Origin of the sequence: Mesorhizobium sp. WSM1293, from assembly GCF_000513875.1 — a bacterium.
GTDB classification, from domain to species: Bacteria; Pseudomonadota; Alphaproteobacteria; order Rhizobiales; family Rhizobiaceae; genus Mesorhizobium; species Mesorhizobium ciceri.
Genome location: NZ_AZUV01000004.1, coordinates 336,038 through 444,473 on the forward strand (window position 1 = coordinate 336,038; position 108,436 = coordinate 444,473).

The following is a 108,436-nucleotide window of genomic DNA, read 5'->3' on the forward strand; positions in this document are numbered from 1 at the left end:
CGTCGGCCTCGACCCTGAGATCGATGGAAAACACGTCGCGCAGGCCGAGCCCGCTCATCAGCCGCCCGGCGATCGCACGAATCCTGGCGTCGGCGGCCGGCTGGCTGTCGGCGACCGCGACGAGCTCCGGCTCGGCGTAATGTCCCGCCGCTTTCGCTGCCTCGCCAGTGTCGCCGTAGAGCGCCAGGCTGTCGGCCATGGTCTGGAAATCGGCGCCTGAATCGACAAAGGCCACGCCAAGCGCTTCTACCCCGGCATCTGGTACCAGGCCGAGGAAACTGGCGCGCACGTTGCGGCCGGCGACATAAGGCTGGACGACGACATCGTCGCGATAGGCCGAAAAGACGCGCCGGCTGAGCTCCAAAGCGTGGGCGAGATCGCTGCAGCGCGAATCCGGCCATATGCCGATCTTGGCGCCGAGCCGGTTGGGCTTGACGAACCAGCCGGCGGGCGAGGCCGGCGGCTCGACCAGCCATTGGCCGTCACGCGCGAGCCCAGCCTGTGGCACCGGCAGGCCGAGCGCGCCGAGCACGGCGCCGGAGCGGAACTTGTCCTGGCAGAGCGCGAACAGCGCATCGTCGGCGCCGATTGTCTTGAAACCGCCCAGTCGCGCCAAAGCGGGCGCCGCGCCGCCGCGGAAATAGGCAATGCCGTCGGTCAGCGTCCAGACCAGCGTTGTGCTGGGATGCTCGCCGGCGAGCACGCTGGCAGCGTCGTCGAGCGCCACCGGCGTGAACGACAGGCCGCGTGCGTGGCAGGCACGGCCAAGCACGTCGAATTCAGGAGCGAGATCGGTCGACTGCGCCAGATAGGACGCGATTTCGGTTGCGCGCTGCGACGCATGGCCGTCGGCGAACAGACGGTCGAAACAAGCCTTTTCCGGCTCATGGACGAGTATCAGTTTCGGCTTACGGCTTGGCATGAGATGAACGATTCCCGGCGGTACGATCACCTACCATCGCATGGTCGAGACGTCAGGCTCTCGCGAAACCGACACGGTGCGGGCGGTGGCGTGACAACGCACCGTCCGACCGCAGAATCCAGTTCGCTCAGGCGATCAGCACGCGCGGCTCGAAGCGGCCGTTGACGGGAATATCGAGCAGAAAGGTCATGCCGCCCTGCAGATCCAGCAGACGCTGCTTCTCATCCTTGCCCGACCAGGCGGAGGTGACCGCCAGCCGGTCGGCCTTGGCGCCGACGAAGGCTGGGCAGGATGGCTGCGTCACCGGCATGGCGACCGTGCGGACGAGCTTGCCGTCGGGTCCGTAGGCTTCGATGACACTGCCGCCCCAGACGGCGTTCCACAGGATGCCGTCGCGGTCGAGCACCGACCCGTCGACATAGCCCTGGGCCGAGCGGTGGTCGACGAACAGCTTGGGCTCACCGGCAGGCAGACCGGTCGCCGGGTCGCAGGCGACGCGCATCAGCAGCCCGGTCGAGGTGTCGGTGTAGTAAGCGATCGCGCCATCCTCGGTAAAACAGATCGAATTGGAGACGGTGATGTCCGAAAACAGGCGGCGCAGTTCGCCCTTGAAAAACCAGTAGATCGAACCCGCGCCTTTTTCCTCGCCCTTGCCCATGGTGCCCATCCACAGGGCACCACAGGGATGGACGCGGGAATCGTTGGAGCGCGTGACCGGATTGTCGGCCTCGACAGGCGTGTGCAGCGTCAGCTTGCCGGTCGCGACATCGCGGACATAAAGGCCGGTCTCGGCGGCGATCAGCTGGCGCTTGTCGTCGATGACGGCGATGGCGCTCGCCATTTGGCCAAGCTCATGGACGGTGGTCGCGCCGCCGGACAGCCGCTTTTCCAGAAGCTGGCTGTTGACGATGTCAAACCAGTAGAGCGTATCGGTGGCGGGATCGTAGCTCGGCCCCTCGCCGAGCTGGCAGACGTGATCGGAAAAAACCGAAACGATCGCTTCGCTCATCCTGCTTCTCCGAACACCGCATCCCAGGCCGCGACGGCAGCTTGCGCACGCGCGGCCACCTCGTCGACGCTCATGCCCGGCTTGAACAGGCTGGAGCCCAGACCAAAGGCGGTCACGCCGGCAGCCTTGTAGCCGGCAAAATCTTTTTCAGAGACACCGCCGACGGCGCCGACCAATGTCTGCGCCGGCAACACCGCGCGCATCGCGGAAATGCCGCCGACGCCCAGCACGCTCGCCGGGAAGAATTTCAGGGCCGAGGCGCCGAGCTTGATCGCCAGGAAGGCTTCGGTCGGCGTGAACACGCCGGGCATCGTAACCATGCCGTAATGCATGGCGCGCGCCATCACCTCGGCATCGATATTGGGACTGACCAGCAGCCGCCCTCCGGCCTGGTGCAAGCCATCGACATCGGCCGGCGTCAGCACCGTGCCGGCGCCGACCAGCGCCGTTTTCGGCAGCACTTGGACGATGCGGGCGATCGACGAGAACGGTTGCGGCGAGTTGAGCGGCACTTCGATCGCCTCGATGCCGGCGTCGAACAGCGCCTGGCCCATGGCCATCGCCTCGGTGGGCTTGAGCCCGCGAAGGATGGCAACCAGGCCGCGCTTGAGTTTTGGAAAGGGTGCAGTCTGGCTCATCGGGCAACTCCAATTCTGGCGATCATGCCGTTCTCGCGCGCCGCCTCGACGAGACCGGCACGCACTGCCTCGTCGGCGTCGACGGCCCGGACCTCAAGCCCAGCAAGACCAAGTGCGGCCTGGTAGAGTGCGGCCAGCGCGCCGGAGGCAATCAGCACCACGGGTTCGGCACCGGCGCCATGCCGGCGGCTGGCGGAGGCGATCTCGCCGCCGATCAAAAGGCCGGACAGGCAGGCGGCGGCATCGTCGGCTTTCAGATCCTGCAGCAGGCCGGCGGCGCGGATCGAAAACAGCCGCGAGGTGACATCGCCGCCTTCGCCCAATGCGGTTTCGCACCAGCGGCGGAAGAACGGATTTTCCGATGTGACCGGCTTGGGGTGCTCGCCGAGCGAGTGCCGCAGGATCGAATGCGCGGCAAGCACGGAAAACAGCTCACCGGTCGGCCAGGTGCCGAAGCCGGTAACGGCGCCATCCTCGACCAGCACCCATTTCGAATGGGTGCCGGGCATGCAGACCAACTGGCGCCCCCTGGCCGGCAGGCCGGCGCCGGCAAGCTGGGTTTCCTCGCCGCGCATGACGTCGGGCGCGTCAGTCAGCCGCTGGGCCAGACCCGGAACGATGCGGATGTCACGGCTCTGTCCGGGCACGCTGGCGGCGCCCGCAAGGATGGCGGTAAGCGGCGCCGGCACGGTGACATAGGGCGCTTCGAGCCAGCCCTGGCGGGACCCGGCCATGCCGCAGATGATGACGGGCAGCGCCGCTGGTGCTCCCATCGCCGCCAGATGCCCTTCTAGGATGGTCGAAAAGCCCTTTTGCTGCGCGGTGATCAGGCCGTCATCGCCGCGGCGTTCGGCAAGCATCTTGCCTTGCCCGTCGATCAGCCAGACCCGCATGCGGGTCGTGCCCCAGTCGACGGCGGCGACCGCCGGTGCGTTGCCGGCTTGGCTCACAGGAAGCCTCCATCGACGACCAGCATCTGCGCCGTCAGCATGCGCGAGGCGTCCGAGGCCAGGAACAGCACCGTGCCGACGATGTCGTCCGGCTGCATCACCTGTTTTATGCACTGCTTGGCGACATGGGCGGCAAGCCCCTGTTCGGTCACCCAGAGCTCCTTCTGCCGCTCGGTGATCACCCAGCCGGGCGCGATGGCGTTGACGCGGATGCCGTCCACACCGAGCTTGCCGGCCAGCCCCTTGGTCAGACCGAGGATACCGGCCTTGGCGGCCGTGTAGGACGGCATGTCGGGGTGGTTGATCAGATAGGACGTCGAGGTGAAGTTGATGATCGAGCCGCCGCCGGCCCGCTTCATGCCCGGCGCCACCGCTTGCGCGGAGAAGAAATGCGGCCTCAGATTAATGGCTTGGTTGTTGTCCCAGAACTCGACCGTCACGTCTTCGACGGCGTGGCGTTCGTCCCAGGCCGCATTGTTGACCAGCACGGTGACATCGCCATGCGCCTCGGCAGCCTTCGCGGCGGACGCCCGCAGGGCCTCGACATCGCGCAAATCGGTCTTGAGATAGAGCGGCCGGCGGCCGAATTCTTTCTCGATGCGGTCGGCAAGAGCTGTGCTTGGGCCGTCGGCGATGTCGATGAAGGCGACATTGGCGCCCTGGCGCACAAAACCCTCGGTCAGTGCCGCGCCAATTCCGGAGCCGCCGCCGGTGATCAGCACCGAGGCTCCTTCGAGGTCGGCAAAATGCGCCGATGGCATCATCGTTGTTGTCTCCCAGCGCATGACCCCGAAAATCGGATCGATTTTCGGAAAGGGATCATGCGCAAATGTTAAATGCTACAGCGTCCTTTGCGCGTCTTGAAAGACGCGCGGCGCCGTAGCGTGATCGGCGCGCATCCTAGCCACGCAAGGCGCGCGGGCAAGGGCGAACCGCCGAATTTCAGGGCTTATGTCAGACAAAACGACAATGCGCCGCACCGGATGCGCACGGCAGCACCGTCGGGGTTGGGGATCTCGGAGGACCGCCGGTCAGATCGCCTTGGCGCGCAGGGCGCCGCGGAAGGAATCGCGGAGATAGCCGAGCGTGGCGTCGGCATCGACCGGCTTGCCGAACAGATAGCCCTGTCCGCCGGCGCAGCCAAACTGGACCAGGCGATCGGCCTGCGCTTCCTGCTCGATTCCTTCGGCGACGACGTCCATGCCGAGCCCTTCGCACATTGCGAGGATAGCGCGGATGATGTGTTCCGACGGCCTGTCGTCGAGAATGGAGGAGACGAAGGCGCGATCGATCTTGAGCTTGTCGAAATGGAATTCGCGCAAGCGGCCGAGCGAGGACTGGCCGGTGCCGAAATCGTCTAGCGAGACGCGGATGCCGACGCGGCGCAGATCCTCGACGATCTGCGCGGCCGAGGCCGGGTCGTTCATCAGGCCGGTCTCGGTGATCTCGATCTCCAGCCGGCGCGGATCGAAGCCGGTGCGGTCGAGGATCGCCAATATGTGCAGGCCGGTGTTCTGGTCGACGAGCTGCGAGGGTGACAGGTTGAACGACAGGAACAGGTCCTTCGGCCAGCTTCTGGCGGCCTCCGTCGCCTTGCGCAGCACCAGCTGCGACAACGGGCCGATGATGCCGCGCTCCTCGGCGATGGGAATGAAGACGGTCGGCGGCACGGAACCCAGGTCGCGGTCGGTCCAGCGCGCCAGCGTCTCGAAGCCGATGGTGCGGCGCGTGGCGAGATCGACGATGGGTTGGAAATGCGGCTCCACTTCGCCGGCCGAGACAGCCCGGCGCAGCGCCTGTTCGATGCGGGTGACGCGCTTGGCCGCTTCTTCCATCTCACGGGTGTAGACGACGACGCGGCCACGGCCGGAACGCTTGGCGTGGTAGAGTGCCGTCTCTGCCTTGTTGATGAGGATTTCCGTGGTCTCGTCGCCCGAATAGAACAACGAGCAGCCGACCGAGGCCGAAAGCCTGGCGGTGCGTTCGCCGACATCGTAGGGCGCCGACAGGATCTCGATCAGCATGCGCGACTTTTCGGCCGCAGCGTCCTCGCTGAATACCATCGGATAGAGAAAAGCGAATTCGTCGGCGCCGATGCGGCAGACCGTGGAATAGCCGTCCATAGAGGCGCGCAGCCGCATCGCGACCTGGATCAGGATGTCGTCGCCGGCCTTGTGGCCGAACAGATCGTTGATCGGCTTGAAGCCGTCGAGGTCGAGAATCCCGACGGTAAAGGGCGCGGGATCGTCGGCTCGGTCGGCGATCAGCCGATCGACCTTGTCGAAGAAGCGGCGATGGTTGCCAAGCCCGGTCAACGGATCGGTGAATGCCAGATCCGTGCTCTCCCTGTTTGCCTGACCGGTGCCAAACGAAGTTTGCATCGGTGTCCCTGTTTTGTGACTTCGGAATTTATTTTCAGACTGGCAGCAAACCCTTTAGGAAACGTATCGCGAAATCGATTTTCCATGGGCAACCGCGACCTGTTTCGAAGGATCGATGTGAGGTGTGGATTCGGGCTCAAGGAACAACGAGGACGCGCAGCCTGGCTCCTGTCACGGAATGACCGGCAGGGCCGAGCTTGCGACTTGCTGATGCCAATCTTCAAAAGGTCGCGATTGGCAGACGGGCAGTGAGCCTGTACAGGCAGGACAGTCGTCCATCCGAGCCGCCGGAGACCCGCCATGAAGCTGAAAATCGCCGTCCAGATGGACCACATCTCCACCGTGTCGATCGCCGGCGACACCTCGTTCGCGCTGTCGCTGGAAGCGCAGCGGCGTGGCCATGAGCTGTTCCACTACACGCCGGATCGGCTGTCGTTGCGCGACGGCAAGGTGTTTGCCCGCATTGAGGAGATGCAGGTGCGCGACGAGAAAGGCAGCCACTATTCGCTGGGCGAGAAGGTGCGCACCGATCTGTCGGAGATGGACGTCGTCCTGCTGCGCCAGGATCCGCCCTTCGACATGAACTACATCACCACCACGCACATCCTGGAGCGCATCCACCCGAAGACGCTCGTGGTCAACGACCCGGCCTGGGTGCGCAACAGCCCGGAAAAGATCTTCGTCACCGAATTTGCCGACCTGATGCCGGACACGCTGATCACCAAGGATCCACTCGAAGTTGCCGCCTTCCGCAAGGAGTTCGGCGACATCATCGTCAAGCCGCTCTACGGCAATGGCGGCGCCGGCATCTTCCATCTGCTGGAGGGCGACCGCAACCTGGCCTCGCTGCTGGAAATGTTCGGCCAGATGTTTCGCGAACCCTATATCGTGCAGCGCTATCTCAAGGACGTGCGCAAGGGCGACAAGCGCATCATCCTGATCGACGGCGAGCCGGTCGGCGCCATCAACCGGGTGCCCGCCGAACATGATTCCCGCTCCAACATGCATGTCGGCGGCCGCGCCGAAAAGACCGAGCTGACGGCGCGCGAACGCGAGATCTGCGCACGCATCGGGCCTTCGCTGAAGGAGCGTGGCTTCATCCTGGTCGGCATCGACGTGATCGGCGACTACATGACCGAGATCAATGTCACCTCGCCGACCGGCGTGCGCGAGGTCAAACGCTTCGGCGGTGCCGACATCGCCAGCCTGTTCTGGGATGCAGTCGAAGGCAAGCGCGGGTAAGCCGTTTTCATTTTGTCTTAACCATGTTCCGTTTTTGCAACCGCGCTCAATTCGGCTGCAACCCACGCGCTCACATGTTCCCGTAATGTTCTTGATTTGACCGAGGATTTGTGATTGTCTGCCCGTGGGGCCATTTCTTGGCCATCGCGTGGGTTGTGGCCTGGGGGCAAAGAAATGGTGGCGCGGGTTCGCACGGTCGCTTTCCAGGGCATCGAGGCCGTGCCGGTCGACGTGCAGGTGATGATCGCGCCCGGCAAGGTCAACATGCACATCGTCGGCCTGGGCGACAAGGCGGTGGCCGAAAGCCGCGAGCGGGTGCAGGCCGCACTGCATGCATCCGGCCTGTCGATGCCGTCGAAGAAAGTCACGGTCAATCTGGCGCCGGCCGACCTGCCGAAGGAAGGCAGTCACTACGACCTGCCGATCGCGCTTGGCCTGATGGCTGCGCTTGGCGCCATTCCGGGCGACATGCTGGCCGGCTATGTCGTGCTTGGAGAATTGTCCCTCGACGGCACGATTGCCGCGGTCGCCGGCGCCTTGCCGGCGGCGATCGCCGCCAATGCCGAGGGCAAGGGCCTGATCTGCCCGTTCGCCTGCGGACCTGAGGCGGCCTGGGCTGGAAAGGATTTCGACATTCTGGCACCGCGCAGCCTGATTGCCATCGCCAATCATTTTCGCGGCACGCAGGTGCTGTCGCGCCCCGAGGCCGGCATCCACGCCGCCGCGCTGGATTTGCCCGACCTCGCCGACATCAAGGGCCAGGAGACCGCCAAGCGGGCGCTGGAAGTGGCGGCCGCCGGCGGGCATAATCTTCTCATGATGTGTACGAAAGACCCCACGTTGATCGAGTTTCTTTGCCGTCGATGAGGCGGGGCTCCTGCGTTCGTGGCGAGCAAGGTCAACTCCTTGTGGGCGCAGGGGTTGACCCCAATTCGCTCCCCCCGCACTGCGAATTTGCGCAGTTCGAGCCTCAACACCTTGCAACAGAAGGGTTCGCTCGGGCTCGCCTGTTCGCGTTCAGAACTCGTCCGGCAAAACCGCTGGCAATTGCTCCGTGCCAGTCGCTATACGAGCCGCCTCGGCTGCGGCCTTCGCGATGGCCTGTAGCAACTCCTTCCGCACCTCGGGACCCTTGACTGCTCGCAAGTTGGCGAGGACCTGCTGCAGGGCCTGCTTGGTGTTCGATGCGTAGTGGTCGTCCGGATCAGGCTTGCCGAACTCTGCCCCCGTCTCAATGACATCTCCAGCTTCCTTCATGAGCTTCCACACGGCCGGGAAGTCACGCCTCATCCACACGGGCACGGTGCGAGCTGAGATGATGCCGCCCAGCTCCCGTTCCATCTCGCGAGCTGACTTTACGCGCACCGCGTGGCTCTTCTTGCCGGGCTTCTTGTGCTTCCCTGCTTTGACATACGCCTTGAACACCTCGCGCCTCTCGCTGGGCTTCAGCCTCTTGCCGTGCGTCATGTTATTCTGGGCAGCAATCCAGCGGTATTCGTCGGGGCTCGCTCCAGTAACAACCGTGGCGTCAATGAAGGCGTTCCCGGCTGCCTCAGCGGCCTTCGTTCTGTGCCAGCCGTCGACCAGCACAAAGCCTCTTTGGAGGTCCCTGTCATCAACAGGCGCGACTGTGATGGCCGGAAAGATAACGCCGGCTTGCATGTGCCGCCGGTATTCCTCGACCAGCTTCCAGTCGATCCCATCCCTGATCTGGGTCGCTTCGTCTTGGATGAGGGCCGATAGGCTGACCCGCACGAAGCTGGGCTGCGCTTTGGATGTCTGACCTGTCATGCTGTTTCCTTCTTAGGGGCTTCCAAGGTGGGCAGCCGGTGCTTCTCGACCAGCAACTCAGACGCCTTCTCCAACGCCTCGCCGATGTGCCTCAGGACCCTTCCGCGTGGCCTCGGATAGACGTGCAGCTCGGTCGCGGTCGGACCCTCGCCCCATCGCTTGTGCGTACCAGAGGCCATCCGGTGGATGAGCTTGGCGGCTTGCACCTGCTTGAACTCGGCCTTGCGTTCGGCCTGCGGGTCGTCTCTTACGATCATCTCGACCGCCAGCCACGCCGCGACCACGCGATGCGGCTCGATGCCAGCCTTGCGCAGCCTCGCCCAAGCAGCGTTAGCGCGCACCTGTGGCGACAGACCGCGCAACCTGAACGCCTCCACAGGAGGCCCTGCGGTCCGCAGAAGGGTCGCCACGCGGTCGACCGCATTGGCCACGTAGGTGTCGCTCTGGTTCGCCTCAAGCCATGCCAGCGCGGCGGCCCGATAGGGGTTGATCTGCCGTGCCCCGTAGGACGGCCTGTAAGGGCTCCCATGGCGCGCGTAATGATCAGCATGAGAACGGCAGAACCGCGTGTCCAGGCCGTCTCCTGTGCCCGCGCGAGCCGGTCTACTGCACCCGACCACACGGCATCGGGTGAACATCGCGCTGGGCTCATTCGCCCGGCCCTTTACTTCGGCCTTCCGCTCGCGCTTCGCCGTCCAGTTGGTCACGTCATCATCCTCAAAGTAGCCACCCCGCATCGGCGGGAGGGCAAGCGTCTACAGCAGGGGAAGCGGCCGGGACAACCGGCAATGTGTCCCAGCCGCGATTACTCAGCGTCACGGGCTCGCCACGGGGTCGCCGGAAGGAGCAAGGCGCTTTGCCAGCTTTGCCAGCGTCGACCGGGAACAGTTGGTCGCCTTCACGATGGTGTTCCAGCTCTGCTTGTTTCGCAGCATGTCCAAGATGGCCTCGTTGCGTTCGGCATCCTCCGGCCGGCCCTTCATGCGCCCCTCGGCCTTTGCCTTGGCGATCCCCTGCGCCTGCCTGCGGCGTCGGTCGTCATAGTCCTTGCGCGCGATGGCGGCGAGCATGTCGAGCAGCATCCCGTTGATCGCGTCGAACATGCGCCCGGTGAAGGCGTCCTCGGTCTTCAGCATCATGTGCGAGGTCGGCAAGTCCAGCGCCACGACCTTGACCTCTCGGTCCTTGATCTCGCGCTTGAGCTGGTCCCAGTCCTTATCCGACAGGCGGCTCAGGCGGTCGACTTGTTCGGTGAGCAGGATGTCACCGGGCTTGCTGTCCCTGAGCAGCCGGAACAGCTCTGGCCTGTGCAACGATGCTCCGCTCTCGTTCTCCTCGTAGGTGGCCGCGATGGTCAGCCCCCGCTCCCGGCAGAACGCTTCAAGATCGCCTCGGGCGCGCCCCGCGTCCTGTTCCTTGGTCGAGGCTCTGAGATACGCTCGGATGAATGACATGATGCCCTCCAGTTCGTTTTGACTGGTCTGCTAATAGGCAGTTCGTTTAGGGCCCGTCAAGAGGTATTTATCGAACCACCATCGCGCCGGTTCGGATAGGGCACACCTTTGAGAACCCGCTCTCGATGTGCCCGACCCCGCCCTTCAGGTGCGCACTATTCGAGCTTGGAGATAACTGTGGCAGCAATCGCCGCGATGATCGCAAGGAAGATGTCTCTGCCAGCGGCCGAGGGCGGTGTACCCGCGTAGCTGGCAAGAGCGAAGTAGACGATGGAGCAAGTCGCGCCGATGGCGATGAGGGAGGGAGGGAGGTTCATCCGCAAAAGCTTTCTCTGTTCGGGCGAGAATGCTTTTGGGGCTGAAGCACCGGAAAGCGTCCTCGACCTCTTGGGCCAAAGTTCGCCTTCTCGGAGATTTCCGCCGGGTACCATTCCCTTGCCCGGGAATGAGCCGATCAGCCGTAGAAGTCTCCCGACAACATCCCGTCGGGCCGGGTCACATCATTAACATGCGAGCGTGAAGGCCACTGGTGGCGGAAATCCCTTGGTGGCCGTTCCGGCGGGGCGAAACGCGTCCCCCCTCCCGGTTCTCGAAGTACTACGTTGATTTGGGGATCGCGAGGTCGCAAGACAAGGCCCAGGTCCAAGATTTCGTACCCGATCTGCCCCCGCCTGTTCCTGCCGTAGAGGTCTGACCGTTCAGAGTTAGTCGTGGTAGGTGTTACAGACGGGCAAGCCTTCGGGGATGCACGCGAGACAAGGCAGTGGTGCCCGCGATGAACAAAAGGACAATGATCGACGAGCTCACAGGGCTGAGCGTGCGGCTGAATGGGCTCGTTGTGCCGGGAAGGTCCATCGAACGGACCTTGGCCGCTTACTCCTTCAACCTCGTCGTGCACAACAATCATGACACCTACAAGGTCTCGCTGGTTGGGTCTGCTACTGCCGTCCACTTCAACGGCAGGTACATTCTGTTGTGCAGCAATCATCAACTGAGGGGCGTTGATCCGCAGCAGGTGGCGATGCTCAAAGACGATGGAGGCATCTTGGTCACTTCGGGGGGCTACGCGGCTTATCAGGCACGTCCTGATACTGACGCGAATGACATCGCGGCCTTCGACTTCACGGAACCCGTTGCAGCGCACCCCGATTTGAAGAGGCGCTTCTTCGAGCTGAAGGATTTGCCGCCCGACACGCTCGTCACAAATGTGATGGCGATGCTGCTGACCGGCTATCCATCCGCTGGTCAGACCTACGATCTGGAAGTGAAAAATCATCTTGGGCTGGCTCGCCTTAACGTCGCGTGCGTGCCAGACGGGCAGCCGAAGGACGACGCCTTGATCCGGGTGCGCGCATCGGTGCCTCTTTCCGTCGACCCGGACGGCATGAGTGGCGGCTCCGCATTCGTGATCCAATTGGAGGGGAACGACCTTCGGGCCTATTTCGCAGGTATCATCCTGCAGGGCAGCAGGGAGCTGTTCCACGTGCTGAAGGCGGGCTATGTCGTGGGATTTCTCCGCAGCGTCTACCCGTGACGATGAGGGGGCACGGGGGGCGCTGGTGCGAGCCGGTAATCCGATCACCCGCGCGAACTTTTGTGGCGAACATTTCTGGCCTGTACGCAACGCGTACCTGGCTGCTGCTAAGGAAGAAGGGATGTTGCGTCGTCAGTGACGCCAGACTTTCACCGCCGAGATCACCAAGATGGTGGCCAGCAGAGGCAGCAGCACACCGCTCGGCACAACCCCAAGCATCTGGCCGCCCAAGAACGTCCCGACTACAGAACCGCAGGCCATCACCAGTACGAACGCGATGTTACGCCGGATGACTGAGAAGCTCTGATCGCGGCTGTAGCGAGCGAAACCGACGATCATGGTCGGCAAGCTCACAGCGAGCGACAGGCTGCCGGCGAGCTTAATGTCGGCCCCGAATAGCAGTATCAGCGTTGGGATCAGCAGTTCTCCGCCAGCGACCCCGAGCAGCGCAGCAACGATGCCTATGATGAACCCAGCGACGACCCCAGCGATCAACTGAGCTGGTCCCGTAAGCAGCGCGCTACCAGCGTGAGCATTGTGGCCGAAGAGCAGCACACCCGCGATCACGAACAGTATGATCGAGATCGTCTTGTAGAGCGTCTCTGCTCGAAGGTGGGTCGCCCATCCAGCTCCCAGCCATGCGCCTATGAGGCTTCCGGCCAGCAAGTTCGCGATGATAGGCCAGTGTGAAGCGATCTCCCCGAAAGGCACCGTCTGAGCCCTGAACGGCAACGCCGTCGCTACCACAATCAAGCTCATCGCCTTGTTGAGGATCACGGCTTCCAGCGCACCGAAGTTGAACAGCCCGATTAGCAGGGGCAGCCGGAACTCAGCGCCTCCGAGACCTACCAGCCCGCCCAGCGCACCAATGACCATGCCACCACCGAACGCGAGGGGCTTGCTGGGCGAGGTGTGGGTGACGGGCAGGGGCTCATCGGTCAAGACGTTGTACTCCGTGGGAAACAACGCTGTAGGCCGTCTTCAGCGCGTCCGCCAGATTATTGGGAGCAAGCATCCCGTAGAACCTATGCTTGCACGCTGGGAGCAAGCATGCTATCTGCATCATGCTTGCAAACGAGGTGCCGAAGATGTCTGAACAAACTCCCCAGAGCCGTGGCGGTGACGCTCGCGCTGAAAAACTGACCGCCGAGCAAAAGAGTGAGATCGCGAGACAAGGTGCAAGGACACGGTGGGAAGTTGATCGCACCCTGCCGAAGGCGACACATGCCGGGAAGCTCGTCATCGGCAATAGCGAAATCCCTTGTGCGGTCCTGCCCGATGGCACTCGCCTGTTAACGCAGGAGGGCTTCCTCGGCGCGCTGGGTCGGTCGACAAAGCCTAAGGGTCGCTCGCAGCAGCCCTCGGAAGACTTGCCACCGTTCCTTGCCACCGTGAGCCTTTCGTCCCTCATCACAGACGACGTCCGGGCCGCAACCGTACCAATCGTCTTCCGCACACCCACCGGCGGCAAGGCTCTGGGCTATAGGGCGGAGCTGCTCCCTAAGGTTTGCGATCTCTTCCTCGAAGCTCGGCGGCTCGACCTCCTGACAGCTCAGCAGCAGCAGATCGCCGACAAGTGTGAAATCCTCGTCCGCGCGCTCGCTCAGGTGGGCATCGTGGCTCTGGTTGACGAGGCCACGGGGTTCCAAGATGAAAGAGAGAGGGACGCCCTCCACCAGTTGCTCTCGCTCTACCTGTCAGAGGAGAAGCTGGCGTGGGCGCGGCGTTTCCCGAACGAGTACTATCGACAGCTCTATCGGCTAAGGAACTGGAGTTGGCCGGTCGGCAAGGCCAAAACCCCGTTGGTTGGGACGCTGACCAACAAGCTCGTCTATGATCGCTTACCGGCAGGTGTGCTGGAGGAACTTCGCAAGCGGAACCCCACCGAGCCTGGCACCGGGCGGCGCAAATGGAAGCATCATCAGTTCCTCTCTGAGGACCTCGGGCAGCCAGACCTCCGCGACCACCTTCTGCAGCTTGTCGCTATCATGAGAATTTCCAAGGACTGGGCGACCTTCCTTGTGCATTTCGAGGATGCCTTTCCGAAACCGGGGGTTCAACTTTCGCTGCTGCTCGAAGACGCGGATTGACGTCCTGGCCCGCTGCGTTCACCCGCAGCAGCCGCCCTTGGCCGGGGCAGCCATGTCCTTGAAGATGACGCAGTCCTGGCCGGGGCCGCCGGCGCAAGCGACATTGCAACGCGTCACGAAGCCCTCCAGTCGTCGTTCGAGCTGACGTAGCTCGGTGAGCTTCTGGCGCACCTCCTCAAGATGTCCTTGCGCAATGTCGCGCGTCTCCACACAGTCCCGGTCGGTGCTGATCGACAGGTCCAACAACACGCGCACTTGGTCGATGCCGAACCCGAAGTCCCGGCATTGCTTGATGAACGTCAGCCGGCCCAAATCATCGTCGTCATAGGTTCGCTGACCTCCGGCGGTGCGAGGAGCGGGCGGCAATAGGCCTATCTCCTCATAGTAGCGGATTGTCGGTGCCGTCACGCCGGCTGCTTTGGCGAGCGCCCCAATGGTGAACACGCGGATGTGAAGGTTCATCGCAAAATTCTCCTTGAACCTCAAGTTACTTGAAGGAGTACGCCATTGCAAAGGTAGAAACTGGAAAGGCCGTTTTGATGAAGAACACGCTGAAATGGGCCGGTGCCGCCACCGCTGCTTGTGCGGCCTGCTGCGCCGTCGCCGTCGTCCCTACGGCTCTGGTCGGCACGAGCTTGGCAGCTATCGTGGGTGCAGCCTGTACGTGGGGCATTGGCCTCCTCGCTCTCGCCGTGCCGGTCGGTGGGGTCTATTTCCTCTCACGCCGCAAAGCCGCGCCCGCCGCCACGTTCCAGTCACTGATGGCTCAGGACGAGTGCGGATGCGGTCCATCTTGCGCCCCTGCGGCTGAGAATGACGCGCTGTCCATTGCCTGCACCCTTGGAGCCTCAGACTTCAAGGAGCGTGTTGCCGGCATTCGCGCGTTGGCCAGTCGTTCACTTCATCACGCCGAACGCACGCCACTGTCGCTCAAGCTCACGTATGGCCCGGAAGCTCTGGAAGAGGTCAAGGATTTGATGCGCAAAGAGCAAACCTGCTGCGCGTTCCTTGCCTTCGACCTGAAGCGCAATTCTCGCGGAGTGGTTCTCACCATCACCGCCCCACGGGCAGCGGCCGAAGCGGCTGACCTGTTGTTCGACCACTTTGCCCCCGAACTCGCCGCATCAAACCTCAAGGAGATCGCGTAACATGCAACGTCGTCAATTTCTGATCATCTCGGCTGCGGCCGGCATCGCTGCTGCTGTTGGTCCGGCGCTCGCTCACAATGGCGACGAAATCATTCCGGGCTTCGACGAAGCTCTCAAGGCTGGCGGCCCTATCATGATCCACGTCACGGCCCCGTGGTGCGAGGTCTGTCAGGCGCAGAAGCCCATTGTGGCATCGCTGTTGGCGTCACCAGACTTCAAGAACATGAAGAAATTCGATGTCGACTTCGACACGCAAAAGGAAATCCTGGCCCGCTACCGCGTCCAGATGCAAAGCACGATGATCGTCTACAAGAGCGGCAAGGAAGTCGACCGGCAGACCGGACAAACGGACCCAGCGGTGATCGAAGCACTGCTGCGCAAGGCGCTGTGACATGCTGCTCGCCCTGCTTGCCGGTGTTCTGTCGATCCTATCGCCTTGCGTGCTGCCTTTACTCCCGGTCGTTCTAACCGGTGCAGTGGCTCAGCATCGGCTGGCTCCGTTGGCCTTGGCCGCTGGTGTCGCCTTGTCCTTCACGTCAATAGGCGTCTTCGTCGCCACAATCGGCTTCTCAATAGGCCTCGACATGACGCTCTTTCGTACCGCTGCAGCCATGCTGCTGATCTTGGTCGGCGCGGTGCTTCTCGTGCCCCGTTTCCAAACCCAGTTCGCGACAGCGGCTGGCCCGGTCAGCAATTGGACGCAAAGCCGCTTTGGCGGGTTCTCGACCTCAGGGATGTCAGGCCAGCTCGGTGTAGGGTTGCTGCTCGGTGCGGTGTGGACGCCCTGCGTCGGACCAACACTCGGTGCGGCCTCCATCATGGCCGCGAGAGGCGAGAACCTTGGCACCGTCATACTCACCATGCTTGCCTTTGGCATCGGCACGTCGTTGCCCCTACTGGCTCTAGCTCTCATGTCTCGCGAGGCGCTGCTGAGGTGGCGAGGTCGAATGCTCAACGCCTCCAGCGGCATCAAAATGGCCCTTGGCGCGCTGCTGATCGTGGCCGGCATCATGACCCTGACTGGGTTTGACCGCACGATACAAATCGGCCTTGAACAGGCTTTGCCGGATTGGATGGTGGCGATCACCACGCGCTTGTGACAAGTTCGAGCGGCATGACCGTCCTTCTTAACTCCTTCCTGACGTTCGCAGCGGCTGCCCTCGCCGAGATCGCCGGCTGCTTTGCGTTCTGGGCTTGGCTCAAGCTGGGGAAGTCGGTCCTCTGGTTGGCTCCGGGGGTCGTCTCGCTGGTGCTGTTCGCCTACCTGCTGACGCTCATTCCCAGCGACTACGCAGGTCGCGCCTATGCGGCCTATGGTGGCGTGTACATCGTGGCGTCGCTGCTCTGGCTTTGGCTGGCGGAGGGACGTCGACCAGACATGTGGGACCTCACGGGTGGCGCTGTGGCCTTGGTCGCGGTCGGGATCATCCTCTTCGCCCCTCGAAGCGCGTAACGCGCCCGGTCGGCCATTCTGCTGCTACATCGGAGGGCAGCATGACGGAGATTTGCCGGAAGCGCCTCAGCTGTCCTGACGGAACTCACCCGTCCTCCTTAGGCCACGCATACATGAAGTCGGTCGTTTGCCCCGCAGCGTGCTTCCAATGGAACCAGAGACGTCCGCTTGGCCAGTCCACCTCGACCTTGGTGAACAGTTGTCGAAGGATCGCGTTGATCAGCGCCACGTCTCGCGGCTCCTCGGCCTCAGCCGCGTCGACAAACTGCGCCGCCGTGACCTGAACGCGATTTGTGAGGGTCTCCGCAATGCGCCCTTCAAGGTCCGCGATGGTGCGCCGGATGTCCTCCCGCGCCGCCTCGTTCTGATGGAGCCTATCGAGTAGCGCGCGCGATGACCGAGCCCCGAGCTTCGCGACGGCCCCTACGAGCCGTTCGATCTCGTCGTTTACCGCGTCGTCGGCGGCGGTCGCCCGCTCATACTTGGTCTGCAACGCTTCGTCGGTCGCGGGCAGCGTTGCATTCAACCACCCGGCATTCTGGATGATTGCCCCCTCGATACGGTCGATAGGAACCTTGTGGCGACTGTCACAGCCGGCCTTGGCCTTAGCCTTCGTGCAGACCAGATAGGGCCTGCCACCCTTCTTGCCGCCCTTGTTCACACGGGTCATGGTCGAGCCACATGCCGGGCACTTGGCGAGCCCCGCGAGGATGTTTGCTGGCCCACCGCCGTTGCTCTCCTTCACGCCCCTACCGGTTGACAGAGCGTTGACCTTATCGAACGTCTCGCGGTCGATCACAGCCGGGAAATACCCCGCCACTGTCTCGGTCGGAATGCGCCGCTTCTTGCCTCCCACGGTCTCGATGCGGTGAGGCGTGAATGCTCCGATGGTCGAGGCGTCGGCGAGCATCTTCTTGATGTAGCTCCGGTGCCAATGACTGCCACGGCCAAACATCGGAACACATTCGCTGTTGAACGCCTCAGCAATCGCGTGCTGCCCCTTGCCCGCCAATGTCATGTCAAAGACCCGGCGCACGATCTCGGCACGCTCTGGTATGAGGTCAAAACCCTTCTTGTCCCCGCTGAGGCGCAACCATCCGGGGCAGAGTGCCGACAGGGGCTTTGTGGCCGCGTTCCGACGCTTGTTGGCCCACGCCTCGCCGACACGGCGGCCCTTCTTCTCGCTCTCCTCATTCGCCCGCACCGCGACCATCAGCGCGACTAAGAGGGATAGGTTATCCTTCTCCAGCGCCTCCTCGGTGTAGGCTCGGTTGTCGTCCAGGGTGACAACGGTTATGCCTGCGTCGCAAATCCGGCTAAGGAGCTTGAGCGTTCTCATGGGCGGCTGCCGGCTCAGCCGGTCCAAACTCTCGACGAGCAAGTAGCTCCCCGGCTTGATGTCCTTGCTTTCGACGAGGGCAATGAACTCGCCGAGATGGCCAGTTTCCTGATTGGCACCACGATAGGCGGACTTCCCGAGGTCCCTGAAGGTCAGCTTGTTGTCCAGCTCCAGCCCATGCAGGGCGGCGTACCGCTCGGCCAATGCGATCTGCCGACGTAGGCTGTCGCCGCTTCCCTGTTCAGGTGTCGAGAACCGGACGTAGGAATAGGCTTTGGGTCGATTGGGGAGGGTGGCGCGCGGGGTGTGCTTGGTCATGGCGAGGGCCTTACAGTTGTGAGGGTCTTTTGTCCATAACATGCTCATGATCGGCCCGCCGGGCTCGGGCAAATCGATGCTGGCGCAGCGGCTGCCGTCGATCCTGCCGCCGCTGGCGCCGAAGGAATTGCTCGAAGTCTCGATGATCGCGTCGGTGGCGGGAGAGCTCGGCGAAGGCAAATTGACTGACCGGCGGCCGTTCCGCGCGCCGCACCACTCGGCCTCGATGGCGGCGATGGTCGGCGGCGGCATCCGCGCGCGGCCGGGCGAGGTGTCGCTGGCCCATCACGGCGTGCTGTTCCTCGACGAGTTTCCCGAGTTCACGCCGCAGACGCTCGATGCGCTGCGCCAGCCGTTAGAGACCGGCGACTGCATGATCGCGCGGGCCAACCATCGCGTCACCTATCCAGCGCGTATCCAGCTGGTGGCGGCGATGAACCCGTGCCGCTGCGGCATGGCCGGCGAGCCGGGTTATCGCTGCCTGCGCGGCGAGCGCTGCCGCACCGACTACCAGGCGCGCATTTCGGGCCCGCTGCTCGACCGCATCGATCTCAGGATCGAAGTGCCGGCGGTCTCGGCCAGCGACCTGATCCGGCCCGACCGGGCGGAGAAAAGTGCCGATGTGGCGATGCGTGTGGCACGCGCCCGCACCATCCAGCGCGAGCGCTTCGAGCGGCTCGGCGCCACCCGCGCCACCACCAACGCGCATTGCGCGCCCTCGGTCATCGAGGAGATCGCCATGCCTGACGCCGCCGGCCTGTCGCTGCTCAAGGACGCCAGCGAAAAGCTCGCCTTTTCGGCGCGAGCCTATCACCGGGTGCTGAAGGTGGCGCGGACACTCGCCGATCTCGACGCCAGCGAAACCGTCGGCCGCATCCATCTGGCCGAAGCGATTTCCTACCGCATGAGCTCGGAGCGGGTGGCGCAGGCGGCGTAGGTCACTCGTCGCCCGACAAGCCGACCTTGCCACGCCACCTTCCGCAATCACGCCATAACCGTCATCCGACGAATCGGCCATCTCCGCACTGCGGCGGACCTGATTGTCCGCTTGGTCGACGTCCTCACCACCCAACGGCCCCCACCGACCGGGCGCCGGCCGTTTCTCCGTCTTCGGGGGCGTGGACGTCATCGCATCGGACCAAAGTCTTGGTCTCCGCATTGGGAATTCCTTATTTAGATAATGTGAATATGATTGCGGTCGGGGAGCCCGCTATGTTCGTTGACTACTACGAAGTTTTGGAAGTCAGCCCGAACGCCAACTCGGAAACGCTGGAGCGCATATTTCGCTATTTTGCGATGCGCTATCATCCCGACAATCGCGAAACCGGCGATGAAGCCCGCTTCAGTGAAATCGTGGAAGCCCACAACACGCTCAAGGATCCGGTCAAACGCGCTCAATACGACATCGCGTATAGGGACCATGCCGGCCTTCGCCGCGAATTGACCGAGGAAGCCAGCAACAGCAAAGGTATCGAGCGGGATGTCGTGATCCAGGCCAGGCTGCTGTCGCTGCTTTACGCGAAGCGCCGGCACGACGTCAGCAATCCCGGGATCGGGGATGTGGAGCTCGAACGCCTGTCAGACTGTCCGCGAGAGCATCTCGAGTTTCATCTCTGGTATCTAAAAGCGAAGGGCTGGATAGCAAGAGTGGAAAACGGGACGATCGCGATTACGGTGGAAGGCGTCGATAGGGTCAACTCCGAACACCGTCGCGATCCCACCATCCGGCTCCTGGACCATACAGCTTCCTGACGCCTCACCTCCGGAGGAAGTCAGGCCGAAGACCTGCCGCCCCATTCACGGCAGGGACTGGCCTCTTCAGCCCTGCTGCGCCTTCAGTTCCAGCCGCCGCGCGTGCAACACCGGCTCGGTGTAGCCGTTGGGCTGGGCGCGGCCCTTGAATACCAGGTCGCAGGCGGCGAGGAAGGCTATCGACTTGTCAAAGTCGGCCGCCATCGGCTCGTAGAGCGGGTCGCCCTCGTTCTGGCGGTCGACGATGTCAGCCATGCGCTTCATCGTCGCCATCACCTGGTCCTCGCTGCACACGCCGTGGTGCAGCCAGTTGGCGATGTGCTGTGAGGAAATCCGCAGCGTGGCGCGGTCTTCCATCAGGCCGACATCGTTGATGTCAGGCACTTTCGAGCAGCCGACGCCCTGGTCGATCCAGCGCACGACATAGCCAAGAATGCCCTGCGCGTTGTTGTCGAGTTCCTTCTGGATATCTTCGGGCGACCAGTTCGGTCGCACGGCAACGGGCACCGACAGGATGTCGTCGAGCCTGGCCTTGGGCCGGTTCTTCAGCGCCGCCTGCACGGCGTGAACATCGACCTTGTGATAGTGCGTGGCATGCAGTGTCGCCGCCGTCGGCGACGGCACCCAGGCGGTGTTGGCGCCGGCCTTGGGGTGGGCGATCTTCTCGACCAGCATCGCAGCCATCAGATCCGGCATCGCCCACATGCCCTTGCCGATCTGGGCGTGGCCGGCCAAGCCGCATTCCAGCCCGATGTCGACATTCCACGCCTCGTAGGCGGAAATCCAGGCGGCCTGCTTCATGTCGCCCTTGCGGATCATCGGGCCGGCTTCCATCGAGGTGTGGATCTCGTCGCCGGTGCGGTCGAGAAAGCCGGTGTTGATGAACACGACGCGCTCCTTTGCGGCGCGGATTGCCTCCTTGAGGTTGACGGTGGTGCGCCGCTCCTCGTCCATGATGCCCATCTTGATGGTATTTTTCGCCATGCCGAGCAGCGCTTCGACGCGGTCGAAGATCTCGACGGCGAAAGCGACTTCTTCGGGCCCATGCATCTTGGGTTTCACGACATACATCGAGCCGGCGCGGGAATTGGCGCGGCGGCCGTTCGGCCCGACATCGTGCAGCGCGATCAGCGCCGTCATCGCCGCATCCATGATGCCTTCCGGAACCTCATTGCCGTCGCGGTCGAGGATCGCCGGGCTGGTCATCAGGTGGCCGACATTCCTGACCAGCATCAGCGAGCGGCCGGGCACGGTCAGCGTGCCACCGGCGGGCGCGGTGTAGGCGCGGTCGGGATTGAGCTTGCGGACAAAACTCTTGCCGCCCTTGGTGATCTCTTCCGCCAGGTCACCCTTCATCAGGCCGAGCCAGTTGCGGTAGACGACGACCTTGTCTGGCGCATCCACCGCCGCGACCGAATCCTCGCAGTCCTGGATGGTGGTCAGCGCCGATTCCAGGATGACATCGGCGATGCCCGCCGGATCGGTGCGGCCGATCTGGTTGTTGCGGTCGATCACGATCTCGATGTGCAGGCCGTTGCGCACAAGCAGCACGGCATCGGGATTGGCGGCATCGCCGCGATAGCCGACGAATTGCCTGGGGTCGGCCAGCGTCGTCGAGCCGGCGCCGGCGCTCAGCCGCAAGGCACCCTGCGCCAGCGACAGGCCATTGACGCCGGCCCATTTGCCGGACGTGAGCGGGGCAATCTCGTCGAGAAAGGTCTTCGTCCAGGCGACCACCTTGGCGCCGCGTGCCGGATTGAAGGCTTTGCCCTTTTCGGCGCCATCCGTTTCGGGGATGGCATCGGTGCCGTAGAGCGCATCGTAGAGCGAACCCCAGCGCGCATTGGCAGCGTTGAGCGCATAGCGCGCATTCATCACCGGCACGACCAGCTGCGGTCCGGCAACATCAGCAATTTCCGGGTCGACATTGTCGGTCGACACGCTGAAGGCCGGGCCTTCGGGAACGAGGTAGCCGATCTCTTTCAGGAAGCCCTTGTAGGCCTCCATGTCGACCGGTGCGCCGTGATCGCGATACCAGCCGTCTATCTGTTCCTGGATGGCGTCACGCTTTGCCAGCAGCGCCCGGTTCTTCGGCGCCAGATCATGGACGATGGCCGAAAAACCGTTCCAGAAGGCGTCCGCTTCGATCCCCGTGCCCGGCAGCGCTTCCCTGGCCACGAACTCATGCAGCTCGCGGGCAATCCGCAATCCGGCGATCTCGATGCGGTCGGTCATCAGGCTACTCCAGATGAAAGGCTTTGCGGGCCTTTGGCATGTCAGGTTTGCCGGGTCAATTCAGCTTAGGGTGAAGGTGGCGTATTTCGCCGCGTCGCTCAAACCGCAATGCGCGGCCTTCCCGAGGCCACGGCCACGACATGCGCCTCGATGAACATGCGCTGGGCCTCGACGGTCGAGACCCGGAATTCGGTGGCGACGTCGATCTCGGCGCTGTCGGTGCCGGCATGCCTGGCGCGCTCCGCGACGATGGCGCGGACATCGGCCTCGGCCGCCGCGATCGCCGCTGCCTCGTCGAGGAAATCGCGTACGGTCTCGCCCGAGGCGAGACGAAACAGCCCTTCTATGGGCTGGCTGACCCGCGCCTCGGCCGAAACCCTGACCTGGCCGACGACGGCGCCGAGCGCGTTGGCGACATCGGTATCCCTGGGCACCACGCAGTCATTGCCGATCAGCTCGGCCAAGCCGGCATAGTGCAGCGGCGCCGAGGCGCCGAGGCCGATGACCGGGCGGTCGAGCGCAACGCTCAGGCGGGCGATGCCGGGATGCGCGTCGACTGCGCGCTGCACCAGGGCGTGCGCCACCGTCGCGGCGCCGTCGAGCCCATCCTCGGCAAAGGCGGTCTCGAGGATATATTCGGCCGACCAGCGCGTCAGCGTCACCAGCACCCGTTCCGAGATCGCTTCCGGCGAAGCGGCGATGTTCTGGCCACGGCCGTCACGCTTGCGGGCGAACAGTTCGGCGCCGAGGCGCGCGGCGATGGGATCCCAGTTCGCCTGCTTGCCCAGCACGTGGGCGGCGTCCGACGGGGTGAAGCCGGCGACATGCACCAGCCCGCGCGACACCAGCCGGTTCAGCGTCGCGTTCTGCGCGTTCGAGGTCAAAAGCCTGTCGACGGCGAGCGGCACGGCACCGATGGCCTCGTAGAGCCTGGCTTCGGCGCCGGTCAGGCCGGCGGCGAGCCGGTCGGGCACGCCGGTGCGCACCGCGAAACGGCCGTCCATGCGGCCGGGATTGGGTGCCCGCAACTGGCGCTCCAGCTCTGAGATCACCGCTACGCCATGCGCCATGCCGGCCAGCGCCAACGGCACCAGGCGGCGCGGCCCGAGCAGGATCTTTGGGTTGAGCGCGCCATCCTCCAGCGCCACTTCGGAATCGCCGCCGAGGCCGAAGGTGCGCATGGCGACGGCCTCGACCATGGTGCGGAAGCCGCCGACGGTGGCGCCTTCCGGATCTAGCCTGGGACGGCCGCCGTCGAGCACGGCGACGTCGGTGGTGGTGCCGCCGATGTCGGACACCACAGCATTGTCGAGCCCGGTCATGTGGCGGGCGCCGACCAGGCTGGCGGCCGGGCCGGACAGGATGGTCTCGATCGGTCGCTGGCGGGCAAAAGCGGCTGAAACCAGCGCGCCATCGCCGCGCACCACCATCAGCGGTGCTGCGATGTTGCGCGCCTCGAGAAAGCCTTCGGTCGCCGCCACCAGCCGGTCGATCATCGAGATCAGCCTGGCGTTGAGCAAAGTGGTCAGCGCCCGGCGCGGGCCGCCGAGCTTGGCCGACAGCTCGTGGCTCGACGTGACCGGCAGGCCAGACTTGTCGCGGATCAACTCGCGGGCGGCGATCTCATGCGCCGGATTGCGGGTGGCGAAGTAGGCGCAGACGGCAAAGCCGGATACCGAGGCGCCGAGTTCCGGCAGCGCCGCTTCCAGTCCGGACAGATCGAGCTTGGCGGCATTGCCATGCACGTCGTGGCCGCCCGGACAAAAAACCACCGGATCGGTGCCGAGCGCGGCCTTCAGCCCGTCGCGGGCGAGGTCGCCCTCGGAAAAGCCGATCATCACCAGCGCGACGCGGCCGCCCTGGCCCTCGACGAGCGCGTTGGTGGCAAGCGTCGTCGACATCGACACCAGCTTGATATCAGCCGGATCGGTTCCGGCTTTCTGCAGCACCGCGTCGACGGCGCCGGAAATGCCGACGGCAAGATCATGCCTGGTGGTCAGCGCCTTGGCCTTGGCCAGCACCTTGCCCTTGTTCGGCCCTTCTTGCGGGCCTTCCGTTTCAGACCACAACACGGCATCGGTATAGGTGCCGCCGGTGTCGATCCCGAGGAACAACGGTTTTGGCTTGGTCTTGGCTGTCATTTTTGGCGGCGGTCCGGCTGGGGAGTCTGTCTGCCCCTGCCTTTAGCCGATGCGGGCGGGTCGATAAAGCTGCTAGCGCTGGGCCAAGGCGGAGATTGGCAGCGTTGGCCGAAGCGCCAACCTACCCGACAAACCCCACTTTCTTGTGCGTGCCATCGCAGAACGGCTTGTTGGCGGAATGGCCGCAGCGGCAGAGGAAGGCGCGTTGTGTACGGTCGACCGTATGGCCGGTTCCGGTGACGATCTCGAGATTGCCCTCAAACTTGAGCGGGCCATTGGTGGTCGGCGTCACTTTCAGCGGACCGTTTCTCGCTTCGAGCGCCGGCGTGTCCTTCAGCTGCGGCTCGCCGGTGGCGGCAAAACCGGATTTGTTGTGGCTGCCGTCGCAGAACGGCTTGTTTTCCGAAGCGCCGCAGCGGCAGAGCGTGGCACGATAAGAAGTCTCGCCGTCGAGAACGATCTCGGCGTGTACCGCCAGCGGGCCGTTTTCCCGCAGCCGCACCGTGTTGACCACCGGTGCTTGCTCCTGCGGCCCGCCATCCTTCCTGACATAGGTGATGGCGCCCGACGGGCAGCTTTCGGCGATGGCCACGATCTTCTCGACGCTGGCCGCCTCGGGATGGATCCATTGGCCCGGCGCGTTGGGCACGAAGACGTGCGGATCGCCGAGCACGCAGTTGCGCGAATGGATGCAGCGCTTGCCGGAAAACCCGACGTCGATCTTGTCGCTTTCGACCATGCCGGCCATAGCTGAGCTCCTTTTGCCTGAAGCACGTCGCGTCTGAACAGTTCGAGGCGGCACGCGCTGGGTATTTGCACAGGCTATGGCTCCAGCCCGAAGACCGTCAAGCTGGCAAACCGGTCAGGGGACCAGTTCGATCTCCTCGGTCTCCCCGCCGCTGCAGGTGTAGCAGCAATCCTCGCATTTTTCCTTGTTGCCGGGGCCGACGCCCCAATAGGTGCCCTCGTCACCATCGACCCAGGCGCCGTAACAGATCGATTCCCCGGCGTTGCAGGATATCGGCAGCTGCTTGGTCTCGCCGTCGTCGAGGTAGAAGTCCTTGTCATCGCCCGGCCAGACATAGTCGCGGTCCTGGCTGTAGAGTTCGACGCGCATGGCGTTGGGGTGGCCGTTCTTGATGGCAAAGGTGACATCGTCGGCACGCGCCGCCGGCACGAGCAGCATGAGGAGAGACAGCGCGGCCAGCACGCGGCGCGCATAGACATGAAACATGAGTGACCCCCTGAATAAGCGGCCCACCCGGCCGCGTGGCGACCATCGCACGCAGCGCTGAATCGCGGAAGTGGACCGGACGAGCCGATCCCTGACTTAATTTGGGTCCAACGAAAACTTCCGCGCTCTACGGCACCAGATCGATCGTCTCTGTCGAGTGTTCGACGCAGATGAAGCAGCAGGTGTCGCAAGGCTGGTCATTGTCCGGCCCGACGCCGGCCGAGAGGCTGTCATTGCCGTCGGCCCAGGCGCCATAGCAGATATGTTCGCCCTGATTGCAGGAGAACGGCACGGATTTCTGCGACCCTGGGGCGATCAGGAACACCTTGTCGTTGCCCGGCCAGACCGTCTCGCGGTCGCGGCTGAACAGCTCGACCGCGACTGCTTCCTTGCGCAGGTTCTTGACGAAGAAGGCCATGTCGGCGGCCTGCGCCGAGGCGGTGAAGACCAGCGCCGCCAGTGCAACCATACGAAACAGCGTCACGGCCTGGATCTCCCGAATCACCGCGGCAGAATCGCATGCCTGCCCGCAACTAGGAAGGTGCGGAACCCTGCGTCGCGATCCCATGCCCCAGCCGCACCGTTTCACGCACCAGCAGATCGAGATCCTCGCGCCGTGTGCGATGATTGGTGATCGCCACGCGCAACCAGTGCTCGCCATGCACCGTGGTGTCCGAAAGGGCCGCAATGCCCTGTTCCTGCAGCCGCAGCATGATCTCCGTGTTGAGCGCCTTCAGAGCCTCGCCTGTCAGACCGGGCTGATAGCGGAAGCAGACGATGTTGACGGTCGGCGATGCCGCCAGCTGCAGCCGCGGCGCGGCCTCGATCAAGCCGGCAAGATAGACGGCCTGGGCAATGTTCTGGTCGATCAGGCGGCCGAATTTCTCGACACCGTGCTCCTTCAGCGCCATCCACACCTTCAGCGCGCGAAAACCGCGCGACGTCTGCAGGCCGTAGTCGTGCAGCCATTCGCCGGAAGCGAGGCCGCGCGGCGTCGATTCCAGATATTCCGGCGTCACCGCGAAGGTCCCGCGATGCGCGGCGGCATCCCTGACCAGGGCGCAGCCGACTTCGAACGGCGCGTGCAGCCATTTGTGGGGATCGAGCGCGACCGAATCCGCCCGTTCGATGCCGGCGACGCGATGGGCATTCTCAGGCGCAATGGCGATCAGCGCGCCGATGCAGCCGTCGACATGGAACCAGAGGCCTTCCTCATGTGACAGCTTCGCAAGCGCCTGCAAATCGTCGATCGCCCCGGTGTTGACGGTGCCCGCCGTACCGATGACGCAGGCCGGCTTGAACCCTGCCGCGCGATCCTCTGTGATCGCCGCCCGCAAGGCGGCGATATCGATGCGCAGCCCGGCATCGGTCGGGATGCGGCGCAGTGCCCGGTTGCCGAGGCCAAGTGCCTCCATCGCCTTGCGGTGGCACGAGTGGATCTGCTCCGAGCCGTAGAAGCGCAGCGGCTTTTCGATGGCGGCGACACCATGCTCGCGCACGTCGATGCCGGCCTTGACGTTGCGCGCCACGGTCAGCCCGATGATGTTGGCCATCGAGCCGCCGCTGACCAGCGTGCCGCCGGCAGAAGCGGGAAAGCCCAGCATCTCCTTGCACCAGTTCACCACCTGGCTGTCCATCAGCCCGGCGGCGTGGTTGCCACCGCCGAGGTTCGAGCCCTGGATTGCCGCCAGGAAATCGCCGAGCGCACCGGTGAAATTGCTCGACCCCATATACCAGGACCAGAAGCGCGGATGGATGTTGCCCATTGGATAGGACATCACGGTGCGGGACACCTCAGAATAGACCGCATCCAGCGGCGCCGGCGAGCGCGGCAGCGGCGCCGAGAAGGCCCCTCTCACATCGGCCGGCATCTCCCGCCAGACCGGGCGGTCGCGCACATCGCGGAGGTAATCGACCGCATCGTCGATGACCCGGTGCGACAGGGCCTGCACATCGGCCCAGTCCAGGGGGTCGAGCGTTTCCTCGGCCAAAAGGCCGAGGTTTTCTTGCACGGCGTCCATACCAGATCTCCCGTCAAGCCGCCGGGAACTGGCAGCCGGGCGTCGAGCGCGACAGGGCGGTCTCGTCGGCATCCATCTCGGCCTCGATGCCGTCGAACAGCGGCGTCGACATGTAGCGTTCGCCGGTGTCGGGCAGCATGCACAGGATCACCGCGCCAGCCGGCGCCTTCTCCGCGACCTGCCGTGCCACGGCGAAGGTCGCGCCGCCGGAAATGCCGGTGAAGATGCCCTCTTTGCGCGCCAATTCCCTCGCCCATTTGATGCCCTCGGGCCCGGCGATCGGCATCACCTCGTCATAGAGGCTGGTGTCGATCGCCTCCTGCAGCACGTTGGGTATGAAATCTGGCGTCCAGCCCTGGATCGGGTGCGGCTCGAAGGCTGGATGGCTGGCGGCGGGAGCACCATCGGCGCCGCGCTGCTGGACCTTGCCGCTGCCGATGAGCTGCGCGTTGGCCGGCTCGGACACCACGATGCGGGTTTCCGGCCGCTCGCGGCGCAGCACGCGCGCCACGCCCACCACCGTGCCGCCGGTGCCATAGCCGGTGACGAAGCAATCAAGCCGCGAGCCGGCGAAATCATTGACGATCTCGCGCGCCGTCGTTGCCTCGTGGATGGCGGCGTTGGCGGTCGTCTCGAATTGGCGGGCAAGGAACCAGCCATTGGCCTCGGCCAGTTCCACCGCCTTCTTGTACATGCCGAAACCTTTTTCGGCGCGCGGCGTCAGCACCACCTTGGCGCCCAGCATGCGCATCAGTTTGCGGCGCTCGACCGAAAAACTGTCGGCCATCGTGACGACCAGCGGATAGCCCTTTTGCGCGCAGACCATGGCGAGGCCAATGCCGGTGTTGCCGCTGGTCGCCTCGACCACCGTCTGGCCCGGCTTCAGCGCCCCGCTGCACTCGCCCTCCTCGATGATGTTGAGCGCCAGCCGGTCCTTCACCGAGGCGCCGGGATTGAAATACTCGGCCTTGACGTAGATCGTCGCGTGGGACGGTCCGAGATTGTTGATGCGAACCACCGGCGTGTCGCCGACAGTGTCGAGAATGCTGTCGAACAGGCGGCCGCGCCCGGCCGTGGTTCTGATCTTCTGCTGCTGCAACATCTTGGTCTCCTTGATTGTCATCGCGTTTTGTCTTCACGGGCCGGTTACAAACCGGCGGGTTGGGCGGCGAGGTTTGGTGACCTTGCCGCGCTAGGACTGACATGCCGCACAGCGGCAATGGCCGTATCCGGCGCTGAGATCCGCTGCCGGATGCGCCGTGTCGTGTTTGGTGATACAGGAGAGGCCGACAGGCCAGCGTGGGAGCAGGCGTGGAAACGCACGTGGAATCCACTCGATCGAGGCCGGACGGCGACATGCCGGTCCTTTCCGTGCGCCTGCTCGGACCGCTGATGATCTCCCGCGACGGCGCTCCGGTTGCCCTGCCCGCGTCACGCAAGCTGCGCGCGCTGCTCGCCTATCTGGCGCTGGCGCCGCATCCGGTCAGCCGCAGTCGCCTGTGCGAGTTGTTGTGGGATGTGCCGAACGACCCAAGGGGCGAACTGCGCTGGTGCCTGAGCAAGCTGCGCGGCGCGCTTGACATGCCGGCCCGGCGCCGGGTCTCCACCCAAGGCGATACGGTCGCACTCGATCTCGACGATTGCCTGGTCGATGTGCTGGAGGTCAGCCGCGCCGCCGCGCAAGGGATCGGCACGCTTGACGTCGAGCGCTTGCGCGTGCTGGCCGGACTGTTTGCCGGCGATTTCCTCGACGGGCTGGAGCTCGAGCGCAGCCCGCATTTCAACAGCTGGCTGATCTCGCAGCGCCGCCGCTTCAGCGCTTGCCATGCCGCCGTGCTGGAACGCCTTGTCGCGAGCCTGCCGGCTTATAGTGACGAGGCGATCGCCCATCTCGACACATGGGTGGAACTGGCGCCGTTCGACACGTGCGGACATCTGGCGTTGCTGTCCAATCTGGCCGGGCGCGGCGAGGTCGGCGCGGCCGAAGAGCATCTGGCCGCGGCGGAACGATTGTTTCGGTCGGAGGAGCTCGATTTCGCACCGCTTCGCGCGGCCTGGCGGGCGATCCGTGACCGACATTCGGGCACCTCGCTTCGAACGGCCTGCCTGTCCACGCTATCGCCACTGGTGGCTACCATGCCCACCGCACCCGGCCCGGTCGAGCCCAGCCACGCTTCGCTGGCGGTGATGCCGTTTGTCGAGGAGAGCGGCGGCACGCGCGGCGGATTGGCCGGCGGTTTCACCCACGACATCATCACCCGCCTGGCCAAGCTCAGGGATTTCTTCGTCATCGCGCGCGGATCGGTGTTTGCGCTGGCAGAGCAGAACATCGCGCCCGAGGATGCCGGCCGCCGGCTGAATGTCGACTATGTCGCCACCGGCACGGTGCGTAGCCCGTCCGGCCGCCTCATCGTCAGCGTCGAGCTGATCGAGGTGCGCAGCGCCAGGATCGTCTGGGCCGAGACCTTCGAGCGCAGGCCCGATGACATCTTTTCCGTGCTCGACGACATCGGCAACAGCATCGTCTCCTCGATCTCGGCCGAGATCGAAACGGTCGAGCGCAACCGCGCCATGCTGAAGGCGCCCAGCTCGCTCAACGCCTGGGAGGCCTACCATCGCGGCCTCTGGCACATGTACCGCTTCACCCAGGCCGAAAACGAGCAGGCGCGGCATTTCTTTGCCCAGGCCTTGCAGCTCGACCCGACCTTCGCCCGTGCCTATGCCGGCCTGTCCTTCACCCACTGGCAGAACGCCTTCCAGCGCTGGGGCGATCGCGACCGCGAAAGCGCGCTGGCCTTCGAGAGCGCCGGCCACAGCCTGCTGGTCGACGACCACAATCCGGCCGCCCATTGGGCGATGGGCCGGGCGCTGTGGCTGCGCGGCGAGCAGGACGGCTCGCTGCTCGAACTCGAGCGGGCGGTCGATCTCAGCCCCAACTTCGCGCTCGGCCACTACGCTTTGTCCTTCGTGCATTCGCAGTCGGGCGACCCGCGAGCGGCGATAGGCTCTTCCGATCATTCGCGCCATCTCAGCCCGTTCGACCCGCTGCTGTTCGGCATGCTGGGCGCACGCGCCATGGCGCATGTCCGGCTCGGCCAGTTCGAGGAGGCGGCCGAATGGGCGCTGAAGGCGGCGGCGCGGCCCAACGCCCACGCCATCATACTGGCGATCGCCGCGCACTGCCTGGCGCTGGCCGGACGGCTCGACGAGGCGCGCGGCTTCGCCGCCGCCATCCGCAAGACAAGGCCGGACTATTGCGCCGACGATTTCATCGGCACCTTCCGCTTCGAACCGGATGCCGTAGCGCTGTTCCGGCAGGGCGCCAGCCGCATCGGGCTCAACTGAAGCCTGGATCGCCATCTTGGGGATCGCGTGGGAATTTCGCCTCAAATCCGCCGGGTTAACGAAGTCGGAAGGAGTTGTTTAACCGTTAGCTTCTATGTCACGGCCCGGGGGGCCGACAAAGTGAGTATGATGAGCAACAGCCCCGACAAGCGCAATGAATGGCGCGCCATATTTTACGTGCAGGCTCGCGTTGCCATCCTGTTTGTCCCGGTGGTTGCCAGCCTGCTGATCATAGCGGCGCTTGCCGGAAACGAACGCAAGTCGGTTCCCAGCATGATCGACCCGACCGTCACCGGCTCCGTGCGGTAGGCGCTATCGGTCGGCGTTAGCCCTCTCGGGGAGAGCGCTTTCTAAAGAAAGAGAAGGTCGAAGGAAAGGCCCTCCCGATCAACGAGGGAAGGCGCTATGCGCTTTTCCTGGGAAACCACTTCACACTTTCCCGGACTTGCTCCAGGAGAGCGTGCTTTCCGGCAGCATTCGCTTGAGCACGTCGTCCTTGCGGATGAAATGATGCCATAGCGCCGCGGCCGCGTGCACCCCGGCGAGGATGAGGATCGAATTGGCGCACAGGCTGTGCAGTTCCCTGATGAACCGGGCCGTGTCGCGGTCGGGCGATACCGGGGCCGGGATGGTGAAGAGGCCGAAGAAGCTCAAGGCGTCGCCCCTGTACCAAGTCAGCAGGATGCCGAGAGCCGGAATGGTCACCAGCAGCGCATAGAGCAGCAGATGCGCCATCTTGGCCGCCCATCGTTCAAGCTCCGACATTTCCGTCGGCAGCCCTGGCGTTCCCAGTATCAGGCGCAGGCCGACGCGGATGACGACCAGCGCAAACAACAGCAGCCCGAACGAAATATGGAACCACCAGACGAGCGCGCGGCCGGGATCGCCGCGCGGAAAAAGTTCTTCCACATAGGTCAAGCCATAAAGGCCGATGACCAGCAGAAACACCGCCCAGTGAATGGCTTTTTGTGCGCTTGTATAGGTGGGGTGCATGCGAGCCTTCCAGTTTTGAATGTTTCTAAACTAGCCGCGATCATGTCAAAGCTTTGTCGGGCTCGGATGATCGTGAGCTGGCAGGACACTGGAACGGGTAGGCTGTCAGTTTGCGGACAGTCGGGCATCGAGCGCGTAATGCTGGACAAAGAAAAACCCGGGCGAACCGGGCTCTTCTTCGGCGTCTCCAGGGCGCTCAAACAAAGCGCGGGATCGGACCGTTCTGCGGGGTCACATCGTCGCCGAGGTCGACAAACACCTCGTCGACATAGCACCATGCCCAGCCTTCGGGTGGATCGTAGCCCTCGATGATCGGATGCTTGGTGGCGTGGAAATGCTTGGTGGCGTGGCGGTTGGGCGAGTCGTCGCAGCAGCCGACATGGCCGCAGGTACGGCACAGCCGCAGATGCACCCATTGCGACCCGCTCTTCAGGCATTCCTCGCAGCCGAGCGCGCTCGGCGTGACCTTCCTGATGTCGCGCGTATGTCTGCATTCATCCATCATGGTCTCCCGGCCATTTGAAATGTGTCGGCGTTGCCGCGCGCGAGGTAGGCATGCAGAGCCGCGACCACCTGGGCGCCTTCGCCGACAGCCGCCGCGACCCGTTTGACCGAACCGGCGCGGACATCGCCTATGGCGAACACGCCGCTGCGGCTCGTCTCCATCTGCGCCGATCCTATGTCCGATCCGGTGCGCACGAAACCCCTGGCGTCCAGCGCGACATCGCAGTTGGCCAGCCAATCGGTGTTCGGATCGGCGCCGATGAAGAGGAAGAGATGGCGGATCGGGCGCGTCGTTTCCGCGCCGCTGGCGCGGTTGCGCCAGCGCACGGTGGCAAGATTGCCCTCTTCGCCGTCCAGCGCCTCGATTTCGGTCCCGGTCAGCACCTCGATGTTCGGCTGCGCCCGGATACGCTCGACCAGGTAGCGCGACATGCTGGCATCGAGGCTGCCGCCGCGCGCCAGCAGCGCCACCTTCCGCGCATGACTGGCCAAGTAGACAGCCGCTTGCCCGGCCGAATTGCCGGCGCCGACCAGCGCCACTTCCTGGCCCGCGCAAAGCCGGCCTTCGATGGGCGACGCCCAATAGTGCACGGACGTCCCCTCGAACCGCGCAAGATTGGCGATGTCGAGGCGGCGATAGCGCGCGCCGCTGGCGATCACCACGCTGCGCGTGCGCACGGTCTCGCCGTCACCGACATCGAGCAGATAGCGGGCGCCTGACGTGTCGGTGGCCGCGCTCAAAAGTTTCGCCTCGTCCGGGATGACCATTTCAACGCCGAATTTCTGCGCCTGGTTGTAGGCGCGCGCCATCAGCGCCATGCCGGTGATGCCGGTCGGGAAACCGAGATAGTTCTCGATGCGCGAGGAGGCGCCGGCCTGTCCGCCGAAGGCACGGCAATCGAGCACGATCGTCGACAGCCCTTCGGATGCCGCATAGACCGCCGCCGCCAGCCCTGCCGGGCCGGCGCCGACGATGGCCACGTCATACACCGTATCGGCATCGATCGGGCGCAACAGGCCGACGCAGCGGGCGAGGTCCTTTTCGCCGGGGTTCATCAGCAGCCTGCCGTTTGGACAGAGCACGATCGGCAGGTGGTGCGGATCGACCTCGAAGCGTTCGACCAAGGTTTTGGCGCAGGGATCGCTGTCGGAATCGAGCACGCGGTGCGGCTGGCCGCTGCGCGCCAGAAAACCCTGCAGCCGCAACACGTCGGCATTGTCCTGGGGTCCGATGATGATCGGCCCGCTGGTGGCGCTCTCCAAAAGCCCGACGCGGCGCAGGATCAGCGCCCGCATGATGCGCTCACCGAGATTGGCCTCCTGCACCATCAGGTCGCGCAGCCGCTGCGAGGCGATGACGAACGCCTCCACCGGCTCGGCGGCCTGCGCATTCACCAGCGAGGGACGGGCCGAAAGCTGCGCCAGCTCACCGACAAAGCTGCCCGGGCCGTGCGTGACGATCGTCTCGCGCCGGCCGAGCCCGCCGTCCTGGGTGATGTCCACGCTGCCCGACAGCACGACGATCAGACCGGGCGCCACATCGCCTGCCGTAACGATGTTCTCGCCGGTCGCATAGGCGCTGGCCTCACCAAACCGGCGCATCCGGTCGATGTCCACCTCGGCCAGCGTGGGGAACGCCTGGTCGCGGCGGGCACCGAAGATCGGGTTGGTGGATTGAGCCATGGTTTTGAGCGTAGCGAAGCGGCCGCGGAGTTTGAAGCGGTTTGTGAGGGGACTGGCCGGAAGGGGAGGTTGGCTGAAAAGAAAAAGCCCGGACGAACCGGGCTTTTTCTCTAAGTTTCTGAACCGTCGAGTGGCTCGAAACGGGAATTTGGTGCCCAGAAGAGGATTGCACTCAGAGCCCCCGCTAGCATTCGGAACAAGATTCGACAGCTTCGCCCCACTAGCGCTAGACTAAAGGTTTGGGGTTGGGCTTTAGACATGTCTCGTGTTTTCTTAGCTAGTATCCTGTCGTGCCTGTTGACTGCGCTGGTGGGAACTCCTGCGGCATATGCTGGTTTGAAGTTCCAGGCCGGGCAGACTGATGCCGGCATCCACTATATTTTTGTATCAGGTGATTTCGCTAATCAGGACGACCTGTCGGCCTTTGAGGCGCTGGCACGGTCTAACTCGGCGATCGCAGTAACTTTCCAATCACCTGGCGGGAATATTCAGAAGGCGATGGACCTTGGACGGCTCATCCGCAGACTCGGCCTAAGCACGGCCCAGTTCAGGGCTGTAGAGTGTGCTTCAGCATGCTCCCTGGCCTTTCTTGGCGGTACCGTGCGATACGCCGAGCCGGGCTCCATCGGCGTCCATAAGTCATCCTTCAGTGGCGATGTATCCGTTAATACCGAGGACGCCGTTTCCGGTATCCAGCAGGTTACTGCCGACATCATCACCTATATGATCGAGATGGGCGTAGACCCAGCCCTACTCCAGCTTTCACTGCAATATGACAGTGATGACATACGGTACCTGTCCAGAAGCGAGATGGCGAAATACAGGGTCACCACCTTGGACAATGACGCCGGCCAGCCATCGATTGCCAACCAAGCACCAACGTCACCACCGCCGTTCTCGCAACCGCCTTCGCAGCCGCCTGTTGCCTCTTTGCCCACGACCCCTGAGCATGCCTCTCTTGAGATTCCCCAAGCGCACTCCGGCCGCATCCGGCACCCAAAGGGCGCAGCTCCGTTAAAAGCTCTCGCGGATGGAAGGTCTGCAACCCTCGTCAACGTTCGCAACGGGAGCCCCGTTATAATCCTGGGGAATGTGGCTCGGTGGTACCGCGTGCAAGCCAATGGCCAAGTTGGCTATATGCACGACACCTGGGTCTACGTGGATCAGTATGAAAGCGGGCCATTCGAGCAGCGTCACATACAGGTAAAGAGTTTCGACAACTTGGCGGAGGCTTCGGGCTATGTTCGCTCCGCTCCCATCCCGCTATCGGCCTACCTTGCGACCAATGGATGGTTTGCGGTCACCCTCGAAGACACCTTCGATCAAGTGATGGCCAAGGGTCTCGTGACGGAACTTAAGGCGAGGCGTGCCATCCCTGACGACGCATATATGACCTGGGGCAACACCTACGTCCGCAAAGTCTGCTGCGCTAAGTGATTGACCATGCAACACCGGGACGGTGATGAGATGGACACGGCATCATGGACTTGGGAGTGGTTGCGGAGCTCGTGCTGGTGCGCGAGGTTAGCTTATGCCCGTGTGGGCACTGAGCCGCCAACAGGAGACCCGAGCGGAAACCGCCGAAAGAGCTTGTCTACTTGATCCCGTTGGTAGTCGGGAAAAATGGTGCCCAGAAGAGGACTCGAACCTCCACTCCTTGCGGAACACGGACCTGAACCGTGCGCGTCTACCAATTCCGCCATCTGGGCTGGTGCGGGCTCATGTAAGCGGGCAAGCGATTGCTGTCAACGCGCTTTTTTCGCAGGTGCTCCGTTCGCCGGCTCAGTCGTCCAGCACTTCCTTGGAAGCGACGGTGGAATCGGCGTTGAGCTGGTAGATGACCGGCACGCCGGTGCCGAGTTCCAGCTTGACGATCTCCTCGCCCGACTTGCCGTCGAGCGCCATGATCAGCGCGCGCAGGGAGTTGCCGTGCGCGGCGACCAGCACGGTGCAGCCGCGCAGCACATGCGGCTGCAAATCGTGCAGGTAATAGGGCCAGACGCGGGCGCCGGTGTCCTTCAGGCTCTCGCCGGCAGGCGGCGGCACGTCGTAGGAGCGGCGCCAGACATGCACCTGCTCCTCGCCCCATTTCTTGCGGGCGTCGTCCTTGTTGAGGCCGGAGAGGTCGCCATAGTCGCGCTCGTTGAGCGCCTGGTCGCGGATGGTCTTCAGGTCGCCCTGGCCAACCGCGTCGAGGATGTGCTGGCATGTCTTTTGCGCCCGGATCAGCGCGGAGGTGAAGGCGATGTCGAATTTCAGGCCGCGCGCCTTGAGCTTTTGCCCGGCGGCCTTGGCCTCGGCGTGGCCCTGTTCGGTCAGGTCGACGTCGCGCCAGCCGGTGAACAGGTTCTTCAAATTCCATTCGCTCTGGCCGTGGCGCACGAGCACGAGGGTTCGCGACATGTTTGCTCCTTCAGGTTTATGGATCAGGTCGGCTCAGCTGAGGCCGAGCACGTCCCGCATCGAATACAGTCCCGGCTTCTTGCCGCGCGCCCAAAGCGCCGCCTTGACGGCGCCGCGGGCGAAGATGGCGCGGTCCTCGGCGTGGTGCGACAGGGTGATGCGCTCGCCGGTGCCGGCCAGCATCACGCTGTGGTCGCCGACGACAGAGCCCCCGCGCAACGTGGCAAAGCCGATCGAGCCCGTCTTGCGCACCCCGGTGTGGCCGTCGCGGACGCGCACGTCGTTGCCTGAGAGCTCGATACCACGCCCGGCGGCGGCGGCTTCACCCAGCAGCAGCGCCGTGCCCGAAGGCGCGTCGACCTTGTGCTTGTGGTGCATTTCGAGGATCTCGATGTCGAAATCGTCGGCATCGAGCGCGCGCGCCGCCTGCTCGACCAGCACCGCCAGAAGATTGACGCCGAGGCTCATATTGCCCGACTTGACGATCGTCGCATGGCGCGCCGCCGCAGCGATCCTGGCATTGTCATCGGCCGAACAGCCGGTCGTGCCGATGACATGGACGATGCGCGCCTGCGCCGCGTAGCCGGCGAATTCGACCGTCGAAGCAGGCGTGGTGAAATCGAGCACACCGTCGGCCTTGGCGAACACCGGCAGCGGATCGTCGCTGATCGGCACGTTGATGATGCCGATGCCGGCCAGCTCGCCGGCATCCTTGCCCAGATGCGGCGAATCCGCCCGCTCGACCGCGCCGATGACCCGCGCGCCTGATATAGAGTGAATGGCGCGGATCAGCGTCTGGCCCATGCGGCCGGCGGCGCCCACCACCACCAGGCCCATATCATTTGCCGGTCCGTCGGTTGCGGGCGTGGCGCTCATGTCGTGCTCCCGGCGATGCTCTGCGTGTCGATGCCTTGTGACAGGCGTTGCGCCGAAGTCCGGATCGGCGCGCTGTCGTCGACAAGCCCCAGACCCTTGACGCCCTGGATACGGTGGAAGCGGGCATAGACGCTGTGCGGATCGGCCATCAGCGAGGCGTGCGTGCCTTCCTCGACCAGCCGGCCCTGTTCCATGACGATGATGTGGTCGGCATTGACCACCGTCGACAGCCGGTGCGCGATGACGATGGTGGTGCGGCCTTCCATGACCTTTGTCAGCGCCTGCTGGACGCGAGCCTCGGCCTCGTTGTCGAGCGCCGATGTCGCTTCGTCGAGCAAAAGGATCGGTGCCTGCCGCACGATGGCCCGCGCGATCGAGACGCGCTGGCGCTGGCCGCCGGACAGCGTCACGCCGTTCTCGCCGACTGGCGTGTCGTAGCCCTGCGGCTGCTGGCGGATGAAGTCGTCGGCCGCGGCTTGGCCCGCGGCCTGTTCGATCTCGGCATCGGTGGCGCTCAGCCGGCCGTAGCGGATATTGTCGCGGATGGTGCCTTCGAACAGATAGGGCTGCTGCGAGACATAGGCGATAGAACCGCGCAGCGACTGTTTGGTGACCTTCGAGATGTCCTGGCCGTCGATCTCGATCGACCCCGCCTCGACATCGTAGAAGCGCTGCAGCAGCGCCACCAATGTCGTCTTGCCGGCGCCCGAAGCGCCGACGATTGCCGTCACCTTGCCGGCCGCGGCGACGAAACTCAGATCCTGCAGCACCGGGGCCTCCTCGACATAGCGGAAGGAGACGTTGTTGAAACGCACTTCGCCGGAGGTGAATTTCGCCTCGGCGGCGCCTTGGGCGTCGCTCTGCTGCGGCTCGATGTCGAGAAGCTCGTAGATCATGCGCGCATTCACAAGCGCGCGTTCCATGCCGACCTGCATGCGCGCCAGACGGCGGGCCGGATCATAGGCGAGCGTCAGCGCGGTGATGAAGGAAAACACCGCGCCCGGCGGCTGGCCGAGAACGGTGGCCCGGTAGCCGGAATAGGCGATGACGCTGGCGAAGGCGATGCCGGCCAGCAGTTCGGAAACCGGCGTCAGCCGCTCGGAGACGCGAGCGATCTTGTTCGACCGCTGCTCGGCATCCTCGGCGAGCTGGCTGATCCGGCGCGACAGCTCGTCCTCCATGGTGAAGGCCTTGACGATGGCGATGCCTTGCGTGGCTTCCTGCATGGCGCCGATCAGCCGAGAGTTGATCTGCACCGATTCGCGCGTGATGCGGCGCACCCGGCGCATTAGATAGGTGACGGTCCAGATCAGCGGCGGCCCGATCAGCAGCGAACTCAAGGAGAGTATCGGATCCTGATAGATCATCACGCCGACCAGGCCGACCAGCGAGACGGCATCACGCGCGGTCGAGGTCACCGTCATCGACAACAGGTCGCGAATGCCGTTGACGTTCTCGTTGACCTGCGCGGCCAGCCGCCCGGACCTTGTGTCGTTGAAGAAGGAGACGCCAAGCTTCATCAGATGGTTGAAGATGCGCTGCTGATAGCGCGCCACCAGATTGTTGCCGATCCTGGCCATCGTCACCGCCTGGCCGTAGCCGGCAAGGCCGCGCAGGATGAAGGCACCGAGCAGTGCGGCGCAGATCCATGGGATCAGGTCGCCGCGTCGTTCGTAGAAGATCTGGTTGACGACCGGGCTCATGATCCAGGCGGCAAGCGCCGTCGTCGCCGACACGGTCAGCAGGCAGAGGATGGTGAAAACATACGCGCCCCGATAGTCGCGGCCATTTTCCTGGAGGATACGGCGGATGACCGCCACGATCTCTCCCGCACGGGGTTTCGACAAATTGGGGGGCTGAAATGTCAAATTGGAGCGCTTCGTAGATTTCCGCTTCCCGCGGCCGGGCAATTTGGCACCCCTCTTAACGCCAAGCAGCCAGCTTGCCTATGCCTCGGGGTGACTAACTTCGTCGCGCCAGCGCCGGCCCGAAGTCTGGACGCCGAACAGCGAGGGGTTCCTGGCATAGGCGGCAAGGCCCAGAAGTGCGGCCAGCGGATGGGTAATGACATACACCGGCATGGTGCGCATCATCGCGCTGTGCGGCGCCTTGTCCTCGAAAGCGGCACGGAAATTGCCGGCTTTCAGCGCCGGCACGATCTTCTGCGCGATGCCACCGGTGAGAAACACGCCGCCGCGGCTCATGAACACCAGAGCAAGGTCGCCTGCCGTGCGCCCAAGGCAGGTGACGAAGGTCTCCAGCGCTTCCTCGGCAACCGGATCGGTTTTCGCAAGTGCCGCGGCAGTGATCTCGGCCGGCGTGGTGAAGGGCGACGGCTTGCCGTCCGCCTTGGCAACCGCCCGATAGACATTGACCAGACCGCGTCCGCACAGGATCTGCTCGCCCGAAATGCGGCCCTCCAGCTTCTCGATATGCGGAAAAACCTCGAAATCGCGGGCCGAGCGCGGACCGATGTCCATATGGCCGCCCTCGCCGGGCACCGGTATCCAGTGGTGCAGCGCATGGACCAGCCCGGCGACGCCGAGCCCGGTTCCGGGGCCGAGCACGACGCGGCCGGCATTGGGCTCCGGCGTGCCGCCGCCGATCTTTTCCATGTGCTCCTCGCCGAGCGCGACGACGGCCAGCGCCTGCGCCTCGAAATCGTTGAGCACGACGATGTCGCTCAGGCCGAGGCTGGCGAACATTTTTCTCGGCTTGACGATCCAGGGGCAGTTGGTCAGTTCGATCTCGTCGCCGTCGACCGGACCGGCCACCGCCAGCACCGCCGAATTGGGACGCACCGACGAGCGATCGAGCACGGCCGCCTGGATCGCCTCGTCGATGGTGTTGTAGTTCGCCGTCTGGACGATGGTCGGCTCGCCTGCCTCGGAATTGGCGTCGAGCACGATCGAAAAGCGCGCATTGGTGCCGCCGATGTCGCCGATAAGGATCGGAAACCGCAACAAAGTATCGTCGTCGCCTGTGCCTGGCATGCTCTCGTCCGTCTCCGGCGCCACCGACGGCATCTAGCCGTTCTTCCGTTGACTAGCGCATGGGTTTGAAAAGGGAAACGGTTTTCGACCCCGGCGGCGCGCTGAGGCCGGCTGTGCGGCCAAACCGACACGGTTTCGCAAAAATAAGGCCCCGAACCGATTGGGCCGTGACCGTCAGTTTCCTGGCGGCCGCGGTCGCGGCAGCGGCACGCCGGTCTCGGGGGTCGCCGTGAAGGCGTTCACCGTACTTGGCAAGCCGGCGGCGGCCGGCGTGGCGGACAATGACGGCGCTTCGGGTTCGGGTGCGGCAGCCGCGACCGGCACGCCGCCGCCATGATAGGTCGCCGCCTCGGCCGAGGCCGGCCCCGGCGCGTCGAGCACGGCGCGGCATTCGCTCGGCAGGTTCGCCATCGTCATCAGGTCGCGCGCTTTGGGCGCATCCGGGTTCTTGTTGGGCCGCCACGGCTCCTGCGTGAACCACCAGGCCAGCGGCTTGCCGCAACCGTCATCGTCCGGCGTCGCTTCCTGCGCCTTGCAGCCGGGCGATCCCGGCTGACAGCCGATGCGCATGTGGAAATGATAGTCGTGGCCCCAAAACGGCCGGATCTTGCGCAGCCAGAAGCGGTCGCCCTTGACGGTGTCGCAGAGCTTTTTCTTGATGCCCGGATTGACCAGGATGCGCTCGACCTGGCTGTAACTCGCCGCCCGCTTCAGAAGCCTTGTGTGCGCCGGCGTCCACAGCGCGTCCTTCACCAGATGGGTCTTCTCATCGACCATCAAGGTGGCGCTCATCGATTCGCGCTGCGCCATCGACAGCGGGCGGCTGGGCATCGGCGTCAGCCAGATGTCGGCGTCGAGCCCGATCTGGTGCGAGGCATGTCCGGTCATCATCGGGCCGCCACGCGGCTGCGAAATGTCGCCGATCAGCAAGCCCGGCCAACCATCGGCTGCCGCGTCGCGCGACAGTTTCTCGATCACCGCGATCATCGCCGGATGGCCCCAGCGACGGTTGCGCGAAGGCCGCATCACCTCCCAGGTCGGACCGTCCATGGGAATGGCGACGCCGCCGGCAAAACAGCCCTTGGAATAGAAGCCGATCGACTGCGCCGCGGTCGCGGCCGGCAGCTTCTTGGCGCCGAACAGGTCTTTTGCCCGTTCTTCGGCGCTCACCGGCTGAACGGCGAAACCGACCAGGGCAAGCAGGCCAAGCGCGGCTGCCAGCAGGGGCATTTTGCCGAGAGACGGCCGTATCGGTGTTTTCATGAAACCGGATCCCCACCGCAATCCAAGGCCGAATCATAGCACGCAAAGCACGACGCTTCGATCGATAGAGCGGTTCACCGAAACGGTGAACCGCTCTATCTCTGTTTTGACGCAATCCCGGACGGAAAACCGTGTCACACTTTTCCTGGAATTGCTTTTAGCGCTTCATTGGGCTACGCGCCTCGCCGTCGCGCCAGTCGCCGCTTGCCCACATATGGTCGAAGGCCGCGCGGTAGTCGCGAAAGCGCAGGGAATAGCCCGCCGCCTTGATTGCCGCATTGGCAACACGCTTGTTCTCGCCATAGAAGGACCGCGCCATGGGCGAAAGTTGGGCGGCGTCGAAAGGAATCTCGGGCGGCGGTTCGATGCCCATCAATGATGCGGCATAGGCGACGACGTCCTGCGGCGGCGCCGGCAGATCGTCGGTGACGTTGAAGATGCCGCCTTTATTGCCTTGGATGAGCTGCCACAGGGAGCCTGCAATGTCGTCGCAATGAATGCGGTTGAACACTTGGTCGGGCTTGACCAGCCGCCTTGCGCTGCCGTTTTCCAGATTGACCAGGGCATTGCGGCCCGGCCCGTAAATGCCGGAGAGTCGCAGGATCGCCACCGGCCGGCCGATCTCGCGGCCCAGCTCCAGCCAGTCCTGCTCTGCCGCCACCCGCATCATCGAACGCTTCGACACCGGCCGGCATTCAGCCGTTTCATCGACCCATGCGCCGTCATAATTGCCGTAAACCCCGACCGTAGAGAGATAGCCGATCCATTCCAGCAAAGGCATTTGAGCGATTGCCTCTCGCGCGGCACCCAGCACGGGATCGCCGGCCTCCTCCGGGGCGACCGAAATCAGCAGATGCGTTGTCTTTTCCAGTGCATCGCCAATCTCATCCGTCATCGCGCCGTCGAACAGCAGCGGCGCGATGCCGGCCTGCCGTAGCGTCTCGAATTTTTCCGGCGAGCGTGTCGTGCCGAAGATCGTCGCGGCGCCTTTGTTGGCCCGAGCAAAAGCCCTGCCGGAATAGCCGGCGCCGAAGATGAATATCTGCTTTTCGCTCATGCATTCGCCCTGGTTGGCCGCGCCAGACGCCATTCGTCGCGCACGGCTTCGTCGCTCTCGGTTTTCAGGCCGAGGGCTGCCCTTTCTGAATATTCGGCATCGGGCACCAGCCGCGCCAGCGCCCAAATTGCCGCGCCCCGCACCAGCTGCGAGGCATCGTCCAGCAAGGCGCGCACAGTGTCGGCAAGAGAGGCATCGCCGGAATTGCCGGCGGCGATCAGCACGTTGCGGATGAACCGATCGCGGCCGATGCGTTTTATCGGCGAACCGGAGAAGAAAGCGCGGAAGGCCGCGTCATCGAGACCCAAAAGGTCGGCGAGCGGTGGTTCGCGCAGATCATCGCGCGCGGCGAGTTTTGCTTCCGAAGCCGCCCGGGCGAATTTGTTCCACGGGCAGGCGGCTAAACAGTCATCGCAGCCATAGATGCGGTTGCCGATCTTTTCGCGGAATTCGTGCGGAATCGGCCCCTTGTTCTCGATGGTGAGATAGGAAATGCAGCGCCGCGCATCGAGCCGGTAGGGCGCCGGAAAAGCATCGGTCGGGCACGCGTCGAGGCAGGCGCGGCAGGAGCCGCAATGGTCGATTTCGGCGCGGTCGGGCACGAGTTCGGCGGTGGTGAAGATGGTGCCGAGGAACAGCCAGGAGCCGTGCTCGCGGCTGACCAGATTGGTGTGTTTGCCTTGCCAGCCAAGCCCGGCGGCTTCGGCCAGCGGCTTTTCCATGACAGGTGCGGTGTCGACGAACACCTTCACGTCACCGCCGGCGCGGGCAACGAGCTTGCCGGCGATCTCCTTCAGCCGGCCTTTCATCACATCGTGATAGTCGCGGTTTTGCGCATAGACCGAGATCGCGCCGCGGTCGCGCTTGGCCAGCACTTCGCGAAGATCATGGTCGGGGCCGTAGTTCATCGCCAGCACGACGATCGAGCGTACCTGCGGCCAGAGGGCCGTTGGTTCACTGCGGCGTTGCAGCGTCTCGGCGATCCAGTCCATCGACCCGTGAAAGCCGTCGGCGACGAATTCGGCCAGGCGCGCCGGCGCCAGCGGGATCGCATCGGGGGAGGTGACGGCGACGGCATCGAAGCCGGCGCGCTGCGCCTCAGCGTCGATCAGCGCGCGCAGTTTTGCGGCGTCAGAAGTCGAGGTCCGCATAATGCGACACCGGTGACAGGCCGCGCACCCGGTCGGTCAAAAGCGGCCGGAAGGAAGGCCGCGACTTGACCCGCGTGTACCATTCGCGAGCAGCGCTGTGCTCGCGCCAGTCTATCTCGCCGAGATAATCGAGCACCGACAGCGTCGCCGCGGCCGCGAGATCGGCATAGGTGACCCTCGAGCCGGCCAGCCAATGGCGGGTGCCGGCCAGCCAGTTGGTGTATTTCATGTGCTGGCGGATGTTGGCGCGCGCCGCACGGATCGCGCCCGAGTCGGGCGAGCCGCCGCCCGCCGTTTCCGGCATGACCGGCTTCAGCACGCGCTCACGCACCAGATGGCGGGTGACTTCGCTTTCAGCCTTGTTGAGATACCAGTCGATGAGCCGGCGGATTTCGGCGCGCTGCATCGGGTCCTCGGCGAACAGCCGCTTGTCGCGCTTCAGCACGCCGCGCGTTTCATCGAGATATTCCGATATGACCGTCGCGCCGACGATCGGCACGTCGCCTTCGGCCAGCAGGATCGGCAGCGTGCCGGCCGGGTTCAGCGCCAGGAACTCCTTGCGCCGGGTCCACGGCTTTTCCTCGATCAAAGCCAGCTCCTCGCCATACTCGCCGAATGCGAGGCGGACGAAGCGACAGGTGGCGAACATGGGGTGGTGGAAAAGCGTGAGCATGGTTCCGCGATGATAAAGCGCACTGGCGAATCGCAGGGCGCACCGGTAAGTCTTGGCCGCCCGGTTAGCGGGCCGTCAGGGTGTTGCGACCTATAGGGGGACTTCAACGCCATGACAAGCAAGCCCTTCTGTCAGCCGTCACGCCAATGCCGAGGTAGCCATGGAAAGCCAGACCATCGTCGAAGCCCTGCTGCTCGGCCTGCTGGAGGGGCTGACCGAGTTCATACCGGTGTCCTCGACCGGCCATATCCTGCTCGCCGGCCATTTCCTCGGCTTCCACTCGACCGGCAAGGCCTTCGAGATCCTGATCCAGCTCGGCGCCATCCTGGCGATCCTCAGCGTTTATTTCCGCCGCCTCTGGAAAATGCTGCTCGAACTGCCGCACGACCGACTGACCAGGCATTTCGTCATCGGCATCCTCATCGCCTTCCTGCCGGCGGCATTCATCGGCGCGCTGGCGCATGATTTCATCAAGACGGTGCTGTTCGAATCGCCAAGGCTGATCTGCATCATGCTGATCATCGGCGGCGTCGTGCTGCTGGTGGTCGACCGCATGAACCTCAAGCCTGTTTATCGCGACGTCGAGCGCTTCCCGACCCGGCTTTACCTGCAGATCGGGCTTTTCCAGTGCCTGTCGCTCATTCCCGGCACATCGCGTTCGGGCTCGACCATCGTCGGCGCCCTGCTTTTGGGCGTCGACAAGCGCGCGGCCGCTGAATTTTCCTTCTTCCTTGCAATCCCGACCATGGTCGGCGCCTTCGCCTTCGACCTGTTCAAGAACCGCAACGTGCTGAGCAGCGCCGACCTGCCGATCATCGCCGTCGGCTTCGTCGCCGCCTTCGTCACGGCGCTCATCGTCGTGCGCTTCCTGCTCGATTACGTCTCGCGCAAGGGTTACTCGCTGTTCGGCTGGTGGCGGCTGGTGGTGGGCGGTGTTGGGTTGGTGGCGTTGATGATCTGGGGGTGAGGAGTGTTCCGCGTAGCGGCCCTCACGCTTCGTCCCACGGGCTCCGCCCGTGGATGACGAATGAAGGAGGGCTGCCCCCTCTAACTCTTCCCATAAAACGCGTTCTCGACATGCACCGGCCAGCGCCAGGGCAGCACCGCGACCATGTCGAAGCGCATCGACAGTCTGCCGTAGTCCGCTTGGCGCGAGAGCCAGATGTCGGCCGCGCCTTCTATGCGACGTTCCGATTCGTGGCCGATCGCCTCCATGGCTTCCATCAGCGACCGGCGCGCCTTGACCTCGACGAACAGCACCAGATCGCCGCGCCGTGCGATCAGGTCGATCTCGCCGAAGCGCGTGCGGTGACGGCGCGCCAGGATCCGGTAGCCCTTCAGCATCAGCGCTGCCGCCGCCAGCCATTCGCCGCGATGGCCGCGCCGATAGGCTTTTTGGCGGCTGGCGCTCGGGCGTTCAGCCACCGTCGCTTTCTCCCGAAGCATCCTTGAGTTCCAGTAATCGCCGATAGAGCGCCTGTTTCTGGCCGCCGGTCATCTTCGCGGCTTCTGCCGCCGCCTTGGAGGCCGGCATTTCGGCGGCAAGCGACAGAAGCAGACGGTCGATGTCGGCGGGCTCGTGCGCCCTGGCCTCGGCCGGAGCGACGCAGACGACGATCTCGCCCTTCGGCGTATCGGCCGCAGCATAGTGGTCGGCCAGCGCCTGAAGCGTGCCGGTGCGCATCTCCTCGAAGGTCTTGGTCAACTCGCGGCCGATCGCGGCTTTTCGCTCGCCGCCCAGCGCTTCGACCATGGCACCGAGGGATTCGGCCAGCCGGCGCGGCGATTCGAAGAAAATCAATGTCGCCGGCACGGCTTTGAGTGCCTCCAGCCGCGTCAGCCGCTGCCCTGATTTGACCGGCAAAAATCCGGCGAACATGAAGGCATCGGAGGGCAGGCCGGATGCGGTCAACGCCGCGAGCGGCGCCGATGGGCCGGGGATAGGCACGACGCGAATGCCGTGGTCGAGCGCCTCGCCGACCAGCCGGTAGCCGGGATCGGACACCAGCGGCGTGCCGGCATCGGAGATCAGCGCCACGCTCTGTCCGGCCTGGAGCGCCGCGATCAGCTTCGGCCCGGCCTCGCCGGCATTATGCTCATGATAGGCTGTGGTGCGGCGGCGGATGCCATAACGGTCGAGCAGCACGCGCGACACCCGTGTGTCTTCGCAAGCGACGATGTCGGCGGCGGCCAGCGTCTCCAGCGCGCGCAGCGTGATGTCGGCGAGATTGCCGATCGGCGTCGCCACCAGATAGAGCGCCGGCTCCAGCGGCCGGGCCGCGATCTCGGTCTGCCCGACCACATAGCTGCGCTTGCCCGTCTCTGCGGTCACTGACGACTTCTCCATTCAGCCCTGTTTGGCACGGCTGACGCGGGCTTGCAAAAGCTGATGCCGATGTAGGGAATTCGCCTTTCCTTTGCCACAGTGGGGAACCAAACCGGCGTTGGCAGATTAGCCCCCTGATTCCGGAGGAGGACAGGATGGACAGCCTCAAGATACAAGACGCTTTCGAACCCTACTATGCCGGCCGCAACCGCGTTGCCACCCCCAGGGACAAGCGCCCGTCTGCCAAGACCGAGCACAGCCTGACCGAAGAGCGCGTCGCCGGCACCTTGCCGACGAACGTCAGCCTTTCCGACAACAAACCCGACAGCACGACGGAGCACTGACCGGACGATGCCCAATCGCTTCGATATCTTCATCACCCGTCTTGAAACGAAGAACGCACGCCATGGCGCGCAACTACCCTCGATAGGCGACCAGCACAGCACCCGCCGCGATAAGGGCGACGCCAAGCCAGTTCGCTCCGGACAACCGCTCGCCGAGAAAGGCCGCGCCAAACACCGCCACAAGCACGACGCTTAGCTTGTCGATCGGCGCCACCTGCGCCGCATTGCCGATCTTCAGGGCGCGAAAATAGCAGAGCCATGAAGCGCCGGTCGCCAGACCGGACAGGGCGAGGAAAGCCCAGGTCTTTCCCGAGATCGTAGCCGGCGACTGGAATTGGCCGCTGGCGAGCAGGATGGCACCGAGCACGATCAGGATGATGATCGTGCGGATGAAGGTGGCGAAATCGGAATTGATGTTCTCGATGCCGACCTTGGCGAAGATCGCCGTCAGGGCAGCGAATGCAGCCGAGAGCAGTGCCCAGAATTGCCAGGAGGATACGGTCAGGTTCATGCGGGTGGCCTTCGCGGATGGCGTCTTAACCGAGATACCGCGAAACGCGTGCCTTCAGAAGGCCAATCAACTCCAGATCCATGAATTCATAATTGTCAGGTATGTCGAGGCAGATCACACGCGCCTTCTTCAGGCTGGCCCTGAATTTCTTCTGCAGCTTGGTGCGGTGCGCCTTTTCCATGACGAAGATGATGTCGGCCCAAGCCACCAGCTCATGCGTCAGCGGCGTGTCGGCATCGTGGTTGGTTCCGGCCGAGGCCACCTCGATATCACGGCGCGTTGAAAACACCTGTTCGGCGGTCGGGCTGCGCAAGCGGTTCTGGCTGCAGACGAAAAGGACGTTCTTCAAGGGTTAGCGCGCCAGATCGGCGACCACCGCGTCGAGCACGATCATGCCGGCGGCCGTGGCGCGCAGGCGCGCATTGCCGATCGGCGCCACCAGCCCTTCGCCCTGCAGCATCGACAGCCGCGCGCTCGACAGGCCGCGCCCGGAGAACGCCTCGTAGCGGGAGAGATCGATGCCTTCGGCCAGCCGCAGGCCCATCAGCAGGAATTCGTCGGCCTCTTCCGAGCGCGTCAGGATCTCGCCGCCGGTGACGCCATGGCCCTTGGCCTCGACCAGATTGGCCCAGGTTTCCGGCATCCGCTCGGCGATTGTCACCGTGCGGCGGCCGTTCTCGACGAAGCGGCCATGCGCGCCCGGCCCGACGCCGACATATTCGCCATAGCGCCAATAGGTCAGGTTGTGCCGGCTCTCGGCGCCCGGCCTGGCGTGGTTGGAAATCTCGTAGGCCGGCAGGCCGTGCGCCGTGGTGATCTCCTGCGTCAGCGCATAGAGGTCGGCGGCATGGTCGTTGTCGGGGATGACGAATTTCTTTGCCGCATGCAGCGCGTGGAAGGGCGTGCCTTCCTCGATGGTCAGCTGGTAGAGCGACAGATGGTCGGCGGCATGGCCGATCGCCTGTTCCAGCTCCGATGCCCAAGCCTCCGGCGTCTGGCCGGGGCGGGCGTAGATCAGGTCGAAGGACAGCCTTGGGAATATTTCCCGCGCGAAGCCGATGGCGTGCAGGGCCTGTTCGACATTGTGCAAACGGCCGAGGAAGCGCAAATCCTTGTCGTTCAGCGCCTGCACGCCGAGCGACACGCGATTGACGCCGGCTGCCCGGTAGCCGCGAAAGCGTTCGGCCTCGACCGAGGAGGGATTGGCCTCCAGCGTCACCTCGATGCCGGCAGGCACCGTCCAGTTCTTCGCCACGGCGTCCAGAACCCTGGCCACGGTTTCCGGCTTCATCAGCGAGGGCGTGCCGCCGCCGAGAAAAACGCTGGTCACCTCGCGCGGCCCGGTGCGCTCGCGCATCGTCGCCAGTTCGGCCTCGAAGGCGGCGGCAAAGCGCTCCTGGTCGACCGGCTGGTGGCGAACATGGCTGTTGAAGTCGCAATAGGGGCATTTGGCCGCGCAGAACGGCCAGTGGACATAGACGCCGAAGCCGGGCGTCCGGTCGAGCAGCATGCTCATGCCGAGCCCAATCGAGCTTGGGCGAATTTCTGGAAGGCGCGGGCGCGGTGCGACAGCGCCGTGGCCTGGCCGGGCTTCCAGCCATGCTTTTCCTCGGCGCTCATTTCGCCGAAGGTTTTTTCGAAGCCATCGGGCAGGAACACAGGATCGTAGCCGAAGCCGAGCTCGCCGCGCGGTGGCCAGACCAGCGTGCCCTCGGCCTGGCCGCGATAATATTCCGCCTCGCCGTCGGGAAACGCCAGGCAGATGACGGCGACAAAGCGTCCCTTGCGCTGCTCCGGCAAGGCGGCGCCGACCTCCTGCAGCGCCACTTCGGTGCGTTGCATGGCCATGCCGAAGTCACGCGAACCGTCCGGGGTTTCGGCCCAGTTGGCGGTGTAGACGCCGGGCGCGCCGTCAAGCGCGTCGACGCACAGGCCGGAATCGTCCGACAACGCCGGCAAGCCGGTCGCCTTGGCGGCGGCGAGCGCCTTGATGTAGGCGTTCTCCTCGAAGGTGGTGCCGGTCTCGTCCGGCTCCGGCAGGCCATACTCCCTGGCCGACTTCGCTTCGAAGCCGAACGGTCCCATCAGGTCGGCGAATTCGCGCAGCTTGCCCTCATTATGGCTGGCGACGACGATCTTCTTGCCATCGAGAGAATGCATCAAAGGCCCCAGATTCTTGGCTCGGCGAATTCGATCGAATTGCCCGAGGGGTCGCGTATATAGATCGAACGGCCGCCCTGCGGCCACTCGAATTCGCTCTCGATGGCGATCTTCTTTGCCTCGAGATGGGCTTTCCAGCCGGCGATTTCATCGGCGGTCGCCGTAAAGCAGAGATGACCTTGGCCGACCGCGCCGTGCGGCGGCACCGGCAGCCTCGCGCCGGGCGCCGGCGGGATTTTGGTTGCCTCGGCGTTGAAGACGAGCAGCACGCCGGGGCCGCAGCGGAAGAACAGGTGCCTGCCGTCGACCTTGCCGAGGAGATTGAGGCCGAGGATGTCGGTGTAGAAGGTTTCGGCGGCGGGCAGGTCTGTGACGTAGAGGGCCGATTCCAGGATGGCGGAGGGTGTCACGAGGCGCCCCCCTCTGGCCTGCCGGCCATCTCCCCCTCAGCTGGGGAGATTGGCAGCTTCTGCATTGTCGCGCACCCTACAACGCCGGAGATTGGCGAAGCCCTAGACGACATCCGATCTCCCCACTTGAGGGGGAGATGGCCGGCAGGCCAGAGGGGGGCGCTCAGGCTCGACATCTAAAAACTAAGCCACTGCCATCTGCTGCAAACTCACCAACCGCTGGATGCCTTTCTTGGCCAGGCCCATCAGGTCCGCGAACTGCTCCTCGGAGAAAGGCTCGCCCTCGGCGGTGCCCTGGATCTCGACGATGCCACCCTTGCCTGTCATGACGAAATTGGCGTCGGTGCCGGCCGCGGAATCCTCGATATAGTCGAGGTCGATGACCGGCTGGCCGTCATGGATGCCGCAGGAGATCGCCGCGACATGGTCCTTCAGCACCTTGGCGACGCTGGCCATCTGGCGCGCTTCCATCCAGCGCAGGCAGTCATACAGCGCCACCCAGCCGCCGGTGATCGATGCGGTGCGGGTGCCGCCATCGGCCTGGATGACGTCGCAGTCGACGGTGATCTGCTGTTCGCCCAGCGCCTGCAAATCGACCACGGCGCGCAAGGAGCGGCCGATCAGCCGCTGGATTTCCAACGTGCGGCCGCCCTGCTTGCCGGCCGAAGCCTCACGGCGCATGCGCTCGCCGGTCGAGCGCGGCAGCATGCCGTATTCCGCCGTCACCCAGCCCTTGCCGGAGTTGCGCATCCAACCCGGCACTTTTTCCTCGAGGCTGGCCGTGCACAGGACATGCGTGTCGCCAAACTTCACCAGGCATGAGCCTTCGGCATGCTTGGAGACGCCACGCTCGAAGGAGATGGCACGCATTTCGTCGAATTGGCGTTTGGAAGGGCGCATTCAGGGCTGCTTTCTTGTCATTTTTCGGAATCTTGGCCGGCTTGTAACCGCATGGGACGCGTGGCGCAAAGGAAAATGGCCTGACGATCGGACACAGACACCGGGTTGCGCGGGTGCAGTGTAAGTCTATATCCTTGGGCCGGAGGTTTTTGGCCGTATGACCAAGGCAGTCGATCCGAGTTCGCAGTCGCCCGCGCTTCAGTCGCCAGTATTCCAGGCGCTCGACATGCGTTCCCGCGACATCTTCCGGCGCATCGTCGATTCCTATCTCAGGGACGGTGAACCGGTGGGATCGCGCAGCCTGTCGCGTATCCTGCCGTCCTCGCTGTCGCCGGCGACCATCCGCAACGTGATGAGCGACCTCGAGCATCTCGGCCTGATCTACGCGCCGCACATTTCGGCCGGCCGGCTGCCGACACAGGCCGGCCTGCGTTTCTTCGTCGATGCCTTCATGGAGCTTGGCGACCTTTCCGACGAGGAGCGCCGCGCCATCGAGGCACAGGTGCGGGCGTCCGGCTCCGGTGCGACGCTGGAGCACATGCTGACCGAGGCCAGCCAGATGCTGTCGGGCATGTCGCGCGGCGCCGGCCTGGTGCTGGCCGCCAAGAACGAGGTGGCGCTGAAGCACATCGAATTCATCCAGCTTGAGCCGACCAAGGCGCTGGCGGTGCTGGTGTCGCAGAATGGCGACGTCGAGAACCGCGTCGTCGACCTGCCCGCCGGCATCACCGTCTCGCAACTGCACGAGGCCTCGAATTTCCTCAACGCCCATATACGCGGCCGCACGCTTGCCGAGGCGCGGATCGAGATCGCTCGCATCAAGGAAGAAACCAGGGCCGCGCTCGACACGCTGTCGCAGGACCTGGTGGAGAAGGGGCTGGCGGTGTGGGCCGGTGCCGACAGCGGCCTGCCGGCACGGCTCATCGTGCGCGGGCGTGCCAATCTGCTTGAAAACGTCACCGCCCAGGCCGACATCGAGCTGCTGCGCCATCTGTTCGAGGACATGGAGACGCAGGACGGGCTTATCCAGCTGCTTGACCTCGCCGAGCAGGGCTCGGGTGTGCGCATCTTCATCGGCTCGGAAAACAAGCTGTTTTCGCTGTCGGGCTCGTCGCTGGTCGTCGCCCCCTATCGCGACAAGGATGCCCGCGTCGTCGGCGCGCTCGGCGTCATCGGCCCGACCCGGCTGAATTACGCGCGCATCGTCCCAATGGTCGACTATACGGCGCAGTTGATTTCACGCATGCTGCGCTGAGCTGATCCAACCGAGGAGACGACGATGGCGCTCGAAGAATTCAAGGCCCGGATCAGCCTGCTGCTCGAGGAGATGGTCAACCAGCCGGAAGACCAGCACGAGATCCAGGAGCAGCTGCGCGAAAAGCTACGGGAAATGCGCGCCATGGGCTTGCCGCTGCCGGCTGACCTCGTCGAGTTGGAAAAACGCCTCGACGACGATTTCTACGCCGCCGGGACCTGAACCGGGAAACCGCAAGCTTCCTTCACCTCATCGTGTGCCGTGGAACGATCGACGAAACCGCTCGTTCCTGTTTTCACGCCCGAACATTGGAGGACCGAATGATGCGTTTTGCCGGCCCCGCACTTTCCGCCGCACTGTTTGTCTCGACCGCTTCATTCGCCCAGCAGGCGGACGAACCGGTGCTGAAAGGCGCGGCTGCCTTCGGCGACTGGCGAGCGGACAAGCCGGGCACCCGCCGGCTGATCAGACCGGATGATCTGCCCAAGCCCAATGCCACCCGGTCGACCTCGAACAGCGCCGGCATCGCGGACATGCCGGCAGACGCGAAGCTGCAACTGCCGCCGGGTTTCTCGGCCGAGCTGGTTGCATCGGGCATCGACAATCCACGCGTCGTACGCGTCGCACCGAATGGCGACCTGTTCGTCGCCGACAGCAAAGCCAACCAGGTCCGCATCTATCGCCTCGCCGAAGGCCGTGCGAAGCCGGCGCAGGACGGCATCTTTGCCGGCAATCTCAACCGGCCCTATGGCATTGCCTTCTATCCGCCGGGCGCTGACCCGCAATGGGTCTATGTCGCCAACAGCGACAGCATCGTGCGCTTTGCCTACCGCAATGGCGACCTGAAGGCCTCCGGCGACCCGGAAACCATCGTCGGCAACATCCCCGCCAGTCATCACTGGACCCGCGATATCGCCTTCTCGCCGGACGGCAAGACGCTTTACCTTTCGGTCGGCTCGGGATCGAATGTCGCCGAGGACATGGGCCGGGAGCCGAGAGGCGGACTCGATGCCTGGGCGAAATCGCAGCCGCTGGGTGCAGCCTGGGGTTCTGAAGACGGCCGCGCCGACGTGCTGGCCTTCGATCCCGATGGCAAGAACGGCCGCATCTTTGCCGCCGGCTTGCGCAACTGCTCGGGTATGACTGTGCAGCCGGCGACGGCGCGCTGTGGTGCGTCGTCAACGAACGCGATGCGCTTGGCGACAATGTGCCGCCCGAATACGCGACCGTGGTCAAGGAGGGTGCTTTCTATGGCTGGCCCTGGTACTATATCGGCAACAATGAGGATCCGCGCCACAAGGGTGAGCGCCCCGATCTTGCCGGCAAAACGACCGTTCCCGATGTGCTGATGCAGGCGCATTCGGCGCCGCTCACCATCGCCTTCTACGAGGGGAAGAGCTTTCCAGCTGAATACAAGGGCGATGCGTTCGTCGCTCTGCACGGGTCATGGAACCGCGGCAACAGGACCGGCTACAAGGTGGTGCGGTTGCTGTTCAAGGACGGCAAGCCGACCGGCGCGTATGAGGATTTCATCACCGGCTTCGTGGTTTCCAACGGTGAGGTCTGGGGCCGGCCGGTCGGCGTGGCGATTGCGAGCGACGGTGCGCTGATCGTCAGCGAGGACGGCAACGGCACGATCTGGCGTGTCACCCATGGCGACGGTCCATCCTGATCTGCTCAGGTAACGCAGGCCCCCTCACCCGGATTGCCAACCGAATTGCGAAGAGCAATTCGGGACAATCCGACCTCTCCCCTCGGGGAGAGGAGTCAGCAGACGCTGGCGCCCGTCTCTTCTCCCCTCGGGGAGAAGGTGGCCGCGAAGCGGCCGGATGAGGGGGCTTCGTAAGGCGAGCCCTCGATATCTGGTGCAATAGAATCCGGCCCCAGGGAATTCAATCTTGGCCTGTCCCATGCAATAAAACGCTCTGATCCGAGACCAGTGCCATGCCCCTTACCGGATTCCTCGCCTATAGTGCGGCCCTCGGCATCGCCGCCGCGATTCCTGGTCCCGGCATCACCGCGCTGGTCGCCCGTGCGCTCGGCTCAGGCTTCCGATCGTCGCTGGCGATGTCGTTTGGCCTGATGGTTGGCGACATCACCTATCTGACCGCCGTGGTGCTTGGCCTCGCCTTCGTCGCACAATCCTTCGGCATGGTTTTCCTGGCCATCAAATGGCTCGGCGTCGCCTATCTCGCCTTTCTCGGCTGGCGCTTCTGGAACAGCGGCATCACGCCCGAGACCGTCGAGGCCGGAAAAGGCAAGGGCGGCTTGCTGTCGAGCTTTGCCGCCGGCCTGACCGTTACCCTCGGCAATCCGAAGACGATGATCTTCTATCTCGCGATCACGCCGACCATCGTCGACCTGAAAACCATCACGCTGGCGGATTACGGCATCCTCGTCGCGCTGACCGTTGTCGTGCTGTTGGTGGTGCTGGTGCCGTATCTGGCGCTGGCGGCCAAGGCGCGCTGGTTTCTGAAATCGCCCCGCGCGCTCAAGGCGCTGAACCGCACGGCGGCCGGCTTCATGGTCGGTGCTGCTGCAGCGATTGCCGCTCGGCAATAGAAAGCTTTCGGCCAAAGCATTTCGCAAACAGGCCTTTGCGAGAAATGCTTTTCCGGGACGGCACGGTTTTAGACACAGGTCCCACTCGGATATTTTCAGCCGACAGTCTATCTTGCGCGACCGAAGGCCCTATCTTGCCGGCTGCAATTCCACTGCCTGAAATCCTTACTCGCCTGAAATTCTGGGAGCGAAACCAATGAACAAGCCCGTCACAGCCCGTGTGCCCGGTCGCGGCCGCGTCTACAATTCCATCACCGATACGATCGGCGACACGCCCCTGGTGCGGCTCGACAAGTTCGCCAGGGAAAAGGGCATCGTCGCCAATCTCATCGCCAAGCTCGAATTCTTCAATCCGATCGCCTCGGTCAAGGACCGCATTGGCGTGGCGATGATCGAGGCGCTTGAGGCATCAGGCAAGATTTCTCCCGGCAAGACAACGCTGATCGAACCGACGTCGGGCAACACCGGCATCGCGCTTGCCTTCGCCGCCGCGGCCAAGGGCTACAAGCTGATCCTGACGATGCCCGAAACAATGTCGGTCGAGCGCCGGAAAATGCTGGCGCTGCTCGGCGCCGAGCTGGTGCTGACCGAGGGTCCGAAAGGTATGAAGGGCGCCATCGCCAAGGCCGACGAACTGGCAGCGACGATCCCCAATGCGATCATCCCGCAGCAGTTCGAGAACCCGGCCAATCCGGAAATCCACCGCACGACGACGGCCGAGGAAATCTGGAACGATACGCATGGCGAGGTCGATATCTTCGTCGCCGGCATCGGCACCGGCGGCACAATCACCGGCGTCGGCCAGGTGCTGAAGAAGCGCAAGCCCTCCGTGCATGTCGTCGCCGTCGAGCCCGACTCCTCGCCGGTTCTGTCGGGCGGCCAGCCCGGCCCGCACAAGATCCAGGGCATCGGCGCCGGTTTTGCGCCCAAAATCCTCGACACGACGATCTATGACGAGATCGTCAAGGTGTCGAACGAGGATTCGGTGGCCAATGCCCGCCTCGTCGCCCGCCTCGAAGGCGTGCCGGTCGGCATCTCTTCGGGCGCCGCCCTGCAGGCGGCCATCGTCGTCGGCTCGCGGCCGGAGAACAAGGGCAAAAATCTTGTGGTGGTCATCCCGTCCTTCGCCGAGCGCTATCTGTCGACAATCCTGTTCGAGGGGCTGGGATCGTAGTCCGACGCTCCTTCGCGTCCAAGCTGGCCCGCTGAAAAAACGCGCGTGGCCGCCATCGGCGGCTTGAGCGCGGCACCGCTTCCGGTTCATATCGCCCCGGCCTGCTTTGCGCGGCCGGGGGAGAATTTCATGTACAAGCTTTATACCCGTCCTGGCAGCGGCGGCTTCGTCGTCGAGGCAGCGCTGGCGTTGGCGAATGCACAGTTCGAGCAGATCGACGTGCCGAAGACCGACCGGCCCGACCCCGCCTTCCTCGACATCAGTCCGTTGAACCAGGTGCCGGTGCTGACCTTGCCGGACGGAAGCTCGATGACGGAATCGGCGGCGATCTGCATCCTGCTTGCCGAGCGTCATCCCGATGCCAATTTGGCGCCGGCAGCAGACGCGCCTGCCCGCGCCGATTTCCTGCGCTGGATGGCCTTCATGTCGTCGGTGCTCTATCCGGCGGTGCTGCGTTTCTACTACGCATACCGCTACACTGCCGATCCCGAAGGCACCAAGGCGGTCAAGCAGGCAGCCGTGGCCGAGATGGACCGTGGCTTTGCCGTTCTGGATGCCGCGCTCGAAGGCCGTGACTGGCTGGTCGGCGACCGGATGTCGCTGGCCGACATCTATCTGGTCATGCTGGTGGCCTGGCATCCCGACATCGACAGCGCGCGGACGGCATGGCCGAACATTGAACGCCTGTGGGCGCGGCTGCGCGCCCATCCGCTGATGAAGACGCTCAACACCTCGCACGAGATGTGGCCGGGCTGAAGCTCAATTTCTGAGCACTGCCCGCTTTTCCTGCAGGAAGCGGCGCACCGCCGGGTCGCGCTCGAGGCCGATCGCCCGGTCATAGGCTTCGCAGGCTTGCAGTACCTGACCAAGCCTGGCCAGGAGACCGGCGCGTGCGGCCCAATAGGGCTGATAGTCATCAAGCCGTTTGTCGTCGCCCAGCACGTAGAGGGCCGCCAATCCCGCCACTGCGCCCTCGGCCTCGGCGATCGCCACCGCGCGGTTTATCGCCACCACCGGCGATCCTGCGATCGAAAGCAACGCGTCGTAGAGCTCGCGGATCGCCGCCCAGTCGGTGCGGCCGGTCAGCCGTCGTGCCGCATGCGCGGACTGCACGGCCGCCTCAAGCTGGTAGCGGCCGATGATGCCCTTGGCCGCGGCGTGGGAAAGCAGCGCCTCCGCCTCATCGATGAGGGCGCGGTCCCATAGAAGGCAATCCTGTTCCGCCAGCGGCACGAAGTCGCCGGCGGCGCTGCGCCGTGCGGCGCGGCGCGACTCAGCAAACAGCATCAGCGACAGGAGGCCCAGCGCCTCCGGCTCCTCCGGCAACAGCGAAGCCACCAGCCGGCCGAGCCAAATGCCTTCGGTCGCCAGATTGCGCCCTCGCGTCTCGGTGCCCGCCGGGTCGGACCAGCCTTCGGCGAAGGCGGCGTAGATCGCTTCCAGCACCGCATCCAGCCGTTCGCCGAGTTCGGCCTGCTCCGGCACGCGGAACGGAATACCGGTTTCACGGATGCGGGACTTGGCTCGCACCAGGCGCTGGCCCATCGTTGCCGGCGAGACCAGGAAGGCGGAAGCGATCGTCGCGGCGTCGAACCCCAGCACCGTCTGCAGGATGAGCGGCGAACGCACGCTCGATTCGATCGCCGGATGGGCGCAGGCGAACATCAGCCGCAGCCGCTCGTCGGGCAGGTCTTCGTCGGTCATGCGCGCCTCCGCTTCCTCGGCAATCAGCTTGAGATGCTCGCGGCCGGCCTCGCTGGTCAGCCGGCGCCGCACCGCATCGACGCGGCGCCGCCTTGCCACCGCCAGCAGCCAGGCTTCCGGTTTCTTGGGTACGCCGGTTCTTGGCCAGCGTTCGAGGGCGGCGGCAAAGGCATCGGCCAGCGCGTCCTCGGCTGCGGCCACGTCGCGCGTGCGGGCCGCGAGCCAGGCGACAAGCTTGCCGTAGCTTTGCCGGGCGGCGGTTTCCGCTGCCGCCCGCGCGATCTCCAGGCCACTTTCCATCACATGGTCTGTTCCCAGATCGGCCGCAGCTCGACCGTGCCGGCGCTGGCCGCGGGGCAGCGCGCCGCCCAGGCGATAGCGGCATCGGCATCCTCGGCCTCGATCATGTAGAAGCCCGCAAGCTGCTCCTTGGTGTCGGCATAGGGGCCATCGAGCACGTTGGTCTTGCCATTGACCATCCGCACCGAAGTGGCGGCCTGGGTCGGCTTCAGCCGGTCGCCGGCCAGCCAGGCGCCGGATTTCTTCAACGCATCGGTATACGCGCCATAGGCAGCGCTGATCTCGTAGGTCTTATCGGTCGGCGCGGCCGCCATCGCGGCTTCATTGACGTAGATCAAAAGCATGTATCGCATGGTCTTCTCCCGTTGTTTCGAAGGCTGCTTCGTTTGCGAGCCGGACGTATGTCGCGCGGCCCTGGCCGATTTCGACAGGCATTGGAAAATCTTTCGGCTCCGAAGACATTTCACGCAAGCGGCCATCTGTGCATCCCGCACTCAACCATTCGTCTAACGCATGGGATTGCGGGTTGGCATTTCCATCTCGCTGTCTAAACTCGCTTCTGTTCGCGTCAGGGAGGTGATGCGGCTGCTATTTCAGGGAGGAAATCAGATGTTCCATTTCAGGACGAAACTTGTTGCGGCCGGCGCCGTGGCGCTGTCGCTTGGCCTAGGCGCTGTTTCCGCCAAGGCGCAGGAATTCATCAATGTGCTCACCGGCGGCACATCTGGCGTCTATTATCCGCTCGGCGTGGCACTGTCGGAAATCTACGGCAAGGGCATCGAAGGCGCCCGCACCCAGGTGCAGGCAACAAAGGCTTCGGTCGAAAACCTCAATCTGTTGCAGCAGGGCAAGGGCGAGATCGCGTTTGCGCTGGGCGATTCCGTCAAGCTGGCCGCCGAAGGCAATGCCGAGGCCGGTTTCCCCGGCAAGCTCGATAAGTTGCGCGGCATCGCAGCCATCTATCCCAACTACATCCAGATCGTCGCCAGCCGGGAGTCCGGCATCAAGACGCTGGCCGACCTCAAGGGCAAAAGCCTGTCGGTCGGCGCGCCGGCCTCCGGCACCGAGCTCAACGCCCGCGCCATCTTCGCCGCCGCCGGGTTGAAGTATGAGGATCTCGGCCGGGTCGAGTATCTGCCCTTCGCCGAATCGGTCGAGCTGATCAAGAACCGGCAGCTCGACGCCACGCTGCAATCGGCCGGGCTCGGCGTCGCCTCGATTCGCGACCTCGCCACCTCCGTGCCGATCAATGTCGTGGCGGTGCCGGCCGAGGACGTCGCCAAGATCGGCGCGCCCTATCTGTCGGTGGTCATTCCCAAGGGCACTTATGAAGGCCAGAGCGAGGATGTCGCCACCGCCGCCGTCGGCAATTTCCTCATCACCCGCGCCGATGTCTCCGACGAGACCGCCTACCAGATGACCAAGCTGATGTTCGACCATCTCGACCAACTGGCCGCGGCGCATGCCGCCGCCAAGGCGATCGACCCGGCCAAGGCGCTCGACGGCATGCCGGTGCCGCTGCACCCCGGTGCCGAGCGGTACTACAAGGAGAAGGGCTTGTTGAAGTAGGGCGGGTCCGTCGGATGACCGAAGCAACGTCTGGAACGTCAACCGACGGCAAATCCGCCACCTTCCATCTGCCTACCGTCGAAGAACAGGTCGAAGGGCTGCCGCCGGGCTTCGGCGACGGCCTTGCGGGCAAGGCCGCCTTTCTCATCGCCGTCGCCTTTTCCGTGTTCCAGATCTATGTCGCCGCCTATGGCAGCATTCCGAGCCAGGTGGTGAGGGCCATGCATGTCGGCTTCCTGCTGCTGCTCGGCTTTGGCTTGATCGCCAATCTGCGCGCCAAGAGCATGCCGGCGAAAGCCGCGTTCTGGACGCTCGGGGCGCTCGGCTTCGGCACCGGCCTCTACAATTGGCTGTTCTACACTGATCTGATCCGCCGCTCCGGCTTCCTGACCACGCCGGACCTCGTCGTCGGCGCGGTGCTGGTGGTGCTGGTCTTCGAGGCAGCGCGGCGGCTGATGGGCCTGCCGCTGGCGGTCATCGCTTTCATCTTTCTCGCCTACTGCTTTTTCGGCAACCATTTGCCGCCGCCGCTCATCCATCGCGGCTATGATTTCGCCCAGATCGTCGACACCTTCGCCTACGGCACCGAAGGCATCTACGGCACGCCGATCTATGTCTCGGCCGCCTACATCTTCATCTTCGTCGTCTTTGCCGCCTTTCTAGAACGCGCCGGCATGATCGCGCTGTTCAACGATTTCGCGCTTGGCCTGGTCGGCTCGTGGCGCGGCGGCCCGGCGCAGGTCTGCGTGCTGTCCTCGGCGCTCATGGGCACCATTTCCGGCTCGGGCGTCGCCAATGTGGTGGCCAGCGGCCAGTTCACCATCCCGCTGATGAAGCGCTTCGGCTTCCGCTCGGCTTTTGCCGGCGCCGTCGAGGCGACCTCCTCGATGGGCGGCCAGATCATGCCGCCGGTAATGGGTGCGGTCGCCTTCATCATGGCCGAGACGCTGAACGTGCCTTATGCCGAAGTGGTCAAGGCGGCGATCATCCCGGCGCTGCTCTATTTCGGCGCCTGCTTCTGGCAGGTGCATCTGGAAGCCGGCAAGGCGGGCCTGCACGGCATGGCCAAGGCCGAGCTGCCCAATCCGTGGGACGCGGTGCGGCAACACTGGCCGCTGGTGCTGCCGCTGGCAGCGCTCATCTACCTGCTGTTTGCCGGCTATACGCCGATCTTCGCCGGCACGATGGGCCTGGCGCTGACCATCGTGCTCATCCTCGGCACGCCGTTGGCGGCAGCGATCGGGCCGCTGGCCTTCCGCATCGTCTTCTGGATCGCGCTCGGGATTGCCGCCGCTTCGTTCATGAAGTTCGGCGTCAACCTCCTCGGCCTGGTGATCGCCGCACTGGTCGTCGCCTGCTTCACGTTCAAGGGCGGCCGCGAGACGTTGCAAATCTGTGTCGACTCGCTCGCCGAAGGCGCCAAGAACGCGCTGCCGGTCGGCATTGCCTGCGCCATTGTCGGCATCGTCATCGGCACGCTGACGCTGACCGGCATCGCTTCGACCTTCATCGGCTGGATCATCTCGATCGGCGAGGACAATCTGTTCCTGTCGCTGGTGCTGACCATGGTCACCTGCCTGGTGCTGGGCATGGGCATTCCGACCATTCCCAACTACATCATCACCTCGTCGCTGGCCGGGCCGGCGCTGCTCGAGCTTGGCGTGCCGCTGCTGGTCAGCCACATGTTCGTGTTCTATTTCGGCATCATGGCCGATTTGACGCCCCCGGTGGCACTGGCGGCGTTCGCCGCCGCACCGATGGCCAGGGAAAGCGGCCTGAAAATCGGCATCCAGGCGACCAAGCTGGCCATTGCCGGCTTCGTCGTGCCGTTCATGGCGGTCTACACGCCAGCGCTGATGCTGCAGGACGCAGGTCCGATCGCCGCCCAGTTCGGCTATCCCGTCGAGGTCGCCTACATCGTCGCAAAAGCGTGCATGGGCATCGTGCTGTGGGGTGCCGCCGCCGTCGGTTTTCTGGTCACCCGCATGGCGTGGTGGGAGCGGCTCGTCGCCTTCGCGGCCGGCGTGCTGCTGGTCGCCGCGGTGCCGCTCACCGACGAGGCCGGCTGGGTGCTGGCGCTGGCCTGGATCGGCTGGCACTGTTTTCGCGCGCGGCAGGCTTCAGTCAGAACATGAGCCTGTGCATCCTGGCCGCGGGCAAGACGGTAACGCTCTCCGTCGCCGCCTTCACGCTGTCCTGGACGCATTCGGTGGAACGGACGCGCTGGCAAGAAGACTGGAAGGTCACGTCCTCCAGCCTGCAGGTGGTCGAAGCCCGGATCGAGGGCTCGGGCGCCGGCATGGAGCCACCGGAAGGCGCGGTGCTGAAGGAGGGTTGGTGGAGCTATGCGCCTGATGTCGGCCCGCAGCGGCGCGTCGTGCTCGCCGCTTCAGGTGCAACCAGCGACGGCTGGACACTGTGCACGGTTCAGGGCTGCCGGGAATTGGGGAGGACGGCAGGCGGACCGATCGTGCTCGAGCCGTGCCGGCCGGATGGCACGAGCCAGCCGCGGTAGCGCATAGCCACCCTCAGCCAAGGAACCGCTCGCGCAGCTCCGGAGAAGGAATGTCGCAAGCGTCCTTCCTGCCGAACAGGGCGTAGCGGTTCCTGGCGATGCGATCATAGAGCCAACCACGCAGCGGGCGCGGCAACAGCAACAGTGCTTTGGCCGCCCGCCAAGGCCAGCCGAGTTCCGCCATGACGGCGACAAAACTGTCCAGCCGCGTGAAGGCGACGCCGTCGATCAGGACGAGATTGGTTTCGTAAGAGTCGGTGCGCAGTCCATGCTTCCGGAACAGCGCTTCACCGAAGGGCGACTGCGCGGTGGCGAAGCGGAAACGGCCTTGGCGGTCGAGCCTGACCACCATGCGCACGAAACCGGAGCAGAGCACGCAGACGCCATCGAAAACGGTCAATGGATGGCGTGAGTCGAGAACTGTTTCGAAGGGACGAGTTGACTGGGGTCGAACTGGTTGAGGATGGTCCGTCACGCTGGCCTCGGCTGCTCGTGTCCTATGACACTAAGCCGGCCAGCGATGGTATCAAAGCCGTGGCGATGTCGCACGGCGCCTGTCGGCGAGAGCGGGACGCTCGGCGCGATAGGTGGTGGCGCGGGTAGAGGCGGCCGGCCTGCAGATCCGGCTGTTGTGGCGATTTTCGAAAGCCATGATCAGTGCGCGCCCAGCGAGTTGCCGCGACGGGCGCAGGCCGGGCCGGGGCCGCGCATGTAATAGCGTTCGGGCCGGTAGGTCGGCGCGACGAATTCGCGGATGGCGGCGGCATAGCCGATGAGGTGCGCGAGGAAGTTCATTACCTTGTCCCTGTCCCGATTTTCGGATGTCCCTTCCGAATTGCGGTCATCATAGCGTCGAGGCGTGAATAGTCGGTGAACGTGATGTTAATATCTGGTCGAAAATGCCTTGCTTCGTGGCTGGAATGCGGCTGATTCGGGGTCTTTCCGTGCAGTTGGTTGGCATTCCGGCCAATGTGACTTTTGCATCACATATGTTTCGTTTGAATGTCGCCTGCGCGCGGTTCTGTTTCAACTTTTGCCGAGCCCGCGAAATTTCCGTGCTGGCGGCCAGAACCAACCAGGCGGCCCCTTGGCATCCAGATCGGCGCGGGAGCGCGGAACTGGAGCGCGATCTGTCCGTTCTCACCTTCATCTGGTTCTGAAGGGAAGATATCATGGCGCCGCGTCCGGCCTGGAGAGGCTATCTGAAGCTTTCGCTGGTCACCTGTGCCGTCGAACTGACCAATGTCGTCACCCATACGGAGCGGGTCTCGTTTCGCATTCTCAACCGCAAGACCGGCAACACGGTGAAGCGCCTCTATGTCGATGCCGAAACCGGCAAGCCGTTGGAGGAGGATGACGAGATCAAGGGTTATGAACTCGACGATGGCAATTTCATCCATATCGAGGAAGACGAGATCGAGGCAGTGCAGATCGAATCCTCGCACACGATGGCGCTCGACGGTTTCGTCGACAAAGCTTCGATCCAGCAGATCTATCTCGACACGCCCTACTATGTGGCGCCCGCCGACAAGGTGTCGGAAGAGGCGTTCGCCGTCATCCGCGATGCGATGGCGGGCAAGAAGATGGCCGGGCTGGCGCGTATCGTGCTCTACCGACGCGAACGGCCGGTGGTGATCGAACCGCTCGGCAAGGGCATGGTGCTGACGACGCTGCGCTACGACAACACGGTGCGGCAACCGGACACCGTCTTCGGCGACATCGAGCCCGTGAAGACCGATCAGGAGATGACCGATCTGGCCGAGTTGATCATCGACAAGAAGAAGACGAAGTTCGATCCCTCGAAATTCGACGACAAATACGAGGACGCGCTGCTGGAGCTGATCCGCGCCAAGAAGGCCGGCCACAAGGCGCCGAAGGCCAAGGCGGCGCCCAAACCTTCCAACGTCGTCAGTCTGTTCGACGCGCTGAAGAAGAGCCTGTCGGACTCCGGGTCATCGAAAACATCTTCGTCGGCGAAGGCCAGGCCAGCGGCCAAACGCGCCAAGTCGAAAGCCAGCGCGCCCAAACGCAAATCGGCGTGAGGAACCCAACGGATGGCCAGCCTCGAACAATATCACTCCAAGCGCGATTTCAAGAAAACCGCCGAACCGGCCGGCAAGGTCGCCCGGACCAAGCAGGGCGAGGCCGGCGGCATCTTCGTCATCCACAAGCATGCCGCGACGCGGTTGCATTACGACTTGCGGCTCGAGCATGACGGCGTGCTGTGGAGTTGGGCGGTGACGCGCGGCCCGAGCCTCGACCCGCATGAGAAGCGACTGGCTGTCCATGTCGAGGATCACCCGATCGACTATGCGCCGTTCGAAGGCACCATTCCCAAGGGCGAATATGGCGGCGGTTCGGTTATCGTTTGGGACGAGGGCACCTGGATTCCCGAGATCGACCCGGCCAAGGCGATGAAAAAGGGCCATATCAGCTTCGAGCTCAGGGGACACAAGCTGCATGGGGCATGGCATCTGGTGCGGCTGAAGCCGCGAGCGGGTGAAAAGCGCGACAACTGGCTGCTGATCAAGTCGGACGATGCCGCAGCGCGTCCCGGCGAGGACATCCTCAAGGAAGCGCCTGAATCGGTGAAGTCCGGCCTGACGATCGAGGAGGTCGGCGAGGGCAAGACCGCGAAGGGCGAGAAGCCGAAAGTCTGGCATTCCAACAAGCCGGCCGCCGTCAAGACAAAAGCCGGCAAACGCCTCGACTTTATCGAGCCGCAGCTGGCCACGCTCGAGCGCGATGCGCCGCCGGGCAAGGACTGGCTGCACGAAGTGAAGTTCGACGGCTATCGCATGCAGGCGCAGATCGCCGGCACCGATGTGCGGCTGCTGACCCGCACCGGCCTCGACTGGACGAAGAAATTCGGCGGCGAGATCGTCGCGGAGCTGGCCGGGCTGAAGTGCAGCGACGCCATCATCGATGGCGAGGTGGTGGTGCTGGCCGACAGCGGCGTCTCGTCTTTCGCGCTGCTGCAGCAGGACCTGTCGGCGAAGCGGACCAATCGCTTCATCTATTACGTGTTCGACCTGATGCGGCTCGATGGGCAGGATCTTCGGCGCGAGCCGCTGGTCGAGCGTAAGCAGGCCTTGCAGGAACTGCTCGGCGAACAGTCCGACAATGCGGCGGTCCGCTTCAGCGACCATTTCGCCGAACCCGGCAAGATCATGCTGGAGCATGCCTGCCGCATGGGCCTGGAAGGCGTCGTCTCCAAGCGTGCCGATGCACCCTACCGCAGCGGCCGCGGCCCGACTTGGGTGAAGTCGAAATGCACGGCGCGGCAGGAATTCGTCATCGGCGGCTACCTGCCGTCGGACAAGACCGGGCGCGGACTGCGCTCGATCCTGGTCGGCTTCCACGAGGGCGGCAAGCTGCATTATGCCGGCCGCGTCGGCACTGGTTTTTCGGGCAAGGGCGCCAATGAGCTGAAGGCGAAACTCGATGCGTTGACGGCAAAATCATCGCCCTTCGCCACCGCCGTGCCGAAGGGCAAGGGCCTGGTCTGGGTCAAGCCTGAACTTGTCGGCGAAGTGGAGTTTCGCAGCTGGACCTCGGACCGTATAATACGCCACGCCTCGTTCCAGGGGTTGCGCGAGGACAAGCCGGCGGAGGAAGTCGTGCAGGAAAAGCCCAAAGCGGCGACAGGCAAGCCATCGACAGGCAAGAGCACGGCCAAGCCGGCATCAGGCGGCAAAGCCGCCGGGTCGATGACGACCACGGTCAAACTCTCGCATCCCGACAAGCTGCTGTGGCCGGACGAAAACATATCCAAGCAGGGCCTGCTCGACCATTACGCACAGGTTTGGCCGCGCATGGAACAGTTCGTGGTCAACCGGCCGCTCAGCCTGGTGCGGGCGCCGGACGGTGTCGGCGGCCAGCGTTTCTTCCAAAAACATGCCTCGGCTGGCATGAGCGACAAGATCGCGCGCATGAAGGACCCGACCGACGGCGAGGAGATCCTGTTCATCCGGGATTTCGATGGTGTTGCCGCACTGGTCCAGTATGGCGTGGTCGAGATCCACATCTGGGGGTGCACGATCGATGAGATCGAAAAGCCCGACCAGATCATCTTCGATCTCGACCCGGATGAAGGCGTCGACGTGAAGGCGGTGCGCGAGGCGGCGCTCGATATCAGAGGCAAGCTCGACGAGCTGTCGCTGCCGAATTTCGTCAAGACCTCGGGCGGCAAGGGCTATCACGTGCTGGTGCCGCTGAAACCGGCGGCGGATTGGGATGCGGTGAAGGGCTTCGCCCATGACTTTGCCCGCGCGTTAGAGCAGGGTGCCCCCGATCGCTACACGGCGACGCTGTCGAAAAAAGCGCGCACGGGAAAGATCTTCGTCGACTATCTGCGCAACGGCAGGGGCTCGACGACGGTCGCGCCCTATTCCTCGCGCGCCAAGAAGGGCGCCACCGTGTCGATGCCGGTGACCTGGCCAGAGATCGAGGCCGGCTTGCCGCCGAACGCTTTCCCGATCGGCGACAAGACGACGCTGAAGCAGCTGGCGAAAGCCGATCCGTGGAGGGAATTTTTCAAGCAGGGGAAGGCGTTGAAGCGGGGGTAGTTCGCGCTATTTGCCAGCGCAGCGATCCTTCGCGCGCCCTCTGGCCTGCCAGCGTGACGAAATCAGCGTCGGCTCCTCAGCTCAGAAACACCTTCTCGAAAGCCTGCTTGCCCGGCAGCGAGAAAATCACCGCGCGGCTGTCCTTCTCGCGGCGCGCCCATTTCTCGGCAAGAATCTTGTCGAGGATGGCGGCGCCCAGCGTGCCGGCGAGGTGCGAACGGCGCACGCTCCAGTCGAGGCAGGCGCGGCATACCGGCCGGCGCGGCTTGGTGTAGACGTCGATGCCGATCGCGGCGAAATGCGAAGCCGCCGATGGCCCGAGCCTGATCTCTTGTTCGTCGCGGACCAGTACGTTCTTGGCGACGAGCCGGTCGAGCATCGCCACTGCCTGCTCGCCGGCGAGGTGATCGTAGCAGACGCGCGCCACGCGCATCGCTGCATCGCGCGGACCCGGCCGCACACGCTTTGGACCGACGGCTTCCGCGACGCCTGTGATGGCTTCGATCATGCCCGCCACCTGCGGTCCGGCGAGGCCGTAATAGCGATGCCGGCCCTGGCTCGCCACCGTGAGCAGCCCACCTTCCATCAGTTTGCCCAGGTGCGAGCTGGCGGTCGGCAGCGAGACGCCGGCCTCGAGCGCCAGCTCGCTTGCCGTCAGCGCCGTGCCGCCCATCAGGGCATTTAGCATGTTTGCCCGTGCCGGGTCGCCGACCAGGCTGGCGATGCGGGCGATATCGGGTCCTTCGCGCATAGTTCGTTCCTCATCGAAGCGTTCTTGTCAGATAATCACTATTCTCCGGTGAGATCAAGGAGACGACGATGGCCGCACGAACCGCTTTCCCCTCAGCCCCGCTCCACAGCCGTCGGTTCTTCCCGTTCGTCAGCTGGTTGCGTTCGCGGCTGCTGGCCCGCTGGTATGACCGCCATCTGCAGCGTCTCGACCTTGCCGAGATCGACGACCATCAGCTGCGCGACCTTGGCCTGACGCCGCAAGACGTGCGCCGCGAATGCGCGAAGTCCTTCTGGCAGCCCTAGCAGACCAGTCGGCACGACGTTTCGATGCCGCTCAAACTATCGATGCAAGCCGAGGAGACCACAATGACCATCACCTGCTTCATCCGCTACGAGATCGACCCGTTCGGCAAGGCGGCCTTCGAGGAGTATGCGCGCAACTGGGGCCAGGCCATTCCGCGCTGCGGCGCCGATCTGATCGGCTATTACGCGCCGCATGAGGGCTCGGCGACGACCGCCTATGCGGCCTATAACATCGAAAGCCTGGCCGCCTACGAAGCCTATCGCGCCCGGCTTGCCGCCGATCCCGCCGGCAAGGCAAACTACGAGTTCGCCAAACGCGAGAGATTCATCCTGAAGGAGGATCGCATGTTCCTGAAACTGGCCTCAGGCCCGCACGCGAAACTGGTGCTGCCGTGATTGCCGTCATCTTCGAGGTCGAGCCGGCGGAGGGCCGGCGCGATGCCTATCTGAGCATCGCCGCGGACCTGCGTCCGCTGCTCGACGGCATTGACGGCTTTCTCTCCATCGAGCGTTTTCAGAGTCTGGCCGATCCGAACCGCATCCTGTCGCTGTCGTTCTGGCGAGATGAGGAAGCCGTGAAGGACTGGCGCAACACCGAGGAACACCGGCAGGCGCAGAAGGCCGGTCGCGGCGGCATCTTTGCCGGCTACCGATTGCGCATCGCCCATGTCGTGAGGGACTATGGGCTGACGGAAAGGGACGAGGCGCCGGCCGACAGTCGGGCGGTGAATGGGTGAGTGAGGCTACTCACGCATTCCCGATCAGCACGCCGGCCGCGAACACCAGGGCGCCGCCCAGCACCACCTGGAAGGCGGCGCGCAGGAAGGGCGTCTGCATGTAGCGGTTCTGGACAAAAGCGATCGCCCACAATTCGAAGAACACCACCACCGCGGCAACCCCGGTCGCCGTCCAGAAATGCGGAATGAGATAGGGGAGTGCATGCCCGAGACCGCCCAGCGTCGTCATGATGCCGACGGTCAGACCGCGCTTGAGCGGCGAGCCGCGGCCCGACAGCTTGCCGTCGTCTGAAGCGACTTCGGTAAAGCCCATCGAAATGCCGGCGCCGATCGAGGCGGCAAGCCCGACCAGCAGCGTCTGCCAGGTGTCATGCGTGGCAAAGGCGGCAGCAAAGATCGGCGCCAGTGTGGACACCGATCCGTCCATCAGCCCGGCCAGCCCTGGCTGCACATAGGTGAGGATGAACTGGCGCTGCTCGGCGGCGGTCTCTTCGTCCTTCACTTCGCCCGGCACATGTTTCTGCTCCAGCCGCTGCGCCAGTGTCTCATGGCCCAGTTCGGCCACCGCCAGATCGTCGAGCAGTTTTCGCGTCGAGGCATCCGCCGTGCGCTTGGCAGCCTCGACATAGAAAAGGTAGGCTTGCCGCTCCATCGCCTCGGCCTGGCTGCGCACGTGCTCGATGCCGAGCGGCCGGACCAGCCAGTCGGGCTTGCGCTCGTAATAGCCCTTCACATGTTCGCGCCGGATCAGCGGAATGCGCTCGCCGAAACGCTTGCGGAAAAGCTCGATCAGCGAATCGCGATGGCCATCCTCTTCCTCGGCCATCTCCTCGAACACTTTTGCCGATTGGGGGAAGTTTTCCGTCAGGCCGTCGGCATAGGCCCGATAGATGCGACCGTCATCCTCCTCGGACGAAATGGCCAGCGCCAGGATCTCCTGTTCGGAAAGCGATTCGAAGGGGCGGCGGCCGAAGCCGAAAACACGGGAAAGCATGAGGAATTCACCCTAGTTTAGAATAATTCTAAACTAGGGCTCAAGGTGCCTCCGGTCAATTGCGCGCTTGGGTCGCGGTCAAGAATTGTTGAAGCTCGCATGCCGGGCCGACCCCTTCATTATCAGTGAATGTTCACCTATATAATTCAACCCAGCCAGAACAAGGAACCTGCAGATGACGGCAAAACAGCCTCCGCATCCCTATGACCCAAAGCCCGTTCTCGATCTCATCGCCAGCATCGAAGCCGATCTGCAGCGCCTGAAAGGCCTGGTCGAGCAGCAGGTCGAGAAATTCGACCCCGCCAATCCGCACAACAAGGCGCCGGACGGCAAACTGACCGAGGAAGGCGTCGAGTGCTGCTACCGCATGTTCGACGAGGGCAAGTCGCGCTATTCGGTCGCCCAGCAGATGAAGATATCCTTTGCCGCCGCCAGCCACCGCTTCAACAACTGGCGCAAGCTGGGCGGGAGCAAGAGGCAGAGGACGCTGTTGGGGTGAAACTCGTGAGACGGCGGCGGGACGGCGCCCCCCTCTGTCCTACCGGACATCTCCCCTACGAGGGGGAGATTGTCAGCTTCATTAGGTGTGCCCCTTCTTCAACGTTGGAAATTGGCGAAAGCGGATACTCAGCCGATCTCCCCACCCGTGGGGAGATGTCCGGCAGGCCAGAGGGGGGCGTGCAGCCGAGGCGTTGGCGACCGCCTCGCTAAACCTTGTAACGGTCACATTTTTCCCATGGTGCGCCGCCTCCCTTTGCGGGCATCATGGAAAGACCCCTGTCCACTGGACCTCACATGACCGCCACCACCCCTCCCGGCATCGCCGACATCCACGCCGCCGCCGCGCGTCTCGCCGGCCTGATCGTCGAAACCCCGTTGATCGAATCGCAGGAGCTGAACAAGCGCTTCGGCGGCCGCATCCTGTTCAAGCCGGAGACGCTGCAGCGTACCGGCTCGTTCAAGTTCCGTGGTGCCTACAACAAGCTGTCGTCGCTGAGCGACGAAGAACGCAGCCAGGGCGTCGTCGCCTTCTCGTCGGGCAATCATGCGCAGGGTGTCGCCGCTTCGGCCGCGATGTTCGGCGTCAAGGCGGTCATCGCCATGCCTTCAGACGCGCCGGCGATGAAGATCGCTAACGTCCGCAAGATGGGGGCGGAGGTGGTGCCGTTCGACCGCTTTCGCGACGACCGCATGAGCGTGGTTCGCCCTTACGTGGAAAGAGGCATGGTGCTGGTGCCACCCTTCGACGACCCGGCCATCATTGCGGGCCAAGGCACGATCGGCCTCGAATTGATGCGCCAGGCAAAAGCGCTTGGCGTCGACCTCGACGCGGTCGTCATTCCCTGCGGCGGCGGCGGCCTGACCAGCGGCATTTCGGTTGCCGTCAAGGACGCCTCGCCCAACACTGCGGTCTGGGCGGTGGAGCCCGAGCATTTCGACGACACCCGCCGGTCGCTGGCCGCCGGCGCCAGGGTGTCGAACGAACCCGGCCACGCGTCGATCTGCGACGCGATCCTGACCGCGGAGCCCGGCCTGATCACCTTCGAGATCAACCGCAGGAACCTGGCAGGCGGCATCGCCGTCTCCGACAAGGCGACGGCACAGGCGATGCGCGACGCCATGGCCTATCTCAAGCTGGTGGTCGAGCCCGGCGGCTGCGTGGCGTTGGCGGCGCTGTCGTCGGGCGAGATCGAACTGTCCGGCAAATGCGTTGCCGTGGTGCTGTCCGGCGGCAATGTCGATTTCGGCACTTATGCCGGGATCATGGCGGCGGCTTGAGACGAGATGTCCAAGGGGTCCGACATGGATCTGAGGCAGGTTTCGCCTTGGATCACTCCTCGCCCGCCTCCAAATCGTCGGCGGGCTGAACATGGTCATCTACCGCCCGCTCACGCGTTCTGAGCTGCCCGACGATACAGCATCCCTTGCCCGCACTCTCATCGGCAAGATCGTGGTGCGCGAACTGCCCGAAGGCATCGCCAGCGGCCGCATCGTCGAGACCGAGGCCTATGTGACCGGTGACGCCGCCGGGCACGGCTATCGGGGGATGACCCCGCGCAACCGTTCGCTGTTTCTCGACGCTGGGCACGCCTATGTCTATCTCGCCTACGGCATCTCCTACATGCTCAACGTCTCGAGCGAGATGGCAGGGGTCGGAACCGGCGTGCTCATCAGGGCGCTCGAACCGCTCGAAGGCATTGCGCTCATGCGGCTCAATCGCGGCATCGAGCGCTTGCGCGACCTTGCGCGAGGACCGGGAAGGCTGGCCCAGGCGTTGCGGATCGATCGTTCGCTCGACGGGCTCGATCTCTGCCGCAAAGGCCCGCTATGGCTGGCACGCGATGATCATGAACCCGACGAAATAGGGGAAAGCGTCAGGATCGGTATTTCGAAAGATGCGGACCGCCCGCTGCGATTCCATGTCAGAAAGAGCCCGTTCGTCAGCGGCCCAGCTTCGCTGAACGGCTAGACGACGGGCTGGTCGCCAGCAAGAGGACGCCAGCCTGGGTGCATTATTCGAAGCGAACGAGATTGAGGACCGGCAACGGACCGCCCGGAAATTGGACGAGGCGAGCGCCGAGCGCCAGGGGTCCGAGATCTATGCCATGGAAGCCAAGCCTGCCGATCAGCGCGCCGATTTCAGCCTTGGCCTGCGCGTCGTCACCCGAATAGAACAGCACGCGCTTGCCGCCTTCCGCCGCCGGGTCGTCGGCCAACAGCTGTGCCAGCAAATGGTTGAACGCCTTCACCACCCTGGCGCCAGGCACGAGATCGGTAAACACCTCACTTGAGAAACGGCCGCCGAGATCGACCGGCCTGAACAGCGGCGCCTCGATCGAGTTGTTGGCGTCGATGACGATGCGCCCGTTCCAGTCGGGCAGGCCGGCAAGTGCTCCCGGAAGCTTCGACCAGTTGACCGCGACAAGCACAATGTCCTTGGCCGCCGCCTCTTGCAGCGTGCCGGCCTTGATCGAGGGGCCGATTGACGTAACGAGTTCCGCCAGTGTCTCCGGGCCGCGGCTGTTGGCGATGGTGGCCTCGATGCCGTTCCTGGCCAGCGTTCGGGCGAATGCCTGGCCGATATTGCCGGCGCCGATGATGCCGATGCTGTTCATGATCTTCACTCCGTTGGTTCGTGTGGAGTGGATATCGCCCTTTTATTGGCCTAGGATTAGCCGGTATTTGCTTGTCTTATTCTCAAACATCAGTTGAAGATTGTTCGTTACGGAGAACGATGGAGACGCTCGCCAACCTCGAATCCTTCGTTCGCAGTGCGGAAGCCGGCGGCTTTTCCGCCGCCGCGCGGCTGCTCGGGCTGACACCTGCCGCCGTCAGCCGCAACGTTGCCATGCTGGAGCGCAATCTCGGCCTGCGCCTGTTCCATCGCTCGACGCGCAAACTCGCGCTGACCGAAGCCGGCGAGCGTTTTCTGCACGACATTGGCGGCAATCTCGAAGCGCTGCAGGACGCCATTGCGGCAACGTCCAGTGGCGGCAGCGAACCAGCCGGCGTGCTCAAGCTCAGCCTGTCGCCGACGTTTGGCATCGCCTATTGCCTGCCTCTGCTGCCGGCATTTCTCATGCGCTATCCGCTCATCCGCCCGGAATGGCATTTCGAGAACCGACCGGTGGACCTCGTGGCCGAGGGCTATGATGCGGCAATCGGCGGTGGCTTCGACCTCTCGCCGGGCGTCGTATCGCGGTCGCTGGCGCCGGTCCACGTCATCGCCGTCGCCTCGCCCGCCTATATGGCAGCGCAGACGCCTCCGACCGATCCTTCCGGCCTTGCCGCCTTCGATGGCATTCTCATGCGCTCGCTCAGTACCGGCCGCATCCGTCACTGGACGATGCGGGATGCCGCAGGCAATGAGATGGCGGGCTCACCGCGCGAGACCATTGTCGTCAACGATCCGGCCGCCATGCGGCAAGCCGCCCTGCTGGGGCTTGGTGTCACCATGATCGCGGTGCCGGACGCACTGCAGCATCTTGAAAATGGTAACCTCGTCCGGGTGCTGCCCCGCTGGTATGCCGATGCCGGCGCGCTCTCGATCTACTTCGCCAGCCGCAGGCTGCTGCCCGGGAAAACCCGCGTCTTCATCGATTTCGTCGTCGACGCTTTCCGACGCGAACACTTTGCCGAGCGCTTCGCCGGCAGCCTCGGGTGAGGCTCGAGGGAAGCCAGCGGACACCCGCTTCGCCTTGGGACGACGACGCCACGAGGGGATTAGATAGTTGACAGACCCTAGGCTAGACAGGAGGCCGGTGATGTGAGTCGCGCACAGATTTCATTGTGTAAGGAAGCATATGCCGGATACCGAAGGAAAGATGTCGCCAGAAGAGCAAAAGAAGGCGATAGACTGGCTAAACAGAAAAGCTCCGAACATGGTGTGCCCGGCATGCAAGCATTCTTCGTTTGCCATTGTCAAGCATATTTTGACCCCTCACATTCACTATGGCGGGAGCATCATCATGGGCGGTCCGAATTATCCGCAATTCATGGTCGTCTGCAACAATTGCAGTCACATGCTCACCTTCAGTGCCATCGCGTCCGGTGTCATACCAAAGGACCCGTCCGATGGAAAATGAGGTGCAAATTACTCAGACGACAACTTACACAGAAAGACCCGCAGAGCCGATCCGGCTTGTCATGGGGTCTCGCGAAATGAGGTGCTACACCGTCACCGATAGCGAACTGAAGCAGCTAGGGCTTGCGAACCTGGCTATCTCCGGAACGTTTGGGATTGGATCGGCGTTTTTCGCCTTTGGTCTCGATGTCTACAAAGACACGGAGATGGCGGCGCAAATCCCAGCGGCAGCCCAAGCTATGGTCGGCGTAGTGCAGCCCATTTGCCTCTATATCGGTATCGCTCTTTGGATAGCCTCCGGAGCGCTGCTTTATTGGCGGCACGGAATGCTCGACATCATAAAAAAGGAATCGAAGTCCTAGGCGCTACCCAGCCAGCCGTAGGGGGATTGGCCCGCTAAAGCACGCGCATGTGTTTCCTTAGCTCCGTTTGTGCCGTGTTTGCCTGTGAAAACCGGGTACGGCGACGCCTTAGGGTCGTCGGGCACCTACGAATCACCTAATGTTTGGTTTGGCCTACTCCAGACCGGCCACAGGACCCGCCCTGATAACAGGCGGGGCGCGATCCTGCGTACCTGGTCAACCGGGGGTTATCCCGGCGGAGGACAAGAACATGGTAGCATGTTCATGGCCGAAGGCTGTACACGTCGTATTTTACTGGCGTGTACGGTTCGGACGATTGGAATTCGTCCGAGAGCATTGTCGGTCCTACCCGACGGTGTAATTAGTAAGAGACTTCAACTCCAAGCCCCGCTTCGGCGGGGTCTTTTTTTAACAAGCGAATCTTGGCCGTATTCGACCGCTTTTGCAATCGTTTCGTCACCGTTCCGGTGCAATTATTTTGATGGGCTTGGACCTCTTTTCAGGCACGGGAGGCGCCTTGACCGCCTTCTTAGTTGCTGCGTTCAAGGGCTCTTCGGAATCGGTGGTCTCAATCTTGCGCGCCAGTTCACATATATAATCGCCCTCCACGAGCGCGGCGTCTAATCCAGCGTCCGCCGGAATCGCACCAATGCTACGCCGGCAAACAAAGCCACGAACACCACCAGCCAACCGATCTCGCCGGCCACCGCCGGCAGTTCGGCGCCCTTCAGCATCACCGCGCGGGTGATGCGCAGGAAATGCGTCAGCGGGAAGATCTCGCCGAAGATTTGTGCCCAGTCCGGCATGCCGCGATACGGGAACATGAAGCCGGACAGCATGATCGACGGCAGGAAGAAGAAGAAGGTGAGTTGGAGCGCCTGCATCTGCGTGCGGGCGATGGTCGAAATCGTGTAGCCGAGCAGCACCAGCGCCAGCACGAAGATCAGCACGGCGGTCAGGAGCAGCGACATCGATCCGGTGAAGGGGATGGCGAACAGAAGTTTCGCCGCCGCCAGCACCACCACCACCTGCACGCCGCCGACCGCCAGATAGGGCAGCACCTTGCCCATCATGATCTCGAGCGGGCTGGACGGCATCGCCAGCAGGTTCTCCATCGTTCCGCGCTCGGTCTCGCGTGTCAGCGCGATCGAGGTCATCATCACCATGGTCATCTGCAGGATGACGCCCAGCAGGCCGGGCACGATGTTGTATTGCGAGATGCCTTCGGTATTGTAGCGCCGGTGTACGACGACATCGAGCTGACCCTTGGCGGCCTCGGCGGCGGCTTCCTGCGTGCCTTGCGCCCTCAGCAGCGCCTGGCTGGCGACTGTGCCGAGCGTCGAGATGGCGCCGCTGGCCACCGCCGGGTCGGTGGCGTCGGCCTCGATGAGTATCTGCGGGCTGTTGCCGCTCTCCACCCTCCTGGCGAAATCGGCCGGGATGGTGACGACGAAGGCAACGTCGCCGCGCGATATCAGGAACTCGGCCTCGGCGGCACTTTGCGCGACATGGTCGAAACGATAGTAACCGGTGGTCTGCAGCGCCGCGACAATGGCGCGCGTATAGGGATCGTTGCTCGTCGCCACGAGTGCTGCCGGCAGGCTTTTCGGGTCGTTGTTGATGGCGTAGCCGAAAAGCACCAATTGTATCAGCGGCACGCCGAGCATCATGGCGAAGGTGATGCGGTCGCGCCGCATCTGGATGAATTCCTTGATCAGCAAGGCGCCAAGCCGGGCGAAGGAAAAGACGCTGTTCATGCCATGTTGTCCTTCGAGCCGGACATGAACTGGATGAAGACGTCCTCGAGGCTGGTTTCGCCGGGCGAAACTTTCACGCCCTTGTGCTCTCTCTCGACATCGGCAAGCGCGGCTTCGAGCTTCTTCTTGTCGGAGCCGACGACATGCAGCGTCGCGCCGAACGGCGCCACCTGATCGACGCCGGGGCGGCCCTGAAGCGCTTCGGCGACCTGATCGAGGCGCGGACCCTGCAGGACGAAGGTGGTCAGCCCGGCATTTTTCACCACTTCGGCGACAGTGCCGGTGGCCAGCATCTTGCCATAGGAGATGTAGCTGATGCGGTGGCAGCGCTCGGCTTCGTCCATATAGTGGGTGGAGACCAGCACGGTCAGCCCGCCGCTGGCGAGGCGATGGATCTCGTCCCAGAACTCGCGCCTCGCCTTCGGGTCGACACCGGCCGTAGGCTCGTCGAGCAGCAGCAATTTCGGCTTGTGCATGATGCAGGCGGCCAGCGCCAGCCGCTGCTTCCAGCCGCCCGACAAGGTGCCAGCCAGCTGGTTGCGGCGCGACGTCAGGCCGAGGTCCTCCAACGTGCTCGCGACATGCTCCTCGACCGGCTTCAGCCGGTAGAGCCGCGCCACGAATTCGAGATTCTCGCCGATCGTCAGATCCTCGTAGAACGAGAATTTCTGCGTCATGTAGCCGACTTCGCGCTTGATGCGCAGGCTGTCGGTGCGGATGTTGAAGCCGAGCACCGTGCCTTCGCCCTCGTCCGGGGTCAGCAGGCCGCACATGATGCGGATGGTGGTCGTCTTGCCCGATCCGTTGGGGCCGAGAAAGCCGACGATCTCGCCCTCGGCAACCGACATCGTCACATGGTCGACGACGGTCTTGTCGCCAAAGCGCTTGACCAGGCCGTGGACGTCGATGGCGTTCATCTTGCGCTGTCCGCCAGATCGACATCGACGATCTGGCCGGGCTGCAGCGGGCCGGCATCGCCCTCCGGCCGCGCCTCGACCAGGTAGACCAGCTTCTGCCGGTTCTCAAGCGAATAGATCACCGGCGGGGTGAACTCGGGATCTGGCGAGACGTAGCTGACGCGCGCCTTCACATCCGGGCCGCAGCCGTCGCAATGGACGCCGAGCAAGGTGCCGACCTTGACCGAGGAGAAGGCGCTCTCCGGGATATAGACGCTGAGCTTCACCGCGCCGTCGGGCAGGATCGAAATCACAGGCGCGGTCGGACCTGATGTATCGCCCGGATTGCGGATGACGTCGTTGACGCGGCCCGGCGAAGGGGCTGCGAGGACGCGCTTCGACAGCCGCCACTGCGCCTGCTCCAACGCGGCCTGCGCCTGCTTGACCTGATTGTCGGCGGCCTTGATCGTCTCGGGGCGCGCCGGCAGGCCGCCGACGGCGAGATTGGATTTGGCCTGGCCGACCTGCGCATTGGCCGTTTCGAGCGTGGCCGACGCGGTGTCGAAATCCGCTTGCGTGCCGGCGCCGCGCTTGAACAGATCGGCGGCGCGGTCGTATTTGCGCTTGGCGTCGGCGGCCTGGGCGCTGGCCATATCGACCTCGGCCTTCAGCACGGCGATCTCTTCCGGCCGCTTGCCGATCTGCAGGTCGGCCAATTGCGCCTGCGCCTGGGCAAGGCCGGCCTGCGCCTGCGCGACAGCGATTTTTGCGTCGGCACTTTCCAGCGTCACCACGGTCGTGCCGGGCACCACACGGTCGCCGCGCTTGACCGTGACGGTCTCGACCTGCGCCACCTCGATCGGCGCCAGCAGCACGTAGTCGCCTTCGACATAGCCGACGGCCAGCGGTGCTGCCGGGGCACAGGCCGAGAAGAGCTGCGCGGCGAGCGGCAGCGAACACAGAAAGCTCATGGTCTTTGCCCCTTTGTCTTTGCCCCTTTTCTGGCGGCCAATATGGCCTTGAGATTGCCCGATGTGACCGCCACCACCTTGGCGGCCTCCGCGGCGCCGATATCGGGCCAGCCCATGCGGCGCATCACCGCCTCACGGCCGATGCGGAAATAGATGACCTGGCCGATGAGCGTGAACACGGTGAGCCTTGTGGCCTCGCTTTCGGCGGGCTCGCCAGTTGCCTGTTCCCACAGCTGGCACAGCCGGCGATGGCTCGGCTCGAAGACACCGTCATAGATACGATCGAGGGCTGCCGTTGGATGGGAAAGTTCGCGCAGGATGAACTGCACGATCTCACCGGCCTGCGGACTGGCCACGACAAAGCCGACCATTCGCTCCAGCGCCGCGAAGAGCTGCGCCTGCGCTGCCTCCGGACCGACCGGCGCGGGCGCCTGCGCATTGCCGAGCGCCGGGCCGGCGACCGTCTGGATGGTCTCGACGATAAAGTCGGCGGCGGCCGTGCGAAGACCCTCCTTGCCTCCGAAATGATAGGCGATCGAGCCGATATTGGCTTGCGCCTCGGCGGCGATCTCGCGCGTCGAGGTGCCATCGAAGCCCTGCCGTCCGAACAGCTTCAGTGCCGCCTGGACAAGCGCCGCGCGCGTCATCTCGGCGGGCTCGCGACGAAGAACTTTGGGCTCAGGTAGTTTGATCATGAGCGCACTTTAATCAATCGATTGATTAAAGTCAACTTCTGTTCGTCATTGTCTTGCCATCGACGGCGGCAAACGCTTTAGTGCGCGGCCATGGGCAAGGAAGTCGAACGAAAATTCCTGGTCACCAGCACCGCATGGCGGGAGTTGGCCGAGGCCAATATCCGCATTCTCCAGTTCTATCTCGCTGCCGGCCCCGGGCGCACAGTGCGCATCCGCATCAGCGACGGCACTTCCGCCAAGCTGACGCTCAAATTCGGCAGCAAAGCGCGCGAGCGCGACGAATTCGAATACCCGATCCCGCTGTCGGAGGCGGTGGAGATGCTGGACTTCGCCATCGGACGTGTCATCGAGAAGACACGTCACCATGTTAGGCACCGTGGCTATCTCTACGAAGTCGATGTCTTTGGCGGACCGCTTGCGGGACTTGTGGTCGCCGAACTTGAGACGCCGGAGGACGTGCCGGACGAAATGCTGCCCGACTGGCTCGGCCGTGAAGTCACCGGCGAGCAGAAATTCTACAACGCGTCGCTCGCCCTTGGTGGGATTCCGGAGATCGCCGCATGAGCTTTCGCATCGATCCGCGCCTGCCGCTGACCGGCGAGGTCAGGAGAATCCTTGCCGAGGAGATCGGCAAGGCGCTGCATCATCTTGACGCCGCACGGAGCCGGCCGGAACAGGCGCTGCACAAATGCCGCAAGCGGCTGAAGAGCGCTCGCGCCTTGCTGCGGCTTGTTCGTTCCGGTGACGAAACATTCTGTGAGACAGAAAACCAGTGCTACCGCAACGTGGCGGCCCTGCTTGCCGGCCCGCGCGAGGCGACAGCGCTGATCGAGACCATCGACCGCCTGGCGGCAAGCTTTCCCAAGGAGAGCGCCGACGATGGGCTGGGCGCGGTTCGCGACAGGCTGATCGCGCGCCAGCATGAATTGCATGAAGGTACAGGGCTCGAAGCGGCGATCGGTGCTGCGACCGCCGCCTGCGAGGAGGGCCTGCACCGCATCGGCACGCTGGCCTTGCCCGACCAGCCGGAACAGGCGGCCGACGTGCTTGCCGAAGGCGCCCGCGTCACGCTGCGCCGCGCCAGGAAGGCGCTCGACAAGGCCGGATCGCGGGGAGCGGCCGATGATTTCCACGATCTGCGCAAGGCGGCCAAGACCCACGGCATGCATCTGTCGCTGCTCGGCAGGCTGTGGCCGACACCGATCAAAGCAAGGCGCAACGCGGTCGACGAACTGGGCGAGCGGCTGGGCGACCTGCACGATGTGCTGGTGATGCGCGCCCTGCTCGAGGCCGACGACCAGCTGCTCGGGCCGCCCGAGGACACGAAACTTCTGGCCAAGCTTTTGAAGCGGTCGGAAAAGCAGCTGAAGAAGAGCTGCCTTGCCGAGGCGGCCGAGCTGTTCGGCGACAGTCCCAAACGCTCGACACGCAAACTGGCCCGCAAGGCGCGCGACGATCTGGCTGCGCCGCCGGAAGAGGCCGCGGCATCGTAGGATGACTTGGCGCTCTTCCTCTCGGTCCGGACGGGGGAAAGAAAGGCGTGCGCTAGCCCTTATTACCCGCCCATGCTAATCGCCATGGAGTATGACCGAGCCCGGCGACACGCTTCTGGATCGACTTGGCCGCTGGCTTGCCGGCCGGCTGCAGGAAGAATCGTCCGGCTACGAGCCCTACACCCCCTCCGATGCCGAAACGCTGCGTCGCACGCTTGAGCCCGGCGACATCCTGCTGATCGAGGGCAACCAGAAGATCTCGGCGGCGATCAAGTACCTGACCCAGTCGACCTGGTCGCATGCGGCCTTCTATATCGGCGATGCCTTGCCCGCGCCGGCGGACGGCTCGGAGCGGCCGCGCCTGATCGAGGTCACGATCGGCGAAGGCTGCGTCGCCGTTCCATTGTCGCGCTACCGCACCTACAACACCCGCATCTGCCGGGCGAGTGGGCTGGCGCCGGAGGATCGCGACAAGGTCGTCGCCTTCATGATCGGCAAGCTCGGCCTGAAATACGACCTCAAGAACATTTTCGACATGCTGCGTTTTTTCTTCCCGACACCGCCGGTGCCGGTGCGCTGGCGCCGCCGCATGCTGGCTTTCGGTTCCGGCGATCCGACACGGGCGATCTGCTCGACGCTGATTGCCGAGGCCTATGGCCAGATCCGCTATCCGATCCTGCCCGAGATCACCCGTGCGCCCGGCCGCGCCTCGGCGCAGTCGAACTATTCGCGCAAGGAAATCCTGCACATCCGCCACCATTCGCTCTACACGCCGCGCGATTTCGACCTGTCGCCCTATTTCCGCATCGTCAAGCCGACGCTGGAATATGGTTTCGACTACCGGGCGGTGACCTGGGACGACAAGCTTGCCGATTCCGGGGCCAAGGCCGCCGAATAAACGCGATCAAATGAGTCCAGCCGCTGCACAGGACCGCTGGCCGGCAGCCGGGCGTCAGTGCTTGCAAGCCGCGGCCCGCACGTCCGAGGGTGTGGCGTCATAGCGGCGACGGAACGCCCGGTTGAAATAGGAAAGGTCGTTGAAGCCGGCCTCGTAGGCGATCGCGGTGATGCTGCGTCCGGCATGGCGCGGATCGCCGAGCATGCGATGGGCGCGCGCCAGCCGTTGGGTCATCATGAAATCAATCAAGGATGTGCCATCGCTCTCGAACAGCTTGCGGACGTAGCGGGCCGACAGTCCGTGGCGGGCGGCGACGTCCTGCGCCGACAGGTCGACATGGCCACCATGCGCGACGATATCGGCCTTGATGGCGCGCAAGCGGGCAACGCTGACGCCGCGGCCGCGTGCGATCTGGGCCGCATCCCTGGTCGCGCCCATGGCGAGTGCGGCAAGGTCGAAGACATGCGCCGCCACAAGGTGGCAGGCCTCCGCAGTCAACTCGTCTCCGACCTCCTGGATCGAGCTGATATAGTCGAGCAACAGCCGCATCGCCCCGCTTTGGGTCGGCAAGGGCCGCATAAGAACCGCGGCCGGATCGCCGATCAGAGGCGAAAGCTGCTTGCGCGAAAAACTCAGATTGACGAAGCGAAACCCGCCGGCGCCGATCAGGTTGAGGCCAACCTCTTCACCGCTCATCATCAGCGCCTGGCCGTTGCCGACCGCCTCCTCGCGGCCGCGATGCTTCATCACACTGCCCCCGTCGAGGGCCGCCAGAAGAACGAAGTCGTCATTGTCGATCAGCGACGACGTACGATGCACCCGGAATTCCGATGAGCTGCCGGTGGCGATGCCGAGGCCTGGCAACGCGCGCACCCGCATGTCGATCTGCGCCGGCGCCAGCGGATCGAGGTCCACCCTCAGAACCGTGCGGCCGTAAACCTCACGCGTGATCTCGACGCGATCCCGCTCCGGAAACATCTCCGTCGACAGCCTGAATGAGGCTGACGTCCCCATCGTCGCAGTCATCGACACCCCCCCATGCCCAAGAGCGCGGTCATATGCGCCGGAGCCTGCAAAACGTCAATCCCGGGCCGTTTTGGCCGCTTTCAGTGCCGTTCTGTCCAAGCTGCCCCCCTTTTATGCCCCTAGTTTGCGGCGCGATTCCGGAACCGGAACCGCATTGGCGGCAATCCAAAGGGGGGCACGATGTTTCATTTGCAACTGTTCAAGACGCTGTCGGCACTGGCTGCGGCAGGGTTCAATCCGCGTGTCTATCTGCTGTCGATCGCCTTGGGCAACGCAGTGACCGATCATCGCGAGGCCAAGCTGCCGCCGCGCGCTGCCCGATGATGAGCAGCACCATGAAAAAGAGCATTTTCCTGGCCCTGACCATTGCCCTGGCGGGCTGCCAAACGGGCCAGGTCGACGACAAGCCGGCATCGATCGCGAGCGCGGCCGGCAGCAAGAAGGCCCGGAACGAACCGACGACGGAAACGGCCTGCGCCGATGCGGCCAAGAAGGCGGCGAAGGCGCAGACCAATGCGGCTCTGCTCGGCGGTGTGCTGTCGATGGCGGGGGGTCTTGGCGGTCTGGCTGGCAATGGTGGGGTCATTGCCGGCCAGGCCGCCTCGATCGGCGGCTCGGTTCTGCAGTCCCAGGCAACGAGCAGTGCCCGGGCCGGCATTGCGGAGGATTGTTATGGCTGAGCGGCGTTTCGCAGCCATGCGCCGGCTGGCCGGCGCGCTCGCACTTGCCGGCATGATCTTCGACAGCCCGCCTGCCTTGGCCCTGACAGCGCGGGATGCGTCGGCGGTCGTCGGCCTGATCGAGGCCTTGCAGCCCGAATTCGGTCAGTTCGCCTATGACGAGGAGATCGCCGCCGACTGGTACGAGCGCGATGCCGCGGACAAGGCTTGATCGGCACAGCCGGTTTCACCGCCGACAGCTGGAAGGTCGCGCTTGGCGAGACCATGCGCGGGTTCCTGGCGACGATGCCGGTCGCGGAACTCGATGCCATTTTCGCCAAGCTCAGAAATGCCATATCCGGTATGAGGGAGCTGACCGAGGCACAGAAGACGGAGACCATCGACGCCATCGACGAAGAGGTCGAAGGCTTGATGATTTTGCGGACTGAGGGCGATCCCTTCGCCGACGTCGTCAGGCCGCTGACGCCAAAAATCCGCAGCCTCATCCTCGGCCCGGCGGTGGGGCAATAGGATGTTGGACAACAGGAAACGGGTGGCGGGAAAAGCAACTTCTAGCGGGAGCCTCGAGGCCGAATATCGTGGCATTTTTCCAGCCACGGCACGTGCCGGGCGAGGCAGCCCGATCGCGATGCTGATCTGCCTGCTGGCCTCCGGCTGCAGCCAGACGGCCGCCAGCCCGCCGATCACGCCAGACCAGCATGCGCAATTGGCGGAGTTGGCGGCCGGCCCGGACTCGCCGGCAGGCCTTGGCGAGGCCCTGGCTGCAGTCGAGGCGACCAGGAAAATGCGGGACTGCCGGGCGCGGATGAACGAGACGGGCGGGCAGATGAAGACGATGGGCGCCGTCAATGGCGCGGTCGGCGTCGCCGGTCGCATGGCGGGTCCGGGGGGCAAGACAGCGGCAAAAATGGTGGCGGTCGGCACTGCCAGGGTCGTGCGCGGCAAGCTCAGCCGCCAGATGCAATCGTGCTGAGACGATTGACGCGGTGCCTGGTCAGGCCGGCAGCGGCCGCCGTCCTTTCGCGGCGGCGGGCGTATCAGGCCTCGCCCCGGCATCTCGCGCGTGCGGCCCGATCGGCATGATTGCCGGAAATGGCGTCGCGCCAAAGGCAAACGTCCATTTGTAGCCGATCAGGCCATCCTCCGGCGTCGTGTGCTGGTCGTGATGGGCGAGCAGCTTGGCGCGGTCGGCGAGATCCTCCGCCTCGCGCCGCACCATTTCAGCCGTCTCCGGCCGCATCCGCCTGGAGAAGCTGACGAAGGTCGCTTCCTTGTCGATATGGGTGATGGCCCAGCCGATGAAATTCTTGTTGGTCATCTCGAACAGCGGCCTGAGCGGCCCTTCGAAGTTCCACTGGATCGGCGTCTCGACCAGCAGTCTCGCCGAAAGACCCCGTCCGAGCGCGATCAGGCCGAGTTCCTCGAGATCGCGCAGATAGAGGAACATCGAAGCCTCGCTCAGGCCTTGCGAGCGCATGATGCCTTCGGGCGTGAACTTTTCTGACAGCATGACGAAGATGAACAGCAGCGCCGGCCGGCCGGCGAGCTTGCGCTCGACCTCCGGCGCGATGTGGTTGACCGGCCCAGGCCCCCGGTTCATCGAGCCGAGCACGTTTTCCAGTTCGACACCGGCCGCAGCGCAAATCTCCATCAGCCGGTCGAGCTTGCAATTGCGCTCATGGAAGATACGCTTCACCGTCGGTTCGGAAACGCCCATGCGTTCGGCCAGCGCGCGATAGGTGACGCCCTTCGCCTTCAACGTCCGCTTCAGCGCCTGGAAGATCAGACCGTTCATCGGATGCACCTCTTGCCGCAAGTTTCGTATCGATATTCGATACTAGCGGTGTCAGGCCTTTCCGGAAAGTATCGAAAGCCATAGCTCTGCCTCGTCATCTCAGGAGAGCAGTCATGAACACCCTCATCACCTCAACCTTTATCGCCGTCATCGGCATTGCCGCAGTGCCCGCCGCGGAGGCAGGCGAACTCTGGCGCGCCACCGGGCTCGAACAGCCGGAATCGGCCCTGTTCGACGCCGCTGACAATCGCATCATCGTTTCCAACATATCAGGCAATCCCGGCGAGGCCGACGGCAACGGTTATCTCTCCGTGCTGTCGCTGGACGGCAAGACGGTCACCCAGCACTGGACCGACGGCATGGACGCACCCAAGGGTATGGCGATCTCGGGCGGCAAGCTCTATGTCGCCGACATCACGAAAGTCCGCGTCGTCGACCTCGCCAGCGGCAAGCTCGTCGCCAGCATCTCGGTGCCGAACGCGGTCTTCCTCAACGACATGACATCGGACCAATCCGGCAAGGTCTATGTCACCGACATGTTGGCCGACGCCATCTACCGCATCGATGGCGACCGGCCGGAGCTGTTCGTCAAGGACGGGGGATTGGCTTCGCCCAACGGCGTCTTTGCCGATGGCGGCCGATTGATCGTCGCCTCCTGGGGCAAGGGCATCAAGCCCGACTTCAGCACGACGGAGCTTGGCGGCCTGCTGTCGGTCGACATCGCCAGCAAGGTGGTTTCGCCCTTGCCGGCCGCCCAGAAATTCGCCGATCTCGACGGCGTCGTAGCCATCGGCGACACCATCTACGCCACCGCCTACATGACCGGCACGCTCTACCGCTATCATGCGGGCGGCGCGCCGGAGGTGGTGGCGCAGTTCAAGCCGGGCAGCGCCGACATCGGCACCGATGGCAAGTCGATCCTTTATGTGCCGTTGATGAACGAAGGCGAGGTTGTGGCGCTGAAGCTCGATTGAGAGCCATGGTCGGCGCCTCAGGGCAGAGCTGCGAGACGTTCGCAGCCGTGAGGTGAAAGCTCATTCGTCGGCGATGATCACCAACTCGAACTCGCAGTGCGGCTAATTAACGACGTCTGGCCCGTTGCGGTCGTCTGTCATGCGACGACCCAAAGGATGTTCTTCACCGAAACTAAACCTCGACGTGACCACCGGTTTGGGTCGACCGATGTTTCAGCATCACGTCAGATAGGGTGTCGCGTGCTGCTACCATTCGCTGATGCCAGTCGTTCTCCTTGTCGAGGACGATTGCACATTCACCCGCCTTTTTCCCTAGCAGGACCGAGTTGCTAAGCCGCGAAAAATACCATGTAGTAGCCGCAGCGTAGAAGATCGTGTGAGGCGAGTGCACTGAGGCTAGTTCGAAAATGGCGGGTGCGAACACCTCTTCTTGACCGAGCTTTCCGGACAAGATCGTCAGTGCAGCGGCTATATAGGACAGGTGTGAAGATTGCGAGAGTATCTCGTATTCTTTCCGACGCCCATTTCGTCACCGCATCAATTTCGAAGGCGCGGGCGATGGTATCGGACAAACCGCGAGGAGCGGCGCAAAGCGGTGTTCACGTCGGGCCGTGCGTGAGTCAGCTCAACGTCAAGAAGTTGGCATTCAACAGGTGGACACCTTGTCCTGACAATGGCCACCGGCCGGCAAATCCCGGCCCCTACCCCGCCTCGATCTTCCCTTTCAGCTGCGCCCGCGCATCCTTGATCGAGGCGGCGTAGGTCACCAGCGGGCGCTTGACGCCGTGGGTGATCAGCATGCGTCGGATCTGCGGCGCGGCACCCGATATGATGAAGCGGACACCGGCGCGTTTCGCCTTGTGGGCGGCGCCTTCGATGACGTTGGCCGCCGTCGAATCGAAGAACGGTACGGCCGAGCAGTCGAGGATGAAGTTCCTGCGCTGGTCGGCTATGCGGTCGAGCACGGTGCCGACGGTCGATGCGGCGCCGAAGAAGAAGGCGCCCGAAATGCGATAGACGACGGTGTCGGCGTCGGTTGCCTCGCTGGCATCGTAGGCGTTGGTGCTGTCGGCGACATCCTCCTGCACCAGCGGCTGATCGGCCTCGACCGCAATCGACTTGGCCATGCGGTCGATGAACAGGATCGACCCCAGCACGAAGCCGACGACGATGCCTTCGGTGAGATCGCGGAAGATGACGAGCAGAAAGGTCGCCATCAGTACCAGCGCATCGCCGCGCGAGGCACGCAGCAAGGTGGCGAAGGCCTGTTTCTCGAACATATTCCAGCACACGACCGCCAGCACGCCGGCCAGGGCGGCGAGCGGGATATAGCTGGCGAGCGGCGCCGCCACCAGCATCAAGGCGAGCAGGATGGCGGCGTGGACGATGCCCGAAACCGGTCCGTGGGCGCCGGCCCGCACATTGGTCGCCGTGCGGGCGATGGTGCCGGTGGCGCAAATGCCGCCGAACAGGGCGGATGCGATGTTGGCGAAGCCTTGCGCCACCAGTTCGCAGTTGGAACGATGCCGGCGGCCCGTCATCCCGTCGGCGACCACCGCCGAAAGCAGCGATTCGATGGCGCCCAGCAAGGCGAAGGCAATCGCATCCGGCAGCACGTCAATCATCCTGTCCAGGCTGATCGGCGGCAAAGCGGGCATTTGCAGGCTGCGCGGTATACCGCCAAAGCGGGTGCCGATCGTCTCCGCCGGCAGCGCGAGAAGCGCCACGACCAGCGATGCCAGCCCGATGGCGATGAGCATTGCGGGCCATGTCGGTCGCCAGCGCTTCAGGCCGGCGATGGTGGCGACGGTCAACACCGCCACGAAGATCGCCGCCGGGTTGATGGTGCCGGCCGCCTCGCCGACCGCGATCAGCTTCGGCACCAGCGGTCCGGGCTCCTTGCCGGCAAGCTTCAGCCCGAACAGTTCGACGATCTGTCCGGAAAAGATGATGACGGCGATGCCGGCGGTGAAGCCGACCGTCACCGGATAGGGAATGAACTTGATGTAGGTGCCGAGACGGAGATAGCCTATGGCGAGCAGGAAGACCCCTGCCATCATCGTTGCCAGCAGCAGCCCGTCGATACCGACCCGGGCAACCGTCGCGGCCACCAGCACGATGAAGGCGCCGGCCGGGCCGCCGATCTGGAAGCGGCTGCCGCCGAGCGCCGAAATGATGAAGCCGCCGACGATCGAGGTGTAGAGGCCGCGCTCGGGCGTGACTCCCGAGGCGATCGCGATGGCCATCGACAAGGGCAGCGCGACAATGGCCACCGTCAGCCCGGCAATGGCGTCCGCCTTGAAGTCGGCGAACGTGTAGCCCTCGCGCCAGACCGTCACGAGTTTTGGCGTGAACAATTCGGAAAATGTCGGCTTTGCCGACTGGTGGGCCGACCTTTGGGCCGATCTGTAGGCCGGTTCATGCACTGCCCGTTGCGTCTGATCCATGGACTGCCTTTCGCACCCTGAAAGGCGGCGGGATCGTCGGCAGGGCTGTCGGCGGTCGCCGTCGCGACTTTATGCCGGCTCAGCCTTGGGATCCGGCGGCACGGCAGGCTTGAGGCGCACGCCCCGGCCGCCGCGCTCGCTGGCCTGATTCTCGCCGATCAGTTCCACCCCGGCCTCGTCGAGGGCCTGGATGACCTTCATCAGCGTGTCGACCACGCCCCTGACCACGCCATCGCTCGCCTCCATGCGCTGGATAGTCGGAAGCGAAACGCCGGCGCGCTCGGCGAGCGTCTTCTGATCGATGCCGGCCAGCGCCCTTGCGGCGCGCATCTGCGCGGCAGTGATCATCGGCCGGAATCCCCGTCTGAGTCTGCAGGAGTAAGGTATAATATCATCATTCTGATGTTTCAAGCATTAGGATGAATGTTTGAGACGTAAGTAGTGGCGCCTGACTGGCCATTTTTTAGATACTTTCCCGGGATTGCGCGCTAAGGTCTTCCATCTGGGCAGGGAGTAACGCGGTTGAATATCTTCAAGACTTTCATGACATCGGCAGCCTTGCTGTCGGCGGTTTTCCTGTTGGCCGGCTGCGGGCACGGGCTGATCAACCGGCTGATCTAGTCTCCAGTCTCGCCGTCCGGGTGCTGCCCACGCCATCGCTGCCACGTCCGGGCAGCGAGCCAGCACAGCATCGCCCAGACGAAGCCGGCGCACCAGCCGGCCAGCACATCCGACGGCCAGTGGACGCCGAGATAGACGCGGCTGATGCCGACCAGCAGCGTCGTCAGCACCGCCAGCGACAGCACATAGATCTTCGTCGTTCGACCGGGCAGGAAGCGTGCCGCCAGCGCGCCGAGCGTCAGATAGGTCACCGCCGACAGCATGGCGTGGCCGCTGGGAAAAGACAGCGTCGTTTCGTTGACGAGATGCGAGACGAGTTCGGGGCGCGGCCGGTCGATTCCGGCTTTCAGCAGGCTCGACAGCACCTGACCGCCAGCCACCGCCACGAAGATGAAAAGGGCGGTCGCCGGCCTGCGGATAAGCAGGAGATAGACGATTACCGCCGTCACGATCAGCACCAGCACGCTGCCGCTGCCAAGGCTTGTGATGTCGCGCATAGCCCCTTGCAGCCACAGCGGGCCGATCGGGCTGTCAGGCCGCCCCGCCTGGCGGAAGGCGAGCAGGATTTCGGTGTCGAAGGCGTGCGGCGTGGTGGCGCGCGCCATCTCCATCAGCTCCTCGAATCCCCAAAGGCCGGCCGCGATGACCAGGCCGGCCAGCAGCACCGGGAATTCGACCCGGTTGAGCAAAGCGTTCGCGGCATTCTTCATCGGCAATCCGCCCGTTACAGCCGGCCTTGCAGATAGGGTCCGAGCGTGATCAGCGCCACTGCGGCGATCGCCAGCATGATGCCGGTCGCCTGCAGCGCGTTGACGCGCTCGCCGAAGAAGACCAGTGCCACGACGTTCACCGAGACCAGCTGGATGACGGCAGACAGGCTGAACGACACCGACATGCCGAATTCGCGGATCAGCCGCAGCATGATCAGATTGCCCAGCGAATAGAGCGCCAGCGTCAGCGCGATCTTGCCAAGGCTCGGCGCCAGGCCCCATTGCTTGGCGGCTGTCGCCGCCAGCAGGAAAATGACCGTTGAAAAGCCGAGCTGCAGCAGTCCCGAAAAACTCAACGTTCCGTCCCCTCTCGAAGCGGCTCCCGCCGCATGTGTCGCGGACGTTGTTTCCGAAGCGCGCCGGGACGTCAAGCGCTCGACCAAACGAAGCTCTTGGCAATGGCAAGACGGAGGCTCAATGTACCGACATCGTCCAGCCAGTCGATTGAAGGGCGGTCAGGGGTTCATGATTCGTATTCTGCAGAACTTGACGCGACGCTGGAGCGAACTCTCTCTTGCCTTGCAATTCGTCGTTGCCGGCGGTTTTGGCCTGCTGGCCGTCATGCTGGTGGTGGGCGCCTGGGTGACGGCGCAGATCAGAGAGGGCGTCATCCGCAATTCGGCCGCCACGACGGCGCTCTATGTCGACAGCGTGATTGCGCCGCTGCTTCCCGACTTGCGCAAGGAGCAGGAGCTCAGCGATTCCGTCAAGCAGGCGCTGGACGAGACGCTTGGCCAGGGCGCGCTCGGCAAGCGCCTCGAATCGTTCATGCTCTGGCGCCGCGACGGAACGGTCCTCTATGCCAAGGAGACGGCCCTGATCGGCCGCCGCTTCGCTCCGAGCGACAATCTGCGTTCCGCTTTCCAAGGCAATGTCGTCGCTGAATTCAATACTTTCGATGAGGATGAGAGCGAGGAGAAGGCGACCGGCTTGCCATTGCTGGAGATCTACAATCCCGTGCGCGAGCCCTGGTCGGGCGAGGTGGTGGCGGTTACCGAGTTCTATGAGATCGCCGACGATTTCCAGGCCACCCTGGCTTCCGCTCTGTGGTCGAGCTGGCTGATCGTGGCCGGCGCGACCCTGGCGGCATTCCTGCTCCTGTCGGGCATCGTCCTGCGCGGCAGCCGCACCATCGACGACCAGCGTGGGGCGCTGCGCCGCCAGGTGTCGGAGCTGCAGGGCCTGGTGGCGCAAAACAGTGCCTTGCGACTGCGCGTGCAACAGGCCTCGCGCCGCGCCACCGCGCTCAACGAAAGATATCTGCGCCGCATCGGCGCCGACCTGCATGACGGCCCGGCCCAACTCGTTGCCCTGGCGGCGCTGCGCATGGACAGCCCGATATTTTCCAGCGATGGCCATTCGGGCGCAAGCCGCTCGACCGAGGTCACGATGATTCGCAAGACGCTGGAGGATGCGATGCGCGAAATACGCGGCATCTGCACCGGCCTTGTCCTGCCGCAGATCGAGACGGCTGCCGCAACCGACATTCTGCGGCTGGCCGTCAAGGAACACGAACAGAGGACGGGAACGTCGGTGACGCTGACGCTGGCCGGACAGTTGCCTGAACCCGGCGCCTCCGAGAAGATCAGCATCTATCGTTTCGTCCAGGAAGGGCTGAACAATGCCTATCACCACGGGCTAGGCAAGGATCAGGCGGTGAGTGCCGGGATGAAAGGTGGCAGGCTTTTTGTCGAAGTGTCGGACCGCGGGCCGGGTTTCGATCCGACGGCACGGGTCGAGGGCCTCGGGCTCGCCGGCCTCAGGGAACGGGTCGAAAGCATTGGCGGACAGTTCGAAACCTTGACCGGGCCGCAAGGTACGCGTTTGGTGATCCGTCTGTCGGTCGAGGAGCAAGCATGACTGGGACCATTCGCATTGCCATTGTCGACGATCATCCCCTCTTTCGCGAAGGTGTGACGCGCAGCCTGTCGGAGATCGGAGGCTTCGAGATGGTTGGCGAGGGCGCCACGGCGCAGGATGCCGAACGCCTCGCCGCGACGATGCGGCCCGACATCTTGCTGCTCGACATCTCGATGCCGGGCGGCGGGCTGAGCGCGGTCGCAAGCATCCTCGCCAACCATCCCGCCCAGAAGATCGTCATGCTGACCGTCTCGGAGGCCAATGCCGATGTGACCAAGGCGCTGAACGCAGGGGTGAATGGCTATGTCCTCAAAGGCGTCGGATCGCGCGGCCTCGCCGACATCCTGCGCAATGTCGCAGCCGGCGAAAGCTATCTCTCGCCGACACTATCGGCCCGGCTGCTTTCGGATCTCCAGTCCCAGCAGCCGACCGACGGCTTGGCGGAACGGCTGCGGCAGCTCACCGATCGGCAAACGGAAATCCTGCGGCTGGTGGCGGAGGGGCTGAGCAACAAGGAAGTCGCCTTGCGGCTTGAGTTGCAGGAGAAGACCGTCAAACATCACATGACCGGAGTGCTGTCGAAGCTCAATGTGCGAAATCGCACCGAAGCGGCCTTGATGATGCGTGAGTGGCGCGACCGCGACAGGCCTTCCTAAAGCATTTCACCGTTTCACGGAAACGGCGAGCTGCTCTAACTCTGTTTTGACACAATTCCCAAGGGAAAAGCGCTTCACACTTTTTTTAGAATTGCTCTGGGCAGGTCCGAAGAAATGCGCAGCGGTTTCCCGTCCCGGATTGCGCAAAAGCGCGTCGCGCCTCGGGACCGCAGCCATTGCGGTGCCGAAAACCGGGACGACGCCGGCCGGAAACGAGGTCACCTCCGCCGGGGGGCGGCGGAGGTGACGTGCAAAGCTGACCGTTGCCTGTTGGCCAGCTTCACAAGGCCTTGAGACGATTGGCATCGGCCGGCGTGGCCTGGCGGTCGATGATCGTGCGACCGAGAGCGTCCTTCATGCTGAAACGACCGTTCTCGAGCTTTTCCGTTATGCCGTCGGGATGCCGGACTGTGATCTTGTTGCCGGTCACGTCGACCTTGTCACCGGTCTTTGCATTGACATGACTCCCGCTCTTACCCTGATTGGATCCTGATTTGCCGTTGTTGCCGCTATTACCGCTGCCGTTATTCCCATTGCCGTTGCCGCTGTTCCCGCTATTGCTTCCGCCGGAATTGCCGCCGTTGCCGCCCCCACTGTTGCCTCCGCCCCCACCGCCACCGTTGCCGCCGCCACCCTTGCCGGCGTATGCGCTGGCGGTGTGGATGCCGGAAACGGAGCCGTCCAGGACAATTTGATAGGGCGCAATCGTCAACACCAGCGCCGCTGCCGATTTGAGCGCCAGCCGGCAACAACGGGTCGTGACCGATCTGTGCATTCTGATCTCCGACGACTGAGCCCGGCGCGCCCCACCCCAACGTTGCAGTGCAACCAACATTGCCGAAAGACGCGGCGCCCGGAAGCGACCTCCGACCGTTGCGGTTGTCAACCAGGACCATTGCAAGCGCAAGGTTGGACTAAAGTCCCAAGTATATGCTACATTAGCTTCGCATGAACGGCGCCGTGACCGCCATCGCTAAACGGGAGACTGGCTTTCCCGATGCCTGACGACCGCAGACGCCGAACATCAAGTCACCTCCGCCGGGGGCGGCGGAGGTGACTTGTCGAGGGTGCAGTTGCCCGTTGATCTGTTTTTTGCAAACGACTGATGTCGTCCGCCGTCGCAGGATGCGCGGCCAAGATGCCGCCTAAGGTCTCCTTTCATCTCGAACCGGCGATTCTGGAGCAGTTCACGGTCTGCGGGAATGCTTAGCCAGCGCTGCGCGCAATGCCTGTCGCGTCTGAAAGGTCTCCCGATGTCACGAAAATGTGATCCGGCGATTATAAGGGGGTCAAACAGGTACCCACGCTCCAGCCAATCCAACAGCCAGAGGCAAGCCATGACTGACCTTCGCTCCCCCGACACCCGATTCCGCACCAGCCTGCTCGAGGAAAACGACGGCCCGGCCATCAACGCTTCCGACAACCGCACCATGGGCGAGATCATCGCCGCGCGGTTCTCGCGCCGCGGCTTCCTCAAGGGTTCGCTGGCTGTCTCGGCCATCGTCGCCACCGTCAGCCCGCTGGCGCTGATCAGCGCCGACGAGGCCCGGGCCGCTGAAGGCTCGGCCTTCACGTTCGACGAACTCGAGGCCGGCATCGACGACAAGCACCACGTCGCGCCGGGTTACGATGCCGATGTACTGCTGCGCTGGGGCGATCCGCTGTTTGCCGATTCGCCCGACTTCGACCCGACGAAACAGTCGGCCGAGGCCCAGGCGAAACAGTTCGGCTACAACAACGATTATATCGGCTACATCCCCATCGACGGCTCGGCCGAACATGGCCTGCTGGTGGTCAACCACGAATACACCAATCCGCATCTGATGTTCCCGGGCATCGTGAAGATCGTCGAGAAGGACGGCAAGAAGTCGGCCGAAGTCGCACCCCTCTCGAAGGAGCAGGTCGATGTCGAGATGGCAGCTCACGGCGGCACCATCGTCGAGATCCGCAAGGCATCAGGCAAATGGCAGGTGGTGCGCGACGGCAAGCTCAATCGCCGCATCACCTCCAACACCGAAATGGCGCTGTCCGGTCCGGTTGCCGGCCATGACCGCGTCAAGACCAATGCCGATCCGTCCGGCACCAAGGTGTTCGGCACGTTCAACAATTGCGCCGGCGGCGTCACGCCCTGGGGCACCTATGTGATGGCCGAGGAGAACATCCATGGCTATTTCTCCGGCGAGTTGCCGGAAGGCCACAAGGAAGCCGCGAACTACAAGCGTCTCGGCATTCCCGAAGGCGCCTATGAATGGGCGGCGCATTACGAGCGTTTCGACCTCGCCAAGGAGCCCAATGAGGCCAACCGCTTCGGCTGGATCGTCGAGGTCGATGTCAACGACCCGACCTCGACGCCGAGGAAGCGCACCGCCATGGGCCGCTTCAAGCATGAGGGCGCCGAATCGATTGTCGCCAGGGACGGCCGCGTCGTCTTCTATCTCGGTGACGACGAGCGCTTCGACTATGTCTACAAGTTCGTGACCAAGGCCGCGTTCGATCCGAACGATCATGCCGCCAACAGGGACCTGCTCGATGATGGTACGCTGCATGTCGCCAGGTTCGCCGAAGATGGCACGGTCGAATGGCTGCCGATCGTCTTCGGCCAGGGACCGCTGACGGCTGAAAACGGTTTCACTGGCCAGGCCGACGTGCTGATCGAGACGCGCCGCGCCGCCGACCTGCTCGGTGCCACCAAGATGGACCGCCCCGAAGACATCCAGCCCAATGCCGTCAACGGCAAGGTCTATGTCATGCTGACCAACAATTCGAAGCGCAAGGCCGATCAGGTAGACGCCGCCAACCCGCGCGCCGAAAACGCCTTCGGCCACATCATCGAGATCGCCGAGGACGGCGGTGATTTCACCGCCGCCAAGGGCAAGTGGGAAGTGCTGCTGAAATGCGGTGATCCGGCGGTTGCCGATGTCGGCGCCACCTTCTCGACGGCAACGACGGCCAATGGCTGGTTCGGCATGCCCGACAATTGCGCGGTCGATTCGGCCGGGCGTCTCTGGGTCGCGACCGACGGCCAAGGCCCGAAAGCCACCGGCCGCACGGATGGTCTGTGGGCGGTGGACACGGAGGGGGCGGCGCGGGCAACCTCGAAACTGTTCTTCCGCGTGCCGATCGGCGCCGAAATGTGCGGTCCGCTGTTTGCGCCCGACGACCAGACCGCCTTCGTCGCCGTCCAGCATCCGGGCGATGGCGGCGAGGACTGGGAAGCGTTCGGCCGCCCGTCCTACTATGAGGATCTGTCGACGCGCTGGCCCGACTTCAAGCCCGACATGCCGGTGCGGCCGTCGGTGGTCGCCATTACCAGACAGGGCGGCGGCAAGATCGCGGTCTGATCGCCCTCCAGCATGGGGCGCAGCAGCGGAGCAGATTTGCACCGCTGCCGCCCCTTGAAGTCGCGGCATGGGGTGAAGTTGGTCAAGCCTCGGGAAAGATTGGCAATTTAAGCATGGCGCCCTAGATCTTTATCAGGAGATCGCCATGTCGAAGTCCGTCTATGACCGTGGCTTGCTCAAGCCAGCCGATATCGCCAAGCTGCAGCGCGTGTTCGACGAGGCCTGCCGGCGGCGCGAGGCACATCCCGATTCCGCCGACGCGCGGGAAATCGCGCTTAACCTGCTCGCCCTGCACAATGCCGGCATGGAGGAAGAGGACATGCTGATGGAGGCCGTCGGTTTCCGGCGGCTGGAACCCAAATCAGCGTGATGCGCCGGGTTGGTGCGAGGCCGACCCTGCAATCCGTTTGGCGATCGCCTTGGCCAGGATACCGGCATTGGCGAAGCAGCCGCGAATGCTCGGCCGCATGCCGGTGAACCACAGACCGGGCAATTTCGGATCGGCTTGCCCGCCGTTGAAGAGCGGAACGCCCTTGGCGTCAAGCACGCCGAGCTTGCCGACCATCGGCTCCAGCCCGGTGCGGTAGCCTGTCGCGGCAATGACGATGTCAGGATAGATCAGGCTGCCATCGGCCAGGATCACGCCGTCACGGGTGAATTCCCTTATGCCGGGTACGACGGTGATCTTGCCGGCCTTTATGGCGCTGACGGCGCCGTCGTCGGCGGCGATCGCGGTGTAGTCCGAGGTCAGGCGGCTGGCGCCGCCCGCAGGCGCGGGCGGCAGGCCGAATTTGGTCAGGTCGCCGAAAGCCAGGCGCTGCGTCGCCGACATCACCGCGTCGGCGACCCGCAACGGCAAGCGAGCCATGAACGGCGAAAGCCGGTGCACGGCGATCTTGCCGATGCGCTTGGGCAGCAGGGCGGGACCGCTGCGGGCCGACAGCCAGATGGCGGCCGTGTCTATGCCGGCCAGATGATTGAGCGCATCGAAACCCGAATTGCCGGCGCCGACGACCAGCACTTTCTGGCCCGCATAGGCCTGTGCGTCACCGAAATCCGCCGAATGGATGATGCGCCCGACGAAATCCTTCATGCCTTTCCATTCGGGAATGAACGGCTGCCTGTCGCGGCCGGTGGCGACGACGACATTGCGGGCCAGCCGCAGGCCAGCGCTGGTCCGTACCGCCCAGTGATCGCCCTTGAAGGCAATCTCTTCGACAGCGACGCCAAACTGCACCGGCAGCCGGTTTTCCTCCCTGAAATCATTCATGTGGCGGATGACGACCGTCCGGTGCGGAAAGGCGGGGGTGCCGGGGGGATAGGGGAGACCAGGCAGCGAAGAAAGATCGCGGTGGGTGTTGAGATGCAATTGCTGGTGCCGCCGGTGCCATGGCTCAGCCAACCGGCTTTCCTTTTCCAGGATCGCCGTCGGCACGCCGGCGTTCATCAAGGCGTGCGCGACGGCCAGCCCGGCAGCACCGGCGCCGACGACGATTGCCGGCTCGACCTTGGCCGGCAGATCCACAACCGATCTGATTGTCGTATCAGTCATTCACTCGAATCCCGTTCGACGCTAGGCTGGCAGGACGCTGTAACCGTTTGATCCCGCGCAGGATCCCTGCAGCAAACCGCGGCCGAAATTTCGGGCGATGCGAATTAGCTCCGTACGCCGGGCCGCGGTTGCGCTCTATATGGCATATGCGCGATATCAAGGGTAATCAGGTCGCGGCAATGTGATTGATTCGAGGCTCGGGGTGGCTGGCGGGTCTCGGTTATCCCCACGCGCATGCCCGAAATCGACTCCGATTTTCGAGTCATGCGCAGAATCAAAGTGTTACAGCACCTTGGCGCGTCCTGGACGGCCGGCGCTGTAGGCGGCACGCGGAATCTCGACCATGCCCTCCTTGCGGTTCTATTTCGACAAGATCCTTGAGGCCGCCGCGCCCGAGGTCGAGCGGCAGGCGCTGACCCATGTCGAACGCCTGGCACTGGTGCGCCGCTATGGCGACTTCTCGCTCGCCTATTCCACCGCCGTGCAAGGCAAGCTCTCCTATTTCGGCGACGCCGACGGCTACATCGCCTTCGGTACCAAGATGAAGCACCATTTCGCGCTCGGCGACCCGGTGGCGGCTCCGGCGCGTCGGGCCGATTACATCAAGCGCTTCGTCGAGACCGCCGGCAGCCCGTGGTTCGTGCAGGTCGGCGAGGAAACCGCACGCGTGCTGGCCGGCCTTGGCTACAAGGTCAATCGCCTCGGCATCGACACCCGCCTCACCCTGCCCGAGCATGATTTTTCCGGGAAGCGCAACGAGACCGTGCGCTACTCCGAGCGCTGGCTGCTGAAGAAAGGCTTTTCGTTCGACGAGGACAAGCGCACGATTTTTCTGGATGAAATTGCCCGGCTTTCGGAAAACTGGCGCGGCGACCGCATCGTCAAGCGCTGGGAGATGGGCTTTCTCAACCGCCACTTTGCCGACCATCTCGGCACCGACATGCGCCGTTTCGTCCTGCACGGTCCCGACGGCGGACTGGTCGCTCTGCTCGACTTCGACCCGCTGTGCCGCAACGGAAAGGTCATCGGCTACACGACGGCCTTCAAGCGCAAGCATATCGACGCTTCGCCGCATGCCGAGGTCGGCCTGACCAAATTCGCCGTCGATCGTTTTCGCGAAGAGGGCATCTCGGTGGTCACGCTCGGCCTGTCGCCGATGCTCGATATCGGGCCAAGCGGCTTTGCCGAAAGCGATTTCTGGCGCAATGCCTTCCAGCGCGCCTACGATTCGCCCTGGGTCAATCGCCGCAGGTTCAACCTGCAGGGCCAGGCGGCCTTCAAGCGCCGCTTCCACGGTGTCGAGGAGCCGGTCTACATCGCCTTCCGCAAGGGGACGTATGTCGAGATGCTGGGGTTGCTGCGGCTGGTCAAGGCGATCTAGATCTATCGATATTCAGGTGAGGCCGGCCTGACCTGAATCTCAACAGACCTGGCGGCGTTCTGCCGTCAATTCCTCAACCGATACCCTGTCCTGAATATCCAGGCGACGATCGTTATACAGATCAGCAGGAAGACGACCGTCATGCCGAGGCTGACGCCGACCGAGACGTCGGACTTGCCGTAGAAGCTCCAGCGGAAACCGCTGATCAGATAGACGACCGGGTTGAACAGCGTGATCGTGCGCCAGACCTCGGGCAGCATGTTGATCGAATAGAAGCTGCCACCGAGGAAGGTCAGCGGCGTGATGATCAGCAGCGGAACCAGTTGCAGCTGCTCGAAACTCTTCGCCCAGATGCCGATGATGAAGCCGAACAGGCTGAAGGTCACCGCCGTCAGCACCAGGAAGGCGAGCATCCAGAACGGATGCAGGATGGTGAGCGGCACGAACAGCGAGGCGGTGGCCAGGATGATCAGGCCGAGGATGATCGACTTGGTCGCGGCACCGCCGACATAGGCGATGACGATCTCCAGATAGGAGACCGGCGCCGACAGAAGCTCGTAGATCGAGCCGACGAATTTCGGGAAATAGATGGCAAAGGAGGCGTTGGAGATCGACTGCGTCAAGAGCGATAGCATGATCAGACCCGGCACGATGAAGGCGCCATAGCTGATGCCGTCGATCTCGGTGATGCGCGAGCCGATGGCCGAGCCGAAGACGACGAAATACAGCGACGTCGAGATGACCGGCGAGACGATGCTCTGCAGCACGGTGCGGAAAGCACGTGCCATTTCCATCCGGTAGATCGCCCATACTGCGCGAAGGTTCATGGCTCCCTCCTCACCAGATTGACGAAGATCTCCTCGAGCGAAGAGTTTTGCGTGTCGATATCGCGGAACTGGATGCCGCCGGCCTCGAGATCGCGCATCAACGAGGCGACGCCGGGCCGCTCGGCCTGGTTGTCATAGGTGTAGGTCAGCTGCCCGCCATCGGGCGACAATTCCAGCGCATAGCGCGAGAGCGCCTCGGGAATGGCCGTCAGCGGATTGCGCAGTTCCAGCACCAGCCGCTTGCGGCCGAGCTTGCGCATCAGTTCGGCCTTGTTCTCGACCAGGATGATCTCGCCGCGGTTGATGACGCCGACGCGGTCGGCCATCGCTTCGGCTTCCTCGATATAGTGCGTGGTGAGGATGATGGTGACGCCGTCCTCGCGCAGCCGGCGCACCATCGCCCACATGTCCTGGCGCAGCTCGACGTCGACGCCGGCGGTCGGCTCGTCGAGGAACAGGATGCGCGGCTCATGCGACAGCGCCTTGGCGATCATCAGCCGGCGCTTCATGCCGCCCGACAGGGTGATCGCCTTGGCGTCCTTCTTGTCCCACAGTGAGAGATCGCGCAGCACCTTCTCGACAAAGCCGTGGTTGGCCGGCTTGCCGAACAGGCCACGGCTGTAATTGACCGTCGCCCAGACGCTCTCGAAGGCATCGATGGTCAGTTCCTGCGGCACCAGCCCGATCAGACCGCGCGCGGCGCGATAATCCTTGTTGATGTCGTGGCCGTCGACGGTGACGGTGCCCGACGAGCGGTTGACGATGCCGCAGACGATCGAGATCAGCGTCGTCTTGCCGGCGCCATTGGGCCCAAGCAGCGCGAAGATTTCGCCGCGCTGAATGTCGAGATTGACTTCCTTGAGCGCGGTAAAACCGGTGGCGTAGGTCTTGGAGACCCCGGAAATGGACAGGATGGAAGGCATGGATGAAAACGGCTGCTTGAAAGAGGTCCCCTGATATAGGCCGAATGTCGGTGCTTGCAACCGCAAGTCAATGCCCTGCTGACAGTTCTCGACAATCGTTGCCGGCCGGCCATTGCAGGTGCGGCGCACAGGCCCGGAGTTGCGCGGCATGCAACCGGGAAAATTGTCCTGTGGCGTTCAGCCTCGCGGCAGGACGCCGCTTTGACCTGAACTCGCTTCGGGCCTATTCTTCGCGAGTATTTGCAGCAGCCGGAGCCCATCATGGACCCGCTCATACTTTCGCGTATCCAGTTCGGCGCGAATATTTCATTCCACATTCTATTTCCGACGATCACCATTGCGCTGGGTTGGGTGCTGCTGTTCTTCAAGCTGCGCTACAACGCGACCAACGATTCCGCCTGGATGCGCGCCTATTTCACCTGGGTGAAGGTGTTCGCGCTGTCCTTTGCCATAGGCGTGGTTTCGGGCGTCACCATGAGCTTCCAGTTCGGCACCAACTGGCCGGGCTACATGGAAAAGGTCGGCAACATCGCCGGGCCGCTGCTGGCCTACGAGATTCTCACCGCCTTCTTCCTCGAAGCGGCCTTCCTCGGCATCATGCTGTTCGGCTTCCGCCGCGTTTCCAACCGCATCCACACGCTGGCGACGGTGCTTGTCGCCGGCGGCACCACCGTCTCGGCGTTCTGGATCATCGCGCTCAATTCCTGGATGCAGACGCCGGCCGGCTTCGAGATGCGCGACGGCGTGGCGCATGCGGTCGACTGGTGGGCAATCATCTTCAACCCGTCGATGCCCTACAGGCTGACCCACATGCTGCTGGCGTCCGGGCTGACGGTGTCGTTCCTGGTCGCTGGCCTGTCGGCGCTGCGCTATCTCACCGGCGACCGTTCGGAATCGATGTGGAAGGCGCTGCGCACCGGCGTCTTCACGGCCGCGATCCTGATCCCGATCCAGATCTTCGCCGGCGACCAGCATGGGCTGAACACGCTGGAGCACCAGCCGCAGAAGATCGCCGCCATGGAAGCCAACTGGAACACCGGCCCCAACGTGCCGCTGGTGCTTTTTGCGCTTCCCGACGAGGCCGCGAAGGAAAACAAATTCGAGATCGCCATTCCCGACGGCGCCAGCCTGGTGCTGCGGCACTCGACCAGCGGCGTGGTGCCGGGACTGAACGATTATCCCGGCAACCATCCGCCGGTCTTTCCGGTGTTCTGGGGTTTCCGCGTGATGGTCGGCACAGGCATATTGATGCTGCTCGTCTCATGGTCGGCCGCCTTCTTCCTCAAGCGCCGGCACAGCCTGCCGAAGCCGCTCGCCATGCTGATGGTACCGATGGCGCTGTCGGGCTGGCTGGCAACGCTGGCCGGCTGGTACACCACCGAAATCGGCCGACAGCCCTGGCTGGTGACGGGCGTGCTGAAAACGGCAGACGCGGTCGGCCCGGTGGCGGGCAGCCATGTCGCGCTGACGCTGGCGACCTACCTCGTTCTCTATGTGCTTTTGCTGATCGCCTATCTCGGCGTGCTGGTGCACCTGGCGCTGAAGGCGGCGAAGGACGGCGATTCATCGCCGTTGCCGGGCGTCATGAACGCCGCCATGTCACAGCCGGCGGCTGGCGAGTAGGAGAAGAAGATGAGCTTCGACTGGCCAACCGCGCTTCCCCTCATCTTCGCCGGCCTGATGGGCCTCGCCATCCTGATCTACGTCATTCTCGACGGTTTCGATCTCGGCATCGGCATCCTGTTCGCCGCCGCCGAAGACGCCGAACAGGATACGATGATTGCCGCGATCGGCCCGTTCTGGGACGCCAACGAAACCTGGCTGGTGCTGGCCGTCGGCCTGCTGCTGGTCGCCTTCCCGCTGGCGCATGGCGTCATCCTGACGGCGCTCTACATTCCGGTCTTCGTGCTTTTGCTCGGGCTGATCCTGCGCGGCGTCGCCTTCGATTTCCGCGCCAAGGTGCCAGCTGGCCGGAAGCATCGCTGGAACCGTATTTTCTTCCTGGGTTCGCTCATCGCCTCGCTGGCGCAGGGCTACATGCTGGGTGTCTATGTGCTCGGCCTCGATGTCGGCCTCGGCGGCATGGCGTTCGGCGTGCTGGTGGCGTTCTGCCTTGCCGCCGCCTACGCGGCGATGGGCGCCGCCTGGGTGATCTACAAGACCGAAGGCGAGCTGCAGAAGAAGGCGGTGCGTTGGCTGCGCACCGCACTGGTGCTGACCGCGCTCGGCATGGCGGCGGTGTCGCTGGCAACGCCCTTCGCCAGCCCGCGCATCTTCGACAAATGGTTCGTCTGGCCGGAGATGCTTTATCTGTCGCCGCTGCCGATCCTGTCGGCGCTGCTGTTTCTGTGGCTGTGGCGGCAGACCTTCCATCTGCCGAAGCCCGACGACCGCCATTCACTGACGCCGTTCCTGACGCTGGCGGCCATCTTCGCGCTTGGCTTTGCCGGCCTCGCCTGGTCGTTCTACCCGTTCGTGGTGCCGGATCGCCTGACCATCTGGCAGGCAGCCTCGGCACCGGAAAGCCTGGCCATCATCCTGGCCGGCACCGTGGTCGTGCTGCCGGTCATCATCTTCTATTCGTTCTATGCCTACCGGGTGTTCGGCGGCAAGGCGACGGATTTGACATATGATTGAGGTTGGCGGGGGTGAAGGTGGCAGCAGCTACCGTGCCTTCGTCAGGATTCGCTGTCCCGCCAGCACCAAACAAAAAACCCGGCGTAAGGCCGGGCTTTTCGAACGCTTACGAGACAGCCGAGCTCAGCTCACCTTGATATTGGACGCCGCCTGGTCCTCGGCCAGCTTCTGCTGGAACATCTGCGCGAAGTCGATCGGGTCGAGCATCAGCGGCGGGAAGCCGCCATTGCGGGTTGCCTCGGCGATGATCTGGCGGGCGAACGGGAACAAAAGACGCGGGCATTCGATGAACAGGATCGGCAGCATGTGTTCCTGCGGAAAGCCTGCGATGGCGAACACGCCGCCATAGACCAGCTCGACATTGAACAGCACTTCCTGGTCGAAGGACGCCTTGGCGTTGAGCGTCAGATTGACGTCGAACTGCTTGTCGGAGAGCGGGTTGGCGTTGACGTTGACATTGATGGCGATGCCCGGCGCCTTGTCGCGGCCGCGCAGCGAATTCGGCGCGCCGGGGCTTTCGAAGGACAGGTCCTTCACATATTGCGCCAGAACGTTGAGCGACGGCTGCGCCGCATTGCCGTTTCCGTTGGCTGCGCCGACCGGCGCGTCATCTTTGCTGGCCATAAGCCTTGTCCTCTTGCCTGGGCAGCGTCGCTGACCGAATTGAAATCGGGCGTTCGCTACCATGGCGGGGATGACAAGACAAGGTTTGCCGCCTTGCTTCCCGGCTGCGGCATGGAGATGGGACGGCGCGCTAATCGTCCTTCAGGCGGCGCCACGGCGAGTTGTGATCCGGGCCGCGCTTCAGATCGTCCTCGCGCGAATAGTCGCCGTCTTCGAGGTCGATGACCCTGTCGCGCTGGCGGCCACGAAAACCGCCGGTCGAGAAATCGGTAGCGACGACAATGCGGCCCTTGAACCGGCTCCAGGCAAAGTCGCGCAACGGCGGCAGAAACAGCAGCAGGCCGATGATGTCGGTGATGAAGCCGGGGATGATCAGGAGGATCGCCGCAACCACGATCATGGCGCCGTGCGCAAGGTGGCGGCTGGGGTTCTGGCCGGCCGCCATCTCGGTGCGGATGCGGGTCATGACACCAAAACCCTGGTATCGGAGCAAAAGCACGCCGGCGATGCTCGAGGCCAGCACGAGGCCTACCGTCGCCAGCGCGCCGACCTCGCGGCCGACGATGACGAAACCGGCAATTTCCAGCAGCGGCAGTGCAAAGAGAAAGAAGGGAAGCAACGAAATGCGCAAGTCTTGCCAACCTTTTTCGATCGTTATGACCGTTTTGATTGTTTTGGCCGCCAACTGGCAATCGCCGCTGGCACCGAGGCTGTTAGATAGGTATGCCTGCCTTTGATTTGAATGATTGCGCCTTGCGTTCTATATGCTTTGAATGTTGAACGCTATGCGACCGCGGCCATTGGGCCTGACGGTCCGGCCACAGGGCAGGGATTGATTGGCGGAAGATATGGGATTCTTCGACTTCGGCACGATTTTCTTCCTGATTGCGGCGGTGGTCATCTTTTTCCAGCTGCGCAATGTGCTGGGCCGCCGCACCGGCAGCGAACGGCCGCCCTTCGATCCCTATTCGGCGGCTCGCACCAGCGACAAGGATGCCGCCCAGAAATCCGAAAACGTCGTCTCGCTGCCGCGCAAGCGTCCGCCGGGCGAGCCGGCTCCTGACGCCTATGCCGCGATCGACGCTTTCGCCAAGCCCGATACCGACCTCAACAAGGGCCTGCGCACGATCAAGGACAATGATCCGTCCTTCGAGCCGAAGGGTTTCGTCGACGGCGCCAAGATGGCTTACGAGATGATCGTCATGGCCTATGCCGACGGCGATCGCAAAACGCTGAAGAACCTTTTGTCGCGCGAGGTCTATGACGGTTTTGTCGCCGCCATCGGCGAGCGCGAGGCCAAGGCGGAAAAGATCCAGTCCTCCTTCGTCGGCATCGACAAGGCCGACATCGTCTCGGCCGAGATGAAGGGCGGCGAGGCGCATGTCACGCTGCGCATCATCAGCGAGCTGATTTCGGCGACCCGCGATAAGGCCGGCGCCGTCATCGACGGCGACCCGGAAACCGTCGCCGAGGTCAAGGATGTCTGGACCTTCGCCCGCGACACGCGCTCGCGCGATCCGAACTGGAAGCTCGTCGCCACCGAGGAAGAAGACTAGGGAATACGCGGCGAGGCTCCGGTGTCGCTATCGTCTCTTTTTGTCGAGAAAGCCTTCGGCGATCTGCCCGGCTGGAACGATGACGACCATTCGGCGGCCTTCGCCGCCTTTCGCCGCTCGGCCTTCCATGTCCTGACCAAACCCTATCGCAGCGGCGCGCTCGGCGTCGACTTCGACGCCTTTGCGGATGCCTACGCCGAGGCCCGGACCGTTTCGCCGGCGAATCGGTCGCCGGTTTTGACCCGCGGGAACGCCCGCGCCTTCTTCGAGCACCATTTTGTGCCGGCGCTTATCCCTGCGGAAAATGGGCTCGTCACCGGTTTCTATGAACCGCAAGTCGAGGCGTCACCGGTGCGCACGGACCGGTTTTCGGTGCCGCTGCTGTCGCGCCCGGCCGATCTCGTCGATATCGATGACGCAAACCGGCCGCCGGGCCTGGCCCCCTATCTCGCTTTCGCGCGCCAGACGCGGAACGGGCCGGTCGAATATCATGATCGTGGCGAGATCGAGCGCGGCGCGCTTGATGGCAAGGGCCTGGAAATCGCCTGGTTGGCCGACAAGGTCGATGCCTTCTTCATTCACGTGCAAGGTGCCGCACGCCTCGCCATGACCGACGGCCGGCTTGCCCGCGTCACCTATGCCGCCAAATCCGGCCAGCGCTTCACCGGACCCGGCGGGATCCTGAGCGAGATTGGCGAGATCCCGCTGGCGGAAGTGACGATGCAGTCGATCCGCGCCTGGTTCAAGGCGCATCCGGACCGCGTCGACGAGATCCTGTGGCAGAACCGCTCCTACATCTTCTTCCGCCACGCCGATGTCGAGGACGTTGCCCTTGGTCCGATCGCCGCCGCCAAGGTGCCGCTGACGCCGGGCCGCTCGATCGCCGTCGACCGCCTGCTGCACACATTCGGCACGCCCTTTTACATCGACGCGCCGACGCTCGCCGCTTTCGACGCAAAACCATTCCGCCGCCTGATGATCGCGCAGGACACTGGCTCCGCCATCACCGGGCCGGCGCGGGGCGACCTGTTCGCCGGTTCGGGCGATGCCGCCGGCGAGATCGCCGGCGTGGTCCGCAATGCCGCGGATTTTTATGCACTGGTGCCGCGCGCGCTCATTGCGGGTGCGGTCCGATGACCCGGCGCCCGGACAAGCTCAGCGAGGACGACCGGGTTCTGTGGAACCTGGTGGCGCGCACGGCCAAGCCGCTGAAGGGGAAATTTGCCGTCGATATCCCCGAAATTCCTGCCGAGGCCAAGCCAAGCCAGTCGCAGCCCGCCCAGCCCGTCGCCAATGTCGCAGGGACCGCGAAGCCGAAGGCGCAGCATGTCACGCACCGCCTCGACGAACCGACGCTGGACAAATTGTCGAAGGGCCGGCTGCCGATCGAGGGCCGCGTCGATCTGCACGGCATGACGCAGGACGAGGCCTACTCGCTGCTGTTCTCGTTCCTGCACCGGGCGCATGCCGGCGGCGTCCGCTATGTCCTGGTCATCACCGGCAAGGGCTCGTCCTCCGGCGGCGATGGCGTGTTGCGGCGCGCCGTGCCGGCCTGGCTGTCGACGCCTGCCTTCCGGCCACTCGTCTCCAGCCACGACCATGCCGCCCGCAATCATGGCGGTTCGGGTGCGCTCTATATCCGCCTGCGGCGGGTCCGTTCATGAGGACGGGGGCATGACTCCGTTCGGCGAGAAGCTGCGGACGCTGAGAGGCGAACGCGGTGTCCGCCAGAAGGACATGGCGGCGGCGATCGGCGTCAGCGCCGCCTATCTGTCGGCGCTCGAACATGGCAGGCGAGGCGCCCCGACCTGGACGCTGATCCAGAAGATCATCGGCTATTTCAACATCATCTGGGACGATGCCGAGGAACTGGCGCGGCTGGCCGAGGCCTCGCACCCGCGTGTAAAACTCGACACGTCGGGTCTTTCCCCCGCCGCTACCGAGCTCGCCAATCTGCTGGCGGAAAACATCGAGAAACTCGACGAAACCGAGCTTCGCCGCATCACCGCATCGATCCGCGCGGCGTTGAACCAGCGGCCGTAGCCTGACGGTCCGCGCCGGTACAAGTTCGCCTGCCTCACGAGGACTTTGCCCGCCGGCGGCCCGCCGGCGGGCAAAGTGGTGAGATCATTTCTTGCCGGCGGTGCCGCCATTTCCACCCCGGCCATGATCGCCGTGGTCGTGGCCATTGTTTCCGCCGCCCAGGCAGTCCGACGCCCCGGCATCACCGCAACAGCGGCCGGCCCAGAGGTCGTTGAGGTTGGTTTTGGCACAGCTGGTCGTCTGATCGGCCATGGCGGATCCGGCCATGCTCGACACCGCGATAGCGGCAAGAAGGGTGTTTCGCAGAAAAGCAGTCATCTGAAGTCTCCATGGTTGGTTTCGGTTCACGGCTGTGTGTCGCTGGCCGGAGCGAAATGGTTCACGGAGAAATGCGAATTCTGGCGGAGGGCCCATCGATTTCGTCATCCACGGGCGGAGCGGACGCGAAGCGGACGCGCAGACCCGAGGATCCATGCCGCGAGTTGCGAGCGTCGCGACGGTGCAAAAGATCTGGTGATGACGGTATGACGATTGCAGGCGCCTGTTCCTGCGCCGCAGCGTTCTTCATCGGCATCACGGCATGGATCCCGGGTCTTCGCGACGGAGCTTCGCTCCTGCTCCGCCCTGTGATGACGAAGCGTTGGATGCCGCCCCTGGGAAGCCGCCGTTGCTGGTGCCTACTGAACCGCGCCGACCAGAACTTGTTGGCCACCGCGGATCGAGACCCAGCGGCCGGTGTTGTCGATCGCCTGCCGCTTGAGGAAGCGGTAGCCGGTCGCGTCCCATGGCTTGACCTTGTCGGTCAGATTGTCGAGCACATAGTCGCCGTCGTCGGTGCGCACCGTCAGCACGGCGTGGCCCTCGCCGTCGGGCTTGCGCACGACAGTGATCAGAAGATCGGCAAGCGAGATGCTCATGCGCGAAAGCTGGCGTCGCTTTTCCAGCACATAGTCCTCGCAATCGCCGACGCCCTTGTCGGGATAAGCCCAGACCTCGTCCTTGCCGTAGATGTCCATGTCGCTCATCGGCTTGACGGCGGCGTTGACCCTGGCGGTGACATTGAGAAGCTTGCGCATCAGCGCGTCGGTCATCTGAGCCGGCGCCAGATTGGTCGGGCGGATCGAGCACTCGCCCGGATGCAGCTTGCAGAAATCATAGTGGCCGATCGGCTGCGAGGTGAGCCCCCCGGTCGCCATCGCTCCACCCGCCAAGGCCGGTGCCACCCAGCCCGCCGTCATTGCCAGCCCGGCCGCCACATACACGCGCAGCCGTCGCGCCATCGATGAGGAAATCATTGTCCCCGCTCACCCTTTGTTATTAACGAAAGGTTAAGGGGGATTTACAGTCCGTGTCAATTACGACGACGGTCGGATTGTCGGCATGGTTACCCGAGGGGCTGGACAGCGGCA

General features: G+C 64.0%; 116 protein-coding genes, 1 tRNA gene and 3 pseudogenes (1 of these 120 only partly in view). 56 read left to right on the forward strand and 64 right to left on the reverse strand.

What is annotated here, in order from left to right; genetic code table 11:
- The 6 genes from M729_RS0107135 to M729_RS0107160 all read right to left on the reverse strand — a co-directional run.
- On the reverse strand, nt 1–922 hold the 5' portion of the coding sequence (locus M729_RS0107135) for a hypothetical protein (protein ID WP_027161174.1). It extends 152 nt beyond the left edge of the window; only the first 922 of its 1,074 coding nucleotides appear in the window; the start codon lies at nt 920–922; its stop codon lies off the left edge, out of view.
- A gap of 127 nt (nt 923–1,049) precedes the next feature.
- Nucleotides 1,050–1,931 carry an SMP-30/gluconolactonase/LRE family protein gene (locus M729_RS0107140; protein WP_027161175.1) on the reverse strand — a complete coding sequence of 294 codons (882 nt, stop codon included), beginning with the start codon at nt 1,929–1,931 and terminating at the stop codon, nt 1,050–1,052.
- Entirely contained in the window at nt 1,928–2,569 is a 642-nt protein-coding gene (locus M729_RS0107145; RefSeq protein WP_027161176.1) for a 2-dehydro-3-deoxy-6-phosphogalactonate aldolase, read from the reverse strand. Before M729_RS0107145 ends, M729_RS0107140 begins: the two co-directional genes overlap by 4 nt.
- On the reverse strand, nt 2,566–3,519 hold the full coding sequence (locus M729_RS0107150) for a 2-dehydro-3-deoxygalactonokinase (protein WP_027161177.1): 954 nt from the start codon (nt 3,517–3,519) through the stop codon (nt 2,566–2,568). Before M729_RS0107150 ends, M729_RS0107145 begins: the two co-directional genes overlap by 4 nt.
- Nucleotides 3,516–4,283, reverse strand: a complete 768-nt coding sequence (locus tag M729_RS0107155; RefSeq protein WP_027161178.1) for an SDR family oxidoreductase — start codon at nt 4,281–4,283, stop codon at nt 3,516–3,518. Before M729_RS0107155 ends, M729_RS0107150 begins: the two co-directional genes overlap by 4 nt.
- A gap of 267 nt (nt 4,284–4,550) precedes the next feature.
- Nucleotides 4,551–5,900: an EAL domain-containing protein gene (locus M729_RS0107160; RefSeq protein ID WP_013528600.1), complete on the reverse strand. Its 1,350-nt coding sequence runs from the start codon at nt 5,898–5,900 to the stop codon at nt 4,551–4,553.
- Nucleotides 5,901–6,200: 300 nt separating this feature from the next.
- On the opposite strand from M729_RS0107160, the gene gshB reads away from it, so the two are divergent.
- Entirely contained in the window at nt 6,201–7,142 is a 942-nt protein-coding gene (gene gshB, locus M729_RS0107165; protein ID WP_027161179.1) for a glutathione synthase, read from the forward strand.
- A gap of 174 nt (nt 7,143–7,316) precedes the next feature.
- Nucleotides 7,317–7,958 (forward strand): annotated as a pseudogene (locus tag M729_RS01000000134725) (magnesium chelatase domain-containing protein); the annotation flags it as partial.
- Nucleotides 7,959–8,159: 201 nt separating this feature from the next.
- On the opposite strand, the gene M729_RS0107175 reads toward M729_RS01000000134725, so the two are convergent.
- The 3 genes from M729_RS0107175 to M729_RS0107185 form a co-directional block, all read right to left on the reverse strand.
- The gene (locus M729_RS0107175; RefSeq protein ID WP_027161180.1) at nt 8,160–8,933 is read right to left on the reverse strand and encodes a hypothetical protein; all 774 of its coding nucleotides are present in this window, start codon (nt 8,931–8,933) and stop codon (nt 8,160–8,162) included.
- Entirely contained in the window at nt 8,930–9,640 is a 711-nt protein-coding gene (locus tag M729_RS01000000134730; protein ID WP_032808082.1) for a hypothetical protein, read from the reverse strand. The genes M729_RS0107175 and M729_RS01000000134730 overlap by 4 nt, the downstream gene beginning before the upstream one ends.
- A gap of 108 nt (nt 9,641–9,748) precedes the next feature.
- Nucleotides 9,749–10,387, reverse strand: coding sequence for a recombinase family protein (locus tag M729_RS0107185; protein ID WP_027161181.1), 639 nt, complete (start codon nt 10,385–10,387; stop codon nt 9,749–9,751).
- Nucleotides 10,388–11,177: 790 nt separating this feature from the next.
- On the opposite strand from M729_RS0107185, the gene M729_RS0107195 reads away from it, so the two are divergent.
- Nucleotides 11,178–11,921 (forward strand): hypothetical protein, encoded by a 744-nt coding sequence (locus M729_RS0107195; RefSeq protein ID WP_027161182.1) that lies wholly within the window; start codon nt 11,178–11,180, stop codon nt 11,919–11,921.
- 132 nt (nt 11,922–12,053) lie between these two features.
- Here the strand turns inward: M729_RS0107195 and M729_RS0107200 are convergent, their stop codons facing one another.
- Nucleotides 12,054–12,797: a sulfite exporter TauE/SafE family protein gene (locus M729_RS0107200; protein ID WP_050596206.1), complete on the reverse strand. Its 744-nt coding sequence runs from the start codon at nt 12,795–12,797 to the stop codon at nt 12,054–12,056.
- Between the two features lie 212 nt (nt 12,798–13,009).
- Between M729_RS0107200 and M729_RS0107205 the strand changes: the two genes are divergently transcribed.
- Nucleotides 13,010–14,011, forward strand: coding sequence for a P63C domain-containing protein (locus M729_RS0107205; RefSeq protein ID WP_032808083.1), 1,002 nt, complete (start codon nt 13,010–13,012; stop codon nt 14,009–14,011).
- Nucleotides 14,012–14,029: 18 nt separating this feature from the next.
- Here M729_RS0107205 and M729_RS0107210 read toward each other — a convergent pair whose 3' ends face one another.
- The gene (locus tag M729_RS0107210) at nt 14,030–14,473 is read right to left on the reverse strand and encodes a helix-turn-helix domain-containing protein (protein ID WP_027161185.1); all 444 of its coding nucleotides are present in this window, start codon (nt 14,471–14,473) and stop codon (nt 14,030–14,032) included.
- 77 nt (nt 14,474–14,550) lie between these two features.
- On the opposite strand from M729_RS0107210, the gene M729_RS1000000139170 reads away from it, so the two are divergent.
- Genes M729_RS1000000139170 through M729_RS0107230 form a run of 4 tightly spaced genes read left to right on the forward strand, consistent with a single transcriptional unit; the run spans nt 14,551 to nt 16,612 of the window.
- Complete coding sequence (locus tag M729_RS1000000139170; RefSeq protein ID WP_245267544.1) at nt 14,551–15,159, forward strand: hypothetical protein; 609 nt, start codon at nt 14,551–14,553, stop codon at nt 15,157–15,159.
- Between the two features lies 1 nt (nt 15,160).
- On the forward strand, nt 15,161–15,550 hold the full coding sequence (locus M729_RS0107220; RefSeq protein WP_027161186.1) for a thioredoxin family protein: 390 nt from the start codon (nt 15,161–15,163) through the stop codon (nt 15,548–15,550).
- Between the two features lies 1 nt (nt 15,551).
- Nucleotides 15,552–16,259, forward strand: a complete 708-nt coding sequence (locus M729_RS0107225; RefSeq protein WP_027161187.1) for a cytochrome c biogenesis CcdA family protein — start codon at nt 15,552–15,554, stop codon at nt 16,257–16,259.
- Between the two features lie 14 nt (nt 16,260–16,273).
- Complete coding sequence (locus M729_RS0107230) at nt 16,274–16,612, forward strand: YnfA family protein (protein WP_032808072.1); 339 nt, start codon at nt 16,274–16,276, stop codon at nt 16,610–16,612.
- A gap of 85 nt (nt 16,613–16,697) precedes the next feature.
- Here the strand turns inward: M729_RS0107230 and M729_RS01000000134740 are convergent, their stop codons facing one another.
- The gene (locus tag M729_RS01000000134740) at nt 16,698–18,269 is read right to left on the reverse strand and encodes a recombinase family protein (protein WP_050596199.1); all 1,572 of its coding nucleotides are present in this window, start codon (nt 18,267–18,269) and stop codon (nt 16,698–16,700) included.
- 4 nt (nt 18,270–18,273) lie between these two features.
- On the opposite strand from M729_RS01000000134740, the pseudogene M729_RS01000000134745 reads away from it, so the two are divergent.
- Both M729_RS01000000134745 and M729_RS0107245 read left to right on the forward strand, forming a co-directional pair.
- Nucleotides 18,274–19,206: pseudogene (locus M729_RS01000000134745) on the forward strand (ATP-binding protein); the annotation flags it as partial.
- A 275-nt stretch (nt 19,207–19,481) separates the two neighbouring features.
- Complete coding sequence (locus M729_RS0107245) at nt 19,482–20,021, forward strand: J domain-containing protein (protein WP_013528603.1); 540 nt, start codon at nt 19,482–19,484, stop codon at nt 20,019–20,021.
- A gap of 66 nt (nt 20,022–20,087) precedes the next feature.
- Here the strand turns inward: M729_RS0107245 and M729_RS0107250 are convergent, their stop codons facing one another.
- From M729_RS0107250 to cysK (M729_RS0107280), 7 genes are all read right to left on the reverse strand, one after another.
- Nucleotides 20,088–22,256: a malate synthase G gene (locus M729_RS0107250; RefSeq protein WP_027161189.1), complete on the reverse strand. Its 2,169-nt coding sequence runs from the start codon at nt 22,254–22,256 to the stop codon at nt 20,088–20,090.
- Between the two features lie 98 nt (nt 22,257–22,354).
- Nucleotides 22,355–24,397 carry a hydantoinase/oxoprolinase family protein gene (locus M729_RS0107255; protein WP_027161190.1) on the reverse strand — a complete coding sequence of 681 codons (2,043 nt, stop codon included), beginning with the start codon at nt 24,395–24,397 and terminating at the stop codon, nt 22,355–22,357.
- Between the two features lie 121 nt (nt 24,398–24,518).
- Nucleotides 24,519–25,145, reverse strand: a complete 627-nt coding sequence (locus tag M729_RS0107260) for a CDGSH iron-sulfur domain-containing protein (protein WP_027161191.1) — start codon at nt 25,143–25,145, stop codon at nt 24,519–24,521.
- 114 nt (nt 25,146–25,259) lie between these two features.
- The gene (locus tag M729_RS0107265) at nt 25,260–25,631 is read right to left on the reverse strand and encodes a hypothetical protein (RefSeq protein ID WP_013528607.1); all 372 of its coding nucleotides are present in this window, start codon (nt 25,629–25,631) and stop codon (nt 25,260–25,262) included.
- Nucleotides 25,632–25,758: 127 nt separating this feature from the next.
- On the reverse strand, nt 25,759–26,115 hold the full coding sequence (locus tag M729_RS0107270) for a hypothetical protein (RefSeq protein WP_024502169.1): 357 nt from the start codon (nt 26,113–26,115) through the stop codon (nt 25,759–25,761).
- A 49-nt stretch (nt 26,116–26,164) separates the two neighbouring features.
- Nucleotides 26,165–27,652, reverse strand: coding sequence for an aspartate aminotransferase family protein (locus M729_RS0107275; protein ID WP_027161192.1), 1,488 nt, complete (start codon nt 27,650–27,652; stop codon nt 26,165–26,167).
- A 13-nt stretch (nt 27,653–27,665) separates the two neighbouring features.
- The gene (gene cysK, locus M729_RS0107280; protein ID WP_027161193.1) at nt 27,666–28,754 is read right to left on the reverse strand and encodes a cysteine synthase A; all 1,089 of its coding nucleotides are present in this window, start codon (nt 28,752–28,754) and stop codon (nt 27,666–27,668) included.
- Nucleotides 28,755–29,008: 254 nt separating this feature from the next.
- On the opposite strand from cysK (M729_RS0107280), the gene M729_RS0107285 reads away from it, so the two are divergent.
- Both M729_RS0107285 and M729_RS0107290 read left to right on the forward strand, forming a co-directional pair.
- A complete protein-coding gene (locus M729_RS0107285; protein ID WP_050596207.1) occupies nt 29,009–30,997 on the forward strand; it encodes a transcriptional regulator in 1,989 nt (662 codons plus the stop codon).
- Nucleotides 30,998–31,126: 129 nt separating this feature from the next.
- Nucleotides 31,127–31,306 (forward strand): hypothetical protein, encoded by a 180-nt coding sequence (locus tag M729_RS0107290; protein ID WP_023814179.1) that lies wholly within the window; start codon nt 31,127–31,129, stop codon nt 31,304–31,306.
- A gap of 120 nt (nt 31,307–31,426) precedes the next feature.
- Here M729_RS0107290 and M729_RS0107295 read toward each other — a convergent pair whose 3' ends face one another.
- From M729_RS0107295 to M729_RS0107305, 3 genes are all read right to left on the reverse strand, one after another.
- A complete protein-coding gene (locus M729_RS0107295) occupies nt 31,427–31,990 on the reverse strand; it encodes a cytochrome b (RefSeq protein WP_027161195.1) in 564 nt (187 codons plus the stop codon).
- A 196-nt stretch (nt 31,991–32,186) separates the two neighbouring features.
- Entirely contained in the window at nt 32,187–32,495 is a 309-nt protein-coding gene (locus M729_RS0107300; RefSeq protein ID WP_027161196.1) for a UBP-type zinc finger domain-containing protein, read from the reverse strand.
- Complete coding sequence (locus tag M729_RS0107305) at nt 32,492–34,177, reverse strand: FAD-dependent oxidoreductase (protein WP_027161197.1); 1,686 nt, start codon at nt 34,175–34,177, stop codon at nt 32,492–32,494. Before M729_RS0107305 ends, M729_RS0107300 begins: the two co-directional genes overlap by 4 nt.
- Nucleotides 34,178–34,435: 258 nt before the next feature.
- Here M729_RS0107305 and M729_RS0107310 point away from each other — a divergent pair, with 258 nt between their 5' ends.
- Nucleotides 34,436–35,614, forward strand: a complete 1,179-nt coding sequence (locus M729_RS0107310; RefSeq protein ID WP_027161198.1) for a hypothetical protein — start codon at nt 34,436–34,438, stop codon at nt 35,612–35,614.
- Between the two features lie 187 nt (nt 35,615–35,801).
- Here M729_RS0107310 and M729_RS0107315 read toward each other — a convergent pair.
- The 9 genes from M729_RS0107315 to M729_RS0107355 form a co-directional block, all read right to left on the reverse strand.
- A tRNA-Leu gene (locus M729_RS0107315) sits at nt 35,802–35,886 on the reverse strand.
- A 73-nt stretch (nt 35,887–35,959) separates the two neighbouring features.
- Nucleotides 35,960–36,580, reverse strand: a complete 621-nt coding sequence (locus M729_RS0107320) for a 2,3-bisphosphoglycerate-dependent phosphoglycerate mutase (RefSeq protein ID WP_027161199.1) — start codon at nt 36,578–36,580, stop codon at nt 35,960–35,962.
- Nucleotides 36,581–36,613: 33 nt separating this feature from the next.
- Nucleotides 36,614–37,456, reverse strand: a complete 843-nt coding sequence (gene dapB / locus M729_RS0107325) for a 4-hydroxy-tetrahydrodipicolinate reductase (RefSeq protein WP_024502174.1) — start codon at nt 37,454–37,456, stop codon at nt 36,614–36,616.
- On the reverse strand, nt 37,453–39,324 hold the full coding sequence (locus M729_RS0107330; RefSeq protein WP_024502175.1) for an ABC transporter ATP-binding protein: 1,872 nt from the start codon (nt 39,322–39,324) through the stop codon (nt 37,453–37,455). Before M729_RS0107330 ends, dapB begins: the two co-directional genes overlap by 4 nt.
- 78 nt (nt 39,325–39,402) lie before the next feature.
- The gene (locus M729_RS0107335) at nt 39,403–40,449 is read right to left on the reverse strand and encodes a glucokinase (protein WP_027161200.1); all 1,047 of its coding nucleotides are present in this window, start codon (nt 40,447–40,449) and stop codon (nt 39,403–39,405) included.
- A gap of 174 nt (nt 40,450–40,623) precedes the next feature.
- Entirely contained in the window at nt 40,624–41,712 is a 1,089-nt protein-coding gene (gene mepA, locus M729_RS0107340) for a penicillin-insensitive murein endopeptidase (protein WP_027161201.1), read from the reverse strand.
- A gap of 157 nt (nt 41,713–41,869) precedes the next feature.
- Nucleotides 41,870–42,769: an SDR family oxidoreductase gene (locus M729_RS0107345; RefSeq protein ID WP_027161202.1), complete on the reverse strand. Its 900-nt coding sequence runs from the start codon at nt 42,767–42,769 to the stop codon at nt 41,870–41,872.
- The gene (gene queG / locus M729_RS0107350; protein ID WP_027161203.1) at nt 42,766–43,920 is read right to left on the reverse strand and encodes a tRNA epoxyqueuosine(34) reductase QueG; all 1,155 of its coding nucleotides are present in this window, start codon (nt 43,918–43,920) and stop codon (nt 42,766–42,768) included. The genes M729_RS0107345 and queG overlap by 4 nt, the downstream gene beginning before the upstream one ends.
- Nucleotides 43,901–44,593 (reverse strand): glutathione S-transferase family protein, encoded by a 693-nt coding sequence (locus M729_RS0107355; RefSeq protein WP_013528622.1) that lies wholly within the window; start codon nt 44,591–44,593, stop codon nt 43,901–43,903. The genes queG and M729_RS0107355 overlap by 20 nt, the downstream gene beginning before the upstream one ends.
- 160 nt (nt 44,594–44,753) lie before the next feature.
- On the opposite strand from M729_RS0107355, the gene M729_RS0107360 reads away from it, so the two are divergent.
- Nucleotides 44,754–45,560: an undecaprenyl-diphosphate phosphatase gene (locus M729_RS0107360; RefSeq protein WP_013528623.1), complete on the forward strand. Its 807-nt coding sequence runs from the start codon at nt 44,754–44,756 to the stop codon at nt 45,558–45,560.
- An 80-nt stretch (nt 45,561–45,640) separates the two neighbouring features.
- Here M729_RS0107360 and M729_RS0107365 read toward each other — a convergent pair whose 3' ends face one another.
- Both M729_RS0107365 and rsmI read right to left on the reverse strand, forming a co-directional pair.
- Nucleotides 45,641–46,018 (reverse strand): YraN family protein, encoded by a 378-nt coding sequence (locus tag M729_RS0107365; protein WP_027161204.1) that lies wholly within the window; start codon nt 46,016–46,018, stop codon nt 45,641–45,643.
- The gene (rsmI, locus tag M729_RS0107370; protein ID WP_050596200.1) at nt 46,011–46,940 is read right to left on the reverse strand and encodes a 16S rRNA (cytidine(1402)-2'-O)-methyltransferase; all 930 of its coding nucleotides are present in this window, start codon (nt 46,938–46,940) and stop codon (nt 46,011–46,013) included. Before rsmI ends, M729_RS0107365 begins: the two co-directional genes overlap by 8 nt.
- Before the next feature lie 134 nt (nt 46,941–47,074).
- Here rsmI and M729_RS0107375 point away from each other — a divergent pair, with 134 nt between their 5' ends.
- Nucleotides 47,075–47,263, forward strand: coding sequence for a hypothetical protein (locus tag M729_RS0107375; protein WP_027161206.1), 189 nt, complete (start codon nt 47,075–47,077; stop codon nt 47,261–47,263).
- Nucleotides 47,264–47,336: 73 nt separating this feature from the next.
- Here the strand turns inward: M729_RS0107375 and M729_RS0107380 are convergent, their stop codons facing one another.
- From M729_RS0107380 to rph, 6 genes are all read right to left on the reverse strand, one after another.
- Complete coding sequence (locus M729_RS0107380; protein WP_013528627.1) at nt 47,337–47,774, reverse strand: EamA family transporter; 438 nt, start codon at nt 47,772–47,774, stop codon at nt 47,337–47,339.
- A gap of 25 nt (nt 47,775–47,799) precedes the next feature.
- Nucleotides 47,800–48,123 (reverse strand): low molecular weight protein tyrosine phosphatase family protein, encoded by a 324-nt coding sequence (locus M729_RS0107385; RefSeq protein WP_027161207.1) that lies wholly within the window; start codon nt 48,121–48,123, stop codon nt 47,800–47,802.
- Nucleotides 48,124–48,126: 3 nt separating this feature from the next.
- Nucleotides 48,127–49,290 (reverse strand): radical SAM family heme chaperone HemW, encoded by a 1,164-nt coding sequence (gene hemW / locus M729_RS0107390; protein WP_027161208.1) that lies wholly within the window; start codon nt 49,288–49,290, stop codon nt 48,127–48,129.
- A complete protein-coding gene (rdgB, locus tag M729_RS0107395) occupies nt 49,287–49,934 on the reverse strand; it encodes an RdgB/HAM1 family non-canonical purine NTP pyrophosphatase (protein WP_027161209.1) in 648 nt (215 codons plus the stop codon). Before rdgB ends, hemW begins: the two co-directional genes overlap by 4 nt.
- Nucleotides 49,934–50,344 (reverse strand): VOC family protein, encoded by a 411-nt coding sequence (locus M729_RS0107400; protein ID WP_027161210.1) that lies wholly within the window; start codon nt 50,342–50,344, stop codon nt 49,934–49,936. Before M729_RS0107400 ends, rdgB begins: the two co-directional genes overlap by 1 nt.
- Nucleotides 50,345–50,527: 183 nt before the next feature.
- Entirely contained in the window at nt 50,528–51,244 is a 717-nt protein-coding gene (gene rph, locus M729_RS0107405; RefSeq protein WP_013528632.1) for a ribonuclease PH, read from the reverse strand.
- Between the two features lie 157 nt (nt 51,245–51,401).
- Here rph and hrcA point away from each other — a divergent pair, with 157 nt between their 5' ends.
- The 6 genes and pseudogenes from hrcA (at nt 51,402) to M729_RS0107435 (ending at nt 56,991) form a co-directional block, all read left to right on the forward strand.
- A complete protein-coding gene (gene hrcA / locus M729_RS0107410) occupies nt 51,402–52,499 on the forward strand; it encodes a heat-inducible transcriptional repressor HrcA (protein ID WP_027161211.1) in 1,098 nt (365 codons plus the stop codon).
- Between the two features lie 24 nt (nt 52,500–52,523).
- Nucleotides 52,524–52,721, forward strand: a complete 198-nt coding sequence (locus M729_RS0107415) for a hypothetical protein (RefSeq protein WP_013528634.1) — start codon at nt 52,524–52,526, stop codon at nt 52,719–52,721.
- Nucleotides 52,722–52,819: 98 nt separating this feature from the next.
- Nucleotides 52,820–54,171: pseudogene (locus M729_RS01000000134750) on the forward strand (sorbosone dehydrogenase family protein).
- A gap of 272 nt (nt 54,172–54,443) precedes the next feature.
- Entirely contained in the window at nt 54,444–55,061 is a 618-nt protein-coding gene (locus M729_RS0107425; RefSeq protein ID WP_027161212.1) for a LysE family translocator, read from the forward strand.
- Between the two features lie 196 nt (nt 55,062–55,257).
- On the forward strand, nt 55,258–56,235 hold the full coding sequence (gene cysK / locus M729_RS0107430) for a cysteine synthase A (RefSeq protein WP_027161213.1): 978 nt from the start codon (nt 55,258–55,260) through the stop codon (nt 56,233–56,235).
- A 129-nt stretch (nt 56,236–56,364) separates the two neighbouring features.
- Nucleotides 56,365–56,991, forward strand: coding sequence for a glutathione S-transferase family protein (locus M729_RS0107435; RefSeq protein ID WP_027161214.1), 627 nt, complete (start codon nt 56,365–56,367; stop codon nt 56,989–56,991).
- Nucleotides 56,992–56,994: 3 nt separating this feature from the next.
- Here the strand turns inward: M729_RS0107435 and M729_RS0107440 are convergent, their stop codons facing one another.
- A complete protein-coding gene (locus M729_RS0107440) occupies nt 56,995–58,239 on the reverse strand; it encodes an RNA polymerase sigma factor (RefSeq protein WP_027161215.1) in 1,245 nt (414 codons plus the stop codon).
- Nucleotides 58,239–58,592 (reverse strand): YciI family protein, encoded by a 354-nt coding sequence (locus tag M729_RS0107445; protein ID WP_013528640.1) that lies wholly within the window; start codon nt 58,590–58,592, stop codon nt 58,239–58,241. Before M729_RS0107445 ends, M729_RS0107440 begins: the two co-directional genes overlap by 1 nt.
- A gap of 256 nt (nt 58,593–58,848) precedes the next feature.
- Here M729_RS0107445 and M729_RS0107450 point away from each other — a divergent pair, with 256 nt between their 5' ends.
- The 3 genes from M729_RS0107450 to M729_RS0107460 are packed head-to-tail and all read left to right on the forward strand — an operon-like array spanning nt 58,849 to nt 62,323.
- Nucleotides 58,849–59,808 carry a TAXI family TRAP transporter solute-binding subunit gene (locus tag M729_RS0107450; RefSeq protein WP_024502189.1) on the forward strand — a complete coding sequence of 320 codons (960 nt, stop codon included), beginning with the start codon at nt 58,849–58,851 and terminating at the stop codon, nt 59,806–59,808.
- A 14-nt stretch (nt 59,809–59,822) separates the two neighbouring features.
- On the forward strand, nt 59,823–61,943 hold the full coding sequence (locus tag M729_RS0107455; RefSeq protein WP_027161216.1) for a TRAP transporter permease: 2,121 nt from the start codon (nt 59,823–59,825) through the stop codon (nt 61,941–61,943).
- Nucleotides 61,940–62,323 (forward strand): DUF1850 domain-containing protein, encoded by a 384-nt coding sequence (locus M729_RS0107460; protein WP_024502191.1) that lies wholly within the window; start codon nt 61,940–61,942, stop codon nt 62,321–62,323. Before M729_RS0107455 ends, M729_RS0107460 begins: the two co-directional genes overlap by 4 nt.
- A 13-nt stretch (nt 62,324–62,336) precedes the next feature.
- On the opposite strand, the gene M729_RS0107465 is transcribed toward M729_RS0107460, so the two are convergent.
- Both M729_RS0107465 and M729_RS1000000136970 read right to left on the reverse strand, forming a co-directional pair.
- A complete protein-coding gene (locus tag M729_RS0107465) occupies nt 62,337–62,723 on the reverse strand; it encodes a DCC1-like thiol-disulfide oxidoreductase family protein (protein ID WP_263484546.1) in 387 nt (128 codons plus the stop codon).
- Between the two features lie 254 nt (nt 62,724–62,977).
- Nucleotides 62,978–63,118, reverse strand: a complete 141-nt coding sequence (locus tag M729_RS1000000136970; protein ID WP_013528645.1) for a hypothetical protein — start codon at nt 63,116–63,118, stop codon at nt 62,978–62,980.
- A 125-nt stretch (nt 63,119–63,243) separates the two neighbouring features.
- Between M729_RS1000000136970 and M729_RS0107475 the strand changes: the two genes are divergently transcribed.
- From M729_RS0107475 to ligD, 3 genes are read left to right on the forward strand one after another with little or no spacing between them, the layout of a single operon-like run.
- Nucleotides 63,244–63,483 (forward strand): hypothetical protein, encoded by a 240-nt coding sequence (locus M729_RS0107475; RefSeq protein ID WP_024502193.1) that lies wholly within the window; start codon nt 63,244–63,246, stop codon nt 63,481–63,483.
- 12 nt (nt 63,484–63,495) lie between these two features.
- Nucleotides 63,496–64,365, forward strand: a complete 870-nt coding sequence (locus M729_RS0107480; RefSeq protein ID WP_027161218.1) for a Ku protein — start codon at nt 63,496–63,498, stop codon at nt 64,363–64,365.
- 12 nt (nt 64,366–64,377) lie between these two features.
- Complete coding sequence (ligD, locus tag M729_RS0107485) at nt 64,378–66,891, forward strand: DNA ligase D (RefSeq protein WP_027161219.1); 2,514 nt, start codon at nt 64,378–64,380, stop codon at nt 66,889–66,891.
- Between the two features lie 76 nt (nt 66,892–66,967).
- Here the strand turns inward: ligD and M729_RS0107490 are convergent, their stop codons facing one another.
- Nucleotides 66,968–67,642 (reverse strand): winged helix-turn-helix domain-containing protein, encoded by a 675-nt coding sequence (locus M729_RS0107490; RefSeq protein ID WP_013528648.1) that lies wholly within the window; start codon nt 67,640–67,642, stop codon nt 66,968–66,970.
- Nucleotides 67,643–67,710: 68 nt separating this feature from the next.
- On the opposite strand from M729_RS0107490, the gene M729_RS0107495 reads away from it, so the two are divergent.
- The 3 genes from M729_RS0107495 (at nt 67,711) to M729_RS0107505 (ending at nt 68,663) form a co-directional block, all read left to right on the forward strand.
- Entirely contained in the window at nt 67,711–67,926 is a 216-nt protein-coding gene (locus M729_RS0107495) for a DUF1127 domain-containing protein (protein ID WP_027161220.1), read from the forward strand.
- 63 nt (nt 67,927–67,989) lie between these two features.
- On the forward strand, nt 67,990–68,322 hold the full coding sequence (locus tag M729_RS0107500) for an NIPSNAP family protein (protein ID WP_013528650.1): 333 nt from the start codon (nt 67,990–67,992) through the stop codon (nt 68,320–68,322).
- Nucleotides 68,319–68,663 (forward strand): antibiotic biosynthesis monooxygenase, encoded by a 345-nt coding sequence (locus M729_RS0107505; RefSeq protein ID WP_013528651.1) that lies wholly within the window; start codon nt 68,319–68,321, stop codon nt 68,661–68,663. The genes M729_RS0107500 and M729_RS0107505 overlap by 4 nt, the downstream gene beginning before the upstream one ends.
- A gap of 10 nt (nt 68,664–68,673) precedes the next feature.
- Here M729_RS0107505 and mbfA read toward each other — a convergent pair whose 3' ends face one another.
- The gene (mbfA, locus tag M729_RS0107510) at nt 68,674–69,657 is read right to left on the reverse strand and encodes an iron exporter MbfA (protein WP_013528652.1); all 984 of its coding nucleotides are present in this window, start codon (nt 69,655–69,657) and stop codon (nt 68,674–68,676) included.
- 175 nt (nt 69,658–69,832) lie between these two features.
- Here mbfA and M729_RS0107515 point away from each other — a divergent pair, with 175 nt between their 5' ends.
- The 3 genes from M729_RS0107515 (at nt 69,833) to M729_RS0107525 (ending at nt 72,127) form a co-directional block, all read left to right on the forward strand.
- A complete protein-coding gene (locus M729_RS0107515; protein ID WP_024502197.1) occupies nt 69,833–70,156 on the forward strand; it encodes a hypothetical protein in 324 nt (107 codons plus the stop codon).
- Nucleotides 70,157–70,452: 296 nt separating this feature from the next.
- Complete coding sequence (locus M729_RS0107520; protein WP_027161221.1) at nt 70,453–71,436, forward strand: threonine/serine dehydratase; 984 nt, start codon at nt 70,453–70,455, stop codon at nt 71,434–71,436.
- Nucleotides 71,437–71,527: 91 nt separating this feature from the next.
- Nucleotides 71,528–72,127, forward strand: a complete 600-nt coding sequence (locus tag M729_RS0107525; protein ID WP_027161222.1) for a DNA-3-methyladenine glycosylase — start codon at nt 71,528–71,530, stop codon at nt 72,125–72,127.
- Between the two features lie 43 nt (nt 72,128–72,170).
- On the opposite strand, the gene M729_RS0107530 is transcribed toward M729_RS0107525, so the two are convergent.
- Nucleotides 72,171–72,773 carry an NAD(P)-binding domain-containing protein gene (locus M729_RS0107530; RefSeq protein ID WP_027161223.1) on the reverse strand — a complete coding sequence of 201 codons (603 nt, stop codon included), beginning with the start codon at nt 72,771–72,773 and terminating at the stop codon, nt 72,171–72,173.
- A gap of 119 nt (nt 72,774–72,892) precedes the next feature.
- Between M729_RS0107530 and M729_RS0107535 the strand changes: the two genes are divergently transcribed.
- The 3 genes from M729_RS0107535 (at nt 72,893) to M729_RS0107545 (ending at nt 74,604) form a co-directional block, all read left to right on the forward strand.
- Nucleotides 72,893–73,822, forward strand: a complete 930-nt coding sequence (locus tag M729_RS0107535) for a LysR family transcriptional regulator (RefSeq protein WP_027161224.1) — start codon at nt 72,893–72,895, stop codon at nt 73,820–73,822.
- 139 nt (nt 73,823–73,961) lie between these two features.
- Entirely contained in the window at nt 73,962–74,243 is a 282-nt protein-coding gene (locus tag M729_RS0107540) for a hypothetical protein (RefSeq protein ID WP_027161225.1), read from the forward strand.
- A complete protein-coding gene (locus tag M729_RS0107545) occupies nt 74,233–74,604 on the forward strand; it encodes a hypothetical protein (protein WP_063173458.1) in 372 nt (123 codons plus the stop codon). The genes M729_RS0107540 and M729_RS0107545 overlap by 11 nt, the downstream gene beginning before the upstream one ends.
- Nucleotides 74,605–75,224: 620 nt before the next feature.
- Here the strand turns inward: M729_RS0107545 and M729_RS0107555 are convergent.
- The 4 genes from M729_RS0107555 to M729_RS0107570 are packed head-to-tail and all read right to left on the reverse strand — an operon-like array spanning nt 75,225 to nt 78,923.
- Nucleotides 75,225–76,361: an ABC transporter permease gene (locus M729_RS0107555; protein ID WP_027161227.1), complete on the reverse strand. Its 1,137-nt coding sequence runs from the start codon at nt 76,359–76,361 to the stop codon at nt 75,225–75,227.
- Nucleotides 76,358–77,278 carry an ABC transporter ATP-binding protein gene (locus tag M729_RS0107560; protein WP_013528656.1) on the reverse strand — a complete coding sequence of 307 codons (921 nt, stop codon included), beginning with the start codon at nt 77,276–77,278 and terminating at the stop codon, nt 76,358–76,360. Before M729_RS0107560 ends, M729_RS0107555 begins: the two co-directional genes overlap by 4 nt.
- Nucleotides 77,275–78,228, reverse strand: coding sequence for an HlyD family efflux transporter periplasmic adaptor subunit (locus tag M729_RS0107565; RefSeq protein ID WP_027161228.1), 954 nt, complete (start codon nt 78,226–78,228; stop codon nt 77,275–77,277). Before M729_RS0107565 ends, M729_RS0107560 begins: the two co-directional genes overlap by 4 nt.
- Nucleotides 78,225–78,923: a CerR family C-terminal domain-containing protein gene (locus M729_RS0107570; protein ID WP_027161229.1), complete on the reverse strand. Its 699-nt coding sequence runs from the start codon at nt 78,921–78,923 to the stop codon at nt 78,225–78,227. The genes M729_RS0107565 and M729_RS0107570 overlap by 4 nt, the downstream gene beginning before the upstream one ends.
- A gap of 90 nt (nt 78,924–79,013) precedes the next feature.
- Here M729_RS0107570 and M729_RS0107575 point away from each other — a divergent pair, with 90 nt between their 5' ends.
- The 3 genes from M729_RS0107575 (at nt 79,014) to M729_RS0107585 (ending at nt 81,314) form a co-directional block, all read left to right on the forward strand.
- Nucleotides 79,014–79,487 carry a CYTH domain-containing protein gene (locus M729_RS0107575; RefSeq protein ID WP_013528659.1) on the forward strand — a complete coding sequence of 158 codons (474 nt, stop codon included), beginning with the start codon at nt 79,014–79,016 and terminating at the stop codon, nt 79,485–79,487.
- The gene (locus tag M729_RS0107580; protein ID WP_027161230.1) at nt 79,484–80,416 is read left to right on the forward strand and encodes a CHAD domain-containing protein; all 933 of its coding nucleotides are present in this window, start codon (nt 79,484–79,486) and stop codon (nt 80,414–80,416) included. The genes M729_RS0107575 and M729_RS0107580 overlap by 4 nt, the downstream gene beginning before the upstream one ends.
- Nucleotides 80,417–80,507: 91 nt before the next feature.
- Nucleotides 80,508–81,314 (forward strand): hypothetical protein, encoded by an 807-nt coding sequence (locus M729_RS0107585; protein WP_024502202.1) that lies wholly within the window; start codon nt 80,508–80,510, stop codon nt 81,312–81,314.
- A 54-nt stretch (nt 81,315–81,368) separates the two neighbouring features.
- Here the strand turns inward: M729_RS0107585 and M729_RS0107590 are convergent, their stop codons facing one another.
- Nucleotides 81,369–82,340: an AraC family transcriptional regulator gene (locus M729_RS0107590; RefSeq protein WP_027161231.1), complete on the reverse strand. Its 972-nt coding sequence runs from the start codon at nt 82,338–82,340 to the stop codon at nt 81,369–81,371.
- Between the two features lie 180 nt (nt 82,341–82,520).
- Between M729_RS0107590 and M729_RS1000000136975 the strand changes: the two genes are divergently transcribed.
- From M729_RS1000000136975 to M729_RS0107615, 5 genes are read left to right on the forward strand one after another with little or no spacing between them, the layout of a single operon-like run.
- Nucleotides 82,521–82,664 (forward strand): hypothetical protein, encoded by a 144-nt coding sequence (locus M729_RS1000000136975; RefSeq protein WP_023813481.1) that lies wholly within the window; start codon nt 82,521–82,523, stop codon nt 82,662–82,664.
- Nucleotides 82,665–82,675: 11 nt separating this feature from the next.
- Nucleotides 82,676–83,020 carry a hypothetical protein gene (locus tag M729_RS0107600; RefSeq protein ID WP_027161232.1) on the forward strand — a complete coding sequence of 115 codons (345 nt, stop codon included), beginning with the start codon at nt 82,676–82,678 and terminating at the stop codon, nt 83,018–83,020.
- Nucleotides 83,013–83,231 (forward strand): hypothetical protein, encoded by a 219-nt coding sequence (locus M729_RS1000000139175; RefSeq protein ID WP_027161233.1) that lies wholly within the window; start codon nt 83,013–83,015, stop codon nt 83,229–83,231. The genes M729_RS0107600 and M729_RS1000000139175 overlap by 8 nt, the downstream gene beginning before the upstream one ends.
- On the forward strand, nt 83,228–83,530 hold the full coding sequence (locus M729_RS1000000139180) for a hypothetical protein (protein WP_027161234.1): 303 nt from the start codon (nt 83,228–83,230) through the stop codon (nt 83,528–83,530). Before M729_RS1000000139175 ends, M729_RS1000000139180 begins: the two co-directional genes overlap by 4 nt.
- A gap of 1 nt (nt 83,531) precedes the next feature.
- Nucleotides 83,532–83,993: a hypothetical protein gene (locus tag M729_RS0107615; RefSeq protein WP_084652575.1), complete on the forward strand. Its 462-nt coding sequence runs from the start codon at nt 83,532–83,534 to the stop codon at nt 83,991–83,993.
- Nucleotides 83,994–84,014: 21 nt separating this feature from the next.
- Here M729_RS0107615 and M729_RS0107620 read toward each other — a convergent pair whose 3' ends face one another.
- A complete protein-coding gene (locus M729_RS0107620) occupies nt 84,015–84,815 on the reverse strand; it encodes a helix-turn-helix transcriptional regulator (protein WP_013528667.1) in 801 nt (266 codons plus the stop codon).
- Between the two features lie 113 nt (nt 84,816–84,928).
- Between M729_RS0107620 and M729_RS0107625 the strand changes: the two genes are divergently transcribed.
- Nucleotides 84,929–85,789 (forward strand): ATP/GTP-binding protein, encoded by an 861-nt coding sequence (locus tag M729_RS0107625; protein ID WP_027161236.1) that lies wholly within the window; start codon nt 84,929–84,931, stop codon nt 85,787–85,789.
- A 701-nt stretch (nt 85,790–86,490) separates the two neighbouring features.
- Here M729_RS0107625 and M729_RS0107635 read toward each other — a convergent pair.
- From M729_RS0107635 to M729_RS0107655, 4 genes are all read right to left on the reverse strand, one after another.
- A complete protein-coding gene (locus M729_RS0107635) occupies nt 86,491–88,236 on the reverse strand; it encodes a SulP family inorganic anion transporter (RefSeq protein ID WP_027161238.1) in 1,746 nt (581 codons plus the stop codon).
- Between the two features lie 69 nt (nt 88,237–88,305).
- Nucleotides 88,306–88,584, reverse strand: a complete 279-nt coding sequence (locus M729_RS0107640) for a helix-turn-helix transcriptional regulator (protein WP_013528670.1) — start codon at nt 88,582–88,584, stop codon at nt 88,306–88,308.
- Between the two features lie 269 nt (nt 88,585–88,853).
- On the reverse strand, nt 88,854–89,567 hold the full coding sequence (locus tag M729_RS0107650; protein WP_027161239.1) for a phosphatase PAP2 family protein: 714 nt from the start codon (nt 89,565–89,567) through the stop codon (nt 88,854–88,856).
- A 14-nt stretch (nt 89,568–89,581) separates the two neighbouring features.
- Nucleotides 89,582–89,923 carry a hypothetical protein gene (locus tag M729_RS0107655; protein ID WP_013528672.1) on the reverse strand — a complete coding sequence of 114 codons (342 nt, stop codon included), beginning with the start codon at nt 89,921–89,923 and terminating at the stop codon, nt 89,582–89,584.
- 169 nt (nt 89,924–90,092) lie between these two features.
- On the opposite strand from M729_RS0107655, the gene M729_RS0107660 reads away from it, so the two are divergent.
- Nucleotides 90,093–91,487, forward strand: coding sequence for a sensor histidine kinase (locus tag M729_RS0107660; RefSeq protein ID WP_024502211.1), 1,395 nt, complete (start codon nt 90,093–90,095; stop codon nt 91,485–91,487).
- A complete protein-coding gene (locus tag M729_RS0107665; RefSeq protein ID WP_013528674.1) occupies nt 91,484–92,143 on the forward strand; it encodes a response regulator transcription factor in 660 nt (219 codons plus the stop codon). The genes M729_RS0107660 and M729_RS0107665 overlap by 4 nt, the downstream gene beginning before the upstream one ends.
- Nucleotides 92,144–92,423: 280 nt before the next feature.
- Here the strand turns inward: M729_RS0107665 and M729_RS0107670 are convergent, their stop codons facing one another.
- On the reverse strand, nt 92,424–92,918 hold the full coding sequence (locus M729_RS0107670) for a hypothetical protein (protein ID WP_027161240.1): 495 nt from the start codon (nt 92,916–92,918) through the stop codon (nt 92,424–92,426).
- 562 nt (nt 92,919–93,480) lie between these two features.
- On the opposite strand from M729_RS0107670, the gene M729_RS0107675 reads away from it, so the two are divergent.
- Complete coding sequence (locus tag M729_RS0107675; protein ID WP_027161241.1) at nt 93,481–95,484, forward strand: PhoX family phosphatase; 2,004 nt, start codon at nt 93,481–93,483, stop codon at nt 95,482–95,484.
- A gap of 145 nt (nt 95,485–95,629) precedes the next feature.
- Nucleotides 95,630–95,854 carry a hypothetical protein gene (locus M729_RS0107680; RefSeq protein ID WP_024502214.1) on the forward strand — a complete coding sequence of 75 codons (225 nt, stop codon included), beginning with the start codon at nt 95,630–95,632 and terminating at the stop codon, nt 95,852–95,854.
- On the opposite strand, the gene M729_RS0107685 is transcribed toward M729_RS0107680, so the two are convergent.
- On the reverse strand, nt 95,846–97,036 hold the full coding sequence (locus M729_RS0107685; RefSeq protein ID WP_027161242.1) for an NAD(P)/FAD-dependent oxidoreductase: 1,191 nt from the start codon (nt 97,034–97,036) through the stop codon (nt 95,846–95,848). The genes M729_RS0107680 and M729_RS0107685 overlap by 9 nt on opposite strands.
- 343 nt (nt 97,037–97,379) lie before the next feature.
- Here M729_RS0107685 and M729_RS0107690 point away from each other — a divergent pair, with 343 nt between their 5' ends.
- On the forward strand, nt 97,380–98,417 hold the full coding sequence (locus M729_RS0107690; protein ID WP_013528679.1) for a phosphatidylglycerol lysyltransferase domain-containing protein: 1,038 nt from the start codon (nt 97,380–97,382) through the stop codon (nt 98,415–98,417).
- Between the two features lie 65 nt (nt 98,418–98,482).
- Here M729_RS0107690 and M729_RS0107695 read toward each other — a convergent pair whose 3' ends face one another.
- Together M729_RS0107695 and M729_RS0107700 are read right to left on the reverse strand one after the other, a co-directional pair.
- Nucleotides 98,483–99,244 (reverse strand): ABC transporter permease, encoded by a 762-nt coding sequence (locus M729_RS0107695; protein ID WP_013528680.1) that lies wholly within the window; start codon nt 99,242–99,244, stop codon nt 98,483–98,485.
- The gene (locus M729_RS0107700) at nt 99,241–100,167 is read right to left on the reverse strand and encodes an ABC transporter ATP-binding protein (RefSeq protein ID WP_024502216.1); all 927 of its coding nucleotides are present in this window, start codon (nt 100,165–100,167) and stop codon (nt 99,241–99,243) included. The genes M729_RS0107695 and M729_RS0107700 overlap by 4 nt, the downstream gene beginning before the upstream one ends.
- 261 nt (nt 100,168–100,428) lie before the next feature.
- Here M729_RS0107700 and M729_RS0107705 point away from each other — a divergent pair, with 261 nt between their 5' ends.
- Entirely contained in the window at nt 100,429–101,790 is a 1,362-nt protein-coding gene (locus M729_RS0107705) for a cytochrome ubiquinol oxidase subunit I (protein ID WP_027161243.1), read from the forward strand.
- A gap of 9 nt (nt 101,791–101,799) precedes the next feature.
- Nucleotides 101,800–102,804 (forward strand): cytochrome d ubiquinol oxidase subunit II, encoded by a 1,005-nt coding sequence (locus tag M729_RS0107710; protein WP_027161244.1) that lies wholly within the window; start codon nt 101,800–101,802, stop codon nt 102,802–102,804.
- 123 nt (nt 102,805–102,927) lie between these two features.
- On the opposite strand, the gene secB is transcribed toward M729_RS0107710, so the two are convergent.
- Nucleotides 102,928–103,428 (reverse strand): protein-export chaperone SecB, encoded by a 501-nt coding sequence (gene secB / locus M729_RS0107715; RefSeq protein WP_027161245.1) that lies wholly within the window; start codon nt 103,426–103,428, stop codon nt 102,928–102,930.
- A gap of 130 nt (nt 103,429–103,558) precedes the next feature.
- The gene (locus M729_RS0107720) at nt 103,559–104,059 is read right to left on the reverse strand and encodes an FxsA family protein (RefSeq protein ID WP_027161246.1); all 501 of its coding nucleotides are present in this window, start codon (nt 104,057–104,059) and stop codon (nt 103,559–103,561) included.
- 217 nt (nt 104,060–104,276) lie between these two features.
- On the opposite strand from M729_RS0107720, the gene M729_RS0107725 reads away from it, so the two are divergent.
- Genes M729_RS0107725 through M729_RS0107740 form a run of 4 tightly spaced genes read left to right on the forward strand, consistent with a single transcriptional unit; the run spans nt 104,277 to nt 107,027 of the window.
- Entirely contained in the window at nt 104,277–104,984 is a 708-nt protein-coding gene (locus tag M729_RS0107725; RefSeq protein WP_027161247.1) for a Tim44/TimA family putative adaptor protein, read from the forward strand.
- Nucleotides 104,985–105,005: 21 nt separating this feature from the next.
- The gene (locus M729_RS0107730) at nt 105,006–106,121 is read left to right on the forward strand and encodes a murein transglycosylase A (protein ID WP_027161248.1); all 1,116 of its coding nucleotides are present in this window, start codon (nt 105,006–105,008) and stop codon (nt 106,119–106,121) included.
- The gene (locus M729_RS0107735; RefSeq protein WP_024502221.1) at nt 106,118–106,648 is read left to right on the forward strand and encodes a Smr/MutS family protein; all 531 of its coding nucleotides are present in this window, start codon (nt 106,118–106,120) and stop codon (nt 106,646–106,648) included. The genes M729_RS0107730 and M729_RS0107735 overlap by 4 nt, the downstream gene beginning before the upstream one ends.
- A 10-nt stretch (nt 106,649–106,658) precedes the next feature.
- The gene (locus M729_RS0107740; RefSeq protein WP_027161249.1) at nt 106,659–107,027 is read left to right on the forward strand and encodes a helix-turn-helix transcriptional regulator; all 369 of its coding nucleotides are present in this window, start codon (nt 106,659–106,661) and stop codon (nt 107,025–107,027) included.
- 84 nt (nt 107,028–107,111) lie between these two features.
- Here the strand turns inward: M729_RS0107740 and M729_RS0107745 are convergent, their stop codons facing one another.
- Together M729_RS0107745 and M729_RS0107750 are read right to left on the reverse strand one after the other, a co-directional pair.
- Nucleotides 107,112–107,345, reverse strand: a complete 234-nt coding sequence (locus M729_RS0107745; RefSeq protein ID WP_013528718.1) for a hypothetical protein — start codon at nt 107,343–107,345, stop codon at nt 107,112–107,114.
- A gap of 359 nt (nt 107,346–107,704) precedes the next feature.
- The gene (locus tag M729_RS0107750) at nt 107,705–108,322 is read right to left on the reverse strand and encodes a transglutaminase-like cysteine peptidase (protein ID WP_027161250.1); all 618 of its coding nucleotides are present in this window, start codon (nt 108,320–108,322) and stop codon (nt 107,705–107,707) included.
- Nucleotides 108,323–108,436: the final 114 nt, after the last annotated feature.

Bases quoted from the DNA above. Each gene is read 5' to 3' on its own strand.
- M729_RS0107670 (WP_027161240.1), bottom strand. From the start codon at position 92,918: ATGCACAGATCGGTCACGACCCGTTGTTGCCGGCTGGCGCTCAAATCG.
- ligD (WP_027161219.1), top strand. From the start codon at position 64,378: ATGGCCAGCCTCGAACAATATCACTCCAAGCGCGATTTCAAGAAAACC.
- M729_RS0107265 (WP_013528607.1), bottom strand. From the start codon at position 25,631: ATGTTTCATGTCTATGCGCGCCGCGTGCTGGCCGCGCTGTCTCTCCTC.
- M729_RS0107625 (WP_027161236.1), top strand. From the start codon at position 84,929: ATGAACACCCTCATCACCTCAACCTTTATCGCCGTCATCGGCATTGCC.
- M729_RS0107415 (WP_013528634.1), top strand. From the start codon at position 52,524: ATGGCGCTCGAAGAATTCAAGGCCCGGATCAGCCTGCTGCTCGAGGAG.
- M729_RS0107380 (WP_013528627.1), bottom strand. From the start codon at position 47,774: ATGAACCTGACCGTATCCTCCTGGCAATTCTGGGCACTGCTCTCGGCT.
- M729_RS0107660 (WP_024502211.1), top strand. From the start codon at position 90,093: ATGATTCGTATTCTGCAGAACTTGACGCGACGCTGGAGCGAACTCTCT.
- M729_RS0107300 (WP_027161196.1), bottom strand. From the start codon at position 32,495: ATGATGGATGAATGCAGACATACGCGCGACATCAGGAAGGTCACGCCG.
- M729_RS0107220 (WP_027161186.1), top strand. From the start codon at position 15,161: ATGCAACGTCGTCAATTTCTGATCATCTCGGCTGCGGCCGGCATCGCT.
- M729_RS0107705 (WP_027161243.1), top strand. From the start codon at position 100,429: ATGGACCCGCTCATACTTTCGCGTATCCAGTTCGGCGCGAATATTTCA.
- M729_RS0107445 (WP_013528640.1), bottom strand. From the start codon at position 58,592: ATGCGATACATGCTTTTGATCTACGTCAATGAAGCCGCGATGGCGGCC.
- M729_RS1000000139170 (WP_245267544.1), top strand. From the start codon at position 14,551: ATGAAGAACACGCTGAAATGGGCCGGTGCCGCCACCGCTGCTTGTGCG.
- M729_RS0107575 (WP_013528659.1), top strand. From the start codon at position 79,014: ATGGGCAAGGAAGTCGAACGAAAATTCCTGGTCACCAGCACCGCATGG.
- cysK (WP_027161213.1), top strand. From the start codon at position 55,258: ATGAACAAGCCCGTCACAGCCCGTGTGCCCGGTCGCGGCCGCGTCTAC.
- M729_RS0107185 (WP_027161181.1), bottom strand. From the start codon at position 10,387: ATGTCATTCATCCGAGCGTATCTCAGAGCCTCGACCAAGGAACAGGAC.
- mbfA (WP_013528652.1), bottom strand. From the start codon at position 69,657: ATGCTTTCCCGTGTTTTCGGCTTCGGCCGCCGCCCCTTCGAATCGCTT.
- M729_RS0107585 (WP_024502202.1), top strand. From the start codon at position 80,508: ATGACCGAGCCCGGCGACACGCTTCTGGATCGACTTGGCCGCTGGCTT.
- M729_RS0107255 (WP_027161190.1), bottom strand. From the start codon at position 24,397: ATGACAGCCAAGACCAAGCCAAAACCGTTGTTCCTCGGGATCGACACC.
- M729_RS0107475 (WP_024502193.1), top strand. From the start codon at position 63,244: ATGCGGCTGATTCGGGGTCTTTCCGTGCAGTTGGTTGGCATTCCGGCC.
- M729_RS0107675 (WP_027161241.1), top strand. From the start codon at position 93,481: ATGACTGACCTTCGCTCCCCCGACACCCGATTCCGCACCAGCCTGCTC.
- M729_RS0107495 (WP_027161220.1), top strand. From the start codon at position 67,711: ATGGCCGCACGAACCGCTTTCCCCTCAGCCCCGCTCCACAGCCGTCGG.
- M729_RS0107160 (WP_013528600.1), bottom strand. From the start codon at position 5,900: ATGCAAACTTCGTTTGGCACCGGTCAGGCAAACAGGGAGAGCACGGAT.
- M729_RS0107545 (WP_063173458.1), top strand. From the start codon at position 74,233: ATGGAAAATGAGGTGCAAATTACTCAGACGACAACTTACACAGAAAGA.
- M729_RS0107515 (WP_024502197.1), top strand. From the start codon at position 69,833: ATGACGGCAAAACAGCCTCCGCATCCCTATGACCCAAAGCCCGTTCTC.
- rdgB (WP_027161209.1), bottom strand. From the start codon at position 49,934: ATGCATTCTCTCGATGGCAAGAAGATCGTCGTCGCCAGCCATAATGAG.
- rsmI (WP_050596200.1), bottom strand. From the start codon at position 46,940: ATGGAGAAGTCGTCAGTGACCGCAGAGACGGGCAAGCGCAGCTATGTG.
- M729_RS0107210 (WP_027161185.1), bottom strand. From the start codon at position 14,473: ATGAACCTTCACATCCGCGTGTTCACCATTGGGGCGCTCGCCAAAGCA.
- M729_RS0107200 (WP_050596206.1), bottom strand. From the start codon at position 12,797: ATGGTCATTGGTGCGCTGGGCGGGCTGGTAGGTCTCGGAGGCGCTGAG.
- gshB (WP_027161179.1), top strand. From the start codon at position 6,201: ATGAAGCTGAAAATCGCCGTCCAGATGGACCACATCTCCACCGTGTCG.
- rph (WP_013528632.1), bottom strand. From the start codon at position 51,244: ATGCGCCCTTCCAAACGCCAATTCGACGAAATGCGTGCCATCTCCTTC.
- M729_RS0107560 (WP_013528656.1), bottom strand. From the start codon at position 77,278: ATGAACGCCATCGACGTCCACGGCCTGGTCAAGCGCTTTGGCGACAAG.
- M729_RS0107155 (WP_027161178.1), bottom strand. From the start codon at position 4,283: ATGATGCCATCGGCGCATTTTGCCGACCTCGAAGGAGCCTCGGTGCTG.
- M729_RS0107360 (WP_013528623.1), top strand. From the start codon at position 44,754: ATGGAAAGCCAGACCATCGTCGAAGCCCTGCTGCTCGGCCTGCTGGAG.
- M729_RS0107320 (WP_027161199.1), bottom strand. From the start codon at position 36,580: ATGTCGCGAACCCTCGTGCTCGTGCGCCACGGCCAGAGCGAATGGAAT.
- M729_RS0107225 (WP_027161187.1), top strand. From the start codon at position 15,552: ATGCTGCTCGCCCTGCTTGCCGGTGTTCTGTCGATCCTATCGCCTTGC.
- M729_RS0107620 (WP_013528667.1), bottom strand. From the start codon at position 84,815: ATGAACGGTCTGATCTTCCAGGCGCTGAAGCGGACGTTGAAGGCGAAG.
- M729_RS0107690 (WP_013528679.1), top strand. From the start codon at position 97,380: ATGCCCTCCTTGCGGTTCTATTTCGACAAGATCCTTGAGGCCGCCGCG.
- M729_RS0107440 (WP_027161215.1), bottom strand. From the start codon at position 58,239: ATGGAAAGTGGCCTGGAGATCGCGCGGGCGGCAGCGGAAACCGCCGCC.
- M729_RS0107750 (WP_027161250.1), bottom strand. From the start codon at position 108,322: ATGATTTCCTCATCGATGGCGCGACGGCTGCGCGTGTATGTGGCGGCC.
- M729_RS0107600 (WP_027161232.1), top strand. From the start codon at position 82,676: ATGAAAAAGAGCATTTTCCTGGCCCTGACCATTGCCCTGGCGGGCTGC.
- M729_RS0107305 (WP_027161197.1), bottom strand. From the start codon at position 34,177: ATGGCTCAATCCACCAACCCGATCTTCGGTGCCCGCCGCGACCAGGCG.
- M729_RS0107635 (WP_027161238.1), bottom strand. From the start codon at position 88,236: ATGGATCAGACGCAACGGGCAGTGCATGAACCGGCCTACAGATCGGCC.
- M729_RS0107680 (WP_024502214.1), top strand. From the start codon at position 95,630: ATGTCGAAGTCCGTCTATGACCGTGGCTTGCTCAAGCCAGCCGATATC.
- secB (WP_027161245.1), bottom strand. From the start codon at position 103,428: ATGGCCAGCAAAGATGACGCGCCGGTCGGCGCAGCCAACGGAAACGGC.
- M729_RS0107335 (WP_027161200.1), bottom strand. From the start codon at position 40,449: ATGCCAGGCACAGGCGACGACGATACTTTGTTGCGGTTTCCGATCCTT.
- M729_RS0107140 (WP_027161175.1), bottom strand. From the start codon at position 1,931: ATGAGCGAAGCGATCGTTTCGGTTTTTTCCGATCACGTCTGCCAGCTC.
- M729_RS0107275 (WP_027161192.1), bottom strand. From the start codon at position 27,652: ATGGACGCCGTGCAAGAAAACCTCGGCCTTTTGGCCGAGGAAACGCTC.
- M729_RS0107590 (WP_027161231.1), bottom strand. From the start codon at position 82,340: ATGACTGCGACGATGGGGACGTCAGCCTCATTCAGGCTGTCGACGGAG.
- M729_RS0107650 (WP_027161239.1), bottom strand. From the start codon at position 89,567: ATGAAGAATGCCGCGAACGCTTTGCTCAACCGGGTCGAATTCCCGGTG.
- M729_RS01000000134740 (WP_050596199.1), bottom strand. From the start codon at position 18,269: ATGACCAAGCACACCCCGCGCGCCACCCTCCCCAATCGACCCAAAGCC.
- M729_RS0107295 (WP_027161195.1), bottom strand. From the start codon at position 31,990: ATGCACCCCACCTATACAAGCGCACAAAAAGCCATTCACTGGGCGGTG.
- M729_RS0107435 (WP_027161214.1), top strand. From the start codon at position 56,365: ATGTACAAGCTTTATACCCGTCCTGGCAGCGGCGGCTTCGTCGTCGAG.
- M729_RS0107535 (WP_027161224.1), top strand. From the start codon at position 72,893: ATGGAGACGCTCGCCAACCTCGAATCCTTCGTTCGCAGTGCGGAAGCC.
- M729_RS0107525 (WP_027161222.1), top strand. From the start codon at position 71,528: ATGGTCATCTACCGCCCGCTCACGCGTTCTGAGCTGCCCGACGATACA.
- M729_RS0107260 (WP_027161191.1), bottom strand. From the start codon at position 25,145: ATGGCCGGCATGGTCGAAAGCGACAAGATCGACGTCGGGTTTTCCGGC.
- M729_RS0107555 (WP_027161227.1), bottom strand. From the start codon at position 76,361: ATGAACAGCGTCTTTTCCTTCGCCCGGCTTGGCGCCTTGCTGATCAAG.
- M729_RS0107640 (WP_013528670.1), bottom strand. From the start codon at position 88,584: ATGATCACTGCCGCGCAGATGCGCGCCGCAAGGGCGCTGGCCGGCATC.
- M729_RS0107250 (WP_027161189.1), bottom strand. From the start codon at position 22,256: ATGACCGACCGCATCGAGATCGCCGGATTGCGGATTGCCCGCGAGCTG.
- M729_RS0107205 (WP_032808083.1), top strand. From the start codon at position 13,010: ATGTCTGAACAAACTCCCCAGAGCCGTGGCGGTGACGCTCGCGCTGAA.
- M729_RS0107540 (WP_027161225.1), top strand. From the start codon at position 73,962: ATGCCGGATACCGAAGGAAAGATGTCGCCAGAAGAGCAAAAGAAGGCG.
- M729_RS0107500 (WP_013528650.1), top strand. From the start codon at position 67,990: ATGACCATCACCTGCTTCATCCGCTACGAGATCGACCCGTTCGGCAAG.
- M729_RS0107480 (WP_027161218.1), top strand. From the start codon at position 63,496: ATGGCGCCGCGTCCGGCCTGGAGAGGCTATCTGAAGCTTTCGCTGGTC.
- M729_RS0107665 (WP_013528674.1), top strand. From the start codon at position 91,484: ATGACTGGGACCATTCGCATTGCCATTGTCGACGATCATCCCCTCTTT.
- M729_RS0107735 (WP_024502221.1), top strand. From the start codon at position 106,118: ATGACCCGGCGCCCGGACAAGCTCAGCGAGGACGACCGGGTTCTGTGG.
- M729_RS0107345 (WP_027161202.1), bottom strand. From the start codon at position 42,769: ATGAGCGAAAAGCAGATATTCATCTTCGGCGCCGGCTATTCCGGCAGG.
- M729_RS1000000136975 (WP_023813481.1), top strand. From the start codon at position 82,521: ATGTTTCATTTGCAACTGTTCAAGACGCTGTCGGCACTGGCTGCGGCA.
- M729_RS0107355 (WP_013528622.1), bottom strand. From the start codon at position 44,593: ATGCTCACGCTTTTCCACCACCCCATGTTCGCCACCTGTCGCTTCGTC.
- hemW (WP_027161208.1), bottom strand. From the start codon at position 49,290: ATGAGCATGCTGCTCGACCGGACGCCCGGCTTCGGCGTCTATGTCCAC.
- dapB (WP_024502174.1), bottom strand. From the start codon at position 37,456: ATGAGCGCCACGCCCGCAACCGACGGACCGGCAAATGATATGGGCCTG.
- M729_RS0107290 (WP_023814179.1), top strand. From the start codon at position 31,127: ATGAGCAACAGCCCCGACAAGCGCAATGAATGGCGCGCCATATTTTAC.
- mepA (WP_027161201.1), bottom strand. From the start codon at position 41,712: ATGAAAACACCGATACGGCCGTCTCTCGGCAAAATGCCCCTGCTGGCA.
- M729_RS0107580 (WP_027161230.1), top strand. From the start codon at position 79,484: ATGAGCTTTCGCATCGATCCGCGCCTGCCGCTGACCGGCGAGGTCAGG.
- M729_RS0107695 (WP_013528680.1), bottom strand. From the start codon at position 99,244: ATGAACCTTCGCGCAGTATGGGCGATCTACCGGATGGAAATGGCACGT.
- M729_RS0107425 (WP_027161212.1), top strand. From the start codon at position 54,444: ATGCCCCTTACCGGATTCCTCGCCTATAGTGCGGCCCTCGGCATCGCC.
- M729_RS0107310 (WP_027161198.1), top strand. From the start codon at position 34,436: ATGTCTCGTGTTTTCTTAGCTAGTATCCTGTCGTGCCTGTTGACTGCG.
- M729_RS0107700 (WP_024502216.1), bottom strand. From the start codon at position 100,167: ATGCCTTCCATCCTGTCCATTTCCGGGGTCTCCAAGACCTACGCCACC.
- M729_RS0107530 (WP_027161223.1), bottom strand. From the start codon at position 72,773: ATGAACAGCATCGGCATCATCGGCGCCGGCAATATCGGCCAGGCATTC.
- hrcA (WP_027161211.1), top strand. From the start codon at position 51,402: ATGACCAAGGCAGTCGATCCGAGTTCGCAGTCGCCCGCGCTTCAGTCG.
- M729_RS0107375 (WP_027161206.1), top strand. From the start codon at position 47,075: ATGGACAGCCTCAAGATACAAGACGCTTTCGAACCCTACTATGCCGGC.
- cysK (WP_027161193.1), bottom strand. From the start codon at position 28,754: ATGTTGCAGCAGCAGAAGATCAGAACCACGGCCGGGCGCGGCCGCCTG.
- M729_RS0107615 (WP_084652575.1), top strand. From the start codon at position 83,532: ATGTTGGACAACAGGAAACGGGTGGCGGGAAAAGCAACTTCTAGCGGG.
- M729_RS0107490 (WP_013528648.1), bottom strand. From the start codon at position 67,642: ATGCGCGAAGGACCCGATATCGCCCGCATCGCCAGCCTGGTCGGCGAC.
- M729_RS0107230 (WP_032808072.1), top strand. From the start codon at position 16,274: ATGACCGTCCTTCTTAACTCCTTCCTGACGTTCGCAGCGGCTGCCCTC.
- M729_RS0107285 (WP_050596207.1), top strand. From the start codon at position 29,009: ATGCCGGTCCTTTCCGTGCGCCTGCTCGGACCGCTGATGATCTCCCGC.
- M729_RS1000000136970 (WP_013528645.1), bottom strand. From the start codon at position 63,118: ATGAACTTCCTCGCGCACCTCATCGGCTATGCCGCCGCCATCCGCGAA.
- M729_RS0107685 (WP_027161242.1), bottom strand. From the start codon at position 97,036: ATGACTGATACGACAATCAGATCGGTTGTGGATCTGCCGGCCAAGGTC.
- M729_RS0107745 (WP_013528718.1), bottom strand. From the start codon at position 107,345: ATGACTGCTTTTCTGCGAAACACCCTTCTTGCCGCTATCGCGGTGTCG.
- M729_RS0107520 (WP_027161221.1), top strand. From the start codon at position 70,453: ATGACCGCCACCACCCCTCCCGGCATCGCCGACATCCACGCCGCCGCC.
- M729_RS0107455 (WP_027161216.1), top strand. From the start codon at position 59,823: ATGACCGAAGCAACGTCTGGAACGTCAACCGACGGCAAATCCGCCACC.
- M729_RS0107725 (WP_027161247.1), top strand. From the start codon at position 104,277: ATGGGATTCTTCGACTTCGGCACGATTTTCTTCCTGATTGCGGCGGTG.
- M729_RS0107245 (WP_013528603.1), top strand. From the start codon at position 19,482: ATGTTCGTTGACTACTACGAAGTTTTGGAAGTCAGCCCGAACGCCAAC.
- M729_RS0107565 (WP_027161228.1), bottom strand. From the start codon at position 78,228: ATGAGCTTTCTGTGTTCGCTGCCGCTCGCCGCGCAGCTCTTCTCGGCC.
- M729_RS0107145 (WP_027161176.1), bottom strand. From the start codon at position 2,569: ATGAGCCAGACTGCACCCTTTCCAAAACTCAAGCGCGGCCTGGTTGCC.
- M729_RS0107195 (WP_027161182.1), top strand. From the start codon at position 11,178: ATGATCGACGAGCTCACAGGGCTGAGCGTGCGGCTGAATGGGCTCGTT.
- M729_RS1000000139175 (WP_027161233.1), top strand. From the start codon at position 83,013: ATGGCTGAGCGGCGTTTCGCAGCCATGCGCCGGCTGGCCGGCGCGCTC.
- M729_RS0107175 (WP_027161180.1), bottom strand. From the start codon at position 8,933: ATGACAGGTCAGACATCCAAAGCGCAGCCCAGCTTCGTGCGGGTCAGC.
- M729_RS0107710 (WP_027161244.1), top strand. From the start codon at position 101,800: ATGAGCTTCGACTGGCCAACCGCGCTTCCCCTCATCTTCGCCGGCCTG.
- queG (WP_027161203.1), bottom strand. From the start codon at position 43,920: ATGCGGACCTCGACTTCTGACGCCGCAAAACTGCGCGCGCTGATCGAC.
- M729_RS0107450 (WP_024502189.1), top strand. From the start codon at position 58,849: ATGTTCCATTTCAGGACGAAACTTGTTGCGGCCGGCGCCGTGGCGCTG.
- M729_RS0107570 (WP_027161229.1), bottom strand. From the start codon at position 78,923: ATGATCAAACTACCTGAGCCCAAAGTTCTTCGTCGCGAGCCCGCCGAG.
- M729_RS0107740 (WP_027161249.1), top strand. From the start codon at position 106,659: ATGACTCCGTTCGGCGAGAAGCTGCGGACGCTGAGAGGCGAACGCGGT.
- M729_RS0107460 (WP_024502191.1), top strand. From the start codon at position 61,940: ATGAGCCTGTGCATCCTGGCCGCGGGCAAGACGGTAACGCTCTCCGTC.